Here is a 115,343-nt window from a genome sequence, read left to right as displayed (position 1 = left end):
TTGCGCGTCTCAGCGGTCTCGATCATGGCGGGGATGTCGTAGGTGTCCCCATCCACCGGCACGCAGCCTTTGATGTTGGTGAGAGCAACATTCTCCGCTTTCAGGTAACGATCATCCGTGCAGAGGATGGCGGCGAGTTGCGCACCAGCGGAATGGCCCATCACGAAGATCCGTTGTGGATCACCACCGTGCTTGGCGATGTTCCGCTGCGTCCACGCAAGGGACTTCGCGACATCGCGGATGATGACGTCCATCTCCACCTGCGGCAGCAGACGGTAATTCGTGGAGACGAAGACGAACCCTTTTCCCACAAACGCCTGGGGTTTCAATTGCACGCTGGTCTTGTCGCCGCCCTGCCACCCGCCACCATGAATCCAGAAGATGACGGGAAGGTTCTTCGCCTCTTTCGGCGCATAGATGTCCAAGACCTGGCGTTCATGATGCGTTTCACCGGCATAGGAAATGTTTTGCGCGGTGGGCTTGAGCCCTTGAGCCAGGGCAGAAGCGGTCCAACAAACGGAGATGAGGAGAGCGAGGAGAGTTTTCATTGCAGGGACGCTGTCAGCTTGCCCCGTTCGAGACGGAAAAACAAGGCAGCATAAATCGCGAGCATGCGCTTCCACGGCCAGTCATTGCTCAATGGATACATAACTCTCACCGTGAGGCAGAAAGTCCTCGATCGCGTCGGCGTCATCAAGATAAAGCCGGGGCGCTTTTAGAAACAGCATCTCAACGAATTTCTTGGTATAGAAAATGGTCAGATCTTCCCCAACGGTGGGATCATAGTAGCGGCAGCGGACCAAGACACTGTCATCCACGATCATAAGCGAAAAAGAACAGCCGATATACTTCAACAAAAATCCATGATGGCTACCATCGAGCAGTATGCATCTCCACTCCTCCCGGTGATCCAGCAAACCATCAACCGGTCCCACCTCTGGAGTGAACCCCGGAACATCCGTCTGAACCGTTGCACCTGACACAGGCCATAAGTCACATGGCGTCAGCAGACCGCGATAAATGCTGCCTTTCTCCTTATGCTGAAACTCGAAGTTTACATCAATGAATTGAGGATTCTGAAACTCCCTGACACCCAGCGGCCCATCGTACGGCGTCAGGAACAATGTGCCGTGCAGCAGGGAGCCAGCGGGGAAATTCATCTGCTCACCCAGATGATTGGTGACCGTCAGATCCTGATCAAACCGCACAGTGATGGGCTGCTGAGATGTCATCGCTTGGTTTGGTCCGCTAAAATATTCTCTGTGATCAGTGGAGTGAAGCCGGTCTGGCTCTCGAGGTAAAGGCTGGCATGTGCCAGAACCGCCATCCGCCCACGCCGTCTCAAATTTAGCGCATTTCAGTGGCACGCGATCGCCGCCCGTTCCCGTCACCCCAGCCTCACCTCCGCAAGCTGTGCCGGGCTGAAGCCACCCCCCAGATCACACCCACCACCAGGCCGATGGTGTGCGCCATGTTGGCGATGGGGAGGATGCCGGTGAAACAGATGGCGAACCAGATGAGCATCGTCGCCACCGTGCTGGGATGCAAGGCTATGCCGGAGGCGAAATCATACTTCGACTTCATCCAGCAAAAACCGAAGAGCGCATAATTCACCCCGGACATGCCACCGAAAGAAGGCAAACCCTGGCTGAAGCCGGGAATGGCGATGTAATACTGCGCCATATTGGATAACGCCGCCGACACCAGCACAAGGATGCCGAAATAGACATGCCCTTTGGCCCGCTCGATCATGCCGCCCAGATAAAAAAGCCAGTACATGTTGAAAAACAGATGCACCACGCCGTAGTGGATGAACATGGGTGTGAAAACTCGCCACACCTCCCCCTGCATCACCTCCGGCATGCCTTTCGGCAGATAGTATTCCTCCGGCCCGGACATGAACTGGGCGATGTACCAGCCTTGGATGGCAGCACGATTATCGCCGAAACTGGACAAAAGCGCCACGCAGATGGAGATGGCGATCAACAGTGCCGTGATCACCACCGGAGTACTGCGCTCACGCGTCAGCACTTCGCGGCTGGAAAATGTGCGGTCAGCGGCAGCAGCCTCCTCCTCTTCCCGCTGCGCCTGTTTTTTGCGCGCCGCTTCCGGCGCCTTGGCGTATTCGGGAGCAGCCGGGTTCGCTTTGAAATTCTGGAGCAGGTTCGCGGCTTCCACCATCTGTTCATCCGCCAGCACCCAGACTTCAAACTTGTTCCCCTCCCGTTCGACCTGGTTTTCGATACCACGCACGAACAGGTAATCACTGAAAAGAGCAGCCTCACGCTCGCCCTCGATGGATCCGATCAATCGCATTTGATGCGGTCAATTTTTCATCAAACCGGGAGGGAGTCAAAGAAAGGAATCACTTTCGCTGTGCCTCACCTTTCCCTCCGATCCCCGGGTCCGCTCAGCACCCAACTCATCATCAGCACCCCCAGTCCTATGCCAGCACCCAGTGCCAACCAGAACATCAGGGGGCTGTTCGATTCCCAGCCGGTATGAAAGTTCATGCCGAAGAGGCTCGTGATGGCGGTCAACGGCAGGAACAGCGCCGCCAGCATGTTCAAGCGATGGCTCGCGTGCAGCGCTTCCTTGCTCAGACGCGCCTGCTCTTCTGATTCACGCGCGATCTTGTAATCAATGGCGTTGCGCACGTCTTGCAAGAGGATGTCCAGATTGCGGTCCACTTCATACGCAAGGTCGCGGACGTCGATCATCGCGGTATCCCCCTTCACCGCTTCACGTGCGTTCTGCAACGCCTGATGCATGTTCCGCGCTGCGCGGGAAAGCGGCGTGAGCGTTTCGATCAGGTCGAAGAGTTCCCCCGCACTCATAGCATGATCATAATCCTTGGCCAGTTTGGCCTCGAGATCCGCGTACATCTGCACATGCGTCTTCAGCACACCCATACCGGGACCGCCCACGCTGGTCTGCCATTCACCGGCCGGACTGCGCCAATACAACACGCCTTCACGGTGGCTCTGCTCGGAATCAGGCGGGCGGTGCAACACCACCAGCACATGCCCTTCCTCAATGATGGCGCGTTGACGCCCGTATGAGGCCTGGCCCAAACGGGTCTTGATGGAATCGGGCAGCTTCCAGTTCGCTGGAATGATCATAACGTTGTCTCCTTTGTCTTCTTCCGGTCTCTCTTTTTATTTCATAGCTAGGGTGGCTGCAGACCAATGCAAGAGGCAACTGGAAAGCGGCTACAAATCAGGCCCGTTTGTATAGCAGGCAACTGCCAGACGTTCTGGCAGGGTGGATAATTGGACCCTTAGAATTTGGACTGCGGCTCACAAAAATACCACAGCCCCGCAAAATATTTCATGCACCTTGGTAATTGAGGGTTGCCCTCCCCTTCCTGCCACACGCATTCTGGTGACAGTGCGTGGTATCAAGACAGCTGGTGTCCTGCTGGTGATCGCCCTCTGGCTTTCATCCAGCTTCTTCGCGCACTCGCACCGCTGGTACCGGCTCGGCCGCCAGACTGGCAACACCCTGTCCTTTCTGAACACAGCCATTGCCGATGAAGAACCGGCAACGGCCATCTTCCCCGCACAACAGTTCCGCACCTCCGTCTCCCGCGCCAGCACCCCCCAGACCGACGGCCCGACCAATCTGATCTTGCGCGACCGGACGGAACCGGCCCGTTTCACTCACCTCCAGTCCGATGCACCCGGTCTGGCTCCCGCGATGCTCGCACGTACCTGGCAGTTTCTCCTGCGCGCGGCGCCGCACCCACGCAGCCCATCCCCGGCCTGATCCAACTCATTCAGGCGGCAAGAGTGCGGATTTTATCCGCCACCCACTCGCCGCAGTCCTGGAAGGCCAAACCTTCCTCAACCGCAACCTGACGGATTTTTAAACCTGGACTATGGCAGGCAAATCGATCGCATGGGTGCTGTGGACCTTTATCATCATCTTTGGTGTGGTGATTTTCCGGTACTATAGCCGTAAAGAGGATTAGAAAATCCTCGGGCGGATTGTAACAGCGCATTCATTCGTGCGCTGGCAAACTCCGCCAGACTCGCAGCCGGAGCTGTGTAGTGATTCCAAACTTGTGCCGGTCCAAACGCAGACCGGACCGGCACAAGCCTGACGGATTGAAAGGTCGGCGTTTTTTCGCGAACAGAAACAAAAAAGATGCGAGAATAACCGGGCTTGGTCCGGTTGAGTGAAACAGCAGGACATTTTGAAAGGGCAAGCCGTATGCATGGGATAACATATTTGCAGGATCTGGCCGTGGTGATGATCGTCGCCGGATTGGTCACCGTTTTATTTCACCGTCTGAAACAACCGGTGGTGCTCGGGTATATTTTGGCCGGTGTCATCATCGGCCCGCATACGCCGCCCTTCGAGTTCATCCATGATGAACACAACATCAAGAACATGTCGGAACTGGGCATCATCCTGCTCATGTTCTCGCTCGGCATGGAATTCAACCTGCGGAAGCTCAAAGAAGTGGGCGTCACCGCTTTGTTCGGTGCGGGATTGGAGATCATCCTCATGGTCGGTGCAGGTTATCAGCTCGGGCGGATGTTCGGCTGGAGCCACATGGACAGCTTGTTCCTCGGTGCCATGCTCTCTATCTCCTCCACCACCATCATCATCAAAGCTCTGAACGAGATGGGCCTGGCGAAGGAGAAGTTCGCCGGGATGATCTTCGGCATCCTCATCATCGAGGACATCCTGGCCATCGTCATGCTGGCGCTGCTCTCCGGTATCGCCATGACGGGCTCGTTGACCTTGGGTGAAGTGAGCATGACGGTGGGCAAGCTCTCCATCTTCCTCGTCACCGCGCTCGTGCTCGGCCTCATCGCCGTGCCGCGTTTGTTGGGTTATGTCGCGAAGTTCAAGAGCAACGAGATGTTGCTCATCACCGCGTTGGCCCTGTGCTTCGGCTTCTCCCTGCTGGCGGCGAAACTCGGTTACAGCGTCGCCTTGGGCGCATTCGTGATCGGCGCACTCATCTCAGAAGCACGGGAGATCCACAAGATCGAGCATCTCATGGAGCCGATCCGCGACATGTTCAGCGCCATCTTCTTCGTGTCCATCGGCCTGCTCATCGATCCCAAGATGCTGGTGACGTATGCCCTGCCGATCATCATCATCAGCGTGCTGGTGATCGTGGGCAAGGTGATCAGTTGCGGCTTGGGCACATTTGCCGCCGGTAACGATGTCCGCACCTCCTTGCGGGTCGGCATGGGTCTGGCGCAGATCGGTGAGTTCTCGTTCATCATCGCCGCCCTTGGTTTGACCCTGAAGGTGACGAGCGACTTCCTCTACCCCATCGCCGTGGCGGTGTCTGCCATCACTACGCTGACGACGCCTTACCTGATCAAGAGCACGGATGGTGCGGTGCGGTGGTTTGATCGCAAGGCACCCAAACCATTCCTGGATACGCTGGAGATCTACACGAAGTGGGCGGGCCAGCTCGGTGAAACACGCAAGGACAGCCTCGCGCGAAAGTTTATCCAGAAATGGATGCTGCAAGTGTTCCTGAACGTGGCGCTCATCTGCGCGGTGTTCATCACTGCGGCATTTTTTGGCCGCACGCAGCCGGAATGGCTGCCAGGCATGTTGCAGGATGATGCCGCCTACAAATCAGCGCTATGGATCATCGCGGTGATCGTCGCCTTGCCCTTGTTCATCGCAGCGTTCCGCAAGCTGCAAGCACTGGGACTGCTCATCGCCGATTTGAAAGTGAAGGAAGCCAAAGCAGGTGCGCGCACGGAAGCCATCCGCAGCATCGTCGCTCAAGGCATCCCCTTCGGCGGACTCATCGGCCTGTTCCTGCTGGGACTGACCTTGAGCGCGCCGCTATTGCCGCCGTTCCGTATCTTCCTGGCACTGCTGGTGGTGGCCGGGTTGCTGGGCTTCTTGCTCTGGCGTTCCGCCATCCGCATCTACTCCAAGGCACAGTATGCCCTGCACGAAACACTGAACCAGACACCGGTGGAACGTCACCCGCCTGAACCGGCACCCAAGCCGAACCTCCTCCGCGATGCCGATCTACAGGCGATCACCCTGACCGAAGGCACCATTGCAGTCGGCAAGCTCATCCGCGAAACCGGTCTCCGCAAGGAAACCGGCGCAAGCATCGTAGGTATCGATCGTAACGGCACGCCGATCATCAATCCGGAAGCGGATGAAGAACTGCGTGCAGGCGATCAGGTGCTTGTCTTGGGCACCACCTCACAACTGGAATCAGCCCAAAAGTTTTTGGCACGCAAGAATCCGTCACTAAACGAGCAATGACGGGATAGTTTCACGCTCTCTGGCAGGTAACAAAAGAACTGCCCAGCAGAAGCGGGGATCATTAAATTTCCAGAAGCATTTTTCAAAACCGCTCTAAAGCAAGCTCGGTTCCTGTCCAGAAACTGTTTCAGCAACCGGATCCGGTCCGGTTTGCGGTTTTGCCAAGACCACCAATGCCGGACGGACGAGCCGCCCTTGGAACGTATAACCGGGGGCCGTGGCCTCGGCGACCTGCGCCGGCCCCTCGGGGACTTTGCCATCGGCTGGGTGATGCTTCTGCGCGTCGAAGGCTTCTCCCGCCTGGGCACCGTAGGCCACCACACCCACCCGGCGGGCGGCATCGCGCAGCGCAAGCTGGAACTGCGTCATTTGCTCGACCAGGCCACGTTGGCCGGAGAGCACAGCCGCATGATGGATGGCAAAAGTGTGATCCAGCATACGGACAACGACCTGCAGCCAATCCCCTTCAGAGCGGCGTAGTTTCTCGACCTCCAGGCGCAGATGGCCTTTTTCCGTATCGTTCGCCGACTTCATGAACTCGGCGAATTGCTTGGCCTCGGCAGTCATGCGGTCACCGATTGCCCGGGCAGCCTCGGTGGCCTTCTGGTTCTCCAACTGGGCGGTCTGCAAAAAGTTTTGCGCCGAGGCGATGTCTTGGGCGACTTTTTCCAGGTTATGCGTCTGCTCGACCACGGAGGTAAGAGAATCAGACTCCGCAAACCGGACAACAGCCTCGTATTCCCGCAGGAAGGGCTGGATAAGACACCAAGCGCCGACGACACCGCAAGCAACGACACCGGCGAGCTCGAAAGGCTCCAAAGGATAGTGGCCGCGCTGGATGATAAGGCCGGCAACGGCGAGAAGGACCAGATCGGCCATCAGAAAAGGCCATTTCGCTGCTTTAGGTGCGCTCGTTTGACTCATGAACGGGCAAGGGTAGGCGGCGGGGAGGGAGTTTCAAGTTTTCAGATGAAGAGACTATGCCCCCAGTCCGGTGGGTGGCCAGATCGGATGGCAGTCAGCTCAATACAAACGGACTCCCCCTTTGAAGCTCGCTGCGCCTCTTCCCCCAAGCGGCTGCGAAATCGGGTGGAAAAATATTTTCACAAAAAAACCTTTCGCATTCCCGCGCACAGCCAGTAAAGATGGCGGGCTCATGCAGTTGCCAAACAACGCGGATAATCGTAACGAAACGGAAGAAAATGTCGCAAGCACACCAGCAGCGGCGCCTAACAAGCCCACGGTGGATGCCAGCAAGTATGCGGGCACGCCCCGGGACATCACCGAGCTGGTGGTCCAGCCGGACTTTCCCAAAAGCGCGTTGGGCGAGCTGATCGAGATCGGCGGTCGTCCGGGCATCGTCATCGAGATCGTGAACCAGTCGCTGAAGGTCAAGGCACAGGATGGTTCTGTGCAGAGTTATAACGGCCATGTGTTGCGCAAACTTTACGCTCCAGCACAGCGCCCGGCACCCGCGCCAGAGCCAGAACGTTCCACGTCTTCCTACGGCGCAAGCGATAGCAACACTGCTTCCCGCGATGATCAGGACGATGAAGAAACCGAGGAGACGGAGGCGGAGATCGTGGTATCCGAGGAGAAGTATCTCACGGCTGCGCGACCGATCACGGAGTTCATCACGCGGGAAGATTATCCTAAGTGTCTGCTGGGTGAGCACCTGGAGATCGGCGGGTTCACAGGCATCGTGGTGGAACTGGTGGACAAATCATTCAAAGTGAAGCCACGCCATGGTGTGGCGCAACGGTTCAATGCGAATGTGCTGAAACGCGTTTACGGCCCGCAACCGAAGCAGGAGGAACGTCCCTCACGGCCGACTTACAAGCAGCCGACGCCAGCGCCGGTAGTGAATGCGCCACCGCGCAATGTGATCGAGCAACCGGACTTCAGCGCGCCAGTAAAGCCGCTCCGGGATTACATGGGCCGCGAAGATTATCCGCAATGCACGTTCGGTGCGCATGTGGAGATCAACGGCATCGCGGGTGTGGTGATCGAGATCGTGAAGGGCTCGTTGAAGGTGAAATCGCAAGAAGGCGTGACGCGGAGCTACAACGCGATGGTGCTGCGCAAGCTGCACGGGTAAAGCCAGGGGCGAGGGATGAGAGGTGAAGCGGTTTTGCTTGTCGGGAGATTCTCTCGCGAGGCAAAATCGATCTCATGTTCCGAGACTCCTTACGTTTTCCCCGGCGCACGTTTCTAACTGCGTTGGGGGCTTTCACGGCGACTGCTTCGTGGAGCAAATCCCTCGGATCGGAAATCGCAATGCCGCAGCGCGGGTTGTGTGCGCATCGTGGAGCGATGGCGACGCATCCGGAGAATACGATCCCGGCGTTTCAGGAGGCGATCCGGCTGGGCGCACAGATGATCGAGTTCGATGTGCAGCTCTCGCGTGATGGTGAGCTGGTGCTGATGCATGATGCCACGGTGGATCGCACCACAAACGGCAAGGGCAAGGTGACAGAGCTGGCCTTCAAGGAATTGCGAGCATTGGATGCGGGTGTGAAAAAGGACGTGCGGTTTACTGGAACACGCATCCCTACTTTTGAGGAAACGCTGGAGATGATGCCGCGCAATGTGTGGTTGAACTGTCACTTGAAAGGCGGTGCTGCGCTCGGCGCAGCGGTGGCGAAAGCGATTGTGCGAGCCAAGCGGCAACATCAGGCATTCATGGCGTGTGGTGGTGAGGCGGCAAAAGCTGCACGAGAGGTGGAGCGGGACATTCTCATCTGCAATATGGATCGCCAGGCGAATAGCTTGGATTATGTGCAGCAGACGATCGCGATGAAAGCGGGGTTTATCCAATTGTTAGGAAAGGGGGAAGTCTCCGCCGAACAAGTGCGATTGTTAAAAGCGAATGGTGTGCGGGTGAATTATTACCACGCCGAAACGCCAGAGCTGGTGAAGAATCTTTTCGTGAACGGAGTGGATTTCCCGCTGGTGAATGACTTGGCAGCGTTTCTGCCAATCGCGAAGGACGCGGGCATACAGCCTGTGGCCCCTGTGTTTTAAGCCATTTGACAGCGGAGGCCGGGCAAATCAGAGTGCCCGGCATGAAATTCACCGCACTCGTAGCTGCTATGGCACTCGTCACACTTACGGCTTTTGCCGCCCAATCGGTTCTCGATATCCCGCTCAAGGACATCAATGGCAAGGATGCCGCCCTCAAAGATCACAAAGGCAAGGTCATCCTCGTGGTGAACGTGGCCTCCAAGTGCGGTTACACAAAGCAATACACCGGCCTGGAAGCGATCCAGCAGAAATACAAGGACAAGGGCTTCACGGTGGTGGGCATGCCGTGCAACCAGTTCGGCGGACAGGAACCGGGCACGAACGAGCAGATCAAAGAATTCTGCTCCAGCAAATTCAACGTGACCTTCCCGCTGTATGACAAGATCGAGGTGAACGGTGCGAACCGGCATCCGCTCTACACTGCACTGGCGGGCAAGGACTCACCGTTCCCGGGCGATATCAAGTGGAACTTCAACAAGTTCCTCATCGGCAAAGATGGCAAGATACTCGCGCGCTTCGATTCCAAGGTAACGCCGGAATCTCCCGAGATGGCTGCTGCCATCGAGAAAGCGCTCGCCGCGAAGTAAGATAATCATACAGATTTATGCATCCCGTCCGGACGCAGGTCTGGACGGGATTCGTTTTCCTGCGGACAGAGGCGCTACAAATGTTCCCGCTTTTTATCATCGTGCTTTGCAGAGGAATTTGTTCTCATGCGAATGTCGCAGAAAATAAATCCAAACCAGCCAGAAAATTATGGGTATCTTTTTTGGAATAATAGTGGGGTTCGTGGCGTGGTTCCTCGTGCGTTACTTGGTCGCGGGCTTTTACACCGTGGATCAGAACGAACGCGCGGTGAAGACCAGCTTCGGACGGGCAGAACGGATTGAGGGCAAGACCACGCTCGAAGATCCCATCTCCGAGACGTTGCGCGAAAGCGAGCGCGAGCGCTACATCTTCCCGCAGGTGCGAGTGATCCCGCCAGGGGGACCTTATTGGAAATTCCCGTGGGAAAAGGTGTATAAAGTTTCCGTGGCCACCCAGACGGTGAATATGGCGTTCGATCCCGAAAACCCGATGGCCAATCAAGGTGGGCGGATGCTGGAAGCGGTGACGAAAGACCAGTTGAACGTCGGCCTCACGGGCCAGATACGTTACCGCGTTTCGGACCGCAATCTCTACGCCTACCTTTTCGGCGTGAAGAATCCCTTCGCGCATATCATGGGTTATTTCGTTTCAGTACTGCGTGAGCGTATCGCGACGTTTGAGGCACCCGTGGCAATGGACCTGATCTTTGAGTGTCCGCAATGCCGGCAAAAACTGGCTCTGGAACCGGCCAATGCCGGGTCGCGCGTCGCCTGTCCATCCTGTAGTCGTGAGATCAATGTGCCCAAGACGACGGAAGCGGGTGTGCAACTCGTCCCGCGCGCGCAAAGCAAGGCTGTGTCCACCACGCCTCCCGATGGCATGATCGATTCCCCGGAAGAACTCGCTTCCGCGATCGGCGTGTCCATCAACGATCTGCGCAAAAACCTGCGTGACCTGAACGAACACATGGACCGCGAATGCCGTTCCTCTTCCGCGCGTTACGGCATGGTATTGGATGCCTCGCTCATCACCGGCATCGACCCACCGGAGGAAGTCGAATCCGCGCTCGCGGCAATCAATACCGCGCACAATCAAGTGTCCTCGGACATCAGCTTGGCACAAGCTTCTGCCGATCAAAAGATCGTGCAATCCAAACGTGCAGTGGAGATCGAAACGCTGAAGGCGCAAGCCGAAGTGGAACCGCTCGAACGCATGGCGCAGCAATTGACCGATCTGAAACAAAATGGTTCAGGCGCGCTGGAGGCATATCGCCGCAATGTGCGTCTCTCGATGTTCGAACAGGCCGAAAAAGTCTTCGTGGAGGTGGAAAAGTGAGCTTCTTGATCGCTGCTGTGGTGACGTTCGTCGCCTGCTTCATCGTAGTGCCCATCTTGCTGGGCCTGTGCCGCATGATCATCGCCTACACCATCGTGGAGGAACGGCGCTGCCACGTTTACATGCTCTTCGGCAAGGTCATCGGCATCATCGATGAACCGGGCTTTTACTTCCTCTTCCCGCGACTCGGCTGGCGCGCATTCCTAGTGCACTGGCTGGGCCGTTGCCTGGTGGTGGATATGCGCATTGACCAGGAATATCTCCGCAGCCAGCCGGTGAATTCCGAGGAGGGCGCACCCATCGGTATCGGTATCTGGTATGAGATGATGATCAGCGACCCTGTCGCCTATCTCTTCAAGAACACCGACCCGCGCGGCTCGCTCGCGGCGAACGTCAGCAACTCGACCGTGCGCAGCCTGAGCAACATGCCGCTCGATAAACTCATGTGTGACCGTCACGGCATGAGCCACACCGTGCGTGACGAGGTTTCGCCCAAGTCGCACGAGTGGGGTTACAAGCTCGGCTCCGTTTACATCCGCAAAGTACACTTCCGCGATGCCGGTATGATCCGCCAGATCGAGAGCAAGGTGGTGAACCGTCTGCGCCAGGTGACCTCTGCCATCAAGCAGGATGGTGCGAACCAGGTAAGCATCATCACCAGCACGGCGGAACGCAAAGCAGCGGTGGAGTTCGCGAAAGCGAAAGCCATCCGCCCGCAGATCGTCGGCACCGCTCTGAACCGTATATCGCAAGACAAGGAAGTCGCTGCGACGATGTTCGACATCCTTGAGATGCAAAAAATCATCGAGGGCGAAGCCCGCATCACGATCATACCGAAGAATCACGACATGCTCTCCAGCATGCTCGCTTCGGGAGACAAGCCACAGACACAAAGAACGGGCCAACGCCCGCCTAGCGTGCCAAGCAATTAGCGCGATAAGTTTTCTTCTTCAGGCGCAACCGGCAACGGTTGCGCCTTTTTTCTTCGAACCGCAGGTTGCCCTCAACCCGAAGAACTGCGAAATAACCCGCAGACGCCATCACCCCTTCCTCATCCCGTGTTCCATCCGTGAAATTCCGTAGCTAAAAAATCCCGTTTCTGTTTTCCTTGAAACATCCGTTCAACTCCCAACGTCTTGCTCTGTTGCACATGAATCGCTCACTTCATCATCTCCGGATGGCCGTCCTGCTGCTTTGCCTTCTATCAACCGCCAGCCTTCGCGCCGCCAGTGTTTCCGATAAGCCGCTCAACTTCATCTTCATCCTCGTGGATGACCTCGGATGGACAGACTTCGCCTGCTTCGGCAGCAAGTCCTATCAGACACCGAACATCGACCGCCTCGCCAAAGAAGGCATGAAGTTCACCTCGGCTTACTCGGCTTGCACAGTTTGTTCCCCCACACGCGCCGCCTTGCTTACGGGCAAATATCCGGCCCGCCTGCACATCACTGATTGGATTGCGGGGCACAATCGCCCTTACGCGAAATTGAAGATCCCCGATTGGCAAAAGTTCCTTCCGCTCGAAGAAGTCACCATTGCCGAGATGTTGAAAACCAAGGGTTACGCCACCGCCAGCATCGGCAAGTGGCACTTGGGCGGTGAAGAGTATGCACCGACCAAGCAAGGCTTCGATGTGAATGTGGCCGGATATGATCGCGGTGCGCCGCCGAGTTACCACGCGCCCTACAACATCCCCACTCTTAAACCCGAAGGCGAGAAAGGCGAATACCTGACCGATCGTGAAGCACTGGAAGCAACGAAGTTCATCGAGACGAACAAGGATAAACCCTTCTTCATCTACCTGCCGCATTATGCCGTGCATACACCGATACAGGCCAAGGAAGAGGTGAAGAAAAAATATGAGAAATCTATCCCTGCCAGTTCACGGCAGAACAATCCTGCTTACGCCGCATTAGTGGAGAGCGTGGATGATTCCCTCGGCACCATCATGAAGAAGCTCGCGGAGTTGAAGATCGATGACCACACCGTCATTTTCATCACCGGCGACAACGGTGGACTCAGCGGCACTGTGAATGCCCAAGGCTGGCGCAAGGGTCCCACGGATAATACACCACTGCGCCTCGGCAAAGGCTCTGCCTATGAAGGCGGCGTCCGCGTCCCGCTCATCGTGAAATGGCCGGGCGTCACCAAAGCCGGTAGTGAAAATGAAGCACCCGTCATCACCGTGGATTTCTTCCCCACCATTCTCGAACTGGCAGAAGTGAAGCCCAACACCACGCTGGATGGCGAAAGCATCGCTCCGCTTTTGCGCGGTCGTAGCAAGCTGCAACGCGACGCCATCTTCTGGCATTACCCGCATTATCATCCCGGCAGCGCCACGCCTTACAGCGCCATCCGGAAAGGCGACCTCAAGCTCATCCATTTCTTCGAAGACGATCGCGTAGAACTCTACAACGTGAAAAAGGACATCGGAGAGAAACAGGATCTGGCCCCCACGGAAGCCAAAAAAGTCGCCGAATTGCGTAAAGAATTGAATGACTGGCGCAAGGCCGTGGGAGCGCAACTCCCCACCCCAAATCCTGATTACGATGCCACCAAAGTTTGGGAAGGGGCGCGACCCGCAGGCAAAGGGAAACAAAAAGCCGGTGCGATGGCTGAATAGCCGGGGTGCGCTAGGTTGGGATTGCGTTCACACCTGCCCTGCAGGTTGATGCCACTCTGCCATCAGAGCGCATGCCTCCTCATATTGCGCATCATCCAACACCCAAACCTCCGGATCAAACGCCGTTCCCGGCAGGGCCTGAGCGGCGAATTCATTACGCAGTTCGCATTCTATGCCAGCCTCCTCCAGCCGGCTCTTCAGCAGGCCCGCCTCCGCACTGTTCGATGAAGTGAATACACATTTCATGTTGATCCCTTTCTCGTTTGCTGTGCGCCCTCAACTTAACCCACCTGCAGCATCCTGTCCACGCCCTCAGACAATTTGCTTGTGACCGCCCTCGCCCGTTCGCACGATGCGCTCCAGCCTCCGGCCCAAGACAGGGCTGGGTGAGCGACTCAAACTGAACTGCATGGAAACCAAACCCAATCGTACGGTCGGCTTTTTGCTGGCTGGCCTGTTGGCGTTCACCTTTCTGGCCGCTCTCTTCCACATCTCGGATATCGATCTGGGCTATCATATCCGCACCGGAGCCTATGTATTGGAGCATAAAAGCATCCCGGCCCTGAACACCTTCGCCTACACCACGCCGGAAGAGCCGTGGTATTTGCATCAGTGGCTGCCTGCCACGGGTCTTTATCTTTTGGACAAACTCGGCGGAGTGACCGCTCTTACCACGGCCAAATGCCTGCTTGCCATGATGGCGATCGCACTCACCTGGCTCACCGCCCGTCGCTTGGGTTCAGCCGATTCCCTTTGGCCTTTTTGGTTCATCACTCTGGCCGTCATCATCGCCCGTCCACGATTCTTTGAGCGCCCCGACTTCCTCTCCGGCGTCATCTTCACGCTGCTCCTGTATCTCGATACGCGTTGCGGACGTTCCCGTCGCTGGCAATGGCTCGGCCTGCCCGCACTCTTTGCCCTATGGGCCAATATCCATGGCGGTCTCGTCTATGGGCTCGCCCTCCTCTTCGCTTTCTCTGTGGGTGAATGGGCAGAACATCTCCTGCATAAATGGCGCCCTGCTTCAGGCCAGCTCCTGACCTTGCGCGAATTGTTCGTCCGCCCCATCGGCATGTTGCTGGCCGTCATCGCAGCCGCGCTTTCCACGCAGATATTGAACCCGCATGGCGCAAAGATCCTGCTCGTGCCCTTCCAGTTCAACAATCAGTTCTGGCAAAACGTCATCACCGAGCTTCAAGCTCCGCCCTGGTACGGTAACAAGCTCTTCTATCTCTCTCTGCCATTGCTCGCGTTGCTGCTGGTCCTCTCGCGCAGACATTGGAATTTTGCCCGCTTCTTCACACTCTGCGGCTTTGCCATTCTGGCGCTTGATTCGCAACGTTCGCTGCTCTTCTACGCCCTCGCCACGGCCCCTTTCGCCGCGCAGATGGCCTTCCAAATTCGGCCTTTCACTCTCGGGGTGGCCCGGCCTTGGGCGCTCGCGCTGCTGCCAATCGCATGGATCTCCATAACCCTGCTTCAATTCGTTCCCGATCAGCAATACAAGTTCGGCTATGGGCGCTATCCGGGCTTCTATCCCACGGGCATCTTTGAATTCATGGAACGTGAAGTGCCCGCCCAAAATCTTTTCCATGACATGCGCTACGGCGGTCCGCTGTTGTGGCAGAATTATCCCAAGTTCAAACCTTTCATCGATGGCCGGGGTGATGCCTATTCTGTTTCCTTTTGGGAAAAAGAATACCTGCCCGCCATCAACCAGTCGTCCAACTGGCGTGAAATCATGGCTAGATGGAAGGTGTCCGCCATACTCCTGTCTATTCCTCTGGACCGGCAACTGACGCCTCTCTCAAAAACACTGTCCCAAGATCCTGAATGGGCACTTGTCGCGATGGACGATCACACGCTCCTTTTCCTTCAACGCACTGCGCAAAACCAAAGCGTCATCAGCAAGCATGAGTTCAAGCTCATCCATCCCCAAGATTGGTCTCTAGGCAACGTCACCCCCGAAAACGCTGCCGCTGCCGTTCAGGAAGCGACACGTATACTTGAACTTTCTCACGACAGCATCTTAGGCCTGACGGCTGCCGCACGTGCTTCCTTGGTGCGTGGCGATTACGAGACTGCCGCCCAGCTTTACTCCCAACTCGTCGAACAACCAGGAGCCAATGTCTTCTATTGGCGTGATTACGGATTCGCCCTCTGGCAACTGGGCCGCCTGGATGATGCGGATGCCGTTTATGCGCATTTGCAAAAGAAAGGTGACCTGGCCGGATACCCCGCCTTCATGCGCCATTTCATCGCGCTAAAACGCAATCAACGGGAAGACGCCCGCAAATATCTGCAACAAGCTGTGGCCTTGGAGCCGAATAACGCTGAATACCAAGCCGCCTCACGCGCTCTGAACGGCAAATGATTTAGAGGTGGTTTATCTGTGTGAATCCGTGTTGATCAGTGGCTGATATTTTCATTCTTTCCCCGATTTCTTGCGCATGATCTGCTCCGGGAAATCCGCCGCTTCGGAACCATTGATACGGCGCAGATTGGAGGAGCCACCCTTGTCCGGGAATAATGGGATGTTCAGCCCTTCCACCTTTTCCAACTCCGTGAAGAGTTTCTGCCGCATCTTCGCAGCGATGGCCTTATGCTCCGGGCTGTTGATCAGATTCTTTGTCTCCTTCGGATCATAGCGGATGTCATACAGCTCGTCCGTATCCCAGATGCCGTAGTAGCGGATGAACTTGTATTGTTCCTCACGCAGGGCATGCATCGTGGGTGTCTGCGGGAAATTACGTTCCCAGAAATACGTGTAGAGGAAGAACTCACGCCAAGGCACTTCCTTCTGCTGCGCCACGGCTACAAAGCTTTGCCCATCCATATAGCTTGGCGCTTTCAAGCCCGCCACTTCGAGGAAGGTCGGCCCTACGTCGATGTTCGCGATCATCTTTTCGATGACCGTGCCTTTGCGGAACAGTTCCGGGCAATGCATCAACATCGGCACGCGCATGGAGGTCTCGTAGGCCACACGTTTATCGATGAGCCCATGTTCACCGAACATGAAGCCGTTATCACCCATGTAGATGATGAGTGTGGAATCGAGCTGCTTCTTCTCGCGCAACCAGTTGATCACGCGCCCGATGCTGTCATCCACTGAGAGCAACGCTTCGCAATAGAGCTGATAATATTCATCGATGTTCAAGTCGCTGTGATACGGGAAGTCCACGCCGTGCCAGCTATTGCGCTGGTTTTTTAGCCACATCGGCTTGTCCTTGTAGTAATCAGGATTGTTGGTCACCTCAGCCGGGACTGGCGCACGCTTGCCTTTGTAACGGCCCTTGTGTCGGTCCGCTGGCACGAAGTCCGAATGCACTGCCTTGTGCGAGAGATACATCATGAAAGGCTTGTTCAGATCGCGGCGATCCAGCCATTCCACCGCATAATCCGTCAGTTCATCCGTGATGTAACCGCGTTGCGCCACGCGTTTGCCATCTACATTCAAGCCGTTCTTGTTCGGCAGATACGTGCCTTGCCCGCGAAAGCTCACCCAATGATCCCAGCCCGGTTGCGGTTCATCCCCCTCACCGCCCATGTGCCACTTGCCGAAGAACGCCGTCTGGTAACCCGCCTGTTTCAGATATTGTGAGAAGTAAATCGTGCCCGGCTGGATGGGGGTATTGTTATCCACGATTTTGTGCTTGTGTGGATAAAGGCCCGTGAGGATGGACGCGCGGCTCGGTGAGCAAAGTGCTGTGGAGACAAACGCGTTCTTCAGATGCACCCCGTTCTTCGCCAGAAAATCCATGTTCGGCGTTTCCAGGAACGGATGCCCCATGAAACCCATCGCATCGTAACGATGGTCATCCGCGAGGATGAAGACGATGTTGCGCGGTTTGGCTCCGGGAATCTTTTCGAGCACCGGCACAGTCGTTTGAGCAAAGGCATCTGCCATCAGAAACAGCAGACATGCCAAGGTCAGTACGGGGAATTTTCGCATGTTTAAAAAATAACGGTCATCCATTGTCGGGTGCAATAAGTAATGCATACTCTGTGCGCATACAGACGGGCTCCGCATGAATGATGTTACGAGAAAACGCTGGCAGCGACTGATCGTGGCGGGCATCGTCTGCTTGATACTGTTCATGTCCTTGCGCGAGTTCGAACAAGCCAATGTCTATCACCCCAGCACGGAGCTGGAGGTGCGCCTGCCCGATGTCGGCATACCCGGTGAAGAAGTCTGGCTGACTACGAGTGACAAGCTGCGTCTCAATGCGTGGTATTTCCCTGCGCCCAAGAACTCTACCCGCTCACGTTATGCCGTGCTCTTCGCGCATGGTAATGGCGGTAACATCAGCCATCGCGTGGACATTTATCGTGTCTGGCATGGACTGGGCGTGAACTTTCTCTCGTTCGATTACCGTGGCTACGGTCTGAGTGAAGGCAAACCTTCCGAGAAAGGCACGTATCAAGACGCCAAGGCCGGTTATGACTGGCTACTGAGCAAAGGCTTCCAGCCCGAGAACATCATAATATTCGGTGAATCGCTCGGTGGCGGCATCGCCAGCTGGCTGGCGGCGGAGCATAAAGTCGGCGCACTCGTGCTGCAAAGCACCTACACCAGCGTACCCGATCTAGGCACCGAAATATTTCCATACCTGCCAGTGCGCCTCCTCGCCACGATCCACTACAACACGTTGGAGCGCCTCCCGAAGATCAAAGTCCCTCTGCTTATCCTGCACAGCCGCTCCGACAGCCTCATCCGCTTTCACCACGCCGAGAAAAATTACAAAGCGGCAAACGAGCCCAAGCTCCTTCACGAAGTGCTAGGCGATCATAACGAAACCCTCTTCGCCGGTGCGGAGCAGTATAAAGATGGGGTGGAGAAGTTTCTGCAGACGTTGGATAAGAGCAGGAATCCATGAAGTCATCCTCTCACAAGCGTACGATACGTCTCCGCTCAGCCACCGGAATGGCACGCCGTCGCTTTGAAAGAAACTGAGGAATTGGTCAGAACAGGAAAAGACCGCTTTTCCGATTGGGAAGAAGCCAAAATACGTATTCTGAGCAAAGCCGCCAAACTGTCAGCTGTCTGATGCTTTGAGCTTAGTCATTGCTCATTCCTTCGTCATTCGGGCTTAGTCATTCGTCATTTACAACAAACCCTGTCTCTCCATCCACAACATCTCCGCCGTGTACCCCTGCCGGAAGGTCGGGTGAACGAACTGATACCCCAGCTCCATCTTCAGCTTCCGGTTCGCCACCTTCTTGTTCGTAAGCCCACGCTTGCGTTCCGCATTCTCCTCTTCTGTAGCGTGAGGTGGCAGATCTTTACCCAAGGCTTCACCCAACCACCGGAAAAAGTGCAACTGTGAGACTGGCTCATCATCCACCACATTGTAGATCTCGCCCGGATGACCGCCCTTGCACGCCGCTTGGATCACACCCACCGCATCATCCAGATGGATCATGTTGATGATGCGATCGCCCTTCCCATGGATACGTGCCTCATCCTTTAGATATTGCTGGAAAAGATGCCCGCGTCCCGGTCCATAAATGCCTGCCACACGCAAGATGACGGCCGGGAACTTGCTCGTCTGGAACGCCTGCAGCAAAAGCCTCTCCGTTTGCACCAGTATCTGGCTGGTTTCATTCACCGGCATCGTAGAGGCGCTTTCCTTCACCGGCATACCATCGGTCTGGCCATAGACGCTCGTGCTGCTGGTGTAGAGGTATTTCTTCGGCGGATTAGCCGTCAGCCATTGCAACAAATTCTTCGTCCCCTCCAGATACACCTGCCGATACACGTCCGGCCCGCCCTTACTGGAAGATACGCAATTTATCACCCAATCAAACGGACCAGGCAACGCTGCCAGCGTCTCCGGCTGGGTGATATCCGCGATGAGCGGCTTGATGCCCGCCGCCTCCAATTCCGTCTGTGCTTCGGCACTGCGCCTCACGCCAAAAACCTCATGCCCCTTGGCTACCAAGGCTTTACCCAACGGCAACCCGACATAGCCACACCCGATGATGAGAACGCGCATTGCGGAAAAGATATGCCGTCTCGTCGCCGCTCAAAAGCTCAAAAGCGACCGACGAAGCCTAATGCCCGTGCTGCCGGATTCCAGCCGGCAGGATAGAGACGTTCGACGTAGCATACCGTCGCGAACGCCTGCCCTGTCGGAATCACGCTACCCTGCCTTTTATTGATACGGCTTCTGCCTATCCGAGCCCCTTTACTGCCGGCTGGAATCCGGCAGCACATTGCTTCGTTTTCAGCCGTGCTTCACGCCTCCATTAGCCCGCCTTTCTCGGTGAATCATCTGTGAACAAAGTTCACTTGATTTGCCCCCGCCCGCCCTTACCTTGCACCCTTGTTTTTTGACCGGTCTTCCGGTCGCTGACGCTGAATCACATGTCTGCCCTTAATCTTGCCCATCCTGATCAGTTCGCCGCCCGCCACCTCGGCCCGAGTGAATCCGAACTCGCCGCGATGCTTCCCGTCGTCGGTGTGAAGTCCCTCGCCGAACTCGCGGACAAGACCGTGCCTGCAAGCATCCGCCTTGGCCGTTCGCTGAACTTGCCGACGCCTTGCTCGGAATTCGAGGCGCTCGCGGAATTGCGCAGCATCGCCAGCGGGAACAAAGTGTTCCGCTCCTACATCGGCATGGGCTACTACGACACAATCACGCCGCCCGTGATCCAGCGCAACATCCTCGAGAACCCCGGCTGGTACACGCAATACACGCCCTATCAGGCAGAGATCTCCCAAGGCCGCCTCGAATCATTGCTGAACTATCAGACGATGGTGTGCGACCTCACCGGCTTGGACATCGCGAACGCTTCCCTGCTCGATGAAGGCACCGCCGCTGCCGAAGCCATGACCATGGCCTACAGCATCAAGGGCAACGACACGAAGAACGTCATCTTCATCGCCGAGAACTGCCATCCGCAGACGATCAACGTCGTGGTCACGCGCGCGAAGCCCGTCGGCATCGAAGTGCGCATCGGCAATCCGGCCAAGATCGATTTCGACGGCAAACTCTTCGCCGTGCTCGTGCAGTATCCGGACACATTCGGTGCGGTGACGGATTACACCGAATTGTTCGCGAAGACGCACGCGGCGGAAGCTGTCACCATCGCCGCGACCGATCTGCTCGCACTTACGCTCCTGAAATCGCCCGGTGAACTCGGTGCCGATATCGCCGTGGGCAGCGCGCAACGCTTCGGTGTGCCGCTGGGTTACGGTGGACCGCACGCTGCTTTCTTCGCCACGCGCGATGCCTTCAAGCGCCAGATGCCCGGTCGTATCGTGGGCGTCTCGAAAGACTCTCGCGGCAAGGCTGCCTATCGTCTCTCCCTGCAAACACGCGAGCAGCACATCCGCCGTGACAAGGCGACGAGCAACATCTGCACGGCCCAAGCGCTCCTCGCGAACATGGCCGCGATGTATGCGTGCTATCACGGTCCGAAGGGCCTGAAAGCCATCGCGCAACGCGTGCATGGCGTGACCACCGTCCTCGCCGCTGGTCTCGCGAAGCTCGGCCTGAAGGTCGAACCCGCTGCTTACTTCGACACCCTGCGCATCACCATGAAGGATGCCGCTAGTGTTCATGCAATCGCCGTGGAACACGGCATTAACTTGCGTGCGATCGATGCGACCTCAGTGGGCCTTTCCGTGGATGAAACGGTTTCGGCCAAGGACATCGTTGAGCTGTGGCAAATCTTCAATGGTGACAAAGCACCAGACTTCACCGTCAAAGACGTGAACCAAGGATTGACTTCGAGCATCCCCGCTGCGTTGCAACGCACGAGCGAGTATCTCACGCACAAGGTCTTTAATCTCTATCACTCGGAGACGGAGATGCTGCGCTACCTGCGCAAGCTGGAATCGCGTGACCTCTCGCTCACGCATTCTATGATCCCGCTCGGCTCCTGCACGATGAAGCTGAACGCGACGGTGGAGATGTTCCCCGTGAGCTGGCCGGAGTTCGGCAAGCTGCATCCCTTCGCGCCGCTCAGCCAGACGCAGGGTTATCTCACGATGTTCAAGCAGTTGGAACAATGGCTCGCGGAGATCACCGGTTTCCACGCCATCTCGCTGCAGCCGAACGCCGGTTCCGCCGGTGAATACGCAGGCCTCATGGCCATCCACGCGTATCACCAGAGCAAGGGCCAGCTCGATCGCGATATCTGCCTCATCCCGACTTCCGCGCACGGCACGAACCCCGCCAGCGCCGTGATGGCTGGTCTGAAAGTCATCCCTGTCGCCTGCGACAAGGAAGGCAACATCGACGTGGCCGATCTGCGCACGAAGGCCGAGCAGTATAAGGACACGCTTTCCTGCTTGATGATCACGTATCCGTCCACGCACGGCGTGTTCGAGGAAAGCATCAAGGATATCTGCCAGATCATCCACAGCTTCGGCGGTCAGGTGTATATGGATGGCGCGAATATGAACGCCCAAGTCGGCCTGTGCCGCCCGGGTGACATCGGCGCGGACGTCTGCCATCTGAACCTGCATAAGACCTTCTGCATCCCGCACGGTGGCGGCGGTCCGGGCATGGGCCCGATCGGTGTCGCGAAACACCTCACGCCCTTCCTGCCGGGTCATCCGGTGGTTTCGCTGGAAGGCCAGCACAAGCTCGGGGCGATCTCTGCTGCGCCTTGGGGCAGCGCGAGCATCCTCACGATCTCGTGGGTTTACATCCGCCTCATGGGACCGGCGGGCGTCACGGATGCGACGAAGTTCGCCATCCTGAACGCGAACTACATCGCCAAGCGCCTGCAAGAACACTTCCCGATTCTCTACAAGGGCAAGAGCGGCCTCGTCGCACACGAGTGCATCCTCGACCTGCGCCAGTTCAAGCTCGTCACCGCTGAGGACGTCGCGAAGCGCCTGATGGATTACGGCTTCCACGCGCCGACGTTGAGCTGGCCGGTGGCGGGCACGTTGATGGTCGAGCCGACCGAGAGCGAATCCCAAGCTGAGCTGGACCGCTTCTGCGACGCCATGCTCGCCATCCACGCTGAGATCCAAGCCGTGGAAACGGGCGCGCTTGATAAAGCGAACAACCCGCTCAAGAACGCACCTCACACGGCGGACACCATCGCCGGTGACGCGTGGAATCGCCCCTACACTCGCGAACAAGCCGCCTTCCCGCGTCCGTGGTTGAAAGACCACAAGTTCTGGCCTGCGGTGGGCCGCATCGACAACGTGTTCGGCGACCGTAACCCGGTCTGCACGTGCGTCGGCATGGAGGCTTACCAGTAAGCCGGGGCGTGCTATCGGGGAGATTTCTTCCCGGTTGCACATTTTCCCCGGACCGCTATCCTGCGCTCCCTAATAATTTTAATTTTTGAGCGAAAGACTAGATTTATGGCACTGCGTTTAGGTGATGAGGCGCCGAACTTCACGGCGGAGACGACGGAAGGAAACATCGATTTCCATCAATGGCTCGGTGGCGGCTGGGGTGTGCTTTTCTCCCATCCTGCTGACTACACCCCCGTCTGCACGACAGAACTGGGCACCGTGGCCAAGCTCAAGGACGAGTTCTCCAAGCGCAATGTGAAGGTCATCGCCGTGAGCGTGGACCCGATCGGCGATCACCACGGCTGGATCAAGGACATCAACGAGACCCAGTGCACGACGATGAACTTTCCGATCATCGCCGACCCGTCCCGCAAGGTTTCCGAGCTGTATGACATGATCCACCCGAACGCTGACGCCACATTCACCGTGCGTTCCGTGTTCGTCATCGGACCGGACAAGAAGATCAAGCTCACCCTTACGTATCCTGCTTCCACAGGCCGTAACTTCGCCGAGATCCTGCGCGTCATCGACTCGCTCCAGCTCACCGCGAAGTTCAAGGTGGCCACACCCGCGAACTGGGTGGACGGCCAAGACTGCATCATCACTCCGGCCGTGAAAGATCCGGAAGCGACGACGCTGTTCCCGAAAGGCTTCCGCACCGTGAAGCCGTACCTGCGCTACACACCGCAGCCGAACAAGTAAGCTTTTTAAGACCAGAAGGCGGCTGGAGCGATCCAGCCGCCTTTTTTCATGTATCAAGGCCGCCGTCCGTACTCGACCGGTGTGCGGCCTGCCCCCATGCCCACATCGATCCAGCCTGGCCAGCCGGGAACACGCCCCATGCGCACCATGTAATCCTGCCCTTGCTTGGCTTTCTCCAGCCAGATGGCCGGACCGCCTCCCCATTGGTTCAGTTCAGCGGATTGCACTTCACGCCACTTGCCTTTCAGCCACTTGGCCGGTGGATCATCGCGGAAAAATTTCCACACATAGGTGCCGTCTTTATTGATCGTCACCGCTCCGGACTCATGCTGGGAATCGCTCGTGGTCACGATCACGTGGCTGCCCTCGCGCCGTTCCGATTTGCTACCGCGATTGGCCACTCACAGGTGAAACGTGCCGAAGTAATCTTCCAGCTTGGGTGGCTCGCCAAAATTGGACTCCACGGCAGAACCGATGTGAACCGAGTACGTTCCCATCGCACTCATCTGATGCGGAAATCGGTATCCATTTCAAAGCTCACTCCACGCGTTTTGATGAGATCACGGATCTGATTCAGCAAAGCATCACGCTGGGGATTGGCGAAAGCATCGCCCGGACCGAAAATCTGTTTGGCATAAGCGATGACTTCAGCCTTCGTCAGCAAACCGTGCCCTTGGACAGCCGGTGCGGGTGCCGTGCGAGGTGTCTCTGTGGTTGCCGGTTTGGGAGCAGGGGCGGGCGCCGGTATTGGCGTAGGTGCTGTGGTTGGTGTTGTTTTGCCTGTGACCGGCTCGAGCGGTTTGGCGTCTTTGGCCGTACGCAAGTCATTGGGAGAATAAGCGTATTCCAATCCTTCCGGGTAAAATTGGCTGGGCTTTTGCCGGATCAAATACTGTTTGCCGCCTTCCAGTTCGCGCAGAATGGTGCCGCGCTCCCACACCTCGGGATATGCCCCGCGCACCCGATATTCGATCACTTGCCCCGCCTTGAATGCTTGCGCCCAAGTTTCCTGCGGCAGGAGAACCATGAGGGCAAAAATGATCGCGATGAAAAAACTCCCAAGTGTACGTCCGTTGCAGGTGCCAGGCATAACCATTTCCCTTTGTGTCTCGAATCGTGGACGGCTGATTCAGCAAACAGGCTGTGCCTCCACCTGGGCAAAAGCAAGAGGGGAAACGGCACTAACCTGCTACTTGCGGCGGTAGTGCCGGATGGCGAACTCGGGCGTATCCCGCAATGTCTCCACCAGCTCAAATTGATCTTCAAAAGGAGGGAAGAACGCATCGCCTTCCACCGTCCGCTTAACTAGCGTGAGGTAGAGATCGGAACACATCGGCAACGCCTGACGATAGATCTCTGCACCGCCGCAGATGAACGTCTCACGCCCGTCTTCCACCGGTTTCAGCGCAGCCAGGTCTTTTAACATCACCGCGCCGGGAATGGAAAGATCACTGCGGCTCAGGATGACCGTGGTACGGTTCGGCAGCAATCGTCCGATGGACTCATACGTCTTGCGGCCCATCACGATGATATGGCCCGTGGTCGTTTGTTTGAACCACTTGAAATCTTCCGGCAGATGCCACGGGATGGTGTTGCCCTGACCGATCACCCGGTTCTCGGACATAGCTGCGATGGCTTTGAACGGCTTCATCTGGCTGGGAAAATAAAGTGCGTGCTGCGCAAAGCCAACTCAAAGCGCAGGCGGTTTGGCAGGATCGCGCGGAAGAGTCGGCACGGCCTTGGAACAGACCGAAAGGCTCGTGATCAAGGACCAGACCCAAGCTGCGGCAAAAGCCAGCGCACCACAGATGGCCACCCGCACGAAGCGGTCCTGCATGGTGGGATAACGCGTCTCCTCCCACAGCATCGTCATGAATTGGAAGAGGGAAGAAGCGACCATCAAAAGCCCGCCCAGGGACAGGATCATCTGCAACCAACCGCTGAAACGCTCGGCCAGCACAGAACCCAATCCCGGCCACGCCGCGACGTTGAGCAGGAGGCAGGTACGCGCGCTTTTCCGATCTATCGGATAGCTGACCTTCAGCATTTTGCGCAACAGTTCGAGCATACGTCCGCAAGGGCTATCAAGGAAACCACTGGGCCAGTTTCGGCAGATTACGTCCCACAGAAAACACCAGGAGCAACACGCCCAAAGCGATCAATGATGGCGTATGCGCCAGAACACTGCGCTCCGGCCTTTTCAAAAAAACGCGCATGAGCGTTTCATAGGCAGCCAGCGGCAGGATAACGAACACCGCCGGATTCAATCGCCACGCCGCAGCGATGTTTCCATTGGTGAGCTGATGCATCGCGCGCAAGCCCCCACAACCGGGACAATCCAAACCTGTTCCTTCACGCAAGGGACAGACGGGATAGATGGGATATTGGCCCGGCGGAAAAAAGTGCAGCACCAGCAAAACCACAATGAAGGCACCGAAGGCCAGCGACCACAAGATCACCTTTCGTCGATTGGGTGACGGCAACGGCAGCAGTGGCGGTGGCACGGCATTGCTCATGGAGCAAAGACTTTCTGTGAACCGATGCCCGAGAAAAAGCCCGGGAAATAATTGAAAGCGATGATGTTGATGATGATCACCACCACCGCGATGATGATACCAGCCAGCGCAAAACCATAGCCCTCCCGCAAATCCTTGCCGGAATTGATCCGCACCAGACTGATGATGGACAGGATCAATCCCACCGGAGCCAATGGTACGCAACAGCATAGCAACGATACCAGACTCAGGATAAACCCCATGCGGGCCAGTTTGTTCTGCTCTGGTTGCGGTGCAGCGCTTTTGCCCCCTGAAGGGGCATTGGCCGCCCGCTGGGCGATCGCCTCGGCGAACTCCGGTATCTCACCCAGCTTGCGCCAGGCGGGATTATCACTCGCCTTTGCCATCGTCTTGGCGCTGGCGCGGCCTTCCCTGATCCACTGGCGCACCTCTTCGATGGAGGCAGGACCGTACTCGATGCCGTCACTGCCGATGAGCTGATACTGAACGGGTTGGTCCGGCATGATGCGTTATGAACGGGTGGAGAGCGCTTTGATCTTGGCTGCTGCCTTGCCGCTATCGATGACTTCAGCGGCGAACTCCCAGCCTTCCGTGAGAGTTTTTACTTTGTTCGCCAACATCAGAGCCGCAGCGGCATTCAGCAACACAGCATCCCGCTTCGGTCCCTTTTCCTGACCGGAAAGAACCTGGCAGACGATGACAGCATTCTCTTTCGCATCGCCACCTGTGAGATCGGCCAAAGTAGCCGGTTGAAGCGGAAGAAAATCTCCTTTCCAAGTGGACGTATGGAAGCCCTGATCTTGATAAAACTCTGCCACGCGATTCTCGCCCATGGTGGAAAGTTCATCGAGGGAAGCACCCTCCACTTGCCCGCTCACCACCATGCCCCGCCGGATGCCGAGGCTCTGCAACACCCGCGCCATCGGCTCGGTGAGCGCGGGATTCGGCACCCCGATCAGCTGGGCGGTAGGACGCGCCGGATTCATGAGCGGCCCAAGGAAATTGAAGATCGTGCGTTGACCAGCCGCTGCACAGAGCTTACGCGCCGGACCGATGTGTTTGAACGCCGGATGAAAACGGGTCGCGAGGAAGAATGCGAAATTGTGTTCCTTTAACAACGCAGCAGCCTGCTCCGGTGTGTTGTCCACGGGAATGCCCAAGGCTTCCAGCACATCGGCACTGCCGGACTTGGAAGTGATGGCGCGATTGCCGTGCTTGGCCATCGGCACCCCTGCCGCTGCCACGAGAATGGCCACGCTGGTGGAGATGTTGAAGGTGTTCAACCGGTCGCCGCCCGTGCCGCACACGTCGATGATCTCGCCATTGCGTAATAAAGCATCCAGCGGTGGTTTGAGAGACAGCTCGCGCATTTCGCGGGCAAACGCGGCGATCTCATCCACCGTCTCGCCCTTTTTGGCCAGCGCGGTGAGGAACTCGGCCTTCGCTTCCGGCGTCACGCTTTCCGCGGTAAGCCAGGCGACGGCAGAGGACACTTGATCCGGAGTCAGACCCTGCCCGGACTTCAATTGCTCAGTAAGTGACGACAGCACGCAGGCAAGATAAAGCGTCCGGGCTGGGTGCAAAGGGGAAATTTTCAGGGAACACCCTTATCTCCAGACTTGGCCTTTTACCGAACACGGCCTAGCTTCATGACGTCCAATCTACCGGGTATGACTATGAAGACGCCTTTACTTTCTGCTCTGGCCATCACCGCCACAGTTGCGGTCCTCAGCAGCGCATTAGCCGTGGATACGAGCAAGCTGCCTTTGCCTGCGCCGCGCAAGGTGGATTTCGTGAAGGAGATCTATCCCATCTTCGCGGAGAAGTGCATCAGCTGTCACGGACCGGATAAGCAGAAAGGCAAGTATCGCATGGATACGAAAGAACATGCGATGAAGCCCGGTTCCGACGGCCCCTTTTTCATCCCCGGCAACAGCGAGAAAAGCCCCATGGTCCACATCGTGGCCGGCTTGATCGAAGAAGGACTGATGCCCCCACCGAGCGATAAGCCCGGCGAAAGCGTCCCGTTGACCAAAGAACAGATCAGCTTGCTTCGCGCCTGGATTGATCAAGGTGCCGTGTGGCCTGAAGGCGAGATCAAGATGACCGCCAAAGAGATCACTTTCGCCGCCGATATCAAACCCGTCTTCGATAAATCCTGCGTGAGTTGCCATGGCTCGACCAAAGCTGAAGGCGGCTTCAAAGCTGACACGCGTGAAGGCGTGCTGAAAGGCGGCGATGTCTATGGTGCCGCCGTGAAGCTGGATGCCGCTGCGCGCAGCCCGCTAGTGATCATCGTGTCGGGCAAGGACGGGGACATTCCGCAACCGGAAAAACACAAGCTCTCCGCGAAAGAAGCCGAGCTGGTGCAGAAGTGGATTGAGCAGGGGGCGAAGTAAGACCTTTGGAGTGCGGAGGCTTGACTCCGCTTTCCGCCCGAGGCGGCTTGACGCCTCGATTCCCCCCGCTCAGAAATCATCCGGCACATCAAGACCATCAGTTTTGAAACTATAAATCGTCTTCACTTGAGCCGGTGTCGCGGTGCGCTCAAACCAAGCCGCCGAACACCACCGGTATTGATTAGCGACCGGGACCATTCCGTGTTTCACCGGATTCTGGTGCACATAGTTCAACCGGGCGAGATAGGAACGTTCAAAGGTCAATTTACTGTCCCAGAAGTTGTGCCAGACTTTCCTGCCCGGTTTCCGCATGGCCTTGTTCAATTCACGCGCAGACTCAGAATGAATATGGGTTATCAATTGGCGCAGGCTTTTTGAATCAGGATTGCCACGAGCAATAAAATGATAGTGATTTGGAAACACGGACCATGCTTCCAATTGCCAGCCGTATTGTTTGGAAAGTTTTAGGATAGAGCTTTCCAAGGCATCGAGGTGGTCGGATCCTTGAAAGAGATGCACTTTGTCGACAGTGGCCGCAGTGACCATGTAGTTACCATTACCTTCCAAGCGATGAACGGGAGCGTGTGGCCAGTCTTTGACCGGTTTGTTAGATTCAGGTGGGTTTTCCATGGCCGCCGCTTTGCTGTGAGATCAGGCTAAGATGATCTGAGTTATCTTCAATGCAGAACTCGTTTTCACGCAGAAGTGGGATCGTTTCGAGGCGTCAAGCCGCCTCGGGCGCAAAGCGGAGGCAAGCCTCCGCACTCCAAATGGCACGCTACTTCTTCACCACCACCCGCGGTTTCACGAGTGCTTCCAGCTGCGGCATATCAAACGACTCCAGTAGGCCGAAGCAGAAGAGTTCCGGATACTTGTCCACAGACCAATTGTTATTGATCACATCGTGAAGTGATTTCATCGGGTTCGTCAGTTCCACACCTTGAATGGCTTTCTCTTCTAATCCAGCGGCCACGAGTGTGAAGAGGCTGGAGCGTGGCCCGATAGCTTGGACCGTCACCGGTTGATTGCCATTCTTTCCCTCTGCCCAGCGGGCGATGCCTGCGACTTGGCTGGCTTGCAGACCGAGTGGGCGATCACCCACGGCAGCGATTAGCAGTGCGTAGAGGAAATCGCGCTTGGAAATCTTGGATTCGCCGAAGTAGAAGGGATCGATGGCGATGACACGTTTGTTTGCGGTGAGCAACGCTTCGGCTTGAGCGAGCGTGCTTTTACGTCCGCCATCGGCTACGAGGATGACGGTTTCTTTCGGTGTGCCATTCACGAGTTCCACCGCGGGGACTGTCCATGCATCATCGACTCGCAAAGCCCACCAGGTGGCGCTCATCTGATTCACGGCCTCTAGGCCAAGCTGAGTAGCTTTCACCTTGCCGGGTTGTGCGCGTACGATCGCGGCGAGTTCAGCACGTTTGCTCTTCTGCCAAGATTTCAGTTTGCCTGCGTCCGTTGGAATATCGGCATGATGAGGCAGTTGTTTCATCGTGGACTGGGCGAGCTTTTGGAAGTCCACATTGTTCGCGGGCAAGGTTACGTTCAGTTGCGCGGCGGTTTTTACTTCGTTTGTCACGTTGATCTCTTGCCACGTGAACTTGGGATCGTGCGGGTAGAAGTAATCACCGATGGCGCGATAGAAGGCTTCGCGATTTTCCTGCAGATAATTATGCGTGCCGGGGATGAAGTTCACGTGATGGCGCAATTTCAGATCCGCGCCGAAGAGGCGGTAGATGGGGGCGGCTGCTTCGAGGAGAGGCGGCAAGGCATGCGGGGCGGCGAAGCAGCATTGATCGGTGGCGTTGTGCGTGAGGAGGGCGGCGCGCGGGGCGAGCATGGCGGTGAGGTGGGTGTAATCCACCACGGTGGCGAGGTCGTTCGGGGTTTGCTCGGAATCACCGAGGTCACTGATGTTCCGCGCGCGGGTGCGGAAACTGGAGTAACCGGCCACGGGATTGCAGAGGGTCACGCGCGTATCGAGCGAACTGAAGAAAATGGTTTGCCAGCCTCCACCGGAAAGACCAGAGACGGCGACGCGTGACGTGTCGGCATTCGGATGCGAGAGGAGCAGATCGAGGCCGCGTTTCTGCGCGAGGAAATGAACGGCGATGCCGCTCACACCGCAGAGATCGAGCTGGTTCATGCGGTAGTGCATGAAGCCATCCGTGCGGAGCTGGCCCATGCCGATCCATTCGAGGTTCAACACGAGCATGCCGCGCTTGGCGAGATTGATGCAGCGGATCTGTTTGTAATCCGCCGCTTTGCCTTCGCCATCGTGGCCATTCACGGCGAGCATCACGGGGACTTTGCCGGTGAGGTTTTCCGGTTCGTAAAGGAGCGCAGGAATCCAGAGGCCAGGGAGGGCTTCATAACGCGCTTTCTTGATCTTGTAACCGGGACCGCCCTCTATCGTCTCCTGCCATTCCACGCCAACCTTGGCATCACGCCATGCTTGCGAGGTGGTATCGCGGAAGATGACGCGATCAAAAACTTCCTGACGCAAACGGGCGGCTTCCTTCTCCCATTGCGCGGCAGTGCGGACCTTGGGCATCAACGGCACGCGGGCCTCGGTGTAATCGGCGACTTCCTGCCACGCCTTGTCCACATCGAGAATGGGTTTTTCGAGGGCGGATTTTAAGAATGCGGTGTCAGCGGCATGGATGCTCGGCGCGAGGAGGAAGGATAGGGCGAGGAGCCATGAGTGGAGCGAGGTGGTTTTCATGGGGTGGATTTGAGCCATCCTCTATCAGACGCACGAGGAGGCAAGGTTAGTCGAATATCTATTCTTCCAGTAAGTCACATGCTCTCCCGACTTGGAGAATTGAAACTCACCGTGACATTGAGGGCAACGTAGCAAGGGGCCACTCATGGGAATTCCACGTGGCGGCGCTGAGTTGGCTTTGACGCTCCATTCACGCCACTCGCTTTGGTGTCCGAAAGCCGTGCTGCATTGTGGACAGGTCCATAATACGCAACGTCGCCACAGATGACTTTCGCGCCAGCGTAAGAGCATAAGGCTGGGATGCCGAGGGCCATACCCGTAACCAGATAGGTAAGGGTGGAATCGATTCTGAAGATACGGTTTAAATCTAATACGTTTATTTTCAGTAATCTAAGATGAGCATGATGGTTTCAGCGTAATCGTTCCAAAAGAGATAGGCTGGCTGGCCTTTGAGTGAGCCCACAAAGCAAGTCATGTAGGATTTGGGCACATCGGGCGAGAGATGCATGGCTTTCAGATATTCAGGCGGGAGGGGGATTTCACGCCAACTTTTGGTGGTGGTCCGGGTGTGGAATTCGGCGCGGGGAATTTTAGCGGAGGCACGGAGTTGCTTCAATTCACCGATTTCGTTGAACCAGCCGACCACAGGTTGCTCCAATCTGAACTGGGGTGATAATGGCTCACCGAAGAGAGCGATAAAGGCGGCGAGGGTATCTTGCTCCAACCGCAGATCTTCAGCAGGTGTTTTTTCCAGTTTGGGAAATATCCCCAAAGCTTCGGGGTTGATGGGATGACGTGCCTGCGGGGTATGGCAACCACTGAGAATCAACAGCGCAATGAGGGTGACAAAGGTGAGTCTCATGAGGGGAAGGCTTTTTAGGATGGTGAGTTAAGCGGGTTTGAAGAAGATTGGCAACGGGCAAGGAGAATGTCTCGCCCTTTCTGTGCTTGTGGTTTGAGGGGCGTTTACCTAGGGCTTCGCCCGCCCGGGACGTCGAGGCGTCAAGCCGCCTCGGCGACAAAGTGGAGGCAAGCCTCCGCACTCCAAAGGCTTATTTTCTAAAGCCGTATTTCAACGTAAAAAACGCCGGCTTCAGGGCGGCGAGAGGGCCGCGGAGTTTGGCGAGTTCCGATTCCGGTCCGTGGATCTCCAGTCGCGTGAGCTCGGCGATTTTCAAGGCTTCTTGCAAAATGGGCCCAACGTTTTCCAGATGGGTCAGCACGCCTTCGGCATCCACATAGCCTTCCCGGCAGAAGGCCTGGTCGTCGCAGAAACTGAAACCATAATAGAGGCACTTGGGTTCGGTCTGGGTCTGGGCCACAAAGCGTTCGCAGAGTTTTTCAAAGGCGGCTGTGTTGCCGGGCAAGATCTTGAAGTAGGGAACGATGGTGCAGCAGGTGTCTTGGGTAGCCATATCGATGGAGAGAATAGGAGAAGCGGAGGGCCGGGCCAAGCTTCGTATCACGTGAAAAGCTAAACGCTCTGCGCTGGAAATCCGGCTAATTCCCGCCATAGTCTCACTCGTGAGCGATGAACTAGCGGATTTGAAGGCGCGATATGAACGGCTTCGCCTGTTGTATCAGGTCAGCAACGTCATCCATTCCACCCTTGATTCGCAGGAGGCGCTGGAGCGCATTATTCGTGAGGCCGTGCGCATCATGCGTGCCTCCAGCGGGTCGGTGGTGTTGCTGAATCCGCACACCGGCTTTCTGGAGATTCAAGCGGCGAATGGTCTGCCGGCGAATGCGAAATCGCTCCGTCTCCGCGTGGGTGAAGGCATCACCGGTTGGGTGGCCCGCACTGGCAAGGCCGCGCGCGTGGGCAAGGTGGATGAAGATCCGCGCTATGTGATGGTGCGCAAGAATGTGGAGTCTGAATTGGCGGTGCCGCTCGTGGTGGAAGGCGAGATCCGTGGTGTGCTGAACGTGGACTCCGATCGCATGGATGCCTTCAGCAGCGATGACCAAAGCCTGCTGGAAGAACTCGCCATGCAAGCGGCGAAGGTGATCCATAATACCTGGCTCTATGAACAGCTCCGTCTCAAAGCGCGGTTGTTTGAGACGCTCGCCAGTGTCGGCCAGACGATTAGTTCTACACTAAACCTGAATGATGCGCTCACCGTCATCACGCGTGAGGCCTGTCAGTTGATGGAGACGAAGATGTGCTCGCTGCACATGCTGGATGAATCGGGGAACTGGCTGGAACTGCGCGCCAGTTTCGGTGCCGGGAAATTGTATGTGAACCGTCCGCCACTGAGCTTGCAGGAAAGCCTCATCGGCATCGTGGTGCGACGCAAGAAGGCGCTCCAGGTGGAGAATGTGCAGACGTCTTCACGTTATCAGAATGTGGAGACGGCGCGGCGCGAAGGGTTGGTTTCATTACTCAGTGTGCCGTTGCTCTTCGGCAACCAGGCGATCGGTGCGTTGAATGTTTACACGGAGGAGCCGCATAATTTTTCCAACGAGGAGATCCGTATTCTCTCGGCGCTCGCGGAGCTTTCGGCCATCGCGATTGAGAAGGCGCGGCTGTATGAGCGCATCGTGGATGTGGAAGAGCAGTTGCGCCAGACGGAGAAGCTCTCCGCGCTGGGTCTGCTGGCGGCGGAAGTGGCGCATGAGATCCGGAATCCGCTAACGGTGCTGAAGATGCTCTATCACTCGCTGGATCTGAGGTTCGACCCCAAGGATCCGCGCGCGACGGATGTGCGCATCATGGGTGAGAAGATGGATCACATGAACAAGATCGTGGAGCAGGTGCTGGACTTCGCCCGCAATACGGAGCCCGCGCTTACCGAGGTGAACGTGAACCAGCTCATCGATGATCTCGGTCTGCTCACACGTCACAAGCTGAAGAATCAGAGCATTGAATGGGTGCGTAAACTGGCTGCTGATCTGCCACCTTTGATGGCTGATCCGACGCAGTTGGAGCAGGCATTTCTTAATCTCACGCTGAATGCCGTGGAAGCGATGCCGGAGGGTGGACGGCTTACGATCATCACGCGGACCATTCGTCTGCCGCGGCTTTCTCCTGAGCCTACGCACTTGGTCATCGACTTCAAAGACACGGGTATGGGCATGTCCCAGGAGCAACGCAACCGGGCGTTTACTTCGTTGCTGAACACAACGAAGGGTAAGGGCACCGGATTGGGATTGATGATTGTGCGTCGCGTGGCGGAGACGCATCGCGGCACGGTGCGCATCCGCTCCACCGAAGGCAAAGGCACAACGATGAGCATCTTCCTGCCCTTGCACGAAGCCTCAATCCCGCTCTCGGGGACTAATTCCTAAGGCGCGGACTTCAGGCAATAAATCGTCTTCACTGCGACCGACAACTAGAGAGCGCATACCTTGCCGGAGTGTGGAGAATTTTTCCCATTCCTTCACACCACCAACCAAGAGTGCAGTGGAAAGCGCATCCGTCTCAGTAGCGGAAGGCAACACACACGCGGACATTAAGGCACCATCGACAGGTTCACCCAGGCGAGGATCGATCACATGGCCGTAGGTCTTGCCATTGGTGGAAAAAGATTTTCCCCAGACGGCGGAGACGGAGAGGGATTCATCGCAGAGAGCGACGTTGGCTAATGGTGTGAAGCGGCTGCGAATTTCTTCCGAGCCAGTGGCGATGAAGCGTGCGCCTTCGATCTGTGGATCAGCGAGTGCGATGGTCCATGCAGATGCACCATGCGGATGGCCAAGTGCATAGATGGTGCTGGTGCCACCGTGTAACAAGGCGCTCGTCACACCGGTTTCGCGCAAGATATCGGCGGCTTCATCGAGCGCGTAGCCTTTGCCGATGGAGCCGAGGTCGAGCATCAGGCCTTTCATGGCGAAGCGGACGGTGAAGTTGTTTTCATCCAGCAGGAGATGTTGCCAACCAGTGCAGGCTTTCGCGGTGAGCAATTCATCGGCGGAAGGCACGCGACCTTCTTTCTGCATCAGACCCCAGCAGCGCATGAGCGGGGCGACGGTGATATCGAAGGCCCCTTCCGTTTCCTCGGCCATTTGGCGGGCGCGCTGGAGGAGCTTGAAGAGGCGTGGCTCCACGCGAACGGGTTCATAGGCTGCACGGGCGTTGAGCTGGCTAAGTTCGCTGGCGGGGCGGTAGATGCTGATCTGGGCTTCGAGACGTTCGATCTCGCGGATGGCTTCCTCACCGGCGGCGCGTAGTGCCGTGGCGTCATCGCCTTGCAACACGAACTCGAATCGTGTGGCCATGGCGTGGCAGGCGAGGGTGACGGTTTGCACGGGGGAAAAGTTACCACGGAGATACAGAGGATGGAGAGGTTTTTTAGCCACAGATGAAACACGGATCACACGGATTGGGAAACATCGGAGAAGGTTAGCTTAATCTGCCTTACTCCAGTAACTATGAACGGAAAATCGAGGACGACGACGAGGATGAGAACGATTACGGAGGAAGGGCTGCGATTCCTTGAATCCACTCCCTGACTTGACCGTCGAAGGACTTGCCGTTACCTACGGAATGACCAAACCACAGTATGAAACTGAAAACTCTTCTTCTCGCTCCTGCCCTGGCCGCTTCCTTGATGGCCGTTATGACGGGTTGCAGCACGTCGGACTTCGCGGGCTCCGGCTCGGGCGGTTCCGCATCCAAACCGCCTGAGGGCTTCACCGCGCTCTTCAATGGCAAAGATCTCACCGGTTGGCGCGGCGGCACGACCTTTGACCATCGCAAGCTCTTGGAGATGTCTGAGGCGAATCGCGCCGAACAGATCCGCAAGTGGACGGATGCGAGCGTGAAGGGGTCTATGATGGAGCTGGGCACCAATACCGGCAAAGCACACTGGTATGTGGAGAATGACGAATTGGTGAATGATGGCTTCGGCATGTATGCCACCACGGAGAAGGATTACGGCGATTTCGAACTGCTCCTGGAATACAAGACGGTGCCGAAGGCGGATTCCGGCATCTACCTGCGCGGTGTGCCGCAGGTGCAGATCTGGGATTACACGGAGGAAGCGAAGTTCAAGCTGGGTGCGGATAAAGGCTCCGGCGGTCTGTGGAACAACGCCACGAATTCTCCCGGCAAAGACCCGCTTGTGAAGGCGGATAAGCCGTTCGGCGAATGGAACAAGTTCCGCATCCTCATGGTCGGCTCTCGCGTGACGATCTATCTGAACGACAAGCTGGTGGTGGATCACGCCATCCTCGAGAACTACTACGACAAGGCCAGCAAGGATGCCGCGATCAAAGCCAATCCGCGTCCGGTTCCGGCCAAGGGTCCGATCCAGCTCCAGACGCATGGTGGCGAAATCCGCTGGCGCAATGTGTTCATCCGCGAGATCGGTTCAACCGAGGCGAACAAGATTCTTTCCTCGAAGAACAAGAGCGGCTTCAAGCCCATCTTCAGCGGTCAGGATTTCACGGGCTGGAAAGGTCCGGTAGAGAATTACGAGATCAAGGACAGCGCCGTGTATTGCAAAGCGGGCAAAGGCGGCACGATCTACTTCAATGAAGATCTGAAGGACTTCGTCGCGCGCGTGGAATTCCAACTGCCTCCTGGCGGCAACAACGGCCTCGCGCTCCGCTACCCAGGTGAAGGCGATACCGCTTACGTGGGCCTGTGCGAACTGCAAGTGCTCGATACGGAGCATGAAAAATATGCGAAGCTGGACCCGCGTCAGGCGCATGGTTCGGCTTACGGCATCGCTGCCGCGCATCGCGGTTACCTGCGTCCGCAGGGCGAATGGAACTTTCAGGAAGTCACCGTGAAAGGCTCCGTTCTCAAGGTGGAACTGAACGGCTCGATCATCCTGAATTCCGACCTCAGCACCATCACTGAATACATGGCCAATAAACCGCATCCGGGCAAGGAGCGCACGAACGGGTTCTTCGGCTTCGCCGGTCACAATGACGCGGTGGGCTTCCGCAATGTGTTCATCAAACCGTTGCCGTAAGCAGCGAGTTCTTTAAAGGAAACACCCGCCGATCGTGAGATCGGCGGGTGTTTTTGTTTTAGGGGAATGATTTGATGTAAGAGCCGATTTGATTCAGAGGCTCGGTTGCAGGAGGACGTTGAAGCGGCTTAAAAGCCGCGCCACTACACAAACACCTTCTTCAGGTATTCGATGCTCTTGCTGGCGATGACTTCGGGGCCTTCCTCGAACTTGAACACTTCCACGGAGACCCAGCCGTCGTAGCCCACTTCCTTGAGCGCGGCGGCGATGGGTTTGAAATCCACATCACCGAAGCCGGGACCTTTCAGGTTCGCATCGTTCGCGTGGAAGTAGGCGAAGTGCGGGTGCGATTCCTTGATGATCTGCGGGATGGGCTTGCTCTCGGAGCACATTGCCTTCACATCGATGATGATCTTGAAGGCCGGGCTGTTCAGTTCCTTGGTGAACTTGATGCCGTCTTCCGCCGTATTGATGAAATTGGTTTCCGCCGGGGCGAGCGGTTCGAAGCAGATGACGATGTCGCGTTCCTCCGCGCGCTTCACAGCGGGACGGAACACTTCCAATGCCCATGCCCACGCTTGAGCGTAAGTCACGCCTTCCATCAGGTTGCGCTGCTTCGGTGAGCCCACGATGATGCGTTTGCCGCCGATGTCCCCGCAGAAGTTCACGAGGTCCACGAAATATTGCTGCGTCTTGGCGCGGATGGCGGCATCCGGATGCGTCACATACATGCCCTCGGCCTGCACCAGCACCCAGTGAATGCCGGTAATGGCGATACCGGTGCGTTTGGCGGCGGCCTTGATCTCTTCACGCTGGGCCGGAGAAATCTCCGTCACATACTTGGCGATGGTGAAGGGCGCGATCTCAATGCCGTCATAACCCGCCTTCTTCGCGAAGGCCATGGCGTCCTCCAGCTTCCAGTTCTGGAAAATCTCGTTGCAGATGCCGAATCTCATGATGACGCGAATTTTAGCCTGCTGCGCTGGTGAACTGTCCAGAGCGAAAGCACCAAAATTTGCCATTGCACACAGACGCTCTGCCCGTGGCATTTCCCCTGCTGAATAAAGAACTGCAGGTTGGGATGACGGCAGGGCAAATTCCTGCTGCGAAACAGGTGTTTCGCCTCGGCTGGCAATGCTTAAAATGAACTTTGTGTCGCTGGATTTGACACCCAAGGATTTTCCCTGCCTTCATGCAAAACGCAACGCGGCGGCGTGTGTTTTGCATAGAGCATTCAAAGTGCATGGAACGGACTGGCTTTAAATTGCGATAAGACCGACTTTCTAACCCTTTTTTGCGCTCAAACGTGACAGCCGTGCCATAAATGCCTTAGAGGCCAATAACCTTGTAATATCGAATTTAACCCTAAAGCTAGAATCAGATGAGTAAGCTCGTGAAAATCAACTCCTCCGACATCCTCAAGAAAGTTCCTACCGGTATCACCGGTTTTGACGAGATAACTGGTGGCGGTTTGCCAGCAGGTCGTCCTTCATTGGTGTGCGGTAGTGCCGGTTGCGGCAAATCCCTCTTTGCCACGGAGTTTTTGGTGCGTGGAGCATTGCAGTATGGTGAGCCGGGTGTGCTAATGACGTTTGAAGAAACGGCCATGGACATCCGCAAGAACGTGGCATCGCTGGGGTTCAACATCGCGAACCTGATCGACCGGAAGAAGATCTATATCGACCACGTTCATGTGGAGCGCAGCGAGATCGAGGAGAATGGTGAGTACGATCTGGAAGGGCTTTTCATCCGGCTCGATTACGCCATCAAGATGGTCGGCGCCAAACGTGTGGTGCTGGATACTATCGAGACGCTTTTCTCCGGTCTGAGCAACCAGGCGATCCTCCGCTCGGAATTACGCCGCCTCTTCGGTTGGTTGAAGGAAAGGGGCATGACCACGGTGATCACGGGTGAACGTGGTGATGGCGCACTCACGCGCCAAGGGCTGGAAGAATATGTTTCCGATTGCGTGGTGCTGCTGGATCATCGGGTCAACGGGCAGATCTCCACCCGCCGGTTGCGAGTGGTGAAGTATCGCGGTTCCACCCACGGCACGAACGAGTATCCTTTCCTCATCGATGCGGAAGGCATGTCTGTGCTGCCGGTGACGATGGCGGGTATGGACTACGAGGTGTCCAACGAGCGCATCCCCTCGGGTGTGCCGGAACTGGATCAGATGCTGGGAGGCAAAGGTTTTTATCGCGGCAGTTCCATTCTGCTCAGCGGCACAGCGGGCACGGGCAAAACGAGCATGTCCGCTCATCTGGCGGAAGCCACGTGCAAGCGGGGTGAACGATGCATGTATTTCTCCTTTGAGGAATCGCCCTCGCAGATCATGCGGAACATGAAGTCCATCAATGTGGATCTCCGCAAGTATGTAGATAATGGGCAGCTCAAGTTTCACTCCACGCGTCCCACAGTTCATGGACTCGAGATGCATCTGGTGATGATGCATAAGATGATCGAGGAGTTTAAGCCTACGGTGGTCATTTTGGATCCTGTCTCCAACATGCAATCCGCTGGCACGCTGGATGACTCCACGAACATGCTTATCCGCTTGGTGGATTTCCTGCGCAAAAAGAAGATCACGGGCTTCATGGTTACCCTTACCAGCGGCAGATCGGTTATGGAATCGACGGATGAAGGATTGAGTTCGCTGGTGGATACGTGGTTGCTCTTGCGCGATGTGGAGATCGGTGGCGAACGCAACCGTCTTCTATATGTGCTCAAGTCCCGTGGCATGGCGCATTCCAACCAGGTCCGCGAGTTCACCATCACTTCCAAGGGTATCAAATTGGAGGATGTTTACCTAGGCACGGAAGGTGTGTTGACCGGCTCAGCACGCTTGAGTCAGGCCACCAAGGCAGAAGCCGAGCAGAAGATTGCCAAGGACGAGATGGAGCGCAAGAAGATGGCGATCGAACATCGCCGCCGTGCCGTCGAGGCGCAGATCGAAGCATTACGCGCTGGGTTCAAGATCGAGGAAGAAGAATATTCAAGGGTCGCTGCCAACAGTATGGCGCGGCTTAAACAGGTCGAAACCGACCGGCTTGCCATGGCAGCCAAACGGGCCAACAAGCGATAAATCATACCGAAGCCACGCATGAAAAAGGATGTAACAACCACCCAGGCCAAGCCCAAGAGCGCGAAGGCAAGAACAACCAAGGCGACGGTGACTAAAACGAAGGCCAAGCCGAAGCCGAAGAAAGCGGAATGGAATCTGCGCCTGTATGTGGCAGGCCAGACGCCGAAGTCCATGACCGCCTTCGCCAATCTCAAAAAGATTTGTGAGCAGCACCTGCCTGACCGCTACTCCATCGAGGTCATCGACCTCACCAAGCAGCCACAGCTCGCGCAGAAGGACCAAATCATGGCCCTGCCGACGCTCGTGCGCAAACTTCCCGAACCTATCAAGCGCGTCATCGGCGATCTCTCCAATGTGGAGCGCGTGATGGTGGGCATGGATCTCGAAGCCGTTAAATAAAAGGCGAATCCATGAAAACCAAAGCCAAGAAAGTCACGGCCAAGCGCAAGCAGGCCAAGAAGAAACCGCCCTTGAATGAAACGGCCACGTTCGAGAAACTGCTCAAGAAGGCGACCGGCGTTGAGCATTATACCTTACGTCTCTACATCACGGGTTCAACTCCGCGCTCCAGCCAGGCGGTCAAAAATATCCGGAGCTTGTGCGAAGAGTATTTGCCGGGACGCTATGATCTCGAAGTCGTTGACATCTATCAGCAGCCTTTGGAAGCTGCCGACGAGCAAGTCATCGCCGCGCCAACATTGATCAAGAAGATGCCGGCTCCAATGAAACGCCTGGTGGGCGATCTGTCCGACCGGGATAAAGTGGTGGTGGGCCTCAATCTGAAGAGTAAAACGCAGCCCGATGGAAAAATCAAATGGGTGAAGGTCTAGTATGAAGAAGCCAGCCAAGCGCAAGGTATCGGGCAAAACCAACAAAGTTTCCATTAAATCTGGGAAAAAGAGCGGGCATTGGGTAAGCGATGTCGAATTTGACCGCCTCACCAACAGTTTGCAAGAAGCCCAAGACACCTTGGACGCTATCCGCAATGGCGAAGTGGATGCGCTCGTGGTCCATGGTCCGCGTGGCAATCAGATCTACAGCCTCAGCGGCGCTGACCAGCCTTACCGCGTTTACGTGGAGAAGATGCAGGAAGGCGCGGTGACGATCTCTGACTTGGGCCTGATCCTTTACGCCAACCAGCGCTTTGCTGACATGGTGAATTTGCCGCTCGAAAAAGTCATCGGCACGGAAGCCGTGGCCTACCTCGCTAACGCATGGCCGGAGTTGCACAATATTTTCAAGAGCAAGAAGGAAGTCATCAAGTGCGAGTCCTTGCTGGAGCGGACCAAAGGCAACGCACTGCCGGTCAACCTTACGGCGAGCCATCTGCCCTTGAGCGATCAGAATGTGATCTGCCTGGTAGTGACAGATCTGAGTGCGCAACGGCACAGCGAGGAATTGCGACTGGCCAAGGAAGTGGCCGAGAGGGCGAATGAAGCGAAAGACAGCTTCCTGGCCGCGCTAAGCCATGAACTGCGCACACCACTCAATCCTGCATTGTTGCTGGCGAGCGAAGCGGCTAACAATCCCGCCCTAACTCCCGAAGTACGCAGTGATTTCGCGACCATCTGCAACAGCATCGAACTGGAAGCACGGCTTATCGATGATCTGCTGGATCTCACCCGTATCATCAATGGCAAGCTGGCACTGAATTTCGACATCATCGATTGCCGCGATGCATTGACCGATGCCATCGAGACGATCCGTGCGGAGATCGAACAGAAGAAGATTTCGTTCGTCCTGAAGATCGACAAGCACCCGTGCCTGGTGAAGGCCGATACGTTGCGACTCAAGCAGGCGCTCTGGAACATCTTGAAGAACGCGGTGAAGTTCACTCCTGCGAAGGGGCAGATAAAGGTGGATATCCACGCGGTAACGACGAAGGGGCATGTGGCGATTCAAGTGATGGATACGGGTATCGGCCTCACGCAGAAGGAAATCGGGGACATCTTCGAGACGTTCGCCCAGGGGGAACATGCGCAGACGTATGCATCGTCTCCTTTCGGCGGGCTCGGTCTGGGGCTTTCGATCAGCAAGAAGATCATCAAATTGCATTCGGGTGACATTCATGCGCAGAGCGAGGGACGCGGCAGAGGCGCGACTTTCACGGTGGAATTGCCGCTCGCCAAAACACCTGCCAAGGCCAAGAACGGAGCACAGGTTCCTCATGCCTCGGCGAAGGCAGCGGAAGAACGTCCGCGTTACGACATTTTGCTGGTGGAAGACCATGAGCCGACACGTAAGGCACTCAGCCATCTGCTCAATCGCCGCCAGCATTCGGTGACCGCAGTGGGTTCTGCTGCTGAAGCTCGTGCGCGTGCGGAGAAACATGAGTTTGACCTCGTCATCTCCGATGTGGGGCTGCCGGACAGCAACGGCTTCGAGCTGATGAAGGATCTGCAATCACTCTACAAACTGCGGGGCATCGCGCTCACCGGATACGGGATGGAGAACGATATCGTTTCCAGTCATGAATCCGGTTTCTCCACGCATCTTACCAAACCGGTCAGGGTGGAGGCATTGGATGCAGCGCTGGCGGAAGCGATGGGAGAGTGACGTTCGCTCACCCTAAAGGGCTATCTCAGATCATCCATTACTTGTGCTAGCTTGAGGCAGGCAAAAGGAATGGTATGAAGCGGGTCTTTTCTCAACGACGCCATCGCGGTTTTAACCTGATAGAATTGCTGGTGGTGCTGGCAGTTCTCTTCATCTTTTTCGGCCTGCTTTTTCCTCCCATGGGCGGATCTCGCAAGGGTGACCCTAAGATTGGCCGTTGCATGACTAATTTGAAACAATTGAGTGTCGTGATGCAGATGTATTCTGCAGATCAGGCAAATCTCTTGCCTTGGCAGACGTATGAAATCGCGGGCCAGACCAACTCCGCCAGAAAACTCATTTTACCCAATCGCTCGGTGAGACAAAATCTGGATGTGTTCACCAATTATACGGGGAATTCTCCTAAACTCTTCCTGTGCCCAGCCGATCCAAAACGCAGTCTGAAAAACAATCGGCCTGATGCGGGAAATCTGGGGGCCAGTTACTTCGTCGGATTGAATGAGTATTTCAATGCCGCCACTGTGCCGATGCTAGGCGATAGAAATATTTCTCCTGCGGCAGGTCAGCCACTTTACTCCAGTGTGAAAGGCAAACCGGTACTCGTGGATACTAACTCGTCTGCGTGGGGTGAAATGGCAAATAATAAATTTCATGAAGGTAAGGGCGCGTTTGGTTTCACCGATGGCCATGCGGAATGGGGCCGTTCTCCTAAAGAACTCTTATCGTATGCAACTGGCGCAGGTGTCACGAACGCGAACTGGTTTTTGTTCCCCCAGTAAAAAGCCGAAGCGGCGCTCCGCAGAGCGCCGCCGCGCACCCTATGTGCGCCCTCATATTCTTTTCAGGGAATCAACCGGCACGTTCGATGTGCAGGTCGTTCTTGATGACCTCGCCGGTCTCCGGAGAGATCACGACCTCGCCGATGTGCACGTCACCTGTGTCACGCAGTTTCTGCGCCCAGATCTTCACGCGCCACACGGGACCAGTCGGACTGTCTTCCAGCTTCGGAGCAGTGGCCACGACTTTCAGATTGGCGAGCAGCGGTTCTTGCAATGCCGTCTTGATGGCGACGTCCGAGTCTACTTTGAATTTCGTACGATCCAGCGGCGTGCTCTTGCCGAACAAAGGTTCCAACAATCGCAAAGGCCGTTCCACGGACATCATCTTGCCCGCGCCGAATTTTACTTCGACGGCCTTCAACGCAGCGGTGTGGTCGTAGTACACCACATACCAAACATTCGGCGTGGTGCTGCCGATGGATTTATCAGCGCGGATTTGCACTACCTTATCCTTCGCCTGATCACCCACGTATTTGTTGCCTTCCTCAATCAACTGGAAGGCGGTCGGTTCACTGATAACCGTCTCATCCTTTGCCTGCAGCGAGGCATAGCCCGCCCCGGCCAAAACTGCGGCCAGCAGAACCGCAAAAGTCATCTTCGTTTTCATGACAGCTTAAAATGCAAGCTGTGTGCCAACGTGGAATCTCGCTGAAAACGGCGGTTTTTCGCTGTTTTACCGTTAAACGGGCACGAAAAAGCCCGATGCTTGCATATCAAATCTGCAAACATCGGGCGATTTGCAAAGAAACCGCTTGCTACTTCTTCGTCCAGTTCACCGCGTTGATAAGCAGCGTCTTGTAAGCTTGCAAATCATGCGCTCGGGCATCGTGACCGAGCGTGATCGCCGCAATCTTGGTTTGCGGATGTTTCACCACGAACACTTGCGGGAAGGTCGCATTCTTGATCTTCGAATCCGCCGTGGCGAGCACTTCGATCGGCGTGCCTGCGGTGTCCGGGATAAAGTAGTACAACTCATCCGTGATCAGGAACGTCGCGGGCACATCCTTCATGATTGGATGCGCCGCATTCGTCACCTTCACTTCGAACTCGCCCAGCTTGTCGTGACCGCGTGAGCCACCGCCAGCGATGGTCTTGTTATACTCCGGCCAGTCGCCCCAGTTATACCACACGCCTGGATGCAGGAGCACGAGGCCCTTGCCCGCCGCGATGTGCTTGTTCAAGGCCGCCCGCAGTTCCGGTGTCTGGAAGCCGTTGCGATTCACGCTGAACACCGCCACGTCCACGTTCGGCAGTTCCTTGGCGGTGACGGCGGGATCTTCCGTGTAATTCGCCGTCATGCCCGCGGTTTTCAAGATCGCGATATCCGCGAAGTTGAAGAAGCGGTTGTAGTCATGCGAGCTGCCGCCACCCACGAGCAATACCTTCGTGCCCTTGCCCCACTCGAACGGCTTCGCCGGAGCGGGCGGTGCCACAGGTGCGAGCGAAGCCACCTTCATGGGTTCCATTTTGCCATCCGCACCCGGCAATTCCGCCGTGATCGCCACGGTCGTCGGTGCCAAGCCATTCGCGAAGCTCTCGATAGTAACCTTCTCGATCACCACATTACTGCGCTTGAGGGAGTGTGTGTACCAGCGGAGTTGGTTTTCTTTCACCAAGCCCTGCGTGAGGCGTGAGCCGGGCACTTCCACCACGCGGATGAAGTCGGCGAACTGATCGCCGTTCTTCGCCACCAGTTCTTCCTTCTGGCCATCGGCATAATGCACCGTGACCTTCAGTGCATTCGCACCCGGCGTGTAAGGATGGCCCCAGCCCGCGACACCACCGAGGAAGTGCAACCGGCCTGCGGCATACCCCATCTTCACTTCCACTTTTTGCGGCATCGTGAATGAGTAGGTGTCATTCCCGCCGCCTTTCAACTGCAGCAGGTTGCGGCCATACTTCGCCGGGTCCGCGATGTAGAAGGGCACGCCTTCCACATTCACATTGCCGAACTTGGTGAACTTCAACGTGTCGTTTACATTCTCTTCCTTGATGTAAAGGCCGCGGCGTGAATCTGCCGTGTAAACCTTGCTCAGATCGAGGAAGCGATACTTCTGATCACCCGCGCACATGAAGGCGAGCAAATCGCGCAGGCTCTCTTCACCCAGCGCTTCGAATCCGTTCGGCATGAGTGACATGCCGGTGTTACGACGGCTCTTGATGTTGCTCTTCTTGATCTCCATCTCGCCCGCCGCATTTTTGATGATAACGGACTGGTTGTTCTCCTGCGCGATGATGCCATCGTAACTCTCGCCGTCCTTCGTCTCGAAGTTGATGGCGGCGTAGTTGTGTTCCAGCGCGCGATTCGGATCGATGATGTGTACCAGCAATTCGCCCGGACCATGCGCGCCCATGCCCGTCAGCACCGGACCGACGTCTTTGCCGTCATTGCCGAGCTTGTGGCAGTTCGCGCAGTTCTGCATGAAGAGTTCCTTGCCCTTCGTGACATCACCGGGTTTCTCGACCGCTGGCGTCAGCTTCGCGATGATCGCATCCTTCTCCTTCGCTTCCGGTCCGCGCAGATCGTCGAGCACTTTGTTCGCTTTCTCCGAGACCTCACGATTCGCGTGCGTGCGCAGACGATGGATGTTCGCCGGGCTGATGCTCGCCAACTCGATCTTCTTGGCCTTCATCGCATCGAGGAAGGACTCCGTCCACGGACCACGCTTCGTGATCTGCGTGAAGGCCACAGATTGCAGACCCGCATTCAGTTTCGGGTAAGTCTCCACCAGCAACGTGCCGATCTTCGCGCCTTGCAGATCACCGAAAGCTTCGAGGATGCTGCGTTGCAGATTCTCCGAAGCATTGCTGCCGAGGACCGCACTCACGCCGGTGACGATGCTTTCATTCACATGACGCACGGCCAAGAGAGCCTTCGCCGTCTTCAGGCGTTCGTCATCGCTCTTGTCCGCCTTGCTCAGTGAACCGATCATCTCCTGCAGAAGCGGGTTCACCGTGTCATCCAGCTTGCGGCCCGTGTCCCAACGCACCGTCAACGGCAACGCCGCGATGGCGAGGTCGTCATTCGGGGACTTCAGTAATTTCTCCACCGCCGCTTGCAGCGCCACCGACCATTCCGGACGCGTCGTGGCGTTCAAGTTTTGCACCAGGCCCTCGAGGATCGCCTGCTTCAGCGGGTCCGCCGTAGCTGGCTTGCCCGCCATCGCGATGACCAGATTCGCCGCCTCTTCTGCGTCCTGCTTGTCCGCAAGCTTCTGCGTGAGAGACATCACCAGCGGACGCAGCGGCGTGGGATTTGCCGAGGCCAATGCCGTCTCGATCATCTTGCGCGGGGCGCTGTTCGCCACGCCGAGCGCAGCGGATTGCAGGTAACCATCCGTGAGCTTCGGATACACGGCGATGAGCGCGGCGGCCACATCATCATCCACCTCGAAGCTGCCGAGGGCGATGAGCGCCTGCAACTGCACTTGCGGATTCGCATCCAGCAACATCTGGTTCAACGCCTGATGCAATTGCGTTTCCGGCCCCCGCTGTGAGGTCGGCGGCAGTTGCGCCACCTTCAAGCCGTTCTTCTTCACTGGCAACGAATCGGACTTCACGGCAGCCACGAGCGTTGCTTCGCTCAAACCACCGATGCGTTGCAATGTCCACAGAGCGGCCACGCGCGTGGCGGCGTTTTCCTTCGCATCCATCAGCGGCGTGAGCTTGTTCGCGAGCTTCGCATCACCCGTCTCCACGAGGAGGCGCACCGCGTTCAGTCGCACGTTGTCATTCGGATGACGCAAGGCCGTGATCAAACCATCCGTATCCTTCGCGCTCAGCTTCGGAATCGTCAGCTTCTTCGCGTCCTTGTGGTCGATGCGCCAGATACGGCCGTAGTAGTGATCACGATCCGGGCGGATGGCGGCGTTCCGCGGGCCATGCTTCGGACCGCGTGTGTCGTTATGGATCGCCGCCTGATTGTAGAAGTCCACCATGTAAACCGCGCCATCAGGACCGGTGCGCACTTCGATCGGGCGGAACCAGTAATCCTTGCCCGCGATGAATTCCACATTCTCGCGATCCGGCACGCGCGCTGCTGTGAAGCTCACGCCGCTCGGGCTCACCGTCTCATGATGCACGATGTTGATCGTCGGCTCAGTGGTGAAGTAATTGTAGTTATAAGCTTCCGGCCAGGAACCGCCGCCGTAGATCACGCAACCTGCCGCCGCCGTGAACTGGCCCACGAAATCGATCTGCACATAAGGCAGTTGATCATACGGGATCGCCGGATGCGTCGCGTGCGTCTTGCGCACCACGCTGAAGCTGTTCACGCCCGGCATGCGGCCCTTGGAGAGATTCGCCTCCGGCAACACCACGTTCATGAGCAAGTCACCGCTCGTCGGTTGCGTGTAGAACACTTCGTTATCCCAAGCCACTTGCAGGCCCCAAGTGTTACCGCCCTTGGAGGAATACTGCTCGATCGCGGAGCCATCCGGCTTGAAGCGGATCACACCGGAACCGATCGTGCCGAAGTTCTTCGAGCCGTCACCATTCGTGACCTTCTGGCTCGCGCTGTAACCGTGCGTGCCGTAGATCCAGCCATCGAAACCCCAGCGGATGTTGTTCAGCACCGCGTGCGTGTCGCGCGTGCCGAGGCCCGTGTAAAGCGTCTCCACCTTGTCCGCCTTGCCGTCACCATTCGTATCGCGCAGCCAGAGGATGTCCGGTGCTTGCGCCACGATCACGCCGTCCTTGTGGAACACGAAGCTCGTCACCAGTTCGAGGCCCTCGTAGAAGATCGTTTTCTTGTCCATCACACCATCGCCATCCGTATCCGTGAGCATGGAGATCTTGTCGAACGCCTTGCGGTCATAGCGACCTGTGGCGGGATCGGCTTTGCCATCGACCCAGCGCTGCACGAGATCCTGCGTGTCATTCGCGAAACGGCCATCCGGATACTCCGGCGTTTCCGCCACCCAGAGACGGCCTTGCGGATCCCAGTCCACGTTCATCACCTTGTTGATGAGCGGTTCGCTCGCCACCAGCTTCACCTTGAAGTCAGGATGGATGACCAATTGTTCCAACGCCTTGTCCGGGCGTTGCGGTCCGCCCGCCGGGTAACGCAATGAAGCCAGCTCTTCCTTCGTGCAGAACTCATCCACGTTCGAGCGCTTGGCGGACCAAGCCATGCCGCGCAGCAACACCGCGCGGAAATGCGGCTGGCTGAAGTTCGTATACATGTGACCCGGGATATGGACGAACGAGCGATACGGCTGACCGCCGCTCAACGTCTTCTCATACGTCCACATCTGCGGCTGGATGTCATACACCGTGATCTTGCCCTTGCCCGGCTGGCCGCGCTGGTCGTTCTTGCGCGCCGCGGAGACGTTCGGCGTGTAAGCACCGGCGAGGATTGTGACGTCCGGCGAGATATCCATGTCATAATAGATCTCGTCGTTCATGTCGTAGTTCGCCACGCCCGTGGTGATCGCGTGCGTGCGATTCACGTAGTAGAGGGACATCGGCCCTTCCAACCACTTCGTGGTGCCGGGCACCCACGTGCCACCAATGATGGACTTCAGGTAATCCGCGCCTTCCTTCGTCTTCGGCACACTCGCGGTGTGGATCACCGTGATGCCGCCGCCGCGCTTCAGGAACTTCTCGAGGCCCGCGCGCTTGTCCGCCGGGATCTCGCCGCCTTCCTGCGAATACATCACCAGCAGGTCGGTCTTATCCAGTTCGGCCTCGGTGGGGAATTCCATGCCGCCACTCACCTTCATGCCGCGCTCGGTGAGAAGCTTGGTCCAGTCGCCGAGGAAGCGCTCGTGCTCGTGCGCACCGGGACCATGGGATTTAGCGCCGCCGCGGATAAAGACGCGGAGCTCGGCCGCCTCCGTCACCAAGGCGGAAGCCAAGACAGCGACGAGGGCAAATAAGGCGATGAACGGACGTTTCATAGACATGATAAGGCGATTGCTACCTAGCGTATCAGAGACTCTTTTCACAGGCAAACTCATGGATGTTGTCAGCATGGAGAAGTAGACGTTCGCCAGCCATGCGACCAATCCACCACCACCTTGGTAAGAAGCACCTTTGCCTCCCAGTAGCTGTCCTGCGACTGCGGGATAAGGAGGCGGAACTGACCTGTCCCCCTCTCCTCGCCCAGCTATGTTCTTCTTAATCTTCACGGGCATCAGTCTGCCCGATTTTTCAGCTCTCCGGTAACCCTCCATGAGCTACATGCGCTATATGGAGACAAAATTTCATTAAATCGAAGGTTACATGACTCGCCGGCAAATGTAATTGCTCGTAAGCACTCAATCCCGAAGACTTGAAGAAATCATCAACATGGCGGACCCGCTTAAATGCCAGACCTGCTCCACCGTCATTCAGCCTGCTACCGCAGAGCGGACCGATGGCCTGTGTATGCCTTGCGCCATGGGAGCTGATCCTACCTTCGCCGATAAAGTGGAAGCGGAAAAAGGCTCGGCCACCGGCAAAGACTATCCCCTATGGAAGCAAGTGCGGGATCTGATAGTGATCCTGCTAGTAGGCGGTGTCTTCATGGCGGTGCTGTTCGTCGCGAAGGTGGTCGTATCCCTCATCGCCGCCTTGATAGCGAAGTTTGTCTTTAAGACCGACTGGCTCCAAGCCGTTATGATCGGCGCTGGAACCTTTGCCGTCTTGGGCTTTATCGGGATGCTGAGCGATTTGGATTGGTCAGATGGCCGACCGCGTCCTAAAGCGAAGAAATCGAAAATGTGAAGTAGGTCATGCTTATGAGTCAGCCTAAACCTCTTACAGATTCGGAAATCGCAGCTTTGCTTGACCAGTATCCTCAATTGCCCCAGGCATATCTTCAATATCTGAGGGATATCGGGAGTGGAGAAGCGCCTTCCGGTAAGGTGATTTATAAGCAGCCTATGCACCCGAGTTACGTCTATGGTGCACGTTGCGCTACCAGCAACATGTGGCTCTTGGGTGATGACACGCAAGGCTACTGCTTCGGTTTTGATCCTACCACGGGTCAGGTGGGTGAGTTTTCGCCTCGTGGTGCTTGGGAACCTTGGTCTTCTGGAGAGGGTTTCCTAGATTATGTGAACTAGAAGTGATTTCAGCTTCCGCCTCACTCCTCCCAAATCCCCAATTTCACCAAACCCCTCGTCGCATTCCCCGCCCAATCCTTGTTCGCTGCCGGACTGGCCGGACTCGGATGTAAAATCCGCCCCACCTTCACCGGATGTTTCTCCGCCACTGCCAATGCCCGCTCCTCCGCAAACCCGCCGATGCCGATGAGCCATTCCGGCTGCAAGATATCTACCAATCGGCCCAAGTGCACATCGCAAGCGGCGTAGAGCGGGGCACTCTCAGCCGCAGGCAGCTTGTCCGGGGTGATGTTACGTGAACCGCCTTCGAGGAACGCGAGCGGGCAATAATTCGCCACAAAATGATCCGCGAAGAATTTGTCCGCCGGGCCAAAGCGTTGCGCAAACAAGCCCCACAACCGCCGCCCGCTCACTTCGGAACGCGGACAATCGAAACCCTCCACCGGACGCTTTGGGCTTTCATCCTTCGGCTTGCCCACCGGCTCATTGATCCCCATCCAATCCCGCGCTGCCGCGATCTCTCCGAACGGAATCCCGATCTGCGCCATGCCGAAGGGCCCGGGATTCATGCCCAGTAGGATGACGCGCTTCTTAGTAGCCCCGAACCGTTTCAGATACGTGGTATGCGGTCCCCACGCGTAATCCAGCGGGTTGTAAACATGCGAGATCGGCGCTGCGAAAGTCAGGTGATCAACCGCATCACGCAAATCCGCTGCAGCAGCGATGAGGGCTTCCGATGTTTTGGTAGTAGCCATGAGTTAACCACGATGAACACTGATGAATGCGAATCGTGAAGATTTGAGCATGCTACCGCAAGCAGACAATGCTTTCATTGATCTATGTAAGGAGAAGGGGACAGCGTCATTTCAGCTTAATGCTGAACAGCAAGCAGGCTGGAATTTTCCGGCCTGCTTCGCTGCGTCTATGCCTCGACCGTGCGCTTGAAATGTCCTGCTTACTCCCGGCCCACTGCCGCTAGGATCGGCTTCAATTCTTTCACCAACTTCGCGAAGCCATCCAGCGTGACTTGCTGCGCGCCGTCGCTGAGGGCTTCGGCGGGATTCGGATGCACTTCAATGAGTAACGCATCGGCACCCATGGCGACGGCACCTTTGCACATGGAGGCGACGAGGTCCGCACGACCTGCGCCCTGGCTTGGGTCGATGACGATGGGGCAGTGCGATTCTTTTTTGATGATCGGCACCGTGGTCAGGTCCAGCGTGTTGCGCGTGTAGGTCTCGAACGTGCGGATGCCGCGTTCGCAGAACATCAGGTTCGGGTTCTCATTCGCCAGGACGTATTCGCCCGCCAGCAACCATTCCTCGATCTTCATCGAGAGACCGCGCTTGAGCAGCACGGGCTTACCGGTCTTCGCGGCGGCGATGAGCAATTGGAAGTTCTGCGCATTGCGCGCGCCGATCTGGAGGATGTCCGCGTATTCTGCCACCAGCTCGACGTGCTGTTCGGAGAGCAGTTCGGTGATAACCGCGAGACCCGTTTCCTTCCGCGCCTTGGCGAGAAGTTTGAGTCCTTTCTCGCCGAGACCTTGGAACTCGTAGGGCGATGTGCGCGGCTTGAAAGCGCCACCTCGCAAGATGGTTGCACCGGCTGCCTTCACGGCATGAGCGGTGGTGAGCAATTGCTTCTCGCTCTCCACCGAGCAAGGCCCCGCCATGATCTGCACCTTGCTGCCGCCGATGACGATGTCCTTGCCCACCTTGATGGTAGAGTTCGCCGGATGCGCCTCGCGGCTCACCAGCTTGAAGCGCTTCTGGATGGGCATCACGCTCTCCACCTGCGTCATGCTGGTGAGCGTTTCCAGCGTGTGATTCTTGCGCTCGTCCCCGATTGCACCGATGACCGTGCGTGCGACGCCACGCATCACGTGCGGTTGGTAGCCGAGCCTGCGGATCTCGCGGAGCACGGCCTGTTCGTCCTTACGACTAAGGTTCGGTTTCAATACGATGATCATATCTTTTGCCTATGTTTTCCGATGACTCACACTGCGGGGCGACAAACAAAAAACCGCAGGTGTGACACCTGCGGTTGAGTTTTCTTTATCTGGAAATTGTCGCCAGTTAGCGGGACATCTCAACACGCAAGTGCGGCCGGCTATAATAATAGCCGTTAAAACCGAACCAATAAAATCGCGTGTTGATCGCGCTCACTAATCGCAACGTAGCAGAGAAGGCCCCTTCGTCAACGGGAAGTTATCACTTGCCCATAGAGGACAGCACCACTCCGAGGATCATGAAGGGGATGCACAGGAGCCCGCGCAAGAAAGGCGTCTTTGCCTCATCCCAGTGAACCACGACAAAAATAAGACTCACGAACGGCACAAAGATGTAGCCGAGGCCCCACAAAATCGAGGTGCGAAATGCGAGGATCAGCAGCTGGATGCCGAATATGAATGCGATTGCGATGCCGATAAACATGCAGATAAGTGCTGCGATTGCCATATGTTCCTTAGTGATGAGTTAGGGTTTGTTTGGTCGAATGAAATTGTTCGTTTTGGTATTCAGATTTTTAAATACTGATTACTCAGCCATTCCTTCCTTTGCTTTAGAAACCGGGAGCCCGTTGCTCTTGGGCGATATTGAACAAACCGTCTCTGATGAAAAGTAAAATCTGGCGCTGTATAAACAAAACCGCCGCGCAGATCACTCCACGCGGCGGTCTCTGAATCCTTAATATCTATCGCTTAACGGAGGAACGCCTCGTGCAAGCCACCGTCCACCGTGATGACCTGACCCGTCGTCTTGCTCAGGCGGTTCGTCACCAGCAGGAAGTAGGCTTCCGCCTGGTCGGCCGGGGTGATCGGGCTCTTCGTGAGCGTGCGATCGGCGTAGAATTGCGCCAGTTTCTTCACCAGCGAATCCGTCGCTTCATCTTCCGTGTAGGGGATGTTGTATTTCGCGAGCGAGCCGATGACGCGATCGCGCGGGAACATCGCCGAGCCTTGCACGACGGTGGCCGGAGCCACGCCGTTCACGCGGACGAGCGGGGAGAGTTCGATGGAGAGTTCGCGCACCAGATGGTTCGCGGCGGCCTTCGAGCAATCGTAAGCCAAGCTGCCCTTCTTCGCCACCACCGCGTTCGCGCTGGTCGTCAGCACGAGATTGCCGCGCAGACCCTGTTCTTTCCACGTCTTCGCCGCTTCATCACCCACGAGGTAACTGCCCGTGACGTTGATGCCGAAGGTCAGCGCCCACTTGTCATCCGGGATGTGACCCGTCGTGTCGCTCGGCACGAAGATGCCGGCGGTGACGCAGATGGAATCAAACCCGCCGTAAGCCAGCGCCACTTCGTTCAACATCTGGCGGATGCTCGCGCGATCTGTGATGTTCGCCTTCAAGCCGATGGCCGGTCCGCAACCGCTTAGGCCCGTGCCCGCCACGCCGATGCCCTGACCGAGCTTGTCGGTCAGTTCCTTGGCCGTGCCGTTCGCCGCGTCCGCGTTCAAGTCCACGCACACGATGTGCGCGCCTTCCTTCGCCAGACGATGCGCCGTTTCCTTGCCGATACCCGAACCGGCACCGATCACGACAATGACCTGGCGGGCGAGTTCCTTCTCCGCCGGCATGCGCTTCAGCTTCGCTTCTTCGAGCAGCCAGTACTCGATGTCGAACGCTTCCTGCTGCGGCAGCGCGATGTATTTATCGATAGCTTCTGCACCGCGCATCACTTCCACGGCGCAGTTGTAGAATTCAGCCGTCACGCGGCTCTCGCTCTTGTCCTTGCCCCACGCGATCATGCCGAGGCCGGGGATGAGGATGACCGTCGGGTTCGCGTCACGCATCGCCGGGGAGTTCGCGTGCTTGCACTTCTCGTAATACGCGGCGTAATCCTTGCGATACTGCTCGATGCCCGCCTTGAGCTTCGTCTTCAGCGCGGCGAGATCTTCCGCCTGCGGATTCCAGTCCACATACAAGGGCTTGATCTTCGTGCGCAGGAAATGATCCGGGCAGCTCGTGCCGAGTTCCGAGAGACGCGGCGCGTCCTTGGAATTCACATAGCGGAGAATCTTGTCGTCATCCTGCACCGTACCGATGAAACGTTTCTGCTGGCTCACTTGGCCGCGCAACCACGGCAAGATGGCCGCGAACACTTCATTGCGCTTCTCCTGCGCGAGGGTCTGATATTTCGCCCCGCCGAACGCAGCCGCATCGCCGCCCTTAGCCTGATACTTCGCTTCGATGTAAGCGGACGCCTGCTCGATGTAACCGAGCGTCACGTGATAGCATTCCTTGTCGTCATCCGCCCAAGAGATGAACCCGTGCTGGCCCATCATGATGGCCTTAGCCTTCGGATTCTTCTTCACGATCTCCTGCATCGCGAGACCGAGCTCAAAGCCCGGGCGCATCCACGGCACGTAATCCATCTCGCCGTTGAAGATCTCTTTCGTCAACTCCTGGCAACGGCTGGACGCCGCGATGGAGATGATCGCGTTCGGGTGCATGTGATCCACGAACTTGCCCGGAATGAAACTGTGCAACGGCGTGTCGATGGACGACGCGCGCGGGTTCAGATTGAACGTGGTGTGGTTATACGCCGCCACCATGTCATCTTCCGCCTGCGACTTCAGCCCCTTGTCCGCGCGCGCACCATAAGACTTCTGCAAGCCAATGAGTTTGGATTGATAGAGGGAGGAGAAATTCTCGCGCAAGCTCGTGCGCAGATCACCGCCGGAACCCTTCACCCACAGCACTTCCACATCTTCACCCGTGAGCGGATCTTTCTCGATCAACTTGGAGGAAGTATTGCCGCCGCCGGTATTCGTGATGCGCTGATCCGCACCCAGCTTGTTCGAGCGATACACGAGGCGATCCATGCCCTTGAGCTTGGCGGCTTCCTCATCCTTCCACAGGTCATTGACGAATTTATAGGTCTTCATTTGATTCGAATAAAATAACTGCCCAATCAAAAAGTGATTGAATTATGATTGATTTATGACTAACTCTGTCACGTAGTCAATACTGAAAAGTGGAAGCCGACGCGAGGAGGCTCTGACCGAGATTCAGGGTTTAGGAATCGGCATGAGCCTCGTTACCTCGGCTGCTACAGGTTAAAAGATGAAACGCAAACAACGCCTCAAACAGATCCTCGCGCTGTTGCAGAGCGATCCGGAGCTCTCGCTCACGGATGCGTGCGAGCGTTTGGGCGCGTCCTCCGCCACCATCCGGCGGGCGTTTGTGGAATTGGAGCAGACCGGTCAGGTAGAGCGCACTTGGGGCGGCATCCGTCTCGCTGGTGGCGGTACCTTGCAGATGGGCCCGCCCGCCTTCGCGAAACGCCTTGGTGACAATACCGAAGCCAAACGCGCCATTGCCCGCGCTGCCTCCGCCCTCCTGCAAGACGGTGACGTCGTGATGATCGATGGTGGCACGACGACGTTTCAACTCGCTGAGTTCATCGCCCTCAAACGCATCCGCGTCCTCACGAATTCCCTTGTCATCGCCCAGGCCATCGATCGCTTGAAAGGTTCGCAGCGTGGTGCGGAAGTTTATCTATGCGGTGGGTTACTTCAGCCTGAAGCGGGTTTAGTCGTTGGTCCGCAAGCTGAAGCGTTCTTGCGCCAGTATCGGGCGAAGTGGGCCTTCCTCTCCGCTGCGGGCATCGATGCAGAAGCGGCGACGAATTACGAAGAGACGGTGCTGGGCAGTGAAAAGGTGATGATCGAGCAGGCTTCGCAGGTTGCCCTGCTCGCTGACCACACCAAGTTCGGCAAGCAAGCCATGTGTACGCTATGTCCCATAAGCGAGGTCGATCATCTTTTCACGGATGCCTCGACTGCGAATGACAAGTTGCTCAAGCAGTTGAGAAAAACTGGCGTGAAAGTCACAAATGTATCCAGGTAGGAGTCTTCCTTCCCGCTTGGTTTTGGCCGTGCTTCTGTTAAACAGCGTTTCAAACGCTGTGGTATGTTTCCACGGCTCATCTGAATGAATTGGGAAACGATAGACTGGCACGCACTGGACCGGCTCCGAAAAGGTTACCTCGCCGGATCGGCTGGCAATGCTGATTACTGGCAGAGTTTCAGTGATCTGGATTCCTACAACCAGACGTTCGCGCAACGCATCGGCTGGAAATGGGATTATGTGCTGGATGATCTGAAGGCGCTCGGCTGGACACCACCAAACAGCGAAGTGCTGGACTGGGGTTGTGGCAGCGGCGTGGCAGGACGTGCTTTCCTTCATCATTTCGGCGCGGAAGCGGTAACGGGTTTGCGTGTATGGGATCGATCGCCTCTGGCAATGGACTTTGCAGTAAAGACAGCGCGCAAAAAGTTCTCAAAACTGAATGTGCAATCTGGCCTGCCGGAGACACCGGGCATTCTACTGCTCAGCCATGTGCTTACGGAACTGACACCGGAGCAGATCGATGAACTGGCAAACTACGTCGCCAAGGCAGAAGTCGTGATCTGGGTGGAGCCGGGCATGTATGAGGCCAGTCTCACATTGATCGCCGTGCGTGAACGCTTGCGTTCCCAATTCAGTATCGTGGCCCCCTGCCCTCACACTGAGCAATGCGGCATCTTGGCGCCGGGGAATGAGCGCGATTGGTGCCATCATTTCGCGGAGCCGCCATCAGATATCTTCACGGATCCGGAGTGGGGCAAGTTCGCGCATCTCATGGGGGTTGACCTGCGTTCGCTGCCGGTGAGCTATTTGGTTTTAGATAAGCGGCCGCAGACTGCTTTTCCCGCAGATACCTATCGAGTCATCGGTCGGCCACGCATATACAAGCCTTACGCTTCTGTCCAAGGGTGCAATGCCTGCGGAGTGAAGAATTACGAGCTGCATAAACGCGATTTTCCAACGGCTTTCAAACAGTGGAAAAAAGGGAACTGCCCGGCGCTGCAGCAATGGGAGACGCAGGATGATCGCATCGTGGGTATCGCTGCGGAAACGGAAGAAGAGGGAGATACTAACGGCGAGGGAACTGACCCGTCGTGATGGAAAAGCGGCATATCGTTGAGACAGGAACGGAGCCGCGTTGGGCGGAACCGGGTTTATGGATCATCATCGCTGGCAATCTGGTTCCATTGGTGGGTGTGATGTTCTTTGGCTGGGAGGCGTTCACCCTCATGCTGCTCTTTTGGTGTGAGAACGTGATCGTGGGTGTATTCACCGCGTTACGGATGCTGCTGGCGCGTCCGCGGGAGACGAAGGCATGGGCGGCGAAAGCGTTTCTCCTCCCTTTCTTCTGTGTCCACTACGGTATCTTTACCTTCGTGCATGGAATGTTCGTGATCAGTTTCTTTGGCCGGAGCGACGGATTTATGCCGATGCACTCCGGGCCGGGAGATTTGATTCCTGCTGTTCAAGAAGCCAAGCTAGGTTGGGCCATAGCGGGCATAGTGGCGAGCTATGCCGTCTATTTCTTTTGGGATTATCTACGCACCGGGGATTACAGGAAAGCCACACTGCCTCAGATCGCGATGGAGCCTTATGGGCGCGTCATCGTATTGCATGTAGCCATCTTGCTGGGCGGCATTTTGCTGGCGATATTCAACGCGCCATCCATCGTGCTGCTCCTGTTGGTTGCTTTAAAAACGGCATTGGACGTGCGGCGCTATCGGAAAGACCAGCGAGCAAAGGACAACAGCCGAAAATAAACGCCTCACATCTTACCGTGCCTGATAATGGAGATGAGCAGCCCGAAACCCATAAGCGCGGCAATCAGATAACCGATCAGACCGATGATGGGGACATCATGCCATTTTGGGGGAATATCCGCATGAATGATGAGTGATGAGCTGATAAGCATGGCAGCCAACACCACGGAAAAAGAAAGGCGGTTGCTGATGCGCTCGGCTGATTCCATCACGGGATCGAGTCCTTCATGACGGAAGACCATTCGTGCCTCCCCTCTCTTCACTTGAGCCACAATACGACGGACTTCCGCGGGCAGTTCGCGCACCATGTCCGCCATATCGAGGCCGAAGTTCGTGATCGCACCCACGAGGCGATTCGGTTGCAAACGGCTCAAGCGAGCTTTGCGCAGATAAGGTGTCGCTTGGGCGATTATGTCGTGCTCGGGATTCAAGCGACGCACCATCGTTTCCATCAGTCCCAGCGCTTTCAGCATCACGAACACATCCGCAGGGATGTTGAGCCCATGACGGCCCGTGAGCTGGAACAACTGCATGATGAGACGACCAAACTCCAGCTCTTTCACGGGACGATAGAAATGCCGGTGCATGAACTCGGCGACGTCCGTTTCCAATTCAGGCCGCGAAGGATCGGCATCGGCGGAGGAGAGACGAACCAGAGCGTTCGCCACGCTGGCTTCATCCTGCCGGGAGATGCCCCACACCAGGTCCGCGAGGTTCTCTCGCGTGCGCACATCCATGAATCCCATCATGCCATAGTCCAAAAAGCAGATGACGTTGCCTTTGAGCACGTGGACATTCGCCGGATGTGGGTCGGCATGGAAGAAGCCGTGCACGAAGATCTGCTTCAGGAGCAGATCGCCGATGCGTTCCGCGATGATTTTGCGTTCGGAGGGGGCGATCGCCTCGGGAACCAGCGAGGCCGCCTTGGCACCATCGATGTATTCCATGGTGAGGACGCGCTGCGTGGTCGCCTCGTGGTAGACCTTGGGGACATGAATCGTCGGGTCTTTGTCGAACTGACGCGCGAAGCGCTCCACGTGGGCGGCTTCGCAATTGAAATCCGTCTCGCGTTGCAAAGTCTTGGCCATCTCCTGCACGAGCAAAACGGGGCGGTGCACACGCCAGCCATCCAGATGCTTCTCCGCGAGTCCGGCGAGCTGTTCGAGGATCTCCAAATCAACTTTTACCGTCTCCCGCACTTCCGGGCGCTGAACTTTTATGACGACGGCAGAACCGTCATGGAAAACAGCTTTGTGAACTTGGGCGATGGAGGCAGAGCCCAACGGAACCTCATCGATACTGCTATACCATTTCTCCAACGGTTCGCGCAGCTCTGCCTGCATGATGCGGCGGATCTCCAGAAAAGGAATGGCGGGCACCTGATCCTGCAGCTTGGTCAATTCCTTCACGAATTCGTCAGGCAATACGTCTGAACGTGAGGCGAGTACTTGGCCCAGCTTGATAAAGGTAGGACCGAGTTCCTCAAGCGCACGGCGCAGCCGCTGCGGTTGGGAGAGCTGGGCGACCGCCGGATCGTGCCGGTGGAGGTGTTTGAGCGGGATGTCGAGCAGAGCGGGGAGGTGGAGCCGGCGGAGAAGATCCTCGTAACCATACTTGAGGAACACCCCGGCGATCTCTCGCGCCCGTTGCAAGTGGTGAAATGTACGCCCTATGCTTTCCAATCTCCGAAACAGCATGGGCGCAATCTAATGCAGAAAGTTGATTTCAACCATCTCGAATTCATGATGCCACATTTGATACTCGAAACCTATTTGCTGAACACGACCGGTTTCGCACCGCGCATATACTTATGACAGCTGACGCAGCTCACGGTCATTTGCATATAGGCTCCAGTGGCCGCATCAATGTTCTGATCTTTCGCCGCCTTTACCAGTGTTTCTGCATGCCGGCGGAACTCCATGGTGAACAGTTCGTATTCGGGCGTCTGGCGGGCATACCATCCAGTGCCCTGGCTCAATTGCACCAGCTTCTGGGCATTGCCTCCGATCTTCTGGAAATCTTCTTTGGCAATGCCCTCCATGATGCCTTGCGCATGCACCAGCTTGACCTGCATGACCGTGCGGGTGGGTTGATCAGCGGCCTCAGCCACACGCAGGCCGGTGATCAACCCTGCCGCCGTAAGAATTCCTGCGATCAATATGGTAAATGAATGTTTCATGACATTTATCTGCCGCCCGGCGTTTTCCGGGGTCAGGCGTTCACTTCAAGCTGCAAAACCGAACCGGAAGTGTTCCTCTTCCGCACTCAGCTTGAGGGATTTTTGGATCTGCCGGGCAGCCAGCAAACCGCCAGCAGTCTTGATCATGCGGTCAAACTCGTTGCGGGGAAGATCTACTCCTTCATGGCGAATGTGCTGGATCACCAGACCGCGTTGCAGCAGCTCGGACAGAAATTCCTCGGCTGCGACCGGATCGTCGGTCTGATAATGATGCGGTTGCTGATGTCTGCCGAATTCCACCAGATACTCGATGTGATATTTTGCAATCATATGATTTCTCCCCTGTTTGATTTATCGACCTGCTGTTTCGTTTCTGGTTCAATCTCCCATTGCACACACAAACCTTCCTTCCATTTTTTGGCGGAAATGGACCTCCTCTTGACCGTGGATCCGGGAAAAAAGAGCCCAGTCTTTGACTGGGCGCCTCCATTGAATTTAACCCCGGTGCCTAGAAGACTTCGCAAGGCATGCCGGTCCGCTGCCTTACAAGCTGGGCGATCTTGGAGAGTGTGCGCAACGGCAGATGTCCGCAATCTTCGTTGTGCATCGGCCGGGTGGCAGAATAGATCTGTACGGAAGATATCTTCGCCCCCCCGGCCTGAAGCTCTACCAGGCGTTGAACGTAGGCTTCAATCTCTTCTTGGCCAGGTCCGGCACCATCGATGGAAGGAAACAGACTTTGAATGGTCACGGGACGCCGTTTAGCCACGTTGAGGATATTCTCAAATGATTGCTGCAAGGGAATCAAAGGCTGGTTTACTTTTGTAAGATAAGCAGTAGATCCGCCATCGAGCTTGCACCAGATCTCATCATGCATGGTGAAGTATCTAAGACCGGCTGTGACTGGATCACGGTCCAGTCCCGACCCATTGGTCAACAGCACCAACTTGAAAGCGGACCTGCGATCCATCGCCCGGAAGTGTATCGCTGTCTCGACGACTTCGCAGAACTGCGGGCACAATGTCGGCTCGCCATCCCCACTGAGAGTGACATGTCTTAGCGTGAGAAGCTCGCGGGGCATTCTTTGGAAATAAGGACGTTCTGCGACCTTGCCTGCCATCACGAAGGCAAGCGTCGAACGGAACTCTTCCGCCAACTGGCTGACATCAAGATGCAAACCCGGTTCGACGGTCCGGCGATCCACCTCGCAATAGATGCAATCGAAATCACACCGTTTGTCAGGGTTCAGATTGATGCCGATAGATAGCCCCCTGGCCCGTGGAGAGACCACGAGATAAACAAAACGGTTGTTCAAAAAATCCCGGGGATAACCGAAGGCTGCGTGGTGTTTGGTTGCGGGATTAGTTGACACATCATTGGGTGCTTCAAGCACGCTGTTCATGGATGAATTCCTGTTCCTGCTCGCGAACCACGAGCACCGGACACGGAGCATGGCGCACGACATTTTCGGCGACACTGCCCAATACGAACCGCTTCAAGCCGGTGTTGCCGTGGGTGGATACGACGATGAGACCTGTCTTTTGTGTTTGAGCGAACGCGGTGATCTCAGGAACCACCGGGCCATTGACCACCGCAGTGCCTTGCAGGAGCCGGGCAGGAACGTGCTCTTGGGCAAATGTGGTCATTTTCTTTAACGTCGTCTCTTTCATCTGTGTCTCCAGCACCGGTATGTCCACCGGACCGAGTTCACCTGCGATATAGTGCAGATAAATCACATGCAGCAGCGTGATCTTGGCGGAGGTCTTTTCAGCCATGGCGACGGCATAGCGCACCGCCTTGACCGAATCGTCCGAAAAATCGACCGGAACCAAGATACTGCTCAGGTCGAGGGCCGGTATATTTGCGCGTTTGGTTTTCATTCCATAACATAGCAAACTTTTTACGACTTTGCCCGGCCAGCCTAGCCCTTCATCGAGTTGGGAGGCCACACTCCCATTGGTTTAGATACGCTCTATTTTGATGCATTTCTTGCACGGAAGCTGCTGCTCGCACATGCTGGAAACGCATGCTGTTGCCTGCACTTTCTCTAACGTTGCTATTGAGCGCTCTGCTGCTCTTTGCGGTGCAACCGCTGGTGGCCAAGCTGCTCCTGCCTCTCCTCGGTGGCGCGCCGATGGTGTGGAACACGTGCATGGTTTTCTTCCAAGCACTGTTGCTCGGCGGCTATGGCTATGCGCACTGGCTGAGCGGCAGAGGAACAGTGCGGCGTCAGTCATTGGTGCATCTGGGATTCCTCGGCGCGGGATTGTTCTGCCTGCCGATGTCGCTCGCGGCGGATGCGAATCCCGCAGGTAAGGAGCCGTTGCTCTGGTTGCTCGGAACATTGTTTGGCTTGGTGGGTATTCCGTTCTTAGTGCTCTCGGCTTCCGCACCTCTGTTGCAGAACTGGTTCAGTCGTTCAGGACATCCGGCGGCGAAGGATCCTTACTTTCTTTATGCGGCGAGCAACTTCGGCAGCTTCCTCGCTCTGCTAGGTTATCCATTGCTGGCGGAACCGATGCTCAGGCTCTCGCAGCAAACATGGTCATGGAGCGTGGGTTATGGGTTGCTGTTGCTGGCGTTCATCGGTGTCACAGTTTTGATGTGGAAACGTGATGCGGGGGCTACTACGCAAACGGTGGGCGAGAAGACTGAAAGCAAGAAAGCTACGTGGAAACAACGGGGTATCTGGATTCTGCTCTCGCTGTTGCCTTCGAGCCTGATGCTGGGACTTACGACCTATCTGACCACGGATATCGCCAGTGTGCCGTTGCTCTGGACGCTGCCGCTCGCGCTGTATTTGCTCACGTTCATAATCGTGTTCGCGAAAGTCGGCGAACGCATCACGCCGATGGCCGCGCGCGTTTTGCCGGTCGCAGCGGTCATTGTACTATTTCTGTTGCTGGGTGAGATCAAACATCCGGCAGGCATCCTGGTGCCCTTGCATCTGGCAGTGTTCTTCCTCATCACGCTGGCGCTGCATGGCAAGCTGGCGTCGTTGCGGCCTGAGCCATCGCAACTTACCGAATATTATCTCTGCATGTCCATCGGTGGTGTATTGGGCGGTTTGCTGAATGCGCTGGTGGCACCACTCGTTTTCAAATCTGTGGTGGAGTATCCGCTGGCGATCGCACTCGCGTGTCTGGTGGCTCCTCCAGCGGATGGTAAATTGCCTGAGAAGAAATTGCCGAAGCAATATGTATGGCCGGTGGCCATCGGTCTGCTCACAGCTATCGTGGCGAAGTTTCTGCCGGGCCTGTCCAGGCAATCGCATCAACTCGCGATGTTCCTGATCTTTGGCGTACCGTTGGTGGTGGCGTTCTTTCTTTCGCGCAGACCCGTGGTGTTTGGATTGACGCTGGGCGCGATTATTTGGGGCGCATCTTTCTACACGGCAATACATGGGCAGACGCTGCATGCAGAACGGAATTTCTTCGGCGCGCTACGTGTGACGATGGACCCGGACGGACACATCCGCCGTTTCTATCACGGCACCACGGTGCATGGCATCCAGTTCGTGGACCCGAAGCGGCAAGACATCCCGCTCTCCTATTACCATCCGAATGGTCCGGCGGGAGCGATCATGGATTTTTACCAGAAGCGCAAGACGGTGGGCCGCGTGGCGGCGATCGGGTTAGGTGCGGGTGCATTGGCGGCTTACGCGAAGGAGAATGAAGAATGGACGTTCTATGAGATTGATCCCGCGGTGTTACGCATCGCGTCGGATACGAATTGGTTCACTTACTTGAACCGCTGTGGGGCGAAGAAACTGACGCACAAAATCGGTGACGGACGCCTGCTCTTGCGTGATGAACCGGATCATCACTTTGATCTGATCGTGTGCGATGCGTTCAGCTCCGATGTGCCGCCGCTCCATCTCATCACGAAAGAGGCGCTGCAAGAAGTACGGCAGAAGCTCGCGCCAGGTGGCATCATCCTCTTCAACATTTCCAGCCGGTTGCTGAATTTCCGTCCGGTGCTGGGAAATATCGCCAAAGAATTGAACATGGATGGTTACAGCCTGAACGAAGGGGTGACGGCAGAGGAGACAATGCGGTTTGGGCGTTACTCCTCGCATTGGGCGGTGATGGCGGCGGATGCGCAAACGCTGCAACCGTTATCCGGGAATCAGTATTGGAAGAAGCTGGAGCCAGAGCCGACGCAGCCGGTGTGGTCGGATGATTACTATAATATTTTGGGGATATTTGATTGGAAGTGAGGGAGGCAATCTTTGGCTAAGTCGAACACGCCGTTTGCTTAGTTACGCCTGTTTCCCCCTCACCCCGGCCCTCTCCCCCAAGGGGGCGAGGGAGGCGGAACGTTATCTTGCTTCCTATGCTGCTAGTTTTTCGGAAGCGCCTAGCGTACACGAAGTGAAAGGCTCAACGCTGTTCGGATTTCAGTTCTTCGATCTCGGACAGGGTCATCTTGCGGATAAGTTCTTCGAAGGTCATGGTACGTTTCCAGCCGAGCACGCTTTCGGCTTTCGATGGATTGCCCTGAAGATTCACCGACTCGGCTTTGCGCAGGAGGCGCGCGTCTTGTTTGACGTGGTCTGCGTGGGAAAGACCGGCGGCTTCGAAGGCGAGCGTCACGACATCGCTCACGCTGTGGAGGATGCCGGTGGCGAAGATGTAATCACCCGCTTCCTTGTGCTGAAGCGAGAGCCACATGGCGTTCACGTAATCGGGAGCATAGCCCCAGTCGCGTTGTGCCGAGGTGTCTCCGAGCACGAGTTCCTTCTGCAAACCCAGTTTGATTGCGGCAGCCGCGCGGCAAATCTTGCGCGTCACGAAGTTCTCACCGCGCCGGGGTGATTCGTGATTGTACATGATGCCGTTGCAGGCGAAGAGGCCGTAGGTCTGGCGGTAGATGCCGACCATCTGCGTGGCGAACGCTTTCGCGCAACCGTAAGGGTTCACCGGATTGCGCGGCGTGTTCTCATCCTGTGGAGCGTATTGCGGACGACCGAATATCTCGCTGGTAGACGCATGGAACAAGCGCGGCAGCTTCGGCAGATCGCGCACCATCTCGAGCAGGCGCAAAGTGCCCATGGCGGTGGAGTCACAGGTGGATTCGGGGATCTCGAAGCTCAGACCCACATGGCTTTGACCAGCGAGATGATAAATCTCATCCGGGGCGACTTTTACCAGAACGCGGCGCAGGGTCGTGGGATCGTCGAGATCGGCGTAGTGGAGGAAGAGGCGCTGGTTGTAGACGCCTGCATCGCCGTAGAGATGTTTCAGGCGGGAACGATCCAAGCTGCTCGTGCGCCGCACGACGCCATGCACCTCGTAGCCCTTGGCGAGGAGCAGTTCCGTGAGATAGGAACCGTCCTGGCCGGTGATACCAGTGATGAGCGCCTTGGGCATCGGTTATTCCTCGTTCTTGCGGACACGACCGGCGAGCTGGTCTTCCAGCAATTTGACGTCGGATTCCGTCATCAATCGGGCCAATTCTGCGAAAGTGGTTTTCGGAGCCCAGCCGAGTTTCTTCTTCGCCTTGCTGGCATCGCCGATGAGGAGGTCCACTTCTGCCGGGCGGTAATAGCGCGGATCAATCTCCACGTACTTGCGCCAATCGAGGCCGACACAGCCAAAGGCGACTTCCAGAAATTCCTGAACGGAATGCGTCTCGTTCGTGGCGATGACGTAATCATCCGGCTCCGGCTGCTGGAGCATAAGCCACATGGCTTCCACGTATTCCTTGGCGTAACCCCAGTCGCGCTTGGCTTCCAGGTTGCCGAGATAAAGTTTCTGCTGCAGACCGGCACGGATATGGGCGACGGCGCGGGTGATCTTGCGAGTCACGAACGTTTCGCCGCGGCGAGGAGATTCGTGGTTGAAGAGGATGCCGTTGCTGGCGTGCATGCCGTAGGATTCGCGGTAGTTCACCGTGATCCAGTAGGCATAGACCTTGGCACAACCATAGGGGCTGCGTGGGTAGAAAGGCGTGGTCTCCTTCTGCGGCACTTCCTGCACCATGCCATACATCTCAGAAGAAGAGGCCTGGTAAAAGCGCGGCTTGATGCCGACTTCGCGAATGGCTTCCAAAAGGCGGATGACGCCGGTGCCAGTGATGTCCGTGGTGTATTCCGGCGCATCGAAACTCACGCGGACGTGGCTTTGCGCGGCGAGATTATAGACTTCGTCCGGCTGAATCTTGCCGATGAGACGGGAAAGCGCGCTGGCATCCGCCAGATCGCCGTAATGGAGGAAGAGCTTATGCTTGGGCGCGTGGGGATCGGAGTAGATGTGTTCCAGGCGGCCGGTGTTGAAGGTGCTGGCGCGGCGGATGATGCCGTGAACCTCGTAGCCCTTGGACAGCAACAACTCGGCGAGATAGGAACCGTCTTGGCCGGTGATGCCCGTGATCAAAGCCTTTTTCGACATAGCGATACCGGGAAGCATCGCGCAGAGGAGGAAAGCTAGGCAAGCCAGATTTCACCCGTTCCTGACGTAGGGTAAAGCCTTATGGCGGGAGGATTTCGACGATCTCGGCCAAGGGTTGCTGCTGGGGATTCCACAGAGTATTGCGGCGACCATAGAGCCAGCGGGTACCGGTGATCTTGAAAGCGGTGTTGATAAAGTCATCCGTCTCGATGCGCAGGAAGGCTTTGGGACGACTGGTGTGAGTCACGTGATATTCCGCGAGCAACGTGCCCAAGGGGATGCGTTCACCAAGGATTTGCGTGCGTGCAGCGGGTGGGAAAAGGTTCAGGCTGATTTTGATGGCGCCGAACTCCACGGGTTTGCCTTCCGCAGTAAGAAGAATGACTTCGCGGAAATAGAAATCATCGCGCTGCTGGCTGCGGAGGACCTCGAGATGAATCGTCGATTTATGAAAGCGCTCCAAAGTCGGCGTCATATCGTGCTGATGCACGAGCAGTTGCTGATACGGCTGGGGAACATCCTGACCTTCCACGGCTTCAATGCGCGGCAACGGCCGGCCGGCCTGCGCATAGAAGTCATCGAGCGGGTAAGCAATCGGCAAGGCCAAGGGCGGCTCGACTGACTTGGTGTTAGATAGAGACATGTTCAGTAGATGTTTCCTAACACTTAGGCGTAGCGCGTATTTTTGTGTTCCGGCAGGAAAAACTCATGCAGGAGTTTGTCCACTTGCAGGAGGGCTTCGCGGCTCAAGTAAAGCATGTCGCCTTCTTGCGTGAGGAAGCCCCAGTCTTTCAGGCGCTGGATGGGTTCGGAGAAACGTTGTAGGACATCCACACCGAATTTCTGGCGATAGTAACCGGCATCGTTGCGGCCGAGTTTGAATTGCAGGATGAATTCGCGGATGAGGCGTTCATCAGGCGTTGGCGTGAGCGCGCGGAAGGTCGGTAGTTCACCTTTATTGATGCGTTCGATGTAGGTGCTGAACTCGTGGTGGTTCTGGTAATGCACGCCGCCGATGTGGCCGAAGGACGCGACGCCGAGGGAGAGCAAGTCCGCACCTGCCCAGAGGCGATCGCGATAGATGAACGTCGCCGATTTCTTGTTCTTCACGGCGGTGTAGGCGCTGCCCACGGTGTAGCCGACTTTCTCGAGTTCCTTGAAGGCGTAATCCACCCAGCGGCGTTTGGTTTCCCAATCGGCCACAGGGGCGACGAGTTTGCCCTCGGCCTTCATGCGCTGGTAGATGGTGGTGTTGAAGGGGATCTCCATCTCGTAGATGGTCACGCTGTCGGGAGACATCGCGATAGTCTTGCGAATGTTCTCTTTCCAGTTCTCTTCCGTCTCCTCGACCATGCCCGCGATGAGGTCGATATTGATCTGCGGAAAGCCGACTTCACGGGCGTAACCATAGGCGCGATCGATCTCTTTCGCACGATGGGCGCGGCCATTGATCTCGAGGATGTGCTCATCGAAATTCTCCACGCCGAGGCTTAAGCGGGTGACGCCGAGGTCGCGGATGGCTTTGAGCTTATGATCGGTCAAGGTGCCGGGTTCGCATTCGAAGGAGAATTCTTCGAGGGCATCAAGCGGGAGGAGCTTGTTCATCTCACCGAGCAGGTGCTTGAGTTGGTCCACGCTCAGGTAGCTGGGCGTGCCGCCACCGAAGTAGAGGAAACTGGGCTTGCGACCGCCGATGAAGGGCTTGCTCGCGTAGATGGTCAGTTCCTTGATGACGGCATCGATGTAATTGCGGATCTCGGAGGAATCCTTGTCCGTATAGACCTTGAAATAGCAGAAGTGGCAGCGCTTGCGGCAGAAGGGCACGTGGACATACACGCCGAGATCGGTGTTCGGCTTGGGCGGCGTGGCGAGCGCGGTCTGGAGATCGGGGATCAGCTCGGGCTTCCAGAAGGAGAACGGCGGGTAATTCGAGACGAAGTAATTGCCGGCGGTCGTCTGCGTTTGCAACGGCGGAGCGGTCACGGGCTTGGCGGGTTCAACGGTCGTCGTGCTCATGATAATCTCAAATCCTTATTTTTTGCCGAAGCAATACACATTCCCGTCATCGCTGCCGACCACCACGCGGTTCTCCACCACGGCAGGGGAGCTGGTGACGGCCTGGCCGATCTCGTAGTTCCAGATTTCTTTACCGTCCTTCAGCGAGACGAGGTAGAGGCGTCCGTCATCGGAGCCGACAATGATTTTGTCGCCCACGACCACGGGGGAGCTGTCCACCTTGCCACGCGTGCCGAAGGTCCAGACGCCTTCGCCGGTCTCGCGCTTCACACAGTGCAGGCGCTTATCGCGTCCGCCGAAGACGACGAAGTCTTTCGTGATGGCGGGCGAGGAGAAATAGGCGAACGCGCGATCTTTGTAGCGCCAGAGAATCTTTTGCGCGGTGAGATCGAAGCAGAGGAAAACATTTTCGTAATGGCCCACGTAGGCGCGATTGCCAGTCACGGCCGCAGAACCGGCGATGTAGGCCTCGGCATCCATCTCCTTCACCTTCTTGCCATCAGCCACGGAGATCATGTGAAGCAAGGCATCGCAACCACCGAAGACGGTTGCGCCATCTGAGACGGCGGGGCAGCCGTTGATGTAATTGCCGGTCTCGTAAGTCCACACGCTCTTGCCCGTGGTGGCGGAGACGCAGTGGAGCTTGGTGTCGTAACTGCCCGCGAGAATCCAGTTCTCCTTGCCATCGGGAGATTTCGTCCAGTTCGGTGCGCCGAGAATCTTATCTTCTGTGGTGTATTTCCAAACCTGCTTGCCCTCTTTGGCATCCACGGCGTAGAGGATGTTATCGCTGGAGCCGAGGTAGACTTTGCCATCGAGCACGAGGGGCGAGGCTTCGATGGTGCTCTCTGTCTTGAATTCCCAAAGGGATTTGCCGTCCGCCAAGGAGAAGGCGTGCAACTTCATGTCATCCGAGCCGATGAAAACCTTGCCATCCACGATGGCAGCGGAGGATTTCACGGGGCCACCGGTCTTGGCGGTCCAGAGCAGTTTCAGATCGTTCGGCAGCGTGGCGGGAGAGATGCCGGTGAGCTCGGGTCCACCGCGGAACATGGGCCAACTGTCTTTCGTAGGGCCGGGAGCAGGAGCGGCATCAGCGCGCAAAGAGCCTAACGCCAGCGTAGCCAGCGTACCGCCCAGGAAATGGCGTCGGCTTAACAACATGATACTTAGGTAGAAGCGTCGCGGAACTGTTATCCGGTGAGGGGCTTCTACTGGAAAGACTATCGGCGAGGATGCTAGGAATGGCAAACAAAAATAATACGTGTAAGTACTATTTCAACCATAAGAGGGTGCGGAATGAAAATCGGGACAGACTGAATCCGGCAGGTAAAGGATCTGTACTGAAACCGCTTCAATCATCCGCAACAGTCACCCTGCCCGTCGTACTCACAATCCTAGTCTCCAGCGCCAGGCACGCGATGATGTAATACATCTTAGGATGTGCCTGCGCCACCTTGGGACCTTTTAACTCCGAAAGCTCTTCAGTGGAAAACATCTCCGTCATCAAAGACAGCAATGGAATCATCCGGCTTGGCGCTTTAAGATGCGTGATGCGCTGGCAGATATCATTCGGTTCGAAAGAAAACTCCACAGACGTATGCGCCGCGTCATTGCGGATCTTACGGATGATGTTCAGGTCCGCATAATCCTCCGCATCGATGAGACCATACGCATGCGCGAGCTGTATCTTCGCAGAGAAAGAGGACAACGGTGCGTAAGGGCGGAATAATTCCTCCAGCAACTTTTTTGGCTCCGCCACCTTTTGTTCGATGTGCGCGCGATGCAGCAATTCCAGCTTCTCCTCCAATCGTGTCGCCGAGATCAGCACTGCTCCGCGATCCGACTCGCGGAAGAGCGAGCGGAAATAGCTGAGCGTGCCCTCATCCATGGCGACATTTGCCAGCACCTCAGTGATGGCGGCATGCGCCTCTCCGCCTCCCGGCGGCAATACCTCGTCGGTCATGTGATAACCAATAGTTCAACGCACCCTATTCCGCCACTGAAACTATCTCTCAATAGATACCGGGAAGGTAGCGAGCCGTCTTCTTCATATACTCCGAATAGTCAGGATACCGCTTTAGCAGAAACCTCTCCTCGCATCGCGCCTTGGCATGAAGATAGCACGCAGTGATCGCCGCCATGATGAATGCCGCACTGCTATTCCATAATAACGCCCAACCGAAACCGCAATAAACCAAGCTGGCGTAGAGCGGGTGGCGCAACCGTTTATAGATACCCGCGGTGATCAATTCTCCATCGGCCAACGGTTCAGGATAAGGTGTGCGGTTCTGCCCAAGATGACGCACTCCTGCGATGCCGAGATAGGCACCGATACCAAATAAAATCACCCCCAGCTCGACTGTCACACCCCACACCCTCTCATAATCCCTGCCCAGCGGTCCGGACGCCACCAATGCGAGCAGCAGAAAGGTTTGTGCCATCACCCATCTGCGACTGCTTTGGGATGGCGTGACTTTCATGGTCACAGACTAGCTTGGTTCAAATCCAATTTCCATTTCGTTTGCGCTGGAAATTTTCCCATTCTTTCACAAACTGTCGCCCCCATGAAAATCGAGTCGCTCAACATCGGCATGAAGGTCCGCCATCCGCAGTATGGCATTGGCACGGTGAAATCCATCACGGAACACATGGCCGATGTGAACTTCGATGAAGGTGGTATGCGTAAGGTGGAGCCCGTCTCCGCCGGACTCGTGCCTGCGGAAGCTCAAGCGAGCCTCAGCGGACTCGAGAAGCCGCTCAAGCAGCTCATCGCGGAAACGGTTGAGGCCGTCGCGCAACAACTCGGCATGGAACGCGATGACAGCATCATCGAAGAACTCGGCGCGCGCTGGAACAAAGGCAAGTGCGTCCTGCATCCTGCCGATCCCACGCTCTCGACGAAGGAAGTAGAGCTGGAAGTCTTCTTCCACAAGATCGTGATGATCCGTAACAACCTCCGCGTGCTTGAGCAAAAGATCAACGCGCACCCGAATCTTACCGATGGGGACAAAGTGGAGATGCAGCAATACATCACGCGCAGCTATGGTTCCATGACCACGTTCAACCTGCTCTTCAAGAGCAAGGCCGACCAGTTCGGCGGCACCAGCGCGTAAAGCGCTCCAAACTCATCCATACCGGAACGGCTTCGACAAGGTGAACGTCGCGGGCAGATGCCTTATCTCCCGCACCTCTCCATCCTTCAGCAGCACCTCCACCACATCGAACCGGATGTTCACGGGCGGATTCTTCAGCAGCTTCAGGTAATCCAGCGCCGTCATGGAGAGCAACCGCCGCTTGCGCGCATTCACCGCACCGGCCGGACGCACCCAATCTTCCGATGATCGCGTTTTCACCTCCACGAACACCAGCATCTCCCCATCGCGAAAGATCAGGTCGATCTCACCACGCTCCGAGCGAAAGTTAGCCGTCAGAAATTTCAGTCCCGCTTTTTGCAGATACTTCTTCGCCGCCGCTTCTCCCAACGTACCGCGACGCAAATGTTCCGGAACCGTTTTCCCGGCTCCGAACTGCTCCTTGATGCGCTGCCACCAGCTCATGCTTTTTTGACCGTAGCTGCGGACATCAGTCCGCGCTAACCACTATCACCCAAACAACTCGCCTTGTTCCATCCGCACTGGCGCAAACGTCTTCCGATGGATCGCACACGGCCCTTGTTTCGCGAGCGCTGCCAGATGCTGCTCCGTGCCGTAACCTTTGTGCGCGGCGAATCCATATCCCGGAAACTCCACATCATACGCGTGCATCATCCGGTCACGTGTCACCTTCGCCAGCACGCTCGCCGCGGCGATGGAGTAACTGAGCGAATCACCCTTCACGATCGGAGTTTGCGGCCAACGCAGGGACTTCACCTTCAATCCATCCACCAGTACGTGCTGCACTTGCACGGAGAGCTTCGCGAGCGCCTCGTTCATGCCGTGATGTGTCGCTTGGAGGATGTTGATGCGATCAATCATCTCCACATCCACGATGGAAATGGCATACTGGATGCCCGTCTCCGTCGTGATGAGTTCGTAGAACCGTTCCCGTTGCTTCTGTGTAAGCTGCTTGGAATCGTTCAGCTCCTTCCACTCTCCCCGTAACCCCAGCGTGATTTGATCCACGGAAAAGACCACTGCGGCAGCCACCACCGGACCCGCCAGAGGCCCGCGACCCGCCTCATCTACACCGGCGATCAACGTGCAGCCGCGCTCCAGCAATTCGCGTTCATACGCGAACCGTTTGGGTGAACTGGAAGCAGCTTTTTTGGCCACGAGTCCTTTTGCCGTGAAGCTGCTTTTTCGCCAACCTTAAAAAACAAAAAAGCGAGGCCGAAGCCTCGCTTTTTGAAATCATATGTCGAACAGAAATTAAGCGGCGGCAGCGGCCACCACTTTCGTTTTCTTTTCCTTCACGGACATAGCGCCCTTGCCCAAGCGGCCACGCAGATACGTGAGCTTGGCGCGGCGGACTTGGCCTTGGCGTTCCACTTCGATCTTGTCCACACGCGGGGAGTGAATCGGGAAGATACGCTCCACACCTTCACCGTAGCTGATACGGCGGACGGTGAACGTCTCGTTCAGACCATGGCCGCGCTTGCCGATCACGATGCCGGCGAACACCTGGATACGTTCCTTGTCGCCTTCGACGACTTTGGTGTGCACGCGGACGGAGTCACCGACGTTAAAGTTGGCAGCTTCCTTGCGGTATTGCTGCTTCTCGATCTTGTCAAACAACGCTTGGCTCATAGGTCTTCAGTCTTGAGCGGGAGCTTTCGGCTCACCGCCAACAGTTTTAAATTTTATCAAATCCGGTCTTTTCTGGACCGTTCTCAGTCGCGCCTGCTCGGCTCGCCATTTGGCGATCTCCGCATGGTTGCCGGACATCAATACATCCGGCACCTTCATTCCCCGGAATTCCGCCGGTCGCGTATAATGCGGGCATTCCAGCAAACCGTGGCTGAAGGATTCATCCACCGCACTGCCCTCGTCACCGAGAGCACCGGGCAAAAGGCGCGTCACTGTATCGATGATCACCATCGCCGGCAGCGCGCCGTTCGTCAGCACGTAATCACCGATGGATAACTCATCATCCGCCAGCGTCGCACGCACCCGTTCATCAAACCCTTCATAACTGCCGCAGATGAACAACACATGCTCATGCTGCTTCAGCTCGTTGGCGATTCCCTGCGAGAACTTCCGTCCTGCCGGAGTGAGCAGCACCACATGGGTCTGCTCCGTCGCCAAACTTTCCACTGCTTCAAAGATCGGTTCGGGTTTTAACAACATGCCCGGTCCACCTCCGAACGGTTTATCATCCACCGTCCGGTGCCGGTCATGCGTGTAGTCCCGCAAATTATGAATCCTCAAATCAAGGATTCCTGCGCTACGCGCCCGCTTGACGATGCTTTCATCGAGCGGCCCCGCGAACATCGCGGGGAACAGAGTGAGCACGTCGATTTTCATGCTCTGCCGGACCACCGGCTCCACTTGGGGAACCTTCGGCCTGTTTATTCCGACCGTTTGTTATCTTCCACGATCTCCACCGAGCAACGCAGGCCTTTCTTGGCACTGCCCACCTGCAACAATGCGCGGATGGCCTGGATGGTGGAGCCCTGCTTGCCTATGACCTTGCCGACATCGGCCTGGTTCAGGCGCAGTTCATATACCGTTGCCCCGTTTTGCTCGACCGGAGTCACCGTGACTTCTTCCGGTCGATCCACGAGACCCTTCACCAAGTATTCGAGAAAGGCTTGCATGCCTTATCGCGATACCGGATTAGGCCGCAGCGGTCGTGGCGCGACGCGCCTTGCGCAGGAAGCTCGCCACCGTGTCAGAGGGTTGCGCACCCTTGCTGATCCAGTAGTCTGCACGATCCAGCTTGACCGTCACGTTGTTCTCCTTCTGGGAAGGATTGTAAGTTCCGATCTCTTCGATGAACTTGCCGTCACGCGGGCTGCGTTGGTCAGCAACCACCACGCGATAGAACGGGTGGTTCTTCGCACCGATACGCTTTAAGCGAATTGTAACTGCCATAATCTGCTCTATTTTCGGCCTGTTTTAGACAATAAACATCGTCCAGTCCAAACCAGACCCTTTCAAAAAGGAGCGTGAGAGTATGCTTCGGCCCGCACGGATGCAAGCCCTTATTTTGACTCTTTTCAAGCCCTCAAAAGCTCCGGAATGGCCCGCTTGAAGTCATGAATCGTCCCGCTCTTCAAAGGGCATAAAGGGGTGAAACAAGGATCTGAAGCTGATGAATATCCGCTCCGGACCAAACCTCAGACAATGCCTTCCAATATCTTCGGCAACCGTTCTTGACTCCGCTGCAATTGCGCATACGCCAGAGAAGTCTCTTCCTCCGAACGATCCGGCAGCAAGATCTGCCACCCGCTCAATCTCTTCCATGCATCCCGATCCGGTGCCTCGCTCACATCCAGGCCCGCGTCATGCGCGATGCCATCCGCGATCTGCACCGCCGCTACGGTCACCTGGTAATTCTGCGCCATCTCCGGCTCATGATGAAAACGCGCGCTCTCCACCATCGCCTCAGGCAACCGGTGTTGTTGCAAATACAAAGCCCCGAGTTCCGCATGGTCGATGCCCAGAATCTCCCGCTCCAAGGGCCTCCGGTCATCCAGCAAAGGCTGCGAACCGCAATAAATCAGGCGGAAATGGTCCGGAAACGCCGAAGACATCACGATCACACCCACATCATGAACCAAACCCGCCACATAGCTCATCTCATCCTGAGTCGTGGCCGCGAGGTTCGTCACTTCACCTGTGATGATCGCCGTGCCGATGCAATGCTGCCAGAACTTGCGCCATCCAAACGGCGTCTTGCCTGCCAGCTTCTGAAAATCCTCGATCACTGGCGTCACCATCGCCAGTTGCCGGATCTGCCGCACACCCAGATAAAAAACGGCTTCCTCGATGCTCTTAACCGGCGAAGTGAGCCCGTAATAGACCGAATTTACCAAACGCAACAACCGGGCTGTCAAACTCGGATCGCGGCGGATGACTTCGGAGATTTGCTGTGTGTAGCGCTGGTCGGCGCTCAGCAGTTCGCGGAGCGCGCTGTCGATGCTGCGCAGGGACGGCAGGCGGGCACAGCCGGCGAGCCGGCTTTCGATCTCGGCGACGGTCAACGGACGGCACTGGATGGCTGCGGCTGCGGCAAGCACTTGGGCACTCATTTCGGAAGCTATATCGGCACCCTTCCTGAAATACCTAAGGGGAAAAGTACGGATGCTTGGGTAAGAAATCCTGCTAAAGTCTTTCGCTCTCCCTGCCGATGTCTCCACCGACATGATTGAGGATATCGAGCAACTCATCGGGACAGCGGTCAGCGAGGTGTTTGGCACCATGCTGAACCTGCCAGTGGCGCCAGAGCCGAAGGACACGCCCATCAAGAATGGTGAACCCCACGTGGCCAGCTCCGTCGGATTTATCGGACGCCTTACCGGCGTCGTGTTTCTTTACTCGACCAACAGCTTCGCCAAGTGCATGACCAGCAAACTTTTAGGACTTGAAGAGCACGAGGTGGATGGTGATGAAATGGTTAACGACGCCATGGGCGAACTTGCCAACATGGTCGTCGGCAACATCAAGTCCCGCCTGTCCGATCGCGGCATGCCTTGCGTGCTCACCATTCCTTCAATCGTGCGTGGCCAGCACTTGAGCATCGAGCCCGTCAGCTCCACCCAGCGCCGTGTATTCAGTTTCCAATCTCACAAGAACCAGCTCGTCGTGGAGCTTCTTTTGAAAGATGTGACCTCTGCGGAACAAGCCTCCCGTTTAAACTAAAGCATGAAGCCGAAAATCCTCACCGTAGATGACAGCAAGACGATCCGCCTGATCGTGGGCAAGGCGTTCAAGCCCTTTGACTGCGATATCTTCGAAGCCTCCAACGGCGTCGAGGGTCTGGCCGTGGCCAGCCGCGAGAAGCCTGATCTCATCATCCTCGACCTCACCATGCCGATCATGGACGGCGCGGAGATGCTCGCGAAGCTCAAGTCCAGCCCCGAGCTGAAGAACATCCCCGTCATCATGCTGACTGCCGAGGCAGGCCGTGAGAACGTACTTCGCATCGCCCGCATGGGCGTGCGGGATTATCTTATCAAGCCCTTCAAAGAAGAGCAGTTGATCGAGCGGTCCAGCCGTGTCATCGATTTGAAGCCCAAGGGTGGCACTGCTGCCCGCGCCAAGCGCTTCGATGATCCCATCAGCCTACTTATCGTGGACGACAAGCCTGCCATTCTCGACCAGATCCGTGGCGGTCTTTCCGATATCCCCTGGAATATCCAAGGCCGTTCCCAGACCGGCGAAGCGATCGACTTTTGCAGCCAGAACAACCCGGACGTGATCCTCGTAAGCCTGTCCTTGCCTGATAACGGCGGTTTCACGCTGTTCCAGATGTTGCGTGCCAGCACCAAGACCAAGAGTGTGCCGGTCTTCGGTCTCTGCGTGAAAACTGCTTCTGATGAACAGGTTCGCGCCCAGCAGGCCGGCTTCACCGGACTCATCACCAAGCCTATCGATTTCGATGACTTGAAGGGCAAGCTCGGTCGGGCGCTGAATCTTGACACTTCTTACCGTTACTTCGAACAGAAGGATGGTGTGCTCGTGCTCAAGTTCCCCGGCACCTTCACCCCGAACGCCGCGAACGAGATCACCCTGCATCTGCGCAACAAGGTTTCCGAAGCTGTGGATGCCGGCATCGACAAGCTCGTTCTGGACATGAGCGCACTGAAGACGGCCGATGTGAACCTCATCCGGCTTGGCCTCTCCGCCATGCAGCTTTGCCATGAGCTTTCGTTGAAGCAACGCATCGTCGGTTCTGAAGCGGTCTGCAACGAATGCGGCAACTACGAGGAGACGAAGGACTGGGCGTTTGTCGCGACTTATCAGGACGCATTGAATGCCTTGAACAACGTCTCACTCGCTGCAGCCTGAGAAAGATGATGATGCACCGCTCCCTGGTCATGCTGTTCTGCCTGTCAGCAGTGTTGGCAGCCCAGGCGGTGTATCTGCCCGGCCAAGGCCCGCCGGCTTTGCGTTTTCAACCGCGCACAACTGGACGCGCCAAGTTGCCGCCGCTTACCTCGGTGATGCCGACGAATGAGCCGGTAACGGTGACCAACATCATCGAAGTTACAAACTTCGTGACAGTCACGCTCACAAATGTCGTGGAAAGCTCTCCAGTGCTCCCGGCGGATGCCGCCGCAAACGCAGGGACAACCAATGTACAAATGATCGCGCCATTGCCCGAGGCGCAAGCGATGTCACCGACGGTGTTGATGCAGTTTTTTCGCGACCGCAAGGCGACGAACCAGGCCAGCACAACCGTCCTGGCACCAGTCGGTTTTGCGCCACCGCCCGTTACCGTGCCCTCAAGCACCGCCACCTTTGAGAAAAAGTGATGAATGAGACCGTGCCATCGCGCTCTGTCAGCAGAAGCCTCTGGAGGCTTCCCGCCATGCTTTGCGTGATATGCCTGTCAGCATCCGTCGGAATCGCCGTAGGTGAAGAGGCGCCCAAACCCCACCATTCGGAGAATCATGCCGAACCCAAACCGGCCGCTCTTGCGCCACCCGCAGCCGTCATGAACGTCGCGGCGAAAACGACTGATGCCAAGCTCGTCGCGGATCTCCCCGTTTCCGCCAACCTTCATGCCTCAGCCCAGCCCAGACTGAATCCGACGGAAGAATACGAAACGCAGTTGAATCTGGGGCGCAATCTGCGGCAGGAAAAAGACTGGCAGCAGGCGGAGCAGGTGTTGGGGAAGCTGGCGCAAAGCCTGGCCCCTATCAGTTTAAAAAGGGATGCCCTTATCGAATTGGGGTTGATCGCCGAGGAAAGTCAGAACCTCGTCCGTGCCCAACAGGTCTACGCCCAATTTCTGGCGATGTTCCCGGATGATCCCGTCGGCCCGGAGATTTATCTCCGCCAAGGCCTGATTTACCGGCAGATGGGCGCTCCAAATATGGCCTTGGGCAAGTTTTACGCCGTGATGAGCATGGCGCTGAATTTGAAGCAGGACAATCTCCAGCACTATCAATACTTGGTCTTGCGCGCCCAGACGGAGATCGCCGATACTTATTATCTCCGGGGAAGCTATCAGGAAGCGGCCGATTTCTTTAAGCGTCTGCTCAAACTTCAGGATGAATCCCTGAACAAACCGCAGATCGCCGGCAAACTCATCCGCACGCTCTCCGCCTTGCAGCGCAACGAAGAGACCGTCGCCCAGGCGAATCTCTTCCTCGAAAGTTACCCTGAATCTGCTGACATCGCCGAGATCCGCTTCCTTCTGGCCGACACACTGCGCCGACTGGGCCGCAACAACGAGGCCACCACACAGGTGATGACCTTGCTCTCAGGCCAGCAATCGCAAGCCGGGGCGCAACCCGAGCTCTGGCGCTACTGGCAGCAACGCACCGGCAATGAGATCGGCAACCAGCTCTACAAGAATGGCGATTACCTCAACGCCTTGGAGATTTATTCGCGTTTGACGGAGTTGGATTCGTCTCCTGTTTGGCAGGCGCCGCTCTTCTATCAGATCGGTCTGGCCAATGAAAAGCTGGAGCAATCCGCGCGCGCGGCGAATGCTTATCAAAAAGTTTTGGATGTCTCCACCGCCTTGGGTACGAACGCCACCCCGGCAGTGAACCTGGTGGTGGATATGTCACGCTGGCGCCTCGGGCAGATCAAGTGGTCCACCAATTCCACTCTGCGCGCCGCCAGCATCACCACGAATATCTCGGCCACGGCCACCTCTCCAGTCACCCAATGAAATCATCTGACGCCACCCAGTCCGTTCTCCAAGAGCAACAGGCCTTGTGCAAAGAGATCCTTGCGCTGACCGAGCGCGAGAACAGCGCTTTGAAGCAGACGGAGAATTCGTCCTCTTTCGAGGTCGCCCAGCAGCGCAAACAGTTGCTCGCGCGCCTGGATGCCGCGTTGCAAAGCCTCCGCGCTACGCGTCAAGGCATGGCTCCCGGCCAGCCCCTGCCGCCGGAGACAGCGCAGATGGTCCGTCAATTGCAGGATATCATCATGCGTGTGCTGGTGCTGGATCGCGAGAATGAGCAGGCCCTTTTGCGCCGCGGACTTGTTCCCGCCCGCCATGTGCCGCCCGCTGCCCGCCAGAAACCCCATTTTGTCGCGGAACTTTACCGCCGCCAATCCGTCTGATAGTAATAGCACTCGATGCCCGTCGAGAAAATCATCGTGCTGGAGGACGATCTGATCGTCCGCAAGAATCTGGAGCAACAACTCCGCCAGCGCCGTTATGATGTCGCCGCCGTAGGCACCATCGCCGCCGCGAAGGAATTGCTGGCGAAAGATAACTTCGACCTCATCTTCTCCGACGTCCGCCTGCCCGATGGTGAAGGCACCGATTTCTTGCGTGAGATCCAGACCCGCGCCCAGAAACCGCTCGTCGTCATCATGACCGGTTTCGGCTCGGTGGAATCCGCCGTGAGCTGCATGCGGGATGGCGCGTTCGATTACCTCATCAAGCCTTTCTCCTGGGATCAGATCGAGTTCATCCTCAAAAAAGCGGATGATTTCAGCCGTCTCGTCCGGGTGAATCAGTATCTCAGCCATGAAGAGGACGAGGATACGGGTTACGAACTGCTCGGTCGCAGCCCGGCTATGGAGCAGCTCCGTCAGCTTATCCGTAAAGTCGCCCGCACCCAGGCTACTGTGCTGATCCGTGGCGAAAGCGGCACCGGCAAGGAACTCGTTGCCCGCGCCATCTACCGTGAAAGCCCGCGTGCGAATGCCCCTTTCATCAAGGTGAACTGCGCTGCCATCCCGGATAATTTGATCGAGAGCGAATTCTTCGGCCACGAAAAGGGCGCCTTCACCGGAGCCATGACCAAGCGCGAAGGCCGCTTCGAGCTGGCCCATACCGGTACCATCTTGCTCGATGAGATCAGCGAGATCTCGCCGCAAGTGCAGGCCAAGCTCCTGCGCGTCCTCCAAGAGCGTGAACTGGAACGCGTCGGCGGTAATCGCACCGTGAAAGTGGATGTCCGCGTGCTCGCCACCTCGAACCGTCACTTGGAAGAAAGCGTGGAGCGTAAAGAATTTCGGCAGGACCTTTACTTCCGCCTGAACGTCGTGCCCATCGCCGTGCCGCCTTTGCGTGAACGCCGTGAAGACGTCCATTTCCTCGCTGAACAATTTTTGCACCGCTTCAACCGCAAGCACGGCAGCCGCGCCGCCGGTATTTCAGCCGCGTGCCAGACTGCACTGACCGCTCACGATTGGCCGGGCAACGTCCGTGAATTGCAGAACGTCATCGAACGCGCCGTCATCCTGTGTGAAGACAATGAACCACTTCGCCCAGAGCATCTTGGCTTCTCCGGTGCCGCCATCAACGAACTGCCGCCAACCTCCAGCAGCGGTTCATCCGCCATGACAGCCGCAGTTCCGAACGCTAGCGGTGAGCTACCCACGCTCGCCGAGATCGAGAAGCAACATATTTTGCGCGTCTTGGAAGCCAGCGAAGGCAATCGCACCCACGCCGCCCGCAAGCTCGACATCAGCATCCGTACTCTGCGCAACAAACTGAACGAATACGGCGTTTCCGGCAAAGATGATGCTGAGACGGGCGAGTAGGACTCCTGTCAGGGAGAGAAGCTCAAAGCTCAACCGAGGAGAATCGAGGATGAGAATGGGCGTGAGAAAGGTTGCATTAGCGGGGCGGTTTCTGTCCACTGAACCATAGCACGAGGTGATATGAGCCAGGAGGCACACAATCTAGGCGGTGGTGGCGGGGTTCCAGTGGGAGCGGTGGTGGCGCGCACGTATGAAGGGGGCGCGTTTCATCCGGCGTTTCCGAATGGGCGCGGCGGTGGCGTAATTACGGTGGGTTCTCTTGCCATCCGGTTCACAGGGAAGGCGGGTGATCTGGAGATGCCGATCGCGGGATTGAACATCACGCTGGGCGGGGCTTCTGACCGGATACTTTTCTTCAAGCATCCTTCAATGCCGGACACGGCGTTGCACACGGCGGATCACAACATTCTCAAAGAGACGGCGATCAATGAGAATCCGGCTTTCAAGGAACAGTTAACGAAGGTGCAGGGGAAGAAGAGTTTTAATCTCGCGGTGTGGTTGAGCGTGGTGGGTGTGGTGCTGGCGCTGGTGGTAGGATTGTTCGCGGCGCGTGATCCGATGGTGAACGCGGTGACGAACCAGATTCCGCCGGAATGGGAGGTGAAGCTGGGCGAGACGGTATTCGAGTCCATGACTGCGGCCAATCCGCCGATCGAGGATCCAGTGCTGGCGAAGCATCTGGAGGCGTTGACGGGGCCGTTGCTTAAGGGCATCGGGGAGCAGCCGTATCCGTTCAAGTTCCACATCGTGGAAGAGCCGACGATCAATGCGTTCGCGCTGCCGGGCGGGCATGTGGTGATCCATAGCGAGCTGATCCTCAAGGCGAAATCGCCGGAAGAAGTGGCGGGGGTACTGGCGCATGAGATCGCGCATGTAACGAACCGGCATTCCGTGCGAAACATCGTGAAATCCACGGGGACGTATTTCCTTTTCCAGTTCCTTTTCGGTGATGTGGGCGATCTGGTGGGCGTGTTCACGTCCAAGGCGCGTTATCTCCTGAACCAGAAGCATTCGCGCGATCATGAGCGGGAGGCGGATGACATGGGCTGGGAGTATCTGGTGAAGGCGGATGTGAACCCGCGCGGGATGATCAGTTTTTTTGAGACACTGGCGAAGGAGCACGAGGCGATGCATGAGGTGCAGGAGGCTCTGGCCTTCATGAGCACGCATCCGGCCACGAGCGAACGCATCGCCCGGCTGGAGGAGAAGGCGAAGGGTTTGCCAAAGGACAAGAAGTATCCCGGATTCGATTTGAATTTCGAGGCGTTCCAAAATAGCCTGCGCGCCAAGCTCAAAACAGGCGGCGAAAAGACCGAGGCAAAATCAACCAACGCTGAAGAAAAACCAGCGACCAACCCAGGGGGAAAACAATGAATGTAGAAATGAAAGGTGCACCCTCCTTTGCACATCTGCATGTGCTACTGGAGCCGGGGGAAAGCATCATCGCGGAGGCGGATGCGATGTCCAGCATGTCGGCCAATCTGGACATGATGACGAAATTCAACGGCGGATTCTTTTCAGGATTGTGCAAGCGGTTCCTGGGTGGTGAATCGCTGTTCGTGAACGAATTCATCAACAACACGGGCGAGGTCTGCAAGGTGACGCTGGTGCAGGCCACGCCGGGCAACATGCGCGAGGTGGATCTGAACGGTGAGACGCTGTGCCTGCAACCGGGTGCTTACATCTGCTCCACCCCGGGCATCAAGCTGGGGTTGAAGTGGGCGGGTTTTGCCTCGTTCATCGCACGGGAAGGTCTTTTCAAACTGACCATCTCTGGCGTGGGCAAGGCATGGATCGGTGCTTACGGTGAATTGCTGGAGAAAGAAGTGGAAGGCGAGTACATCGTGGATACCGCGCATCTGGTCAGTTACGAGCCGCAATTGAAACTGAAGGTGCAGCTTGCGGGCGGCATCTTCTCGAGCTTCTTCGGCGGTGAGGGGCTGGTGACGCGCATCCAGGGCACCGGCAAGATCGTCATCCAGACGCGCAGCCTTACAGGTCTGGCGAGCTGGCTCAACCCGCGCATCATCTAACCCAGGAAGGAAAACGAACATGCATATCGATCTGATTTTCCAACCGGGCAATTCGGCGGCGCGCGTGGCGCTGGGACCGAACGAATCCATCACTGCGGAAGGCGGCGCGATGATCGCGATGAGTGGCGACATGGCGATCGAGACCAGCACGAAGAAGCGCGGCGGAGGCGGAGGCATCCTCAGCGGTTTGAAGCGCATGCTCTCCGGTGAATCGTTCTTCATGAACCATTTCACCGCCGGATCAAACGGCGGCGAATTGTTCCTGGCCACAACGTTGCCGGGTGACATGATGCAACTGGACCTGCAAGGCGAGACGATCATCGTGCAGAGCGGTTCGTTCGTGGCATGCTCAGACGGGGTGGACATCGACCTCGGCTGGCAGGGCTTCAAGTCGTTGCTCTCGGGTGAAAGCGTGTTCTGGTTGAAGATCTCGGGCACGGGCAAGGTCATCCTCAGCTCCTTCGGTGCGATCTATCCGCAGCAGGTGAACGGGGAATACATCGTGGATTCCGGTCACATCGTTTCGTTTGACGAGACGTTGCAATTCAAGATCACGAAGCCGGGCAAGAGCTGGCTCAACGCCATTATGGGCGGTGAAGGGCTCGTGTGCAAATTCGAGGGGCAAGGCACGGTCTGGTGCCAGTCGCATAATCCGTCCAGCTTCGGCTGGGAACTGGGTTCGCTGTTGAAACCGCGCAACTAAGCAAGGAGAACGACCTATGCGCAACGATCATTCTGAATACCAATACAAGCTCGCAGGCAAGCCGGACTTCAGTTACCTGACGGTCACGATCCCGGCGGGACAGACGCTCAAGGTGGAGTCGGGCTCCATGGCCACCATGGACACGAACCTTCGCATGAAGACGAAGATGAAGGGCGGCCTCACACGCTTCCTCACGGGTGAATCCCTCTTCATCAACGAGTTTTCGGCAGAGAACGGTCCGGGTGAGATCGGCATCGCTCCGGGTTCACCGGGTGACATGGAGCACATTTACCTGGAGAACGACATCATCTATCTGCAAAGCGCGGCTTTTGTGGCAGCGACGATGGGTGTGAACATCGAGTCGAAATGGCAGGGGTTGGTGAAGGGATTCTTCTCCGGTGAATCGCTGTTCCTCGCGCGTTGCTCGGGTGTGGGTGATCTATGGTTCAACACGTACGGAGCGATGATGGAGATCGAGGTGGATGGCAATTACGTGGTGGATACCGGTCATATCGTGGCGTTCACGGACGGGCTGGAATACAGCGTGGGGAAGGTCGGCGGTTACAAATCGCTGTTCTTCTCCGGTGAAGGGCTCGTGTGCAAATTCTCAGGCAAGGGACGGCTGTGGTTGCAGACGCGTCAACTCGGGGCGTTTGCAAGCTGGGTGTATCCGTTCCGCCCGGTGAAATCGCAGGGCGGCGGGGATTAGTAGGTTTTTGAGAAGAACGAGAAGCCGGTGGCACGGGGTGCTGCCGGCTTTTTTCGTTTTCCGGTCTGCTCTAGAGCCTGTCATGAACTATTCTGGAGCAAAACGGTAGAAAACTGGCTCATGATAGTAGGCACAGGCAAGTGTCGGACGTTTACGTCCTTCTCCCCTTGGAGGAGGGGAGAAGGATTGAGGATGAGGAGTGCCCCTTACAGGAATCGGCCGTGTTTATTGACGGGAGCCCCGGCACCCCTCACCCCGGCCCTCTTCCCTCCAAGGGGAGAGGGTGCTATACCTCGAACTTTCTCACGCGCTTTTCTCCTTCAAAGTTCATGACAGGCTCTAGTGAAGATGAAGGCCATTGCGAGGGGCGGTGCTTCATGGCACTTTGCTTGTGTGGCTCAGTTGAAACTACAGGCTTTGCGCGAGTTGCTGCGCGGTTACGGTTCCTGCCTCATCGCCTATTCCGGCGGGGTGGATTCCGTGCTTCTCGCCGTGGTGGCGCATCAGGTGCTGGGGGACAAGATGCTGGCGGTGATCGCGGATTCCGCGAGTCTGCCGCGTGAGGAGCTGGCGGAGGCCTTGGAGCTGGCGGAGCGTTTTCAATTTCCCGTGCGGGTCATCGCCACGGATGAATTCAACAATGCGGAGTATCTGGCGAACCCGGTGAACCGTTGCTACTTCTGCAAGCACGAGCTGTTCACGGAGCTGGCACCGATCGCGGTGAAGGAAAAATTCGCGGTGATCTGCTACGGCGAGAATGCGAGCGATGTGGGAGATTTCCGTCCGGGTGCGCAGGCGGCGAAGGAGTTTCAAGTGCGTGCGCCATTGAAAGAAGCCGGATTGACGAAAGTGGAGATTCGCGAGCTTTCAGCAGAGCTAGGCCTGCCCACGGCGGATAAACCGCAAATGGCGTGTCTCAGCTCGCGCATCCCTTATGGTGAACCGGTCACGCGGGTGAAGCTGGGGATGATCGAGAAAGCGGAGAAAGTTTTACGCGATCTGGGTTTCTACGATGTGCGGGTGAGGCATCATGAGTTGGGGGGAAGTGTTTCGAGTTTTGGGTTTCTGGTTTCGAGTCAAGCGAGAGACAACCGGCAACCGCAAGCCCACCAACTAGAAACTAAAAACCAGAAACCAGAAACGAATACGAAGCACCTTGCGCGTATCGAGGTAGGTCCGAGTGAGATCCCGAGATTGCTGGCGGGTGAGTCTTATGGGCAGGTGGCGGCGCAGTTGAAGGAGATCGGGTATGCGCATGTCACGCTGGACCTGGAGGGGTATCGGCGCGGGAGTTTGAATGAGAAGGTGGCTGGCGCAGTGCAAACTGCGCCCCACTGAGATCATCCCTGATTTCTCCGGATGACGTTTGGAATCGCCTGAGATGTTTACTTTTCCAATGCCAGCATCTTTTGCTGGGCAGCCGTCTGGTCTTCTGCGGCTTTGTGGACTTCATCCAGAAAACCATTGAACTCTTCGATGGATTTGTCATCCGGGAAAACGATCTGTTGCTGCGCCGTGTCGTATTTCCATTTGCCGAACTGAGTGTCGAGAAGTGACAGCACCCCCAAGGCGGCCTTGCCCACGCGGTCATCGCACGCGCGGATCTCCTTCATGAGGGGGCTTTGGCGGCGGTTCTGGGCCATGAAGCCTTTCATGGCCTGGTTCACCTCTGCTTCGGAGATGTTGCGTGAACGCAATTCTTTCTCGAAAACCTTGGGCAAGTCACTGAGGTAGGCGGTGAAAGACTGGTTGACCTTCATGAACTTCTCCACAGCGGTGCGTTTCTTGGCGATCTGTTCCTTGGATGTGATCCCTTCACCGTTGAAGGCGTCTGCGGCCTGAAAGTCTTCCAGCGCCTCATTGTATTTTTTCAGCTCCAACTGCATGGCCTGGGCAAAGGCGGCACCGGCTTCCATCAGGGCCTTCTGCGAGCCAGAGAGTTTCTCGCTGGCTTTGGTGAACTGGCTCTCAATGCGCTTGATATGAGCATCATCGGAGGCGAGCGTGCCCGTCTCTTCCATTTCCTTCCGCATGTCCGCACGCATATCGCCGAGTGCAGATTCCAATTGATCCATCTCCTGCCTCGCCTGAAGGCGGTTCTGCCGGGCGGCGCTAAAATTGGTGACAAAGATGAAGAGGAAAAAGCCGTTCAGCAGCAGGCCGCCGATGCCGCGGCCCAAAATGCCGCGACTGCCAAATTTGCGGACGGAAACCAGGGCATAAATGGCGGCGATGAGGCCGACGCTGATGAGCAATAAGCATACACCTTCCTGGACAAGCACTACGGCATGAGGCACGCCCTCCGGAAAACTGCGCTTGGCAGTGCCGAAGGCGAGATTGAACAAAAACATCACCGCAGGCGCGGCCATCGCCACTTTGGCGGCCATAAGCGCTTTCGCAGGTGACTCGTAGTTGGCCGGCTGAAAATCGAGGGGAGGCGGGGTGGATGAATTCATGATACGGCTTTTTTCAGGTGCCTTGGCACATGGGAAAGTTTGGTGGAACACGATGAGAATGGCCAGTAATAAAGCAGCGGCCAGAAAAAGTGGAGACCGGGAAAGGCTCTGAAAAGAATGACAAAAGTGTGACAATTCAAGTGGCCGATGCGTGCGAGATTATGGGCAGTGAAAAGGAGAGGAAAGAGGATCGTAAAAATGAAGGGTTTTGCCAGTAGAAAAACCGTTGAAAATCCCTGCATTGCCCTTGGGAGCATGGTAAGTTGTCGCGTGCCCCCAAGAAGCTGGCTTGCCAGCGGGGCTGGACGGTGGGATAGGAAAGGGACACCGGATGAGAACTTTTGGCCGCGACCGGTTTTGAACCTAGTGCATTATTAGAGACTTTATATGGCGCAGTTTGCATATCGTGCGCGCAAGCGCACCGGAGAGATTGTGGAGGGCATGCTGGACGTGGTCGACCGGCCAGCCGCACTGCTGCAGATCCAAAAGCTGGGTTTGTTCCCGGTGAGCGTCACTGCCTCCAAGGGCGGCGGTGCCGGTGTGGTCATCCGCCCGGAGAGCAGCAGTTCCGCTGCGTCTTCCGCCATGGTTCTGCCTGCAGGGGTACAAAAGTTTCTGAGCCGCAAGCGCAAGCCCAAGCTCCAGGAACTGGCGCGCTTCACCCAACAGCTTGCGAATTTGCTGCATTGCGGCATGCCGCTGGCCTCGGCGCTGAACAGCATGTCCAGCATCAGCTCCAAGGGTATCCCTTCCAGTGTGGCCAAGCAGCTCCGACAGGATGTGGTGGAGGGCAAGAGCCTCTCCACTGCCATGGCCAAGCAGCCGGAGATCTTCACGGACCTGTACGTGAACATGGTGCGGGCGGGTGAGCAATCCGGCGCGCTGGAGGAAGTTTTGCGGCGCCTGTCCGCCCACTATGAGCGCTTCTCGGAGGTGCGGTCCAAGTTCATCTCCGCGCTCATCTACCCGGCGATGGTGGCGTGCGTGGGCGTGGTGATCATCTTTTTCTTCATGACGTTCATGCTGCCGAAATTCATGGAGATCTTCAACGGCCTGAACGCGCCGCTGCCCGCAGCCACGCAGTTCCTGATCAGCACGAGCAATTTCTTCAGCAAGTGGTGGTGGCTCATGATACTGGGGGCCATCACGGTTTACCTGATCTTCTACCGTTACAAGAATTCGCCCTCGGGCCGGCGCACGCTGGATCGCTGGAGCATGAAGGTGCCGGTGCTGGGGCCGGTGGTGAAACTGAACCTCTTCGGCCAGTTCTGCCGCACTCTCGCCACCCTCTTGCGCAACGGGGTGCCCGTGCTCAATGCCTTGAAGATCACCGAACAGGTGATGCCAAACGTGATGATCAAGGAAGCCATCGCCGTGACGCGTGAAGAGGTGACGGATGGCAAAACCATCGCCCAACCGCTGGCCAAAAGCGGCCTCTTCCCGCAACTGATGATCGACCTGCTCAAGATCGGCGAAGAGACGGGTGATGTACCGGGCTCGCTGGAGAATCTGGCTGACACTTATGAGAGCGAACTGGCGATCGGCCTACGCGTGATGACGAACCTTATCGAGCCGGTGATGATCGTGTGCATCGCCGTTTTCGTGGGCTTCCTCCTATACTGCGTGCTGGGCGCCATGTTCTCGATCACGGGTAACATCAACATGCAAAGTTCCTGATGCGCCTCCGCCCACAGTCACATAAGCGCCGCCACGGGTTCACCCTGGTGGAAATCATCATCGTGGTGATGCTCGTGGGCATGATCGCGGCTTGGGGCCTGCCGACGTTTGTGCAGACTTTCAAACGTCAACCGCTGCAGCAGGCGGTGAATGATTTCATGGAGGGCTGTGCCTCGGCACGGGCGGCGGCGATTTTGACGGGAACACCTGCGGAGTTCGTCATCTCGGCCTCGGAGGCGGGCACGAGCCTGCGTGTGCAAAGCAGTGCGGCGGGCAGTTCTGTCTCAGCAGATGGCGGAGCGGGAACTGCGGACAGCTCGGGGTTCACGGCGCAGATGCCCGAGGGCATCGCCTTCGAGATGCTGGCAGTGAATTTTCAGGACTCCGTCCAATCGGGCGAAGGCGTGGTGCGTGTGCGTTTCTACCCGAACGGGACATGCGATGAATTCACGGCGGTGATGTTTGAGCCTTCGACGAACAAACGGCGCATGGTGCATCTGGATGTCGTCACCGGCCATGCCGAGATGAAAACAGAAGCCGAGCTGGCGGCCATGAAGTAGTGGACAAATGAGGATCGCCATCAAAAAACACCCTGCTACAGCGTTCACCCTCATGGAGGTGATGATCGCCATCGCGGTGTTTTTCATGGCCATCTTCGCGATCCTGGAGCTGACCTCGCGCAATCTCAAGCTGGCGCGCGCCTTGCAGACGCCAATGGCAGATCCGGGCGTGGTCGCCTCGATGATAGCGCTCACGAACCAATTGGAAGAGACCAGCGAGTCCGGCGATCTGGGCCCGGAACATCCGGAGATCCAATACACGTGGACGGCAACCGAAGTATCCTCAAACGGCCTGTTCCAGGTGGACATCGTGGTGAGCCAGCCGCTGAGCGGCAAACTGGTGGAGACCCCGCTGACAGTACTGATGTTCCGCCCGCAAGGCGCGCCGCAAGCAGGGCAATCCACGACGGCCACCGGCCGGGGTGCGACGGGAAACTCCGTGAGACAAAGATAAAGCCCGTGAAAATAGCCTGCAAACGATATGGGAAAAGGGGCTTCACCCTCGTGGAGATCCTCATCGCCATGGGCATTTTCATGGTGATCATCGGCGCCATCTACGCGAGCTGGGCTGCCATCCTGAGAAGTTCCCGCGCGGGTGCAAAAGCCGCCGCCGAAGTGCAGCGGAATCGCATCACAGTGAAGTGCCTGGAAGATGCCCTGGCTTCCACGGTCTATTTCACGGAGAACGCGGCTTTTTACAGCTTCGAGACGGATACTTCATCGGACTTCGCCTATCTAAGTTTCGTAACCCGTCCACCGGCAAGCTTTCCGGGCAGCGGCTTGTTCCCGAACGACCCGATCCGCCGCGTGGCCTTCCAAGTGGTGCAAGGTGCTGGCGGCAACAACGAGTTGAAACTGCTGCAATCCTCCACCATGCAAATACTGCAGGATACCGAGGAGCCTTACACCGTGACGCTCTCCACGAACATCAGCCAGTTCGCGCTGGAGTTCTGGGATGATCAGGCTCAGGAGTGGGCTTATGAGTGGCTGGAGACGAACTCGGTTCCGCGCATGATCCGGGTATCACTGGCATTTGGCGGGCAGAATGGGGTGTACGGCTCCTCTGTGCCGATCGAGGCCAAGACGATCTATCTGGCGGGCACGGCGATCACTAAAGATTACCAGTTTCCGGATGCGGCGGGGGGATCGAATAATCGGAACAATAACAACCGCGAGCGTAACAATAATAACCGGGACCGCAACAATCCCCAACAACCTAACAATCCTGGACCACCGACCGGTCCGCCTACGGGACCAGTGATTCGACCTCCACGCCAATAATGAAGTTACGCTCACAGTCTCATCGCTCCGGCATCGCGCTGATCATGGTGCTCATGGTCATCACCGTGCTCGGGGTGATCGCGTTCGGCTTCGCCAAGTCCATGGCGGTGGAGGTGAAGCTCGCGCGAAACGCCAGCTTTGATACTGAGACCGAGTGGCTGGGGCGTTCCGGTGTGGAGTTCGCCCGCTACATCCTTGGCCAGCACATGACCGTGCCGAACGAGGGCAACTACGATGCGTTGAATCAGAAATGGGCGGGCGGCCCCATGGGCACCAATGATATCCTCGCGGCCTTGTCCTTGGAGAACAACCAAGTCGGGTCGGGCACTTTCTCCATCAAGATCATCGACCTCGAACGCTATTATAACATCAACCTCGCGGACGATGTCGCGCTGAAGCTCGCCATGGAAGTCGCCGGCCTGGACCCCACGCTCGCATCGGAAGCCGTCGATTGCATCCTCGACTGGCGGGATACGGATGATGCCACGATGCTGAATGGTGCGGAGTCAGATTACTATCTCTCCCAGTCTCCGCCGTACTCGCCCAAGAACGGACCGATCGATGACCTGGACGAATTGCTGCGCATCAAGGGCATCACGCCGGAGCTATATTACGGACCCGGCAGCAATGTGGTCGAGACACCGTATAACCGGAACCTGGGCGTGCGACCGGACAACGTGGTGATTGTCGGTTTGAAGGACCTTTTCACACCCATCTCGGCACGCGTCATCAACATCAACACCGCCCCGGCCAACGTGCTGCGGCTCATCCCGGGCATTGATGAAGCGACCGCGCAATCCATCATCACCACACGCAGCGGACTTGATGGCGCGGAGGGCACCGAGGACGACACACCGTTCCGCAATGTCGGTGAACTCGCCAGCGTACCGGGCTTCAGTGCCCAGGGCATCAGCAATCTGGGGCGCATTCTCTCCACCCGCAGCGTCACTTTCCGGGTGACGGTCACTGTCTCCATCAACAACAAGCAACGCGAGATGGTGGCCATCCTCCGCCGTAACGACCAGCGTGACGTGAAGGTGCTGATGCAGTACTGGAAGTGACCCCGGCTCAACCTTGCTGCGCCTTCTGCGTGATCTTTTCGATGGCCCCGGCCAGCAGGACTTTGTCAATGTCCAGCAGCGTCTTCACGCCACCCTTCAATTTGGCCATGCCGAGGATGTATTCCGTATCCAGGCTGGTGCCGAAGTCGGGCGTTTCCTCGATGTCCGAGGCGGCGATGTTTGTGACCTCTTCCACCGCATCCACGATGAGTCCGATCTGCGTCTTGAGCCCGCTCGCACCTTGGATCTGCACCACCACGATGCACGTGCTCTCGGTCGTCTCCGCCTTGGCGAGGGCGAACTTGATGCGCAAATCCACCACGGGGATGATCTTGCCACGCAGGTTGATCACGCCCTTCACATACTCGGGCATCTGCGGCACGGCGGTGATATCCACCACGCGGATGATCTCGCGCACTTTCAGGACGGCTACGCCGTAGGACTCGCGTCCCAGCGCAAATGTCAGATATTTGCCCGCCACCGCACGTGCGGTCGTAGCGGCCGTTTCATTCAATGTGGTTGCCATAAATTTATTGGTTGAGGTTTAAGCGGCTCGGGAGAGCACGTCAGCTTCGAGTTTTACGAGATGGTTCACATCCAGGATCAAGCCCACGCGGCCGTCTCCCAAGATAGCGGCACCAGCGAGCGAAAGGCTCTCCTTGAACATGCTGCCCAGCGTCTTGATCACGACTTCCTGTTTGCCCAGCAGTTCATCCACCAGCACGCAACGGCTTTCGTTGTCGGCTTCGAGCACCACGATCACGCCTTCTTCCGCACGAGATGCTTTTGTGGTGATGTTAAAATGACGGTTCAAACGCAACAAAGGCAGCAGACGTCCGCGCACGTTCACCATCTCACCGCGCTCTTGCACACTGGAGATCATCTGCGGTGCTGGGCGGAAAGACTCGCGCACCGACAGAGTCGGCAGAATGAATTTTTCAGTACCCACGCTTACCAGCAATCCATCAATGATCGCCAAGGTCAGAGGCAGATAGATCGCGAACGTCGTTCCCTGCCCCGGCACGGATTCGATCTCCACACGTCCGCGCAAATGTTCGATGTTCCGCCTCACGACATCCATGCCTACACCACGGCCAGAGATGTCCGTGATCTTTTCAGCCGTTGAGAAACCTGGTGCAAAGATAAGATTGAAAATCTCCTTGTCCGTCGGGTTCGCATCCGGTGCCAGCAGGCCCTTCTCAATGCCTTTCTGCTTGATCCGCTCTGCATTGAGCCCCGCGCCATCATCCTTGATCTCGATGACGATGCTGCCGCCTTTATGATACGCACGCAACCACACTTTGCCGAAAGGCGCTTTGCCCTGTGCCATCCGCTTCTCGGCACGTTCGATACCATGATCCACGGCATTTCGAACCATGTGGATCAACGGATCGCTGATCTCTTCCACGATCGTGCGGTCCAGTTCCGTGTCCTCTCCGCTCAGGTGCAACTCCACCTGCTTGCCGGCCTTCTGGGAAAGATCGCGGACCAGTCGCGTCATCTTCTGGAACGTCGAGCGGATCGGCATCATGCGAAGCGACATCGCTGTGCGTTGCAGTTCACGCGTGATACGACCGAGCTGGGCCAGATTCCGTGTCAGCAACGGATTCGCATTGCGTACGATTTCTTTATCCTGCGCCACCATGCATTGCGCGATGACCATCTCACCGACAAGATCCACGAGACTGTCGAGCTTGACGGTATCCACCTTCACGAAAGACGCGCTCATGCCCGCCTTGGGCGTGGTTTCAGATGCAGTTGCGTTGTCCGCCTGAATGGCTTGAGCAGTTCCCACCGGAGCGATGACTGCTCTCTCTTCGACAACGGGCGCCATTGCTTCAGCTTTGCCGCCCTCCTCGATGACCGCTTTGATTCGTGCCAGCAACCCACCGATGGGGATGACCACCGGCGTCTCCGGTGCATTACCGCTGATCTGCGCGTCGATCTGCTGCACGAAACGCTTCAACGTATCACCACCGGAAAGGATCAAGTTGATGACCGGTGCCGTGATGGCGAGCTTGTGCTGACGGGCGAGATCAAGCAGGGATTCCAGCTCATGCGCCAGTTTGTTGATGGGCCGGAGATTCAGGAACCCAGAACCGCCTTTGAAAGTATGAAACGCGCGGAAGATGGAGTTAAGCGTGTCTCCATCCGTCGGATGTTCCTCAAGCGTGAGCACGCCCAGCTCGATGTTTTGAAGATGTTCGTGCGATTCATTGATGAACTCGCGCAACAACTCGGCATCATTCTCCAGATTGAGCGTCAGCGCTTCTTCGATGAATTCATCTCCAGTGGGCGAAGCCGGGTTTGCAGGCGGGCTTTCCTTTTTGCAGGAGATCTCGCCGGGGACGCCCCATGCAGCCGGCTTGGTGGCGGCCTCCAAAGCCTTGGCTGCCATTTGCAACCACTGAGTCCAGAGGTTGAGCTGAGCGAGCACTTCAGTGGTGAACAGTCCGCTTTCCAAAAAAGTTCTATCCAGCACCTCTCTGGCAAAGACCAGGCCTTCGGTCACGGTTGCGTCGGGCGTTTCAGCCAGCAAATCTTCGACCTGGCCCAGCATACTGTTGATCGGCAGCAGACCATTGTCCTTGCCCGGCTCGGCAAAAGCCAGCTCCAAGGCAATCTGGTCGGCAAGGCGACCCAACGCGACAGGTAGATCAGTCATAAGTGCAATAGCGCAACATTACTCAGAAGCTGTATCGGCAGGAGAAAAGCTGGCCTTAAGGAATCTTTGTGAACCTGCAGGTTAATGACGAAAGAATGAAAAATGACGAATGAAGACATGAAATGAGAGCAAACTTGGCTTTAGATTCCAGAACTCGTGGAAAACACGGCGATTAGATACTTGTCATTGCTTCATTCCTTGGTCGTTCAGGTTTCCTCATTGGTCATTCTTAATGCCCTTTCTGCAACTGGTTCATGATCAGCGAGACCGCCTCATGCATGTTGTAAGGCTTGCGCAACACACGAACGTCCCGGAATTTCTCGATCGCCTGCCGCTCCTCCTCTTCCAGATAACCCGATGCCAGAATAAACTTCATCTCCGGCCATTCCACTGCTGCATGATGGATCAGTTCCACGCCGTTACGGCCCGGCATGTTATAATCCGTCAACATCAGGTCGAAAGGCTGCTCGGCCATGTGCAGTTTCGTCGTCGCGTCATCGGCATCGGAGGCGGCGACGACTTCAAACCCTGCTGCCGTGAGGAAATTCGCCGCGAAATCCCGGATCATATCCAGATCATCCACGATCAGGATGCGACCGCATCCTTTCGGCAAAGTGCTCGGGGCTTTCTTAACGAAAGCCGTGTTTCCTCCCTCCACCAACGGCAGATAGATATGAAACGTGGTGCCTTCGCCGGCCGCCGTTTCCACTTCGAGGAAACCACCCGCTTGTCGCACCACGCTGTGTGCTACGGCCAGTCCCAGGCCAGTGCCTTTGCCCGGTCCCTTGGTCGTGAAAAATGGGTCAAAGATACGCGGCAGCACATTCGCCGGAATGCCGGTGCCCGTGTCCCGTACGCTGCATTTCACGAACCGCGAGCCGATCGGCAGGCGATGCTGCGTGACCTGCTCATGGGAGAGGACGGAGACACCGTTGGTCAGCGCAAGCTGTCCGCCCTGAGGCATGGCATCCTGGGCATTCACGCACAAGTTCAGCAATAACTGGCTCGCACGTGTCGCATCCATCTTCACGCAAGCAGGCACGGGCGAGGGCATCAGCAGCAGGTCCACGTTTCCACGCAAAGACCTTCGCGCCAACTGGCTGGCTTCCTCGATCGCCTGGTTGAAATCGAAGATCGTGATCTTCTCCTCGGAAGCGCGACTGAAAGAGAGCAGCTGCTGTGTGATCTCGGCGGCACGGGAAGCGGCGCGATCAACCTGTTGCAGACGTGCCAGCACGTCCTCAGACAACTGTTTGTTCATGCCCAGCAAGGTCGTATTGCCGCGGATGACTTGCAGCAGATTGTTGAAATCATGCGCGACACCCGCGGCCAGTGTACCGACCGTCTCCATCTTCTGCGCCTGATAGAGCTGGTTCTGCAACTTATGAAAACCCGTCTGGTCTGAAACCTGATAGATAAGGCCGATCACCTCGCCCGCATGCAGCCAGGGGGAGATGCGCGAGAACCAGTGACGCCCGCCGCAATTCGTCTGGAACTCCACCGGCTGGCGTGTGTAAAGCGCCTGCTCAAAGTAGCCGCGCAACTGCTCCTTCTGTTCTAAACTGCGGACGTGATCCAGCAGATATGCGCCCGTCCTGGGTGCCTGCTTCATATCAAGCCAGCCATGCTCGGCGGGAAACTTGCGCCATGCTTCGTTCACATGCGTCAACTTGAGGTGCCGGTCCACCGTGTAGATCGCGGACTCGATGGAATCGATGATGCTGCGCGCGTAATTGCGCTCCATCAGCACTTCATCCTGCAGCCGCTTCCAGGCGGTGATCTCGCGTTCATTCGCCACGAACCCGATGAATTCACCATTGCGATCATTGATCGGTGAGATGGTGGCCGCGACGGGATACGTGCTGCCATCACTGCGCACATTCACCAGCTCGCCAGACCAGTCGCGTCCTCCCTGAACGGCTTTTAGATATTCTTTGACCGTCTTCTCCTGGTGCTCAGCACGCAGGAAATTGGAATCGCGCCCCAAGGCATCCTCGATGCTGTGCCCGGTGACATCTTGGAATGCAGCGTTGACGAACGTGATGCGGCACTCGGCATCCGTGAGATAAAAGACATCTGAAGTGGAATCGATCGCCGTGGCAAGGCGCTGCATATGCGATTCCATCCGCCAGCGACGTGTCGCATCCCGCAACGTCAACAAAGCACACGTCGGCCCCAGCGGAGTGAGCACGAGATCGGCGATGAGCGTAAGCCGTCCATGCGTGAGCAGGGAGACACCACTGATGCTTTCCTGATGATCGCGCCGACGCGCCAGGATACCACGGACTCTCGCAGCCACCTGATCCGTCAACAAATCGAGGAGATTCAACCGCTCACCTGGCGGACAGGGGAAGAACTCGCGGGCACGGCGGTTTGCTTCGACCACTTCGCCGTTGGAACGGCAGACAAAATGGGCATCATCTGAGCCTTCGAACAGATTGCGCCACCACTGGGCACGCGCTCCGTCAGACTCAGCCGGCGACGGTGCGCCAGCCAACCTGCTTCCGGAAGTCATTAGCAATAGACTACTAACGACTGGCTTATCGGATTAATTTGATTGTGGTTTAGCAATTTATCGATGGAGGGCCCATTCAACTGCTGCCCCTCAGGGATGAGGAGAATGCCACTGGGAGTATAGATGCCGCGGGCGAGCACCATGCCGGGACGCAATTCACTCAAAAGCACTTCACGCTGGCGCGCTGGTATTTGAGCATCGGGCAAGGCCCGCAGAAATGCCCGGACTGCTTCTGGATCGTAAGCTTTGCCGCTGCCAAGTTTGACGGCTTCGAGCGCGTCCTTATCCGTCAAATAGATGCTGTCCGCGTAGCCAACTGCCACCGCGAGAAGACGTGCGGACCATGGGATCTGCTCACCCTGGAGCATGTCGGGATAGCCCTGGCCATCAAAGCGCTCGTGATGCGAACGGATGATCAGGCCCACAATCTCGAGATCGTGCACGAAGCGGGCAAGCTCCTGGCCCAAGATGGGATGCTGCCGGATGATCGCCTTGTCGCTCTCATTGAGCTTGTGAGGTTCCGTCTGCCACTTGCGGATGATCTGGCGCGGAACACTTACAAGACCGATGTCGTGCAGCCAGGCGCTGATCTCAAAAGCCTGTTGTTGCTCAGGCGGGAAATTCAGTGAATGGCCTATCGCATCGCAGATATCATGCACTCGACGGCCTTGGCTGCCCAACGTGGGATAAAAAGACTCCATCGTATGCAGGCACAATTCCACGGAACGGAACAGGTTCGTCTGCAGCGCTTCATTCAACACAGCTAGACGCTGGTTTTGTTCATCCACCTGCTTCACACGCGCTTCAAGCTCGCGGTTCAACTGGGTGAGCTTGTCGTTCATCGCCAGCGTGGTCGCTTGCAACAAAGCGTTCTTGCACAAGAGGTCGAAGCGCTGGGCGGCATTCTTCACGGTCGCCAGCAATTCTTCCCGGAGCCACGGTTTGACGATGAAACGGTATATCTCTCCCTTGTTGATGGCATCGATCACCGTATCGAGGCTCAACACTGCAGTGATCAAGATGCGTGTGGCATCCGGCTGGATCTGCTTGGCCAATGCCAGGAATTCCAAACCCGTCATCTGCGGCATCTGATGATCCGAGATGATCACGGCGAACTGTTCCTGCTGGAGCAGTTCCAAGGCGGGCAGAGGATTTGAAGATGTCTTTACTTGATACCCCGCGCGCGTGAGCGTCTCGCGCAGGCCGACCATCACGATCTCCTCGTCATCTACGATGAGGATGCGGTGTGGCGAAGTGTTGTTGGCTGTGGACGTGCTCATGGCGTCGGCGGTTCAGCGGCAGGCAGCAGGCTCTGCAACCGCGTCAGCAATTCCAGCTCGGATGTGTCTGGAGAAAATATCATGTCTGCCCCCGTCATGAACTGAGTGTTCAACTCATCGACATTATGGCCCAAGATTTGAACAGCCGCTTTCAACGGGCTCCGCAGCTGGCGCTGGGTGCCCAGAAAGCTCCATATCCATTCACTGTCCCGGTCACACAATCCCAGCACAGCGGCGAACTGATACTGCGGACTGCTCAAGGCTTCTTGCGCGGAATCCGCGCTGAGGCAGCCTACCACATAGAGCCCGTGTTCGCGCAGATATTGCAGCATGCGCTCCATCGGACGGCCGCTGCGCCCCAACAGCAGGATCGTGTGTCTCACCGGCAGGCCCGTGGGCTCCACACGGTCGTTCTCCGTGAAATCCGCCTGCGGCAGCCAGACTTTGAATGTCGCGCCCGCGCCCAAATGCGAGTCCACGCTGATCGCACCGTGATGTTTCTCCACGAAAAGCCGGGCGTTGTAAAGACCAAGACCCGAGCCTTTGTTCACCGCCTTGGTGGTGAAGAACGGATCGAAGATAGAACCGAGTTTGCTCTGCGGGATGCCGCAACCGGTGTCCTTCACCGTCAGGCAGATCACGGGCGAACGGCCTACATGACCGATCACGAGTCCGGCGGCATCCACGTTCTCGTGCAATGATGTGGATACTTCAAGCATACCGCCCAACGGCATCGCATCCATGGCATTGACCATGAGATTGATCGCCACCTGGCGCAGTTCCACGGCATCGACGAAGAGCGGCAGTCCTTCGGCATGCAACACTGTGCGGATGTCGATGCGACGCGGGACTGTTTTGCGCATCAGTTCTACCGTGTCTGCCACCACCTCGTTAAGATTGTAGTAATTGAGCTCGCCCACTTTGTCATTGTGCAGGCTCAGGATGCGGCGAACGAGATGACTTGCTTGCATCGCATTCTGGCGGATGAGCGCCAGACCTTCATGGTGGGGATGGGAAGAGTCCAGTTCCGCCGTGAATGCCTCACTGAGCGAATGGATGCCGGCCATGATGTTGCTGAAATCATGGGCCAATCCCATCGTCAGCACGGCGATGGTTTCTTTCCAGGCAGCCGAAGAGAGCCGCCGTTCCGCGATCGTCTGGCGGGTGACATCCAGCCAGACCCCTTCAAAACCGAGCAACAATCCATTCTCGCTAAAAATGGCTTCGCGCTGATCCATGATGTAAGCCACCCGTCCCGTCGTGGCGTGACGCAAACGGTAAGAGACGGATATGGATGAGTTCTGGCGGTCCAGCTTGGACCATTGCGTTTGCAAATCGTCAGCATCCGCCTCGTGGACCATCTGCCAGAACAAGCCCGGACGATGACGCAATTGCTCCAACGTATAACCTGTAAGCTCCTCGATGCGCTGGCTGGCGAAACTGAAACCGTAATCCGCACTCTGGCTGAAGATCACACCCGGCCAGCGTTGCGTGATGCTCCCCAGTTGTGCTTCGGTGCGCACTGATCGCAGGAACATCTCGCGTACGGCGGCATCACTCTGCAAATGCTGATCCCAAGCGCCTTCGCTCAGTTCTGACAGGGGAGGCAAAATGGAAGCGAACCGCAGGAACTGGCAGGCGGGACCGGGCACCACTTCGCATTGCACCCATGCGGCGGATTCGGAATCGCTCGAGCGTAATTCAACCGCACCACCCGACTCGCTCTGCAATATCTCGTGAAAAACCAGCGGCAGGATGGGAAAGCGGGGGGCAAGAGTTTGTTCGAGGCTTTGGCCCGGCGTGAACTGTTTCAATCCCAGCCAACGGGCCATCGAGTCACCCAGATGTACGACCTTGCCCAGATGGTCCACCACCACGTGCCCCGCCTCCAGCCAGACGGATGCACTTCCATTGTACCTGGCGGTGGAACTCAACCCTGTCGCTCGTACGGTCATGTTGCTGCTGCGCTGTTCCAAGGCCGGGCTCATGTGAATCTTTCCAAGTCGTCAAACGACGACGCTGCTGCCTGAGCAAGCCCTCCCGGAACGTTAGGCAGAGTTTCCTCCCGTTATCCGTTTCCGTCCAGAGCTTTTTGATCCGGCATCAGCCATAGGATTGCCACCCGGCCAGTGCCTTTCCGCCACCATAAGTGCGGCGTACTGATTTCAAATTCTGACTCGATGTTTCCAGCTCCCGGCTTTCTGCCCGGCGCCGTTGGTAGATGCTTTCCAACAGCTCGGAATTGTGCAGCTCCGACCGGATCACACGCTGCCATTCGTTGGACCATTCAGGCCCGGTGGGCTGGCTGTCAAGGCAGGCTTCCATCTCCACCTGCAAAAGGCTTTTGCGCAGTTGAGCTTCGGCCACGCGGGGCCAATCTTCGGCCGTGATCGCGTTACCTTCCTCCATGGTCAGGTCCTGCCACGTGCTCAACCAGTCGTACCAGATAGATGCGGTGTTCATGGCAAATCAGGTCAGGCGGCGGCCATGTTCACCGGAGCAGGCGTTTCCTGGACCGCTTGGGCCGGGCCCTGGCCGGACAGCATGGTGGCCCACGCATCCCGCAAGGTGATGAGGCGGGCAAGCGATTCTTTGATGCCCGCAGGCTCCTTCTTCAGGTTGCTCTCCATCAGGCGATAGTCGAGGTAGTTATACAACCGGCGCATCGTCTGGGAAAATTCCCCGCCAGCTTCCATGTTCAGCGACACATTCAACTCGTGAATGATCGCTTGTGCGCGGATGACGTTGTTACTGATCGTCTCGTTGCAATCGATCGGGTCTTCGAGCTCGAAGCCCGTCATGGCCCGTTCCAAAAACCGGATGGCGCCCTCAAAAAGCATCAAGACGAGTTGTCCCGGAGGAGCGGTCTGGGTGGCCACCTGGCGATAGGAACGGAGCAGATTGGTTTGACGCATAAGAGGTTTTTTGAGGACGTCAGATTTCAGGTCAGTTGCCGTTTTCTAGATTCACAGCCAACAGGTTGGCGATCTTGCGGATTGTTTCCGTGGGCGGGTAAGCCGGGTCTGCCACCAGCTTCTTGGCCCGGGCGATGACATCGGCTCGGACATCTGGGGTCTGCGCCAAGGCGCGGTCCAAGGATTGAGAGCGGTCAAAGGCCGTCTCATCAGTCGGCGACTTCGCCGGGGCTTTCGACGGAACCGGACCCGACGTCCGCGGTAGCGGTACCAGTGGCTGGTTCAGATTGATTTCCATACTTCTTTTCCTTCGCTGGCAGGCGAGGTTGCTGTTGGTTCGCGCCAACTCTTGCTTGGGTATCGGCAGGTTTGGCAGAAACTTTAGGCAAAATAAGCTGTGGATATGGCAAGGTGAGAAGAGCTTTGTCTAAACTGTTGCGGGCCAACAACTCTGGCGAATTCCTCTCTTTCCAGCCTGAGGCTTCCAAAGCATCAAAAAGGCTGATATTTTTGAAGAGGCTGCCGATTTTGCGCTCCGGTTTGCCATCAAACCAGGATTCCACGGCCCAAAGAGTTTTGGCCTCCGCAATGGTCACCATCCGCATCTTCCAACCGAGGGATAATGGCGGATAAGCGGTAAAACCCAGCACATGGGTGAAGATGACCGCATCACAACCGGTTTCTGATTCCAGACGTTCGAGCAGCCGTGGCGGCAATCTCTCCTCGCTCAACCACTCCGGCTTGCCGGTCCAGCGCTTAAGCTGATCGCCAGAAACAGTGACCACCTCAAACCGTTCCATCCGTTGCCACTTTTCTCGCACAAGCGGTTCCAGTTTGGTTCGTGCCCAGCCTTCATCCGGATAACCGGCAGCAAAAGTCAGCGGCAGCAGGACGACGCGCTTGGGATGGGCGTTTGTGCCTTCTGCCTGGAAATAGTTCCGCACCTCTGCGCCCTTCGCAGTTCCCACGAAGAGAGCGCACACACCGGGCAACAGTGCGATGAACACCTTCAGGAATCTAGTCAAATGACACAGCATATAACGAATTCCGGGCGCGCATGATCGCCTCTTGGAGGTTTTCCAGCCAGCAGACGATCAGTTCAAATCCTTCGGAGAGCACATAGACATCCTGCTCCTCGCAGATCAGGAGTTCCATGCGGCGCGAAAGTGCGAGCAGGTCTTCTGCGAGAGCAGTCAGAGAAGGAGCCATCACAGGCAGGCCTTCCACCGAGGCCAAGCCGATCTCCGGCATGAAACTGAGCGTCAGCAACGGTTCACGCAGGTCCGGTTGCATCTCCTGCCAGAGCTTGCGACTGATCGTGGGCGGATTGATAAGCACTTGCAGTGCGTTGAGGCGCGAGCGGTCGATCAAGTCCAACACCTGGCGTCTTGCCGCCACAAGCAATTCCAATCCGAGAAAATCAATGCTCACTGTCCGTCCCGCGACAAAGCGGAAATCGATCTTTTCTTTGAGCGTGCTTTGCAAACTGACCGGCACACCATCCACCACCATCGAGATCAGCACGCGCTCGCGTTGCAGCGCCATCCCTTCCAGCGCGCATTTGATGCTGCGCAGTGATTTGCGCTCCTCCACCGGCAAAGCCACCACTTCGCCGTCCAAGGTGACTTGGGCGGGAAACAGCTTGATCTTGAATGTGAGGTGGTGGCGCATGGGATTCATCAGCCCGAAGTTGTGGAGCTGCCGAATTTCTGTGAGAGATATTGTGACTGCTGCTTGATCTTGGCCTGCGCCACTTCCATCGCCACGAAGCTGGCGGTGAGGCGATTTTTATTGGCCTGCACGAGGCGTTCCAGATCCAGCATCTGGGTGTCGAGATTGGCTGCTTCCTTGGTCAGATTGTTTTGCTTGGTCGTCAACGTGCCTGTATCCCCAGTGGTCTTATCCATCCATTTGGAGAGGCGGGTCGCGATGCCATCTGAGCTGTCGGTAAAAAGTTTTTTGACACCGGCGAGATTGTTCGCGAGCGCTTCGTCCAGGGCCGTGGAAGTGGTCAAAGCCAACGCATTATCTTTACCGTTGGAAGTGATGCCCAGGTCATCGAGCCGCTTGAGCGAGCCGGTCAAACTGTTGACGATCCTGTTCGTTTCCGCGCGCAAAGAAGCACCGACATCATAAGCGGTGGAATCATTCGCGAGGATGCCCGCCGTCACTTTGCCCTTCGCATCCGTCGTGCTGGCGGTCTGTCCATCCACAACCGTTTGCAGACGGTTGTATTCCGCCATGAAATCCGTGATGGCGGTTTTGATCTTCGAGGTGTCGCTGGACACGGCTATCTTTACAGTTCCTTCTTTCAGCACGGAAAGAGAAAGACCGGTGATGCCAGAACTGGTCTGCGTGATGGTATTGGTCTGGCTCGTGAGTTCCGGGCCATCATCCACTTTGTAGGTCAGATTTTTACCGCGTTCCAAAGTGCCGCCGCTTAATCCACTCGCGGCGAGGAAATTGCCCGTCACGTCTTCCATCGCCACGCCGATGTCGCCGGTGACTTTGTTGGTGAGCACGAGGCGATCATTCACAGCATCGTAACTCGCATTCACCCCGGAGGTGGAAGAGTTGATACGATCAAGGACATTCGTGAGGCTGTCTGACGTGGCGTTGAAGGAGATGGCCACACCGTTGATCTTGAATTGTCCTGCGCCACTGCCGCCATCGCTGAGGGCGGTGCCGAAATTCGCCGAGGACAACGCACCTGTGAGTTTCAATCCACCCAGCTTGGCAGAGCTGCTCACCGTGTTCGCGCCATTGTTATTCAACCGGGTGACGGCCAGGAAATTGCTCGTATCCGTAGCACTGCCGAGGACGACATTGCCGTTGCTGCTGGTGAGGCTGATCTTGTCTGTGGCCGAATCGTAACTGCCGGTTACGACGCCACCAGTCGCTGTGCCGATGCGGTTGAACACATCTTGCAAGGTATCTGTAGTAGTGATGGCGACCTGCTTGCCATTCACCGTGATATTTCCCGCAGTGATCGCCGTGCTGAAACCGGCAGAACCCAGAACGACACCGGAGACGTCATTTGTCGCGCTGAGAGAGGCCCCAGCATCAGTGGTGCCCAACTGACGAGCGGAGGAAGCCAATTGAGTGACGGCGAAAGCGTATTGTCCAGCGGGAGCGCCGGAGGTGACTGAAGCGCTGGCAATGGTCGCATCCGTGCTCGAAGCCGAGCGCGAATCGAACAGCGCAGGGTCTTTCAGCGCGTTGATGCGATTGGTGAGCACACCGAGCTGGGTCTTGATGCTGGAATAGGCGTTGTTCCGCTGGTTTATGAGCGACTGTTCGCTGAACAGGCGCTTTTGCGGAGTACGTTCCACATCCGTCAACTGGTCCACAAGGGATTTCCAGTCAAAGCCAGATGCCAATCCTGACAAACTTAGGTCCATAAAAGCCGGGCGGTCGGCATGGCCGGCCGCTGATATCGGTTATCGCCCTTATCGGCTGGGAGGCGGAGAAACTTGAAGAAAATTTATCCGCCTCCCTGCCGCTGAGCCCGGACGGTGCGCGAACACCGTCCGGGACAGCCGCTCAATCTGAGAGCCGTGACCTCGGGGATTAACCCAAGAGACGGAGGGCAGACTGAGGCGTGGAGTTGGCCTGCGCCAACATCGCCGTGCCTGCCTGGACCAGGATGTTGTAGCGTGCGAACTTCGTGCTTTCCTCCGCCACATCCACATCTTTGATGCGGCTGTTGGCAGCGGACATGTTGTCTTTCAGCACACCCAGCTGTTCGCTCGTGGAGTTCAGGCGGGTGATGTTAGCGCCGATCGTGGCGCGGTCAGAGGCGAGCTGTGTGATCGCCGCCTTCACGTTCGTCAGCGCGGTGGCTGCGTTCGTGGTGGAGGTGACCGTCGATGACGTGGCCGTCGTGTAGGTGGTCGCGCCGAGGTTCACACCGCTCATGCTGAACGTACCGCCATCGCTGTCGGTCGTCACCGCCTGGGACGTGCCGCTGAAGAGGCTCACGCCGTTGAAGTCCTTGGTGGCCACGTTGTTCACGTAAGCGCCGAGGGTCGCGAACTCGGAGTTGTAGAGGGTCCGGTCAGCGTCCGTCTTCGTGACGTCCTGCGCCAGCACAGACAGCTCGCTCATACGGTCCAGGGCCTTGGTCACCTTTTGCAGGAAACCGTCCTGGGTCTGATTGAACGAGATGGCGTTGCCGACGTTGCTGTTCGCGGCGGAGATGCGGTTGATCTGCGCGTCGAAACGCGTAGAGACCGCCAAGCCTGCGGCATCATCTTCCGGCGAAACGATCTTTGAGCCGGAGGACAAGCGCGCGAGCGACTTGGACAACATTGCCGAGGATTCCCCCAAAAGGCGTGCGCCGTTTTGGGCCGATGTGTTGGTATTAATGACCATAACTAGACTCCTTCCATGAGTCACCCCTTGCGGGGATTTTTGGGTTTACACGGCTTCCATGCCGTGCGGTGAACTTGTTCCAGGCATCACCGTTTTATCCTGCCCGGCTGTTGGTGGTCGCCGGAGACCTGTCTTTCGACACTGAAGGTATCGGATGCCTGTGGATTTCCTTTAGGTACAACAAACACCCCTCTTTGGCGGACCAAAGAGGGGTTTCTGGATGGTGGAGAATGATGCGAAGTAGCAACTTACATCACGCAGAAGTCACTTCAGCCACTTGTAGAACGGCAGTGAGTGCCTGTGCGGCTGACGGCAAAACCGTCTCCAAATGCTCCAAACGGCGGTTGATCTTCTCGACGGTGTCGAGCGCCTGAGCTTCCACCAGGCGGCGATACCATTGGATGAATTCCCGACTCACAAGCTCCTGATGACGCGTCTCCAAAGGCGTGAGCGGCATGCCCCCGGCAAGTTCACAGATCACGATGGCAGCGCGGCCAGCGGGTTGCGCGGCTCCTTGGGATTGCTTCCACCACGTGAGCGCCTCAGTGAGGTTACGGTTGAGCGTGAGTGCCTCCGCGTGTTGACGGGCAAGTAGTAGTGAATTCGGATGATGCTTCACCGCCTCTGCGGACCAGTCGGCAGCAAACTCATAGAAGTCTGCGCGGCTCAAGGCGATCTGACCGCCCAAGCCCCAGAAGGCTTCTTGTCGCGGCTCCAGCGAAATCAAAGCATGCAATAACTGCAACGCTTCCACCGGATGTCCCAAGCTCTGCTCAAACTTAGCGTAGTCAAACAATACGGCGACAGATTCAGGGGCGAGCTTGCGTGCCTGTTCATAAGACGCGCGTGCTTCATCCTTCTTGCCGAGTTGTGCGAGGCAGTTGGCGAGGCAGTGATGCGGGCCCGCCTTGTGGATCTCTTTATTTACTGGTGCGAGCGAACGTTGCTCGCGTTTGGCGAGGCATTTGCGGAATTGCTCGATGGCCTGCGCCGGTTGCTTCAGCTCCATGAATGCGAGCCCCATGGTGAAATGGTGCGATGCCACCAATCCGGTCTGGCTCAAGGCCAGCGGCGAATTGAGAACCTGCACGATCTCACCGAACTGGCGCGTGGCCATGAGTTGCGTGGTGAATTGCGAAAGCAACGTCTCGCGCAATTCCGGCGCCACTTCATCAGCGGGCTTATGGCTCAGGACTTGGAATGCTTCGAGGTAAAAGCTCAGGCCGTCTTCAATCTGGCCGATGCGTGCCAGTTCAAGGCCCATGCTCATGAGCAGATTCGGCTCGTTCGGCCATTCTTCGAGGGCGAGTTCAAGCAGTTTGAGGTTGCGCGCGCTCTTCTCACGATTGCGCACGATCTGCTCCTGATAGCCATGGTGGCGAATAGCAGCTGTGCTGAGCTTGTTCTCCATGGACCACTGGCGGCGGCGCACTTCCACGCTGCTGAAGATCTGCTCATGCACGCGGCTCACGTAGAAGAGGCCGTGCGCATTGCGGAACAGGCGCGGGATGTAGCTGCAGCCTTCGTCTTCGCGACCGATGTCGATGATGGGCAGACGATACGCGATGGCATCACCGCTCTGAATCTCCTTGCGCAATGTCGCTTTGGCTTCGGGCAATAATTCCTCATCTGCATCTAGCGATAGCACCCAATCACCGCGCACATATTCCATGGCGGCATTACGTGCGGCGCTGAAATCGTTTTGCCACGTGGTATGATAAACCTCGGCACCGAATGACTTGGCGATCTCCACTGTCTTGTCCGTCGAGCCGGTATCCATCACCACGATCTGCCAGGCGAGGTCTTTCACCGATTCGAGGCATTGCTTCAAAAAGCGCTCTTCGTTCCTGGTGATGAGGCAGACCGAGACACGCGGTTCAGTGGGTTTCACCGGCAAGGCGGGCCAGGTGAAGTAACCGGCCTGCTTGCGTTCATCCAGAGAACCTAGCTTGCGCTGCACTTCTTTCCAGCGAGGCGTGAGTTTCTTTGCTTCATGCGCGCAATGAATGGCCATGGTGATGTCACCCATGGCTTGCGCGACATCAGCAAGCAGCAACCACGCTTCAGGATGGAAGGGACGTTCATTCAACGCCTTGACCGTGCGTTCCCAAGCGAGAGGCAACACGCGCTTGTCCATCGCTTCACGCGCTCCGCGCAAATCGCCGAGCAACGCAGCCCGGGGCAGATGGATCGCGGGGGCTTTGGCGAAGCGTTTGGCTAACTCAGCCTGTTGCGCCGCTTCACGGCGTCCGGCGAGATCGAGCAAGAGCAGTTCAGCGGCTTTCACGCTTTGTGCCCATGTCCAATCACGCCGAGCAATCTCGCTCGCCTTCACGCCACGCGCCTTGGCTTCCGCCGGATTCTCGAATACTTCACGCATGGTCTTCTGCAGATCGGTGAATATGGGTTCGAGCCACCAGCCACCCTGCACCAGCTTCATGCCAGAAACTTCATTACCCAATGCGGCACGCACAGCCGGGATACGGTAGGTAACTTCGGCGGAAGCGAAATCATCCGTGGAGCCGCCACCCGTTACGATGACGGGCAAGGCGCACGCCATCGCTTCTAGCACGGGCAGACCGAAACCTTCGCCGCGATAAGGATGCACAAGGCAATCGCACGCTACGTAGAGACGCGGCAAATCTTCTGCGGGCATCTCTTGATCGAGATACAAAATCTCCGGCGCGTTCGGCGTGGCTTGAGCGGTGCGAATCTGTTCCGCTAGCGTCTGGCCAGCATAGACGGATTGACCGCCGAAATCTTTGATCACGAGGCAAACGTCATCGGCAGCGGTGAATTTGCTGAGGTAGGCTTGTAATAGTAGATCCGGGCCTTTGCGATGGATCGTGCCGCCGACGAAGAGGAACTTGAACTTCTTCTGTGTGTTCAACGGCAGCGGTTTCACATCCGGGCGAAAGCGATCCGGATTGATGCCTAGCGGCAGGTATTTGACCTTTGAGGGTTCGACACCCGAATCGAGATACACGCGGCGGACGTATTGAGAGTTCACCCACACTTCATCCACACGTTCCATGGCCTTCGTCCATTCGGCAGGCAAAGCGCCAAACTCCCACGGTTGCATGACGACTAGCGCGCCAGAAGCCGGTGCAGAGAAATCCGGCGGCCACGCATGGCGCAAGGTGATCTCCACATTGCGCGGCGCTTGCGGTGCGATCTGCTTGGCGAGACGTTGGAACTCGGGAGCAATGACCGTCGGCTTCGCTTGGCGCGAAACGCGATGCAGACGCAGGCTCTTTTGCTCGACCAGCTTGGCAGTGAATTCGCGGTTCACGTGCGAGAGGCTGCCGTAATCGAGATACGTGCCTTCCCAGGAAACCACGGGTTCGCGTTGTGGGAACTTAGTTTCTTTGGCTTCCGCCAATGTCCGTGCGGTGACAGCAGGCAGGTAAGGTGCGGAGAGTTTGCTTTCGATCGCGTTCAAGCGGCGCAGGACTTTGTTCGCCACCACTTCACGACCGTAGTGCTTGACCATGTGCTGACGAGCAAGACGACCTTTGGTGCGACCTTCTTCGGGATTCTGCTGCACGTGACGCAACAGCTTGCGCAGATGCGTCTCGTTCGGGTTTGCCCAGCGATGACCGCGATAGTGCCACAGCTCCGGCTCCAGCAATTTCGCCTCGACCATCTCGTAGTCGATGAGGTAGCTGAACTCATCCGCCATGAACTCGGTGTTCGCGCTCCAGTTCGTTGCGATGACCGGACGCTCCATGAGCATGGCTTCATGCTGCGGGCGGCCCCAGCCTTCACCGCGACTCGGCGCGAGCAGGCAATCGGCAGCGAGATAGAATGCAGGCAACTGCGCGCTCGGCACTTGATCGGCAATGATCTCGATACGAGGCAACGGCTTGTTGCCAAGGTTCAGCGTGGCGGCGAATTCGCGGATGCGGCGTTCGATCGCCGTGCGCGGATCTTCATCCGGCTTGCTGAAGAGATAAGTGCGGAGGTGGAAGCACACATCATCTTCCGCCGAAAATTCGCGCAGATAGGTGGCGAGCAGAACATCCCAGCCTTTGCGCGAGGACCACTCGAAGATGGAGAGGAAATTGTAGGCAGCACGATTCTTTAGCGCCAAGGGCTGATGCTTCTTCGGGTCGAAGAAATGTTCATCCGCCGAACCGGGCATGATCACAAGTTTGTCGCGCTCCACGCCGCAAGCCGCGAAGGTCTCCACGTTGAACTGGCTCGGCACCCAGATCTCGTCCATGCGGTTGCATGCTTGGGTCCAGCCTTTGGGAATGCGGTCTGTCTCGAACATCGTGCGGCCGATCTGGTAGTCGGCATCCGGCAGACGCAGGAAACCATTGGCCGGATTGTGCGAAATGGCGATACCACCTTTGATGCCAGCGAAGCGGTCGCGTTGAGCGAAGAGCGTTTCGCGCTCATCGGCAGCAAGACCTTGGACGAATTTCTCGGAGTAGAGGTTGTTCTGGTGATGGATGCCGAGATCGAGCTTGCCCTTGAGCGGCACGACGAAGTTAATGACTTCGCTCGCGTAACCGCTCGGGTTGAAGATGGGGCCATACCAGCGCACGGAGCGTTTTACTTCGAGTGAATCGCGCACCACGACGTTTTCACGCTGTGTGTAGCGGTCGTCGTCATGTGTCACGGTGCTGAGTTCATTGAACTTCGGCGTGATGCCAGCGGCTTTCAAACGGGCAGAGAAATCAACATCTTCACCTTGGTAGAAACCACGGCCGTCATCCCACTGCACACGATCGGCGATGGAGGCTTTCAGCACGCACAGACCGCCGGTGACATAGACGTGTTCATCCGTCTCGGTGTAGGCGAGCAGCTTGTGACCGCGGATGCCGCCGTGTGTGGCCCAATCCCAGAAGCGCGTGCCATCGGGATTCAGAAAACGCACGCAGAGGACATCCCAAGCATCACCGTATTGCTGCAAACCGGTGTAGAAATCACCGTGAAAAAGAAGATCATCATCGGCGACAACGAGGTGATCGAAGCGGGCTTGTTCAGTGAGGCGATTGCGCATCTCACCGAGACGGCCATTACGAGCGGCATCGACGGCAGGGATGAATTTCGCCCCGGCATCGAGATTTTCCGGAGCTTCACCGGCGATGAGAATCTCATACGCAGGAATGTTCAGGGCGCGGATGGAATCGATCTCGGCTTGAAGTTTTTGCGGGCGCTTACCATTCGTGATGAGGCAGAAGGACCAACCGGATTCGCGTTGCTTGGCTTGCGAACTATTTCCACTCAGGCGATTCCAGAGACGTTCCGCTTCGGTGTGATCAGGTTGCACGGCGAGCACGCATTCACACGCGGTCTTGGCGGTGGCGAAATCAGCAAGAGCGGCACAGCACTTGGCCATGCCCCAGAAGACTTCGACTTCTTCGTGCTCTTCGGTGAGCAGTTGTTGGAAGACATTCAGGGCATCCATAGGACGACCGGCTTGCAGCAGCACGAAGCCGAGGCGAATGCGCAGCGGCACATTCGTCAGCTCTTCGTCCAAGGCGCTAAGATAGGCTGTGATGGCGGCATCGAAATGACCCAGCTCGGTGTGGAGATAGCCGAGAGCGGAGAAGGCTTCCTTGGCGTTGCAGCCGAGGGAAAGTGCTTCGTGCCAAGCTTCAATCGCAGGCTGGCGTTCACCGGCGCGTTGACGCAATTCGGCGAGTGCGGTCCAGATGTCTTTGTCGTTAATACCGAATTGAACGGCTTGTTCGAGAGAGGTTTTTGCCGTGACGAGGTCTTGCTTCTGCAGAGCGATACGGCCCTGGGCGAGCAGTTCGCCGGGAGTAGCTGGTGCAGGCAAAACTGGGTTCGCAGCGAACGTGTCACCGTTACGCTCGCGCAGAGCGATTCGATAGGCGAAGGGTGCGAAGGCGTTTTCACTATGCTTCGTGGACCAGCGTGCAGCCGTATTGTTTTCGGCCAAGCTGATGACGCAGAGGATGGTTTTATGTTCGGGTTCGCGGTCATTGCTCGGTGTGAGACCGGCGTAGTCCACGCTGAAGCCTTCGGCTTGCAGCAACTTCACGAGTTCTTCCAGCGACCACTCACGCGTGTGCGCGGGATTATCTGGCGGACCCGCATGGCGGACACCGCGAGTGAGCTCGCGTTCCGGGGTGGAGATGATCAACGCGGGCGAGTGTGCGAGGCAGCGGCGGAAGTTCGCGAGCAAGGGGCGCGGATCGCGCAAATGTTCGATGACATCGGCGCAAATCATCACAGCGTCGTTCAAGTCGGCGAGGGGCAGACCCCAATCGGAGGCTTGGTCGAAATCGATCTCGCGCCATTGGCCTTGCGGATAATTCGTGCGGCAGAATTCCAGGTTGCTGCCGAAGTCGAGGCCGGTGATGGCGAACTCCGCAGACATCTTCACGAGTTTGCCCGCGCGCCCGCAGCCGACATCGATGATGCGGTGGCAGCCCAGTTCTTTCGCCAGCCAGGCGGCGTAAGGATAGACCTCGGGCTGCCAGATGATGCCGGTGTCTTGCGTGACCGAGTCTTCGAAATATTCAGGGACTGGGCGGGATTTATAGGTTTCCGGCAAGGCGAGGGATTTCACGGTTTCGCTCGCGTTGGGAATAGATGACAGATTGTAGGCGAGAGCGGAGCGGCGATGCAGAGCGCCTTCGAGCACGAGCTGGCCTTGGCCGTAGCCGGGATAGGCTTTCACCTCGAACCAGCGGCCGACCTGTTGCACCCACCATTCATTCGGGCGCACCGTGAGATGCAGATTCTCGCCCTTGGGTCCGAGCAAACCGCTCGGGCGTGTGGAGACTGCGAGGAAGATTTCACTGCACGTGCGGGCGGCTTCGCGCAGCACGAGGCGGATGTCATTCTCGGTGAGATGCTCGAGCACATCAGCGGAGACGAAGAGATCGTGCTTCTCGGTGACGTAAGGCAAGCCCAGTGCGGAGTCGTTCACCTTGTGCGAGCACTGGATCTTGTCGAAAGCATTGGTAGCGACTTCAAAGGCGGTGACTTCATTGCCCCATTTCTCCAATTGCGCGCTGAGGCCGCCATTACCTGCACCGAATTCCAGAATCTTCTTACCGGTGACCTTCTTGTTCAGGCGGCGAAAGAGTTCGGCACCGACGTTTTCATCGTAGTCCGTGTGTTCGGCATGGCAGAACTGGTAAAGCTCGGCATAGGGGTAAGTGTCGCCGATCAGAATTATGTTCGGACGGCTGAGGACGATGTCCATCTCGCGCAACGTGTGCGAGGTCTCGACCTTTTGCCCAGCATTCCAGTAGTGGCTGGTCTGGAAACCATCGAAGCCGAAGAGGTCGGCTTCTATGCCAAGGGAATTCAACAGTTGGACGAGTGCGAGGCCGCAGGAGGGATTGGGCGTTTCAGTCACCAAGGGGTGAATGTCCGTGCGAGCGGCGAGGACAGGGCGGTGATTGGCCGCGCTGAAAGTGGCGAGGTTGCTGGCTTCGCGGGAATCGGCGGTGAAGGGGCTGAACTCGATCAGGCCCTCGCGGTGCTCGATGTCATGCCAGCCCGTGGTGCAGCGAAGATCGGTGCGGGTGCCCACGAGATCGGCGAAACCTTCGAGGCGGAAGTTGTTGAAGCGGATGATGCAATCGTAACTGTCGATGAGCTTGCCGTAGGCGCGCTTGGGGGTGGCGTTGCCGACGATGGCGATGCGGCCACGGATGCGTTGCAGGATATCTTCGGCGTGCTTGAGGGCGGATAGATCCGTCCCGGACAACCAGGTGGGAACATGAAGGGCGCGGGTGGACAATCCTGTCTGGCTGGCGGCATCTATCTTTTGGCTCATGGTCGTATAGGCGGCAAATCCCGTCATGGGATTGCGGCGGTTGCTTAGCAACGACGATGCCAACCGGCTAAAGATGCCTAATTGCAGGGGTTTAGGGATGAAAGAGGAGGTGTGGCGGCAAAAAGTTCCGGGTGGAGAGGGGGCGGGAGGAAGAATGTGCCATGAGGAGTTTCAAGTTTTCAGTGTTCAGTTTTCAGAGGGGGAGGGCGCAGGGCACAGTCAGGACATAGGTAACACTGGAATTATAGTTAGCGCGGACTAATGTCCGTGGCTACGGATTGAGGGTGCGAGGACGACGACAATTACGAGACTGGACAGGCGATGGCGACTGTCCCACTACACTGCACAAAAGAAAACCCTCTGGATTGCTCCAGAGGGTTTTGTGATCGGTCCGGGTCAGGACACGCTCTTGGCTTAGCCTAACAGACGCAGCACTGACTGCGGCGTGGAGTTCGCCTGGGAGAGCATCGCGGTGCCCGACTGCACCAATATGTTGTAGCGGGCGAGCTGCGTGCTTTCTTCGGCCACATCCACATCCTTGATACGGCTGTTCGCCGCGGCAAGGTTGTCCTTCAACACGCCCAACTGTTCCGCCGTGGAGTTCAAGCGGGCGATGTTAGCGCCCACATTGGAACGGTCCGTGGTCAGTTGCACGATGGCCGCTTTGACATTGGTCAGAGCCGTCGCCGCGTTGGTCGTGGAGGTGATGGTGGAACTGGTGGCCGTGGTATAGGCACTGGCACCCAGATTCACCCCAGTCATGGAGAAGCTTCCGCCGTCTCCGTCCGTCGTAACGCTCAGGCTTGCACCGCCAAAGAGGCTGACGCCGTTAAAGTCTTTTGTGGCTACGTTGTTAACATAAGAACCCAGCGTGCTGAACTCCTGGTTGTACAGGGCCCGGTCCGCGTCGGTCTTTGTCACATCTTGCGCCAGAATGGTGAGCTCGCTCATACGATCGAGCGCCTTTGCCACCTTGCCCAGGAAACCGTCCTGCGTCTGGTTGAACGAGGTCGCGTTGCCAACGTTGTTTTTGGCAGCACCTGTGCGGCTGATCTGCGCATCAAAACGCGTCGCGACCGCGAGACCTGCAGCGTCATCTTCCGGCGAAACGATTTTCGATCCGGAGGACAAACGAGCAAGCGACTTGCTCAACATAGCCGATGATTCCCCCAGCAGGCGTGCGCCATTCTGGGCCGAGATGTTTGTATTGATGACCATAACTCTATCCGTGAGTTGCCCCGGAATACGGGGACTTTATTTGATCGCAGCGTCCATGCTGCGGGTGGCTCTTTTACAGAGGCTGCCACCATTTTCCCCGCCGGCTGTTTCAGGCCGTCGGCCGCCAGTGTCTTGCGACACGAGGGTTATCGGCAGGGTGGCGGAAGACTTGAGATGAAAAGTTTTGTAGGTGTTGAAAGAATCTAACGCGTCTCAAGTTAAACCAGTCCCTTTCCCCTCATCCCGGCCTTCTCCCTGTAAAGACTGGAGAGATGGTGGACAGGTGTGCGGGGACATGGTGGACACATTTTGAGTTGGCCAGTGCATCAGGTTTTAGGAACTGGTTGGGTTTGATTTTCACGCAGGTCCAGTTCCTTGATGACCTGCATTTGGAAGA

General features: G+C 57.0%; 104 protein-coding genes (1 of these 104 running past the window's edge). 43 read left to right on the top strand and 61 right to left on the bottom strand.

What is annotated here, in order from left to right; translation table 11 throughout:
* From VGH19_09090 to VGH19_09075, 4 genes are all read right to left on the bottom strand, one after another.
* Positions 1–548: the 5' portion of an alpha/beta hydrolase gene (locus VGH19_09090; GenBank protein ID HEY1171510.1), read on the bottom strand. The gene continues 340 nt to the left of window position 1, outside the view; 548 of the gene's 888 nt are visible here — the first part of the coding sequence; its start codon is at positions 546–548; its stop codon lies beyond the left edge, outside the window.
* Between the two features lie 81 nt (positions 549–629).
* Positions 630–1,232, bottom strand: coding sequence for a hypothetical protein (locus VGH19_09085; GenBank protein ID HEY1171509.1), 603 nt, complete (start codon positions 1,230–1,232; stop codon positions 630–632).
* 166 nt (positions 1,233–1,398) lie between these two features.
* Positions 1,399–2,316, bottom strand: coding sequence for a rhomboid family intramembrane serine protease (locus VGH19_09080; GenBank protein HEY1171508.1), 918 nt, complete (start codon positions 2,314–2,316; stop codon positions 1,399–1,401).
* A 65-nt stretch (positions 2,317–2,381) separates the two neighbouring features.
* Positions 2,382–3,122, bottom strand: coding sequence for a CorA family divalent cation transporter (locus VGH19_09075; protein HEY1171507.1), 741 nt, complete (start codon positions 3,120–3,122; stop codon positions 2,382–2,384).
* A gap of 268 nt (positions 3,123–3,390) precedes the next feature.
* On the opposite strand from VGH19_09075, the gene VGH19_09070 reads away from it, so the two are divergent.
* Entirely contained in the window at positions 3,391–3,768 is a 378-nt protein-coding gene (locus VGH19_09070; GenBank protein HEY1171506.1) for a hypothetical protein, read from the top strand.
* Between the two features lie 447 nt (positions 3,769–4,215).
* Positions 4,216–6,264: a cation:proton antiporter gene (locus VGH19_09065; GenBank protein ID HEY1171505.1), complete on the top strand. Its 2,049-nt coding sequence runs from the start codon at positions 4,216–4,218 to the stop codon at positions 6,262–6,264.
* Positions 6,265–6,357: 93 nt separating this feature from the next.
* On the opposite strand, the gene grpE is transcribed toward VGH19_09065, so the two are convergent.
* A complete protein-coding gene (gene grpE, locus VGH19_09060) occupies positions 6,358–7,188 on the bottom strand; it encodes a nucleotide exchange factor GrpE (GenBank protein HEY1171504.1) in 831 nt (276 codons plus the stop codon).
* Positions 7,189–7,420: 232 nt separating this feature from the next.
* Here grpE and VGH19_09055 point away from each other — a divergent pair, with 232 nt between their 5' ends.
* The 6 genes from VGH19_09055 to VGH19_09030 all read left to right on the top strand — a co-directional run bounded on the left by VGH19_09055 (position 7,421) and on the right by VGH19_09030 (position 13,834).
* The gene (locus VGH19_09055) at positions 7,421–8,362 is read left to right on the top strand and encodes a hypothetical protein (protein HEY1171503.1); all 942 of its coding nucleotides are present in this window, start codon (positions 7,421–7,423) and stop codon (positions 8,360–8,362) included.
* 179 nt (positions 8,363–8,541) lie between these two features.
* Entirely contained in the window at positions 8,542–9,288 is a 747-nt protein-coding gene (locus VGH19_09050; protein HEY1171502.1) for a glycerophosphodiester phosphodiesterase family protein, read from the top strand.
* A gap of 68 nt (positions 9,289–9,356) precedes the next feature.
* The gene (locus tag VGH19_09045; protein ID HEY1171501.1) at positions 9,357–9,875 is read left to right on the top strand and encodes a glutathione peroxidase; all 519 of its coding nucleotides are present in this window, start codon (positions 9,357–9,359) and stop codon (positions 9,873–9,875) included.
* Positions 9,876–10,044: 169 nt separating this feature from the next.
* On the top strand, positions 10,045–11,211 hold the full coding sequence (locus VGH19_09040) for an SPFH domain-containing protein (GenBank protein ID HEY1171500.1): 1,167 nt from the start codon (positions 10,045–10,047) through the stop codon (positions 11,209–11,211).
* The gene (locus VGH19_09035; protein ID HEY1171499.1) at positions 11,208–12,143 is read left to right on the top strand and encodes an SPFH domain-containing protein; all 936 of its coding nucleotides are present in this window, start codon (positions 11,208–11,210) and stop codon (positions 12,141–12,143) included. The genes VGH19_09040 and VGH19_09035 overlap by 4 nt, the downstream gene beginning before the upstream one ends.
* 218 nt (positions 12,144–12,361) lie before the next feature.
* On the top strand, positions 12,362–13,834 hold the full coding sequence (locus tag VGH19_09030; protein HEY1171498.1) for a sulfatase: 1,473 nt from the start codon (positions 12,362–12,364) through the stop codon (positions 13,832–13,834).
* A gap of 27 nt (positions 13,835–13,861) precedes the next feature.
* On the opposite strand, the gene VGH19_09025 is transcribed toward VGH19_09030, so the two are convergent.
* Positions 13,862–14,080 carry a DUF2007 domain-containing protein gene (locus VGH19_09025; protein ID HEY1171497.1) on the bottom strand — a complete coding sequence of 73 codons (219 nt, stop codon included), beginning with the start codon at positions 14,078–14,080 and terminating at the stop codon, positions 13,862–13,864.
* A gap of 163 nt (positions 14,081–14,243) precedes the next feature.
* On the opposite strand from VGH19_09025, the gene VGH19_09020 reads away from it, so the two are divergent.
* A complete protein-coding gene (locus tag VGH19_09020) occupies positions 14,244–16,208 on the top strand; it encodes a hypothetical protein (GenBank protein HEY1171496.1) in 1,965 nt (654 codons plus the stop codon).
* Positions 16,209–16,259: 51 nt separating this feature from the next.
* Here the strand turns inward: VGH19_09020 and VGH19_09015 are convergent, their stop codons facing one another.
* Positions 16,260–17,741 carry a sulfatase gene (locus VGH19_09015; protein HEY1171495.1) on the bottom strand — a complete coding sequence of 494 codons (1,482 nt, stop codon included), beginning with the start codon at positions 17,739–17,741 and terminating at the stop codon, positions 16,260–16,262.
* Positions 17,742–17,862: 121 nt separating this feature from the next.
* Between VGH19_09015 and VGH19_09010 the strand changes: the two genes are divergently transcribed.
* Positions 17,863–18,711 carry an alpha/beta hydrolase gene (locus tag VGH19_09010; protein ID HEY1171494.1) on the top strand — a complete coding sequence of 283 codons (849 nt, stop codon included), beginning with the start codon at positions 17,863–17,865 and terminating at the stop codon, positions 18,709–18,711.
* A gap of 228 nt (positions 18,712–18,939) precedes the next feature.
* Here VGH19_09010 and VGH19_09005 read toward each other — a convergent pair whose 3' ends face one another.
* Positions 18,940–19,830 carry an SDR family oxidoreductase gene (locus VGH19_09005; GenBank protein ID HEY1171493.1) on the bottom strand — a complete coding sequence of 297 codons (891 nt, stop codon included), beginning with the start codon at positions 19,828–19,830 and terminating at the stop codon, positions 18,940–18,942.
* Between the two features lie 371 nt (positions 19,831–20,201).
* Between VGH19_09005 and gcvP the strand changes: the two genes are divergently transcribed.
* Entirely contained in the window at positions 20,202–23,060 is a 2,859-nt protein-coding gene (gene gcvP, locus VGH19_09000; protein ID HEY1171492.1) for an aminomethyl-transferring glycine dehydrogenase, read from the top strand.
* A gap of 105 nt (positions 23,061–23,165) precedes the next feature.
* Positions 23,166–23,801: a peroxiredoxin gene (locus VGH19_08995; protein ID HEY1171491.1), complete on the top strand. Its 636-nt coding sequence runs from the start codon at positions 23,166–23,168 to the stop codon at positions 23,799–23,801.
* Between the two features lie 53 nt (positions 23,802–23,854).
* On the opposite strand, the gene VGH19_08990 is transcribed toward VGH19_08995, so the two are convergent.
* The 7 genes from VGH19_08990 to trpD all read right to left on the bottom strand — a co-directional run bounded on the left by VGH19_08990 (position 23,855) and on the right by trpD (position 27,867).
* A complete protein-coding gene (locus VGH19_08990; GenBank protein ID HEY1171490.1) occupies positions 23,855–24,202 on the bottom strand; it encodes a hypothetical protein in 348 nt (115 codons plus the stop codon).
* Positions 24,203–24,303: 101 nt separating this feature from the next.
* Positions 24,304–24,891, bottom strand: a complete 588-nt coding sequence (locus tag VGH19_08985; GenBank protein HEY1171489.1) for a hypothetical protein — start codon at positions 24,889–24,891, stop codon at positions 24,304–24,306.
* 99 nt (positions 24,892–24,990) lie between these two features.
* On the bottom strand, positions 24,991–25,452 hold the full coding sequence (locus VGH19_08980) for a dihydrofolate reductase (GenBank protein ID HEY1171488.1): 462 nt from the start codon (positions 25,450–25,452) through the stop codon (positions 24,991–24,993).
* A gap of 39 nt (positions 25,453–25,491) precedes the next feature.
* Positions 25,492–25,869: a hypothetical protein gene (locus VGH19_08975; GenBank protein ID HEY1171487.1), complete on the bottom strand. Its 378-nt coding sequence runs from the start codon at positions 25,867–25,869 to the stop codon at positions 25,492–25,494.
* Between the two features lie 16 nt (positions 25,870–25,885).
* Complete coding sequence (locus VGH19_08970; GenBank protein HEY1171486.1) at positions 25,886–26,317, bottom strand: DUF2752 domain-containing protein; 432 nt, start codon at positions 26,315–26,317, stop codon at positions 25,886–25,888.
* A complete protein-coding gene (locus VGH19_08965) occupies positions 26,314–26,820 on the bottom strand; it encodes a DUF4190 domain-containing protein (GenBank protein ID HEY1171485.1) in 507 nt (168 codons plus the stop codon). Before VGH19_08965 ends, VGH19_08970 begins: the two co-directional genes overlap by 4 nt.
* 6 nt (positions 26,821–26,826) lie before the next feature.
* A complete protein-coding gene (trpD, locus tag VGH19_08960) occupies positions 26,827–27,867 on the bottom strand; it encodes an anthranilate phosphoribosyltransferase (GenBank protein HEY1171484.1) in 1,041 nt (346 codons plus the stop codon).
* A 126-nt stretch (positions 27,868–27,993) separates the two neighbouring features.
* Here trpD and VGH19_08955 point away from each other — a divergent pair, with 126 nt between their 5' ends.
* Positions 27,994–28,716: a c-type cytochrome domain-containing protein gene (locus tag VGH19_08955; protein ID HEY1171483.1), complete on the top strand. Its 723-nt coding sequence runs from the start codon at positions 27,994–27,996 to the stop codon at positions 28,714–28,716.
* Positions 28,717–28,785: 69 nt separating this feature from the next.
* Here the strand turns inward: VGH19_08955 and VGH19_08950 are convergent, their stop codons facing one another.
* The 4 genes from VGH19_08950 to VGH19_08935 all read right to left on the bottom strand — a co-directional run bounded on the left by VGH19_08950 (position 28,786) and on the right by VGH19_08935 (position 32,961).
* The gene (locus tag VGH19_08950; protein ID HEY1171482.1) at positions 28,786–29,346 is read right to left on the bottom strand and encodes a transposase; all 561 of its coding nucleotides are present in this window, start codon (positions 29,344–29,346) and stop codon (positions 28,786–28,788) included.
* Positions 29,347–29,494: 148 nt separating this feature from the next.
* A complete protein-coding gene (locus tag VGH19_08945; GenBank protein HEY1171481.1) occupies positions 29,495–31,447 on the bottom strand; it encodes a hypothetical protein in 1,953 nt (650 codons plus the stop codon).
* A gap of 382 nt (positions 31,448–31,829) precedes the next feature.
* Positions 31,830–32,309, bottom strand: a complete 480-nt coding sequence (locus VGH19_08940; protein HEY1171480.1) for a hypothetical protein — start codon at positions 32,307–32,309, stop codon at positions 31,830–31,832.
* A 190-nt stretch (positions 32,310–32,499) separates the two neighbouring features.
* Positions 32,500–32,961: a hypothetical protein gene (locus tag VGH19_08935; protein HEY1171479.1), complete on the bottom strand. Its 462-nt coding sequence runs from the start codon at positions 32,959–32,961 to the stop codon at positions 32,500–32,502.
* 10 nt (positions 32,962–32,971) lie between these two features.
* On the opposite strand from VGH19_08935, the gene VGH19_08930 reads away from it, so the two are divergent.
* Positions 32,972–34,735, top strand: coding sequence for a GAF domain-containing protein (locus tag VGH19_08930; GenBank protein ID HEY1171478.1), 1,764 nt, complete (start codon positions 32,972–32,974; stop codon positions 34,733–34,735).
* Here the strand turns inward: VGH19_08930 and VGH19_08925 are convergent.
* Positions 34,706–35,746: an FAD:protein FMN transferase gene (locus VGH19_08925; protein HEY1171477.1), complete on the bottom strand. Its 1,041-nt coding sequence runs from the start codon at positions 35,744–35,746 to the stop codon at positions 34,706–34,708. The genes VGH19_08930 and VGH19_08925 overlap by 30 nt on opposite strands.
* A gap of 260 nt (positions 35,747–36,006) precedes the next feature.
* Here VGH19_08925 and VGH19_08920 point away from each other — a divergent pair, with 260 nt between their 5' ends.
* Positions 36,007–37,368 (top strand): DUF1080 domain-containing protein, encoded by a 1,362-nt coding sequence (locus tag VGH19_08920; GenBank protein ID HEY1171476.1) that lies wholly within the window; start codon positions 36,007–36,009, stop codon positions 37,366–37,368.
* Between the two features lie 143 nt (positions 37,369–37,511).
* Here the strand turns inward: VGH19_08920 and VGH19_08915 are convergent, their stop codons facing one another.
* Entirely contained in the window at positions 37,512–38,324 is an 813-nt protein-coding gene (locus VGH19_08915) for a sugar phosphate isomerase/epimerase family protein (GenBank protein ID HEY1171475.1), read from the bottom strand.
* Positions 38,325–38,749: 425 nt separating this feature from the next.
* Between VGH19_08915 and kaiC the strand changes: the two genes are divergently transcribed.
* The 5 genes from kaiC to VGH19_08890 all read left to right on the top strand — a co-directional run bounded on the left by kaiC (position 38,750) and on the right by VGH19_08890 (position 43,788).
* Positions 38,750–40,453, top strand: coding sequence for a circadian clock protein KaiC (gene kaiC / locus VGH19_08910; protein ID HEY1171474.1), 1,704 nt, complete (start codon positions 38,750–38,752; stop codon positions 40,451–40,453).
* 18 nt (positions 40,454–40,471) lie between these two features.
* A complete protein-coding gene (locus tag VGH19_08905) occupies positions 40,472–40,852 on the top strand; it encodes a circadian clock KaiB family protein (GenBank protein HEY1171473.1) in 381 nt (126 codons plus the stop codon).
* Between the two features lie 11 nt (positions 40,853–40,863).
* Positions 40,864–41,283: a circadian clock KaiB family protein gene (locus VGH19_08900; GenBank protein ID HEY1171472.1), complete on the top strand. Its 420-nt coding sequence runs from the start codon at positions 40,864–40,866 to the stop codon at positions 41,281–41,283.
* A 1-nt stretch (position 41,284) separates the two neighbouring features.
* Positions 41,285–43,009 carry an ATP-binding protein gene (locus VGH19_08895; GenBank protein ID HEY1171471.1) on the top strand — a complete coding sequence of 575 codons (1,725 nt, stop codon included), beginning with the start codon at positions 41,285–41,287 and terminating at the stop codon, positions 43,007–43,009.
* A gap of 74 nt (positions 43,010–43,083) precedes the next feature.
* The gene (locus tag VGH19_08890; protein ID HEY1171470.1) at positions 43,084–43,788 is read left to right on the top strand and encodes a type II secretion system protein; all 705 of its coding nucleotides are present in this window, start codon (positions 43,084–43,086) and stop codon (positions 43,786–43,788) included.
* A 70-nt stretch (positions 43,789–43,858) separates the two neighbouring features.
* Here VGH19_08890 and VGH19_08885 read toward each other — a convergent pair whose 3' ends face one another.
* Together VGH19_08885 and VGH19_08880 are read right to left on the bottom strand one after the other, a co-directional pair.
* A complete protein-coding gene (locus tag VGH19_08885) occupies positions 43,859–44,455 on the bottom strand; it encodes a hypothetical protein (GenBank protein HEY1171469.1) in 597 nt (198 codons plus the stop codon).
* Positions 44,456–44,603: 148 nt separating this feature from the next.
* Positions 44,604–49,748: a PVC-type heme-binding CxxCH protein gene (locus VGH19_08880; GenBank protein HEY1171468.1), complete on the bottom strand. Its 5,145-nt coding sequence runs from the start codon at positions 49,746–49,748 to the stop codon at positions 44,604–44,606.
* Positions 49,749–50,139: 391 nt separating this feature from the next.
* Between VGH19_08880 and VGH19_08875 the strand changes: the two genes are divergently transcribed.
* Positions 50,140–50,556, top strand: a complete 417-nt coding sequence (locus VGH19_08875; protein ID HEY1171467.1) for a hypothetical protein — start codon at positions 50,140–50,142, stop codon at positions 50,554–50,556.
* A gap of 158 nt (positions 50,557–50,714) precedes the next feature.
* Positions 50,715–50,897, top strand: a complete 183-nt coding sequence (locus VGH19_08870; protein ID HEY1171466.1) for a hypothetical protein — start codon at positions 50,715–50,717, stop codon at positions 50,895–50,897.
* Positions 50,898–50,917: 20 nt separating this feature from the next.
* Here the strand turns inward: VGH19_08870 and VGH19_08865 are convergent, their stop codons facing one another.
* From VGH19_08865 to VGH19_08850, 4 genes are all read right to left on the bottom strand, one after another.
* Positions 50,918–51,652, bottom strand: a complete 735-nt coding sequence (locus VGH19_08865; protein HEY1171465.1) for a uracil-DNA glycosylase family protein — start codon at positions 51,650–51,652, stop codon at positions 50,918–50,920.
* A gap of 200 nt (positions 51,653–51,852) precedes the next feature.
* The gene (gene aroF, locus VGH19_08860) at positions 51,853–52,869 is read right to left on the bottom strand and encodes a 3-deoxy-7-phosphoheptulonate synthase (protein ID HEY1171464.1); all 1,017 of its coding nucleotides are present in this window, start codon (positions 52,867–52,869) and stop codon (positions 51,853–51,855) included.
* Positions 52,870–53,110: 241 nt separating this feature from the next.
* The gene (locus VGH19_08855; protein HEY1171463.1) at positions 53,111–53,356 is read right to left on the bottom strand and encodes a hypothetical protein; all 246 of its coding nucleotides are present in this window, start codon (positions 53,354–53,356) and stop codon (positions 53,111–53,113) included.
* Between the two features lie 242 nt (positions 53,357–53,598).
* Positions 53,599–55,791 carry a bifunctional rhamnulose-1-phosphate aldolase/short-chain dehydrogenase gene (locus tag VGH19_08850; protein HEY1171462.1) on the bottom strand — a complete coding sequence of 731 codons (2,193 nt, stop codon included), beginning with the start codon at positions 55,789–55,791 and terminating at the stop codon, positions 53,599–53,601.
* 178 nt (positions 55,792–55,969) lie between these two features.
* On the opposite strand from VGH19_08850, the gene VGH19_08845 reads away from it, so the two are divergent.
* The 3 genes from VGH19_08845 (at position 55,970) to VGH19_08835 (ending at position 58,515) form a co-directional block, all read left to right on the top strand.
* Positions 55,970–56,755, top strand: coding sequence for a DeoR/GlpR family DNA-binding transcription regulator (locus VGH19_08845; protein HEY1171461.1), 786 nt, complete (start codon positions 55,970–55,972; stop codon positions 56,753–56,755).
* Positions 56,756–56,839: 84 nt separating this feature from the next.
* Complete coding sequence (locus tag VGH19_08840) at positions 56,840–57,853, top strand: class I SAM-dependent methyltransferase (GenBank protein ID HEY1171460.1); 1,014 nt, start codon at positions 56,840–56,842, stop codon at positions 57,851–57,853.
* Positions 57,853–58,515 (top strand): DUF6498-containing protein, encoded by a 663-nt coding sequence (locus VGH19_08835; GenBank protein ID HEY1171459.1) that lies wholly within the window; start codon positions 57,853–57,855, stop codon positions 58,513–58,515. Before VGH19_08840 ends, VGH19_08835 begins: the two co-directional genes overlap by 1 nt.
* Positions 58,516–58,520: 5 nt before the next feature.
* Here the strand turns inward: VGH19_08835 and VGH19_08830 are convergent, their stop codons facing one another.
* From VGH19_08830 to VGH19_08810, 5 genes are all read right to left on the bottom strand, one after another.
* Positions 58,521–60,212 (bottom strand): AarF/UbiB family protein, encoded by a 1,692-nt coding sequence (locus VGH19_08830; protein ID HEY1171458.1) that lies wholly within the window; start codon positions 60,210–60,212, stop codon positions 58,521–58,523.
* A 71-nt stretch (positions 60,213–60,283) separates the two neighbouring features.
* Positions 60,284–60,694: a hypothetical protein gene (locus VGH19_08825; GenBank protein ID HEY1171457.1), complete on the bottom strand. Its 411-nt coding sequence runs from the start codon at positions 60,692–60,694 to the stop codon at positions 60,284–60,286.
* Between the two features lie 45 nt (positions 60,695–60,739).
* Positions 60,740–61,024, bottom strand: coding sequence for a hypothetical protein (locus VGH19_08820; protein HEY1171456.1), 285 nt, complete (start codon positions 61,022–61,024; stop codon positions 60,740–60,742).
* Between the two features lie 178 nt (positions 61,025–61,202).
* A complete protein-coding gene (locus VGH19_08815) occupies positions 61,203–62,096 on the bottom strand; it encodes a radical SAM protein (protein HEY1171455.1) in 894 nt (297 codons plus the stop codon).
* Positions 62,080–62,574, bottom strand: coding sequence for a universal stress protein (locus tag VGH19_08810; protein ID HEY1171454.1), 495 nt, complete (start codon positions 62,572–62,574; stop codon positions 62,080–62,082). The genes VGH19_08815 and VGH19_08810 overlap by 17 nt, the downstream gene beginning before the upstream one ends.
* Before the next feature lie 146 nt (positions 62,575–62,720).
* Between VGH19_08810 and VGH19_08805 the strand changes: the two genes are divergently transcribed.
* Entirely contained in the window at positions 62,721–64,913 is a 2,193-nt protein-coding gene (locus VGH19_08805; protein ID HEY1171453.1) for a fused MFS/spermidine synthase, read from the top strand.
* A 163-nt stretch (positions 64,914–65,076) separates the two neighbouring features.
* Here the strand turns inward: VGH19_08805 and VGH19_08800 are convergent, their stop codons facing one another.
* The 7 genes from VGH19_08800 to VGH19_08770 form a co-directional block, all read right to left on the bottom strand.
* Positions 65,077–66,066, bottom strand: coding sequence for a GDP-mannose 4,6-dehydratase (locus VGH19_08800; GenBank protein ID HEY1171452.1), 990 nt, complete (start codon positions 66,064–66,066; stop codon positions 65,077–65,079).
* Between the two features lie 3 nt (positions 66,067–66,069).
* On the bottom strand, positions 66,070–67,086 hold the full coding sequence (gene gmd, locus VGH19_08795) for a GDP-mannose 4,6-dehydratase (GenBank protein HEY1171451.1): 1,017 nt from the start codon (positions 67,084–67,086) through the stop codon (positions 66,070–66,072).
* 79 nt (positions 67,087–67,165) lie between these two features.
* The gene (locus VGH19_08790) at positions 67,166–67,729 is read right to left on the bottom strand and encodes a hypothetical protein (GenBank protein HEY1171450.1); all 564 of its coding nucleotides are present in this window, start codon (positions 67,727–67,729) and stop codon (positions 67,166–67,168) included.
* A gap of 23 nt (positions 67,730–67,752) precedes the next feature.
* Complete coding sequence (locus VGH19_08785; protein HEY1171449.1) at positions 67,753–69,102, bottom strand: coproporphyrinogen-III oxidase family protein; 1,350 nt, start codon at positions 69,100–69,102, stop codon at positions 67,753–67,755.
* 15 nt (positions 69,103–69,117) lie between these two features.
* Positions 69,118–70,266, bottom strand: a complete 1,149-nt coding sequence (locus VGH19_08780; GenBank protein HEY1171448.1) for a PQQ-binding-like beta-propeller repeat protein — start codon at positions 70,264–70,266, stop codon at positions 69,118–69,120.
* A gap of 190 nt (positions 70,267–70,456) precedes the next feature.
* A complete protein-coding gene (locus tag VGH19_08775) occupies positions 70,457–71,068 on the bottom strand; it encodes an MltR family transcriptional regulator (GenBank protein ID HEY1171447.1) in 612 nt (203 codons plus the stop codon).
* A gap of 49 nt (positions 71,069–71,117) precedes the next feature.
* The gene (locus tag VGH19_08770) at positions 71,118–71,585 is read right to left on the bottom strand and encodes an isoprenylcysteine carboxylmethyltransferase family protein (GenBank protein HEY1171446.1); all 468 of its coding nucleotides are present in this window, start codon (positions 71,583–71,585) and stop codon (positions 71,118–71,120) included.
* 84 nt (positions 71,586–71,669) lie between these two features.
* Here VGH19_08770 and VGH19_08765 point away from each other — a divergent pair, with 84 nt between their 5' ends.
* Positions 71,670–72,218, top strand: a complete 549-nt coding sequence (locus VGH19_08765; protein HEY1171445.1) for a hypothetical protein — start codon at positions 71,670–71,672, stop codon at positions 72,216–72,218.
* A gap of 12 nt (positions 72,219–72,230) precedes the next feature.
* Here VGH19_08765 and VGH19_08760 read toward each other — a convergent pair whose 3' ends face one another.
* The 7 genes from VGH19_08760 to VGH19_08730 form a co-directional block, all read right to left on the bottom strand.
* Positions 72,231–72,662, bottom strand: coding sequence for a YraN family protein (locus VGH19_08760; GenBank protein ID HEY1171444.1), 432 nt, complete (start codon positions 72,660–72,662; stop codon positions 72,231–72,233).
* Between the two features lie 45 nt (positions 72,663–72,707).
* Positions 72,708–73,376: a ribonuclease HII gene (locus VGH19_08755; GenBank protein ID HEY1171443.1), complete on the bottom strand. Its 669-nt coding sequence runs from the start codon at positions 73,374–73,376 to the stop codon at positions 72,708–72,710.
* Positions 73,377–73,472: 96 nt separating this feature from the next.
* Positions 73,473–73,850 carry a 50S ribosomal protein L19 gene (gene rplS / locus VGH19_08750; GenBank protein HEY1171442.1) on the bottom strand — a complete coding sequence of 126 codons (378 nt, stop codon included), beginning with the start codon at positions 73,848–73,850 and terminating at the stop codon, positions 73,473–73,475.
* A 6-nt stretch (positions 73,851–73,856) separates the two neighbouring features.
* Positions 73,857–74,567 (bottom strand): tRNA (guanosine(37)-N1)-methyltransferase TrmD, encoded by a 711-nt coding sequence (trmD, locus tag VGH19_08745; protein HEY1171441.1) that lies wholly within the window; start codon positions 74,565–74,567, stop codon positions 73,857–73,859.
* 44 nt (positions 74,568–74,611) lie between these two features.
* Positions 74,612–74,860, bottom strand: coding sequence for a KH domain-containing protein (locus VGH19_08740; protein HEY1171440.1), 249 nt, complete (start codon positions 74,858–74,860; stop codon positions 74,612–74,614).
* 19 nt (positions 74,861–74,879) lie between these two features.
* Positions 74,880–75,137, bottom strand: a complete 258-nt coding sequence (rpsP, locus tag VGH19_08735) for a 30S ribosomal protein S16 (GenBank protein HEY1171439.1) — start codon at positions 75,135–75,137, stop codon at positions 74,880–74,882.
* 245 nt (positions 75,138–75,382) lie between these two features.
* Entirely contained in the window at positions 75,383–76,297 is a 915-nt protein-coding gene (locus VGH19_08730; GenBank protein ID HEY1171438.1) for an HDOD domain-containing protein, read from the bottom strand.
* Between the two features lie 112 nt (positions 76,298–76,409).
* On the opposite strand from VGH19_08730, the gene VGH19_08725 reads away from it, so the two are divergent.
* The 11 genes from VGH19_08725 (at position 76,410) to larE (ending at position 86,511) form a co-directional block, all read left to right on the top strand.
* Positions 76,410–76,907 carry a chemotaxis protein CheX gene (locus VGH19_08725; GenBank protein ID HEY1171437.1) on the top strand — a complete coding sequence of 166 codons (498 nt, stop codon included), beginning with the start codon at positions 76,410–76,412 and terminating at the stop codon, positions 76,905–76,907.
* A gap of 3 nt (positions 76,908–76,910) precedes the next feature.
* Entirely contained in the window at positions 76,911–78,056 is a 1,146-nt protein-coding gene (locus VGH19_08720; GenBank protein ID HEY1171436.1) for a response regulator, read from the top strand.
* A 5-nt stretch (positions 78,057–78,061) separates the two neighbouring features.
* A complete protein-coding gene (locus VGH19_08715) occupies positions 78,062–78,523 on the top strand; it encodes a hypothetical protein (GenBank protein HEY1171435.1) in 462 nt (153 codons plus the stop codon).
* Positions 78,524–78,579: 56 nt separating this feature from the next.
* Positions 78,580–79,893: a tetratricopeptide repeat protein gene (locus VGH19_08710; protein HEY1171434.1), complete on the top strand. Its 1,314-nt coding sequence runs from the start codon at positions 78,580–78,582 to the stop codon at positions 79,891–79,893.
* Entirely contained in the window at positions 79,890–80,294 is a 405-nt protein-coding gene (locus tag VGH19_08705) for a hypothetical protein (GenBank protein ID HEY1171433.1), read from the top strand. Before VGH19_08710 ends, VGH19_08705 begins: the two co-directional genes overlap by 4 nt.
* 15 nt (positions 80,295–80,309) lie before the next feature.
* Positions 80,310–81,728, top strand: a complete 1,419-nt coding sequence (locus VGH19_08700) for a sigma-54 dependent transcriptional regulator (protein ID HEY1171432.1) — start codon at positions 80,310–80,312, stop codon at positions 81,726–81,728.
* A gap of 120 nt (positions 81,729–81,848) precedes the next feature.
* A complete protein-coding gene (locus VGH19_08695) occupies positions 81,849–83,102 on the top strand; it encodes a M48 family metallopeptidase (GenBank protein ID HEY1171431.1) in 1,254 nt (417 codons plus the stop codon).
* Positions 83,103–83,110: 8 nt separating this feature from the next.
* The gene (locus VGH19_08690) at positions 83,111–83,761 is read left to right on the top strand and encodes a TIGR00266 family protein (protein HEY1171430.1); all 651 of its coding nucleotides are present in this window, start codon (positions 83,111–83,113) and stop codon (positions 83,759–83,761) included.
* A gap of 19 nt (positions 83,762–83,780) precedes the next feature.
* Positions 83,781–84,464, top strand: coding sequence for a TIGR00266 family protein (locus tag VGH19_08685; protein ID HEY1171429.1), 684 nt, complete (start codon positions 83,781–83,783; stop codon positions 84,462–84,464).
* 16 nt (positions 84,465–84,480) lie between these two features.
* Positions 84,481–85,173: a TIGR00266 family protein gene (locus VGH19_08680; GenBank protein ID HEY1171428.1), complete on the top strand. Its 693-nt coding sequence runs from the start codon at positions 84,481–84,483 to the stop codon at positions 85,171–85,173.
* 393 nt (positions 85,174–85,566) lie between these two features.
* On the top strand, positions 85,567–86,511 hold the full coding sequence (gene larE / locus VGH19_08675; GenBank protein HEY1171427.1) for an ATP-dependent sacrificial sulfur transferase LarE: 945 nt from the start codon (positions 85,567–85,569) through the stop codon (positions 86,509–86,511).
* A 47-nt stretch (positions 86,512–86,558) separates the two neighbouring features.
* On the opposite strand, the gene VGH19_08670 is transcribed toward larE, so the two are convergent.
* The gene (locus tag VGH19_08670) at positions 86,559–87,629 is read right to left on the bottom strand and encodes a hypothetical protein (GenBank protein HEY1171426.1); all 1,071 of its coding nucleotides are present in this window, start codon (positions 87,627–87,629) and stop codon (positions 86,559–86,561) included.
* A 387-nt stretch (positions 87,630–88,016) separates the two neighbouring features.
* Here VGH19_08670 and VGH19_08665 point away from each other — a divergent pair, with 387 nt between their 5' ends.
* Genes VGH19_08665 through VGH19_08645 form a run of 5 tightly spaced genes read left to right on the top strand, consistent with a single transcriptional unit; the run spans position 88,017 to position 92,208 of the window.
* On the top strand, positions 88,017–89,306 hold the full coding sequence (locus tag VGH19_08665; protein ID HEY1171425.1) for a type II secretion system F family protein: 1,290 nt from the start codon (positions 88,017–88,019) through the stop codon (positions 89,304–89,306).
* Positions 89,306–89,866: a prepilin-type N-terminal cleavage/methylation domain-containing protein gene (locus tag VGH19_08660; GenBank protein ID HEY1171424.1), complete on the top strand. Its 561-nt coding sequence runs from the start codon at positions 89,306–89,308 to the stop codon at positions 89,864–89,866. Before VGH19_08665 ends, VGH19_08660 begins: the two co-directional genes overlap by 1 nt.
* A gap of 7 nt (positions 89,867–89,873) precedes the next feature.
* Complete coding sequence (locus tag VGH19_08655; GenBank protein HEY1171423.1) at positions 89,874–90,320, top strand: hypothetical protein; 447 nt, start codon at positions 89,874–89,876, stop codon at positions 90,318–90,320.
* Positions 90,321–90,325: 5 nt separating this feature from the next.
* On the top strand, positions 90,326–91,147 hold the full coding sequence (locus VGH19_08650) for a prepilin-type N-terminal cleavage/methylation domain-containing protein (GenBank protein ID HEY1171422.1): 822 nt from the start codon (positions 90,326–90,328) through the stop codon (positions 91,145–91,147).
* Complete coding sequence (locus tag VGH19_08645) at positions 91,147–92,208, top strand: helix-hairpin-helix domain-containing protein (protein HEY1171421.1); 1,062 nt, start codon at positions 91,147–91,149, stop codon at positions 92,206–92,208. Before VGH19_08650 ends, VGH19_08645 begins: the two co-directional genes overlap by 1 nt.
* A 7-nt stretch (positions 92,209–92,215) precedes the next feature.
* Here VGH19_08645 and VGH19_08640 read toward each other — a convergent pair whose 3' ends face one another.
* The 14 genes from VGH19_08640 to VGH19_08575 form a co-directional block, all read right to left on the bottom strand.
* Positions 92,216–92,734: a chemotaxis protein CheW gene (locus VGH19_08640; GenBank protein ID HEY1171420.1), complete on the bottom strand. Its 519-nt coding sequence runs from the start codon at positions 92,732–92,734 to the stop codon at positions 92,216–92,218.
* Positions 92,735–92,752: 18 nt separating this feature from the next.
* Positions 92,753–94,873, bottom strand: a complete 2,121-nt coding sequence (locus VGH19_08635; protein HEY1171419.1) for a chemotaxis protein CheA — start codon at positions 94,871–94,873, stop codon at positions 92,753–92,755.
* Between the two features lie 229 nt (positions 94,874–95,102).
* Complete coding sequence (locus VGH19_08630; protein ID HEY1171418.1) at positions 95,103–97,388, bottom strand: PAS domain S-box protein; 2,286 nt, start codon at positions 97,386–97,388, stop codon at positions 95,103–95,105.
* Complete coding sequence (locus VGH19_08625) at positions 97,388–98,668, bottom strand: HD domain-containing phosphohydrolase (protein HEY1171417.1); 1,281 nt, start codon at positions 98,666–98,668, stop codon at positions 97,388–97,390. Before VGH19_08625 ends, VGH19_08630 begins: the two co-directional genes overlap by 1 nt.
* A complete protein-coding gene (locus tag VGH19_08620) occupies positions 98,665–100,656 on the bottom strand; it encodes an ATP-binding protein (protein HEY1171416.1) in 1,992 nt (663 codons plus the stop codon). Before VGH19_08620 ends, VGH19_08625 begins: the two co-directional genes overlap by 4 nt.
* A 115-nt stretch (positions 100,657–100,771) precedes the next feature.
* Positions 100,772–101,131: a hypothetical protein gene (locus VGH19_08615; protein ID HEY1171415.1), complete on the bottom strand. Its 360-nt coding sequence runs from the start codon at positions 101,129–101,131 to the stop codon at positions 100,772–100,774.
* Positions 101,132–101,142: 11 nt separating this feature from the next.
* Positions 101,143–101,583 carry a flagellar export chaperone FliS gene (fliS, locus tag VGH19_08610; GenBank protein ID HEY1171414.1) on the bottom strand — a complete coding sequence of 147 codons (441 nt, stop codon included), beginning with the start codon at positions 101,581–101,583 and terminating at the stop codon, positions 101,143–101,145.
* A 31-nt stretch (positions 101,584–101,614) separates the two neighbouring features.
* Positions 101,615–101,752: a hypothetical protein gene (locus VGH19_08605; protein ID HEY1171413.1), complete on the bottom strand. Its 138-nt coding sequence runs from the start codon at positions 101,750–101,752 to the stop codon at positions 101,615–101,617.
* A 40-nt stretch (positions 101,753–101,792) separates the two neighbouring features.
* Positions 101,793–102,608, bottom strand: a complete 816-nt coding sequence (locus VGH19_08600) for a hypothetical protein (GenBank protein ID HEY1171412.1) — start codon at positions 102,606–102,608, stop codon at positions 101,793–101,795.
* A complete protein-coding gene (locus VGH19_08595) occupies positions 102,601–103,254 on the bottom strand; it encodes a hypothetical protein (GenBank protein HEY1171411.1) in 654 nt (217 codons plus the stop codon). The genes VGH19_08600 and VGH19_08595 overlap by 8 nt, the downstream gene beginning before the upstream one ends.
* A gap of 8 nt (positions 103,255–103,262) precedes the next feature.
* The gene (gene fliD / locus VGH19_08590) at positions 103,263–104,984 is read right to left on the bottom strand and encodes a flagellar filament capping protein FliD (protein ID HEY1171410.1); all 1,722 of its coding nucleotides are present in this window, start codon (positions 104,982–104,984) and stop codon (positions 103,263–103,265) included.
* A gap of 169 nt (positions 104,985–105,153) precedes the next feature.
* The gene (locus VGH19_08585) at positions 105,154–105,957 is read right to left on the bottom strand and encodes a flagellin (GenBank protein ID HEY1171409.1); all 804 of its coding nucleotides are present in this window, start codon (positions 105,955–105,957) and stop codon (positions 105,154–105,156) included.
* Between the two features lie 253 nt (positions 105,958–106,210).
* Positions 106,211–113,755 carry a glycosyltransferase family 29 protein gene (locus VGH19_08580; protein HEY1171408.1) on the bottom strand — a complete coding sequence of 2,515 codons (7,545 nt, stop codon included), beginning with the start codon at positions 113,753–113,755 and terminating at the stop codon, positions 106,211–106,213.
* A 387-nt stretch (positions 113,756–114,142) separates the two neighbouring features.
* Positions 114,143–114,946, bottom strand: a complete 804-nt coding sequence (locus tag VGH19_08575) for a flagellin (protein ID HEY1171407.1) — start codon at positions 114,944–114,946, stop codon at positions 114,143–114,145.
* Positions 114,947–115,343: the final 397 nt, after the last annotated feature.

Source organism: Verrucomicrobiia bacterium (genome assembly GCA_036405135.1).
In the GTDB taxonomy this organism is placed as follows: Bacteria; Verrucomicrobiota; Verrucomicrobiia; order Limisphaerales; family JAEYXS01; genus JAEYXS01.
This window is presented reverse-complemented; position numbering and strand designations above follow the sequence as displayed.

Bases quoted from the DNA above. Each gene is read 5' to 3' on its own strand.
- VGH19_09085 (HEY1171509.1), bottom strand. From the start codon at position 1,232: ATGACATCTCAGCAGCCCATCACTGTGCGGTTTGATCAGGATCTGACG.
- VGH19_09080 (HEY1171508.1), bottom strand. From the start codon at position 2,316: ATGCGATTGATCGGATCCATCGAGGGCGAGCGTGAGGCTGCTCTTTTC.
- VGH19_09075 (HEY1171507.1), bottom strand. From the start codon at position 3,122: ATGATCATTCCAGCGAACTGGAAGCTGCCCGATTCCATCAAGACCCGT.
- VGH19_09065 (HEY1171505.1), top strand. From the start codon at position 4,216: ATGCATGGGATAACATATTTGCAGGATCTGGCCGTGGTGATGATCGTC.
- grpE (HEY1171504.1), bottom strand. From the start codon at position 7,188: ATGAGTCAAACGAGCGCACCTAAAGCAGCGAAATGGCCTTTTCTGATG.
- VGH19_09055 (HEY1171503.1), top strand. From the start codon at position 7,421: ATGCAGTTGCCAAACAACGCGGATAATCGTAACGAAACGGAAGAAAAT.
- VGH19_09050 (HEY1171502.1), top strand. From the start codon at position 8,542: ATGCCGCAGCGCGGGTTGTGTGCGCATCGTGGAGCGATGGCGACGCAT.
- VGH19_09045 (HEY1171501.1), top strand. From the start codon at position 9,357: ATGGCACTCGTCACACTTACGGCTTTTGCCGCCCAATCGGTTCTCGAT.
- VGH19_09040 (HEY1171500.1), top strand. From the start codon at position 10,045: ATGGGTATCTTTTTTGGAATAATAGTGGGGTTCGTGGCGTGGTTCCTC.
- VGH19_09030 (HEY1171498.1), top strand. From the start codon at position 12,362: ATGAATCGCTCACTTCATCATCTCCGGATGGCCGTCCTGCTGCTTTGC.
- VGH19_09025 (HEY1171497.1), bottom strand. From the start codon at position 14,080: ATGAAATGTGTATTCACTTCATCGAACAGTGCGGAGGCGGGCCTGCTG.
- VGH19_09020 (HEY1171496.1), top strand. From the start codon at position 14,244: ATGGAAACCAAACCCAATCGTACGGTCGGCTTTTTGCTGGCTGGCCTG.
- VGH19_09015 (HEY1171495.1), bottom strand. From the start codon at position 17,741: ATGGCAGATGCCTTTGCTCAAACGACTGTGCCGGTGCTCGAAAAGATT.
- VGH19_09010 (HEY1171494.1), top strand. From the start codon at position 17,863: ATGAATGATGTTACGAGAAAACGCTGGCAGCGACTGATCGTGGCGGGC.
- VGH19_09005 (HEY1171493.1), bottom strand. From the start codon at position 19,830: ATGCGCGTTCTCATCATCGGGTGTGGCTATGTCGGGTTGCCGTTGGGT.
- gcvP (HEY1171492.1), top strand. From the start codon at position 20,202: ATGTCTGCCCTTAATCTTGCCCATCCTGATCAGTTCGCCGCCCGCCAC.
- VGH19_08995 (HEY1171491.1), top strand. From the start codon at position 23,166: ATGGCACTGCGTTTAGGTGATGAGGCGCCGAACTTCACGGCGGAGACG.
- VGH19_08985 (HEY1171489.1), bottom strand. From the start codon at position 24,891: ATGCCTGGCACCTGCAACGGACGTACACTTGGGAGTTTTTTCATCGCG.
- VGH19_08980 (HEY1171488.1), bottom strand. From the start codon at position 25,452: ATGAAGCCGTTCAAAGCCATCGCAGCTATGTCCGAGAACCGGGTGATC.
- VGH19_08975 (HEY1171487.1), bottom strand. From the start codon at position 25,869: ATGCTCGAACTGTTGCGCAAAATGCTGAAGGTCAGCTATCCGATAGAT.
- VGH19_08970 (HEY1171486.1), bottom strand. From the start codon at position 26,317: ATGAGCAATGCCGTGCCACCGCCACTGCTGCCGTTGCCGTCACCCAAT.
- VGH19_08965 (HEY1171485.1), bottom strand. From the start codon at position 26,820: ATGCCGGACCAACCCGTTCAGTATCAGCTCATCGGCAGTGACGGCATC.
- VGH19_08955 (HEY1171483.1), top strand. From the start codon at position 27,994: ATGAAGACGCCTTTACTTTCTGCTCTGGCCATCACCGCCACAGTTGCG.
- VGH19_08950 (HEY1171482.1), bottom strand. From the start codon at position 29,346: ATGGAAAACCCACCTGAATCTAACAAACCGGTCAAAGACTGGCCACAC.
- VGH19_08945 (HEY1171481.1), bottom strand. From the start codon at position 31,447: ATGAAAACCACCTCGCTCCACTCATGGCTCCTCGCCCTATCCTTCCTC.
- VGH19_08940 (HEY1171480.1), bottom strand. From the start codon at position 32,309: ATGAGACTCACCTTTGTCACCCTCATTGCGCTGTTGATTCTCAGTGGT.
- VGH19_08935 (HEY1171479.1), bottom strand. From the start codon at position 32,961: ATGGCGGGAATTAGCCGGATTTCCAGCGCAGAGCGTTTAGCTTTTCAC.
- VGH19_08920 (HEY1171476.1), top strand. From the start codon at position 36,007: ATGACGGGTTGCAGCACGTCGGACTTCGCGGGCTCCGGCTCGGGCGGT.
- VGH19_08915 (HEY1171475.1), bottom strand. From the start codon at position 38,324: ATGAGATTCGGCATCTGCAACGAGATTTTCCAGAACTGGAAGCTGGAG.
- kaiC (HEY1171474.1), top strand. From the start codon at position 38,750: ATGAGTAAGCTCGTGAAAATCAACTCCTCCGACATCCTCAAGAAAGTT.
- VGH19_08905 (HEY1171473.1), top strand. From the start codon at position 40,472: ATGAAAAAGGATGTAACAACCACCCAGGCCAAGCCCAAGAGCGCGAAG.
- VGH19_08900 (HEY1171472.1), top strand. From the start codon at position 40,864: ATGAAAACCAAAGCCAAGAAAGTCACGGCCAAGCGCAAGCAGGCCAAG.
- VGH19_08895 (HEY1171471.1), top strand. From the start codon at position 41,285: ATGAAGAAGCCAGCCAAGCGCAAGGTATCGGGCAAAACCAACAAAGTT.
- VGH19_08890 (HEY1171470.1), top strand. From the start codon at position 43,084: ATGAAGCGGGTCTTTTCTCAACGACGCCATCGCGGTTTTAACCTGATA.
- VGH19_08885 (HEY1171469.1), bottom strand. From the start codon at position 44,455: ATGAAAACGAAGATGACTTTTGCGGTTCTGCTGGCCGCAGTTTTGGCC.
- VGH19_08880 (HEY1171468.1), bottom strand. From the start codon at position 49,748: ATGAAACGTCCGTTCATCGCCTTATTTGCCCTCGTCGCTGTCTTGGCT.
- VGH19_08875 (HEY1171467.1), top strand. From the start codon at position 50,140: ATGGCGGACCCGCTTAAATGCCAGACCTGCTCCACCGTCATTCAGCCT.
- VGH19_08870 (HEY1171466.1), top strand. From the start codon at position 50,715: ATGCACCCGAGTTACGTCTATGGTGCACGTTGCGCTACCAGCAACATG.
- VGH19_08865 (HEY1171465.1), bottom strand. From the start codon at position 51,652: ATGGCTACTACCAAAACATCGGAAGCCCTCATCGCTGCTGCAGCGGAT.
- aroF (HEY1171464.1), bottom strand. From the start codon at position 52,869: ATGATCATCGTATTGAAACCGAACCTTAGTCGTAAGGACGAACAGGCC.
- VGH19_08855 (HEY1171463.1), bottom strand. From the start codon at position 53,356: ATGGCAATCGCAGCACTTATCTGCATGTTTATCGGCATCGCAATCGCA.
- VGH19_08850 (HEY1171462.1), bottom strand. From the start codon at position 55,791: ATGAAGACCTATAAATTCGTCAATGACCTGTGGAAGGATGAGGAAGCC.
- VGH19_08845 (HEY1171461.1), top strand. From the start codon at position 55,970: ATGAAACGCAAACAACGCCTCAAACAGATCCTCGCGCTGTTGCAGAGC.
- VGH19_08840 (HEY1171460.1), top strand. From the start codon at position 56,840: ATGAATTGGGAAACGATAGACTGGCACGCACTGGACCGGCTCCGAAAA.
- VGH19_08835 (HEY1171459.1), top strand. From the start codon at position 57,853: ATGGAAAAGCGGCATATCGTTGAGACAGGAACGGAGCCGCGTTGGGCG.
- VGH19_08830 (HEY1171458.1), bottom strand. From the start codon at position 60,212: ATGCTGTTTCGGAGATTGGAAAGCATAGGGCGTACATTTCACCACTTG.
- VGH19_08825 (HEY1171457.1), bottom strand. From the start codon at position 60,694: ATGAAACATTCATTTACCATATTGATCGCAGGAATTCTTACGGCGGCA.
- VGH19_08820 (HEY1171456.1), bottom strand. From the start codon at position 61,024: ATGATTGCAAAATATCACATCGAGTATCTGGTGGAATTCGGCAGACAT.
- VGH19_08815 (HEY1171455.1), bottom strand. From the start codon at position 62,096: ATGAACAGCGTGCTTGAAGCACCCAATGATGTGTCAACTAATCCCGCA.
- VGH19_08810 (HEY1171454.1), bottom strand. From the start codon at position 62,574: ATGAAAACCAAACGCGCAAATATACCGGCCCTCGACCTGAGCAGTATC.
- VGH19_08805 (HEY1171453.1), top strand. From the start codon at position 62,721: ATGCTGTTGCCTGCACTTTCTCTAACGTTGCTATTGAGCGCTCTGCTG.
- VGH19_08800 (HEY1171452.1), bottom strand. From the start codon at position 66,066: ATGCCCAAGGCGCTCATCACTGGTATCACCGGCCAGGACGGTTCCTAT.
- gmd (HEY1171451.1), bottom strand. From the start codon at position 67,086: ATGTCGAAAAAGGCTTTGATCACGGGCATCACCGGCCAAGACGGTTCC.
- VGH19_08790 (HEY1171450.1), bottom strand. From the start codon at position 67,729: ATGTCTCTATCTAACACCAAGTCAGTCGAGCCGCCCTTGGCCTTGCCG.
- VGH19_08785 (HEY1171449.1), bottom strand. From the start codon at position 69,102: ATGAGCACGACGACCGTTGAACCCGCCAAGCCCGTGACCGCTCCGCCG.
- VGH19_08780 (HEY1171448.1), bottom strand. From the start codon at position 70,266: ATGTTGTTAAGCCGACGCCATTTCCTGGGCGGTACGCTGGCTACGCTG.
- VGH19_08775 (HEY1171447.1), bottom strand. From the start codon at position 71,068: ATGACCGACGAGGTATTGCCGCCGGGAGGCGGAGAGGCGCATGCCGCC.
- VGH19_08770 (HEY1171446.1), bottom strand. From the start codon at position 71,585: ATGAAAGTCACGCCATCCCAAAGCAGTCGCAGATGGGTGATGGCACAA.
- VGH19_08765 (HEY1171445.1), top strand. From the start codon at position 71,670: ATGAAAATCGAGTCGCTCAACATCGGCATGAAGGTCCGCCATCCGCAG.
- VGH19_08760 (HEY1171444.1), bottom strand. From the start codon at position 72,662: ATGAGCTGGTGGCAGCGCATCAAGGAGCAGTTCGGAGCCGGGAAAACG.
- rplS (HEY1171442.1), bottom strand. From the start codon at position 73,850: ATGAGCCAAGCGTTGTTTGACAAGATCGAGAAGCAGCAATACCGCAAG.
- trmD (HEY1171441.1), bottom strand. From the start codon at position 74,567: ATGAAAATCGACGTGCTCACTCTGTTCCCCGCGATGTTCGCGGGGCCG.
- VGH19_08740 (HEY1171440.1), bottom strand. From the start codon at position 74,860: ATGCAAGCCTTTCTCGAATACTTGGTGAAGGGTCTCGTGGATCGACCG.
- rpsP (HEY1171439.1), bottom strand. From the start codon at position 75,137: ATGGCAGTTACAATTCGCTTAAAGCGTATCGGTGCGAAGAACCACCCG.
- VGH19_08730 (HEY1171438.1), bottom strand. From the start codon at position 76,297: ATGAGTGCCCAAGTGCTTGCCGCAGCCGCAGCCATCCAGTGCCGTCCG.
- VGH19_08725 (HEY1171437.1), top strand. From the start codon at position 76,410: ATGATTGAGGATATCGAGCAACTCATCGGGACAGCGGTCAGCGAGGTG.
- VGH19_08720 (HEY1171436.1), top strand. From the start codon at position 76,911: ATGAAGCCGAAAATCCTCACCGTAGATGACAGCAAGACGATCCGCCTG.
- VGH19_08715 (HEY1171435.1), top strand. From the start codon at position 78,062: ATGATGATGCACCGCTCCCTGGTCATGCTGTTCTGCCTGTCAGCAGTG.
- VGH19_08710 (HEY1171434.1), top strand. From the start codon at position 78,580: ATGCTTTGCGTGATATGCCTGTCAGCATCCGTCGGAATCGCCGTAGGT.
- VGH19_08705 (HEY1171433.1), top strand. From the start codon at position 79,890: ATGAAATCATCTGACGCCACCCAGTCCGTTCTCCAAGAGCAACAGGCC.
- VGH19_08700 (HEY1171432.1), top strand. From the start codon at position 80,310: ATGCCCGTCGAGAAAATCATCGTGCTGGAGGACGATCTGATCGTCCGC.
- VGH19_08695 (HEY1171431.1), top strand. From the start codon at position 81,849: ATGAGCCAGGAGGCACACAATCTAGGCGGTGGTGGCGGGGTTCCAGTG.
- VGH19_08690 (HEY1171430.1), top strand. From the start codon at position 83,111: ATGAAAGGTGCACCCTCCTTTGCACATCTGCATGTGCTACTGGAGCCG.
- VGH19_08685 (HEY1171429.1), top strand. From the start codon at position 83,781: ATGCATATCGATCTGATTTTCCAACCGGGCAATTCGGCGGCGCGCGTG.
- VGH19_08680 (HEY1171428.1), top strand. From the start codon at position 84,481: ATGCGCAACGATCATTCTGAATACCAATACAAGCTCGCAGGCAAGCCG.
- VGH19_08670 (HEY1171426.1), bottom strand. From the start codon at position 87,629: ATGAATTCATCCACCCCGCCTCCCCTCGATTTTCAGCCGGCCAACTAC.
- VGH19_08665 (HEY1171425.1), top strand. From the start codon at position 88,017: ATGGCGCAGTTTGCATATCGTGCGCGCAAGCGCACCGGAGAGATTGTG.
- VGH19_08660 (HEY1171424.1), top strand. From the start codon at position 89,306: ATGCGCCTCCGCCCACAGTCACATAAGCGCCGCCACGGGTTCACCCTG.
- VGH19_08655 (HEY1171423.1), top strand. From the start codon at position 89,874: ATGAGGATCGCCATCAAAAAACACCCTGCTACAGCGTTCACCCTCATG.
- VGH19_08645 (HEY1171421.1), top strand. From the start codon at position 91,147: ATGAAGTTACGCTCACAGTCTCATCGCTCCGGCATCGCGCTGATCATG.
- VGH19_08640 (HEY1171420.1), bottom strand. From the start codon at position 92,734: ATGGCAACCACATTGAATGAAACGGCCGCTACGACCGCACGTGCGGTG.
- VGH19_08635 (HEY1171419.1), bottom strand. From the start codon at position 94,873: ATGACTGATCTACCTGTCGCGTTGGGTCGCCTTGCCGACCAGATTGCC.
- VGH19_08630 (HEY1171418.1), bottom strand. From the start codon at position 97,388: ATGACTTCCGGAAGCAGGTTGGCTGGCGCACCGTCGCCGGCTGAGTCT.
- VGH19_08625 (HEY1171417.1), bottom strand. From the start codon at position 98,668: ATGAGCACGTCCACAGCCAACAACACTTCGCCACACCGCATCCTCATC.
- VGH19_08620 (HEY1171416.1), bottom strand. From the start codon at position 100,656: ATGAGCCCGGCCTTGGAACAGCGCAGCAGCAACATGACCGTACGAGCG.
- VGH19_08615 (HEY1171415.1), bottom strand. From the start codon at position 101,131: ATGAACACCGCATCTATCTGGTACGACTGGTTGAGCACGTGGCAGGAC.
- fliS (HEY1171414.1), bottom strand. From the start codon at position 101,583: ATGCGTCAAACCAATCTGCTCCGTTCCTATCGCCAGGTGGCCACCCAG.
- VGH19_08595 (HEY1171411.1), bottom strand. From the start codon at position 103,254: ATGCGCCACCACCTCACATTCAAGATCAAGCTGTTTCCCGCCCAAGTC.
- fliD (HEY1171410.1), bottom strand. From the start codon at position 104,984: ATGGACCTAAGTTTGTCAGGATTGGCATCTGGCTTTGACTGGAAATCC.
- VGH19_08585 (HEY1171409.1), bottom strand. From the start codon at position 105,957: ATGGTCATTAATACCAACACATCGGCCCAAAACGGCGCACGCCTTTTG.
- VGH19_08580 (HEY1171408.1), bottom strand. From the start codon at position 113,755: ATGACGGGATTTGCCGCCTATACGACCATGAGCCAAAAGATAGATGCC.
- VGH19_08575 (HEY1171407.1), bottom strand. From the start codon at position 114,946: ATGGTCATCAATACAAACATCTCGGCCCAGAATGGCGCACGCCTGCTG.